Origin of the sequence: Nonomuraea sp. NPDC003804 (assembly GCF_040610675.1) — a bacterium.
Lineage (GTDB): Bacteria > Actinomycetota > Actinomycetes > Streptosporangiales > Streptosporangiaceae > Nonomuraea.
Window position 1 is genome coordinate 54,966 of record NZ_JBEXMT010000023.1, and the last position, 112,208, is coordinate 167,173.

The window sequence follows — 112,208 nt, forward strand, 5'->3', positions numbered from 1 at the left end:
GGGATGTCGATCTTGGCCAGGTCGGGCCGGAAGTCGGTGGCGGAGAAGGCGGCGATGCACTCGTAGGCGGCGCGGTGCCCGCAGGCCATGCTCTGCAGCCAGAAGGCGTCGCGGAATCCCTGCGGGACGTCCTGCTTGCGGTTGTGGCCGAAGAACGGGCCGTCGGCCAGGTCGCGGTAGAGCTGGGCGCGGTTGGCGGCCTCGCCTGCGCGGATGGCGTCGAAGGTCTCGACAGGCAGCCCTTCGGGGTTGTCGTCGGTGCGGGCCATCAGCGGTGGCACGGCTCCGACCAGGATCGCTTTGGCGACGCGGGCGCTGCCGTGCCGTCCGAGGTAGCGTACGACCTCGCCGCCGCCGGTGGAGTGCCCGACCAGGGTGAGGTCACGCAGGTCGAGGTGGTTGATGAGGCAGGCCAGGTCGTCGGCGTAGGTGTCCATCTCGTTGCCGTGCCAGGTCTGAGAGGAGCGGCCGTGGCCGCGCCGGTCGTGGGCGATGGCGCGGTGGCCGTGTTCGGCCAGGAAGAGGGCGGCGGCTTCCCAGGCGTCTGAGTTGAGCGGCCAGCCGTGGCTGAGCAGGACCGGGGAACCGTCAGTGCCCCAGTCCTTGTAGAAGATCTGGGCTCCGTCGTCGGTGGTGACGTAAGGCATGGTGGCCTCCCTTGGCTCGATGGGATGGATCGAGCCTGTCGCCGGCGCGGGGCGGGCGGACCACGTGATTCACGTAGTCCTTCAGCCGTCGGAGGCCTTGAGCCGGTCCGCGAGCTGGCGGCGTGAGGACAGGCCGAGCTTCTGGAACACCTTGCGCAGGTGGTAGTCGACGGTGTTGACGCTGATGAAGAGGTTGGCTGCGATCTCCGGATTGGTGTGGCCGGCTGCGGCCAGCCGGGCGATGGTCAGTTCCTGGGAGGTCAGGTCGGGCGTCTCGGAGTCGCTGGGGGCGGCCGGTTTGACCCCGGCGGCCGCAAGTTCGGCGTGGGCACGGGGCAGGAACATGTGGGCGCCGCTGTGCTCGAAATGCCGGATCGCGGCCTGTAGCTGCTCGCTCGCCTCCCGGCGGCGGCGCATCCGGCGCAGCCACTCGCCGTACAGCAGATGGGTGCGGGCCAGTTCGATCTCCGCGCACGTGGGGCCCAGAGCCTCGATCGCGGCCAGGAAATGCGCTTCGGCTGTCGCGTCCTGGCTGGTCAGCGCCTGTGCGCGGCGGGCCATGCCACGGCAGTACGCCGAGCCGTTGGCGGCGGCGAGCTCATTGAGCAGATTGGTGTACGGCACCGCCTCGCTCAGGTGTCCACTACGCACGGCGGCCTCGACGAAGTCGGCGTACTTGATGGGCGTCACCTGCAGAAACGGTTCGCGCACCATGGGCTTGAGCCGGTCGTAGGCGTCACGGTAGGCGCCTTCGGCCAGGTCGCGAAGGGCGACAGCCGCCAGGGCGGAGATGGTGACCCCGCCGAATCCGATCGCACGTGCTCCGTCCGCGATGGCCAGGACGAGATCGCGCGGCGCACCGGTCCATGCCATCAACGCGGCGTTGATCACGTTTTCGGTGTCGTAGCCCATCGCCAGCCGCGCCTCTCGGACCTGCTCCATGGCCTCCTCGGCCCGCACGACCGTGCCGCCGGTCAGCTCGGCCAGCGAGATGACCCACATCAGCGAGTCGAGGGCCTGCAGCGCACCGGCCTCGCGGGCCGCAGCGGCGGCCCGTTCGAGCGCGGCCCTTCGACCCTTGTCGTCCCAGAGAAAGGTGCCCAGCGCCGCGATGGCCGTCGCCATGGACATCATCTCGTGGTCGGGCAGCTCCAAGATCGCGTCGAAAGCCGCCCTGGCCAGCGGGACGGCCTGTGCATAAGGGCGCAGGATGAGCGCCCCGAGTCCGGCCAGGATCGTCGCGCCCGATCCGTCGGCCGAGCGTGCCGCGGTTTCCAGTCGCTGACCCACCTCCTGCGGGGAGATGTCCAGCATGAACCGGTCCGCCACGGCGCAGGCGTCGAAGGCCAGGATGGCGGCACGTTGCTCAAGCTGGGGGTCGATGCCGTGGAAGTCGTCGGCGGCGCGAATGAGTTCGGCCGCCGCGCCCAGGAGCACGGTCGGGTCGGCCATGAACAGGCCCACCCCGCAGCGGACGACGATCATGCGTCCGCGCTGGACACGATCGACGACGGAGGGGTCGATCCTGCCCAGCAATTCGTGGGCGATCTGGGCCGCGCCCACCGCGAGCGCCGCCTCCGCGGCTCCGGCCAGCCGGGAAGCCTTGTCACCGCCGGGCGGGGTCAGTTCGGCGGCGCGGGTCAGGATGCTGGCGCGGGAGGCGAAGCCGCCGCGGCGGGCGGCGAGGTCGGCGGTGTGTTCCAGCCGGTCGGCGACTTGCGCGTCGGTGCCGAGTGTGGCCTTGGCCGAGTGCCAGGCCTCCAGTTCGACCATCCCGAGCTGGTCGGCGGTGGCGGCCAGGGCTCGGTGCACGCGCCTGCGGTCGGCGCCTGAAGCGGCGTTGTAGATGGCCGAGCGGACGAGTGGATGCCGGAAGCGGATCGATTCCCGCAGTTCCACCAGGCCGGCGCTCTCGGCTCGATCGGCGGCCTCCTTGCCAAGATCCATCGCGTGCGCGGCGGCGGTGACGAGGTCGAAGTTGCCGGTGGTGTCGGCGGCGGCCAGCAGTACCCACTGCTGGACCTGGACGTCGGCCCGTCGCGCCTGCCGTACGTAGTGCGCTTCGAGGTGGCGGCCCACGGGGATCGGATCGCTGCCGAGACCCAGGCCGCCGAGTTGCTGTGCCGAGAGGTCCTCGGCCAGGTCGATGAGTGCCAGCGGATTGCCGCCGGTGGCGCGAGCGATCGCGGCCGCGGAGGCCGGGTCGATCGGCGCGCGGAGTGAGCGGCGCAGCAGGGCGGTCGCGGGCTCCTGGCTGAGTCCGGTGAGTGTCAGCTCAGGGATGCCGCTCATACGCGAGGCGAAGCCGTTCTCGTTGCGGGCGGCGAACAGCAGCACGACCGGCTCGACGGCCAGGCGTCGGGCCGCGAACGCCATGACGTCCAGACTTTCCTGGTCGAGCAGGTGTGCGTCGTCCACGAGGCAGACGACCGGAGTCGTGGCGGCGGCTGCGGCAAGCAGGGCCAGCACGCTCATGGCCACCAGGAACCGGTCGGGCGGCGGGCCTTCGGCCAGACCGGAGGCGACCTGGATAGCCTGCCGCTGGCGCTCGGACAGGGCGGGCAACTGGGCACCGAGTGGAATGGTGAGCCGCTGGATCGCGGCGAACGGCAGGGTCATCTCCGACTCGGCCCCGTCCAGGTGCAGCAGCGACAGGCCGGCGGCTCCGGAGGCTTCCCCGAGCAACGCCGTCTTACCGATGCCCGGTTCTCCAGTGATCAGCAGCGAGCCACCGCGGCCGTTGCGCGCGTGACTGAGCAACATCTGCAACCGTTTACGTTCCTCGTCGCGGCCCAGCAACGCCCCCATGTTGATCACGAGGTGACGGTAAGCCACGCAGGAGAGAGATTCCAGAGGCGGGGACTACGAACTTCACGTGGTCCGGCACCAAAGATCCCCAGCCGACGATGTGCCCGTTCACCAAATCCTCAGCAGGAGGTCCCCATGACATCCTTCACTTCTCACCCTGGCCGTCGGCTGCTCAGGATGATCGCCGCCTCGATGGTTGCGGTCGTCCTCGGTGCACTGGCCCTGCTCGGGCCGGCCGTCTCGGCGCAGGCGGTGACGGGCACGTATGACTACTCTCTCGGGCCGTAGGTGTTCAGGAACAGCACCGGGCCGTCCAGGTCAGCCGCCAGCGCTGCCGCGAACGCCTTGGCGGTGTACACGGTTTCCAGCCGCAACCCGGCGGACGCGGCAACCCGTGCCGCGGCGGCGGCTTCGGGCGTGGGGTGACCGTAACCGCGGCCCAGGTATTCACGGGTGGTGGTGAGCCGTAGAAGCGGCACGTCGAATTCCGCTCCGCGTTTCCGCAGGACGGTCCCGGTCCGGTCGGCGAGCCGGACGAGATCGCACGCACCGAGCGGCAGCGTATCATTGACCACCACTCCCAGCACCTGCGATTGCAGTCCGGCCAGCGCACAACCCAGCGCGAGTCCCGCAACGGTCCCGCCCGAGCCGACGGCCGTGACGATGTGCCGGGGCTGCGGCAGTTCACCCGCCGCCACCTGCGCGGCGAGCTCCAGCCCCGTCTCGACATAGCCGAGCACACCGATCGGCGCTGAGCCGCCTGCGGGTAGGTAGTACGGCAGCTTCAATCCACGCGTGTGACGCAGCAGCAACCACGGCGCGGCCGCGATCGTCAGCGGTTTGCTGTGGGTGAAGTGCATTGTCGCGCCGGATTGCCGCAATCTGCGCTGCTGTTCGCGGACATGGTCGTCCTCGGGCTGATCGATCAGTGCCAGGACGGTGTCGATGCCGAGGTCGCGCGCGTACAGCGCCGCCACCAGGCCCCAGTTTGTCCCAGTCGCGCCGACCGTGAAGATCGTGCTCGCCCCGCGCCGGCGCGCCTCGGGCAGCAGCCATTCCAGCTTGCGTACCTTGTTGCCACCCCAGCCGCCGTTGCCGTATCCGCTTTCGTCCTTGCACCACAGGTTGTTCCGCGTGAGCCCAGTGAGCTCCCGCACCGGTGTCGGGCCGTCGCCGAGCCGGGCGAACGGCAGCGTTCGCTCGAGCGCGGGAAATCGCTTGTGCAACATTGCAGAGTTCATGCCGTGCCCAGGACTCGATCGACATAGGAGTTCGCGAACCGCCGGTCGGGGTCGAGCCGTTTGCGCACGATCGCGAAGCTGTCCCATGCGGGGTAGCGCGGGCGCAGCGTTTCTTGGGTCTGGAAGTGCTGCTTGCCCCAATGGGGCCGACCGCCGAAGGAGTCGAAGATCACTTCGGCCGCACGGAAATATTGCTCAGATGCCAGCTTGTGGTACTGGTGCAGCGCGATGTAGCAGGTGTCGCGCCCGGCGGCTGGTGACAGATAGGCGTCGTCGGCGGCGACCCAGCGGACCTCGATCGGGAAGGTCACATTGAATTCGGGACGCCGCGCCAGTGCGCGAACCGCACGAACCGCTTCGGCGGTGTGCTCCCGCGGGATGGCGTATTCCATCTCGACGAACCGCACCCGTAACGGTGTCGCGAAGATCCTGTCGGAGCGGTCGATTCGGTGCGAGTAGCCCGCGAGGTGGGAGCCCAGGCGCTGCAGCGGCGAATTCACCCGCGGAGCGACCCGGGCGAGTTCACACACCGCGTGCAACAGGTGGTTCTGCACGAGCTCGTCCTCCACCCACTCGCGGGCGCGCGAGATCGGCCGTGGCGCGAGGTCGACCCGATTGCGCGCGGATGTCATCGCCACCGGGCTGTGCGCAAAGGTGAACAGCTGGAAGTGCTCATTGGCTGCGAGCAGTTCGTCGAGATCGACGAGTACGTCCTCGACTGCCATCGGACGATCGACTGCTTCGAGCGTAAACGCGGGTACCGCCTGGATTGTGACCGCGGTGACGATACCGAGGGCGCCGATGCTCACCCGCGCGGCACGCCAGATATCCGGATCCTGTTCGGCGTTCACCTCGATCGTCGAGCCGTTCGCCGTGACGAGTTCCATCGACACCAGGCAGGCCGAGAGGTTCTGCAGGCGTGCGCCGGTCCCGTGTGTACCTGTGGCGGTGGCGCCCGCGATCGACTGCGCGTCGATGTCGCCGAGATTCGGGAAGGCCAAACCGTTCTCGGCCATTACTCGATTCAGTTCACGCAGAGTTATCCCGGCTTCGACCCGGATCCGGTGTGTCGCGTGGTCGATGTCCAGCACGCGGTTGCAATGCCGCAGCGAGAGCAGCATGCCGTCGGTGGCGACCGCATCGGTGAACGAATGCGATGCCCCCGCGACACGGACCACATGATTCGCGACCGCCGCCCGCTCGACAGCCTGCGCCACTTCGGTTCTCGTCGAAGGGCTGGCCATGACCGCTGGTCGGCACGTCTGGTTGCCTGCCCAGTTACGCCACACCATGCGAGGCTCCGATCCGGTCAATCGTGATCGGGTAGGTGGACGATCAATGTGTGCATGAGCCAACTGTAAGAACCTGGGCACCGCCGGTGGAAACACGCAATCTGCGCGGGATTCACCGACTTGGGTTGTGAATCACGCCGGGCACCGGCGGTATCGTCCGGTCGCTCATGTCCGGATGCTCCAGCGCGTACACGGCCTCGGGGTTTGCGTCGCGGACAGAGCGGGCGACAGCGGCGAACGAGCTGATCAGATCGCTTTCTTGATCGGCGCGCCAGCCGACCGCGAGCTCGCTGCCGCGAGCGCCGGCCAGCGGCACCAGCGTCACACCCACCGACGGCACAAGCCGTGCTGACGCGACGGTGACGACACACCCCATGCCTGCTCCGACGCACTGCAATTCCTCGAGCAGCGACGATGCCCTGCCCACGAAGTTCGCGGGCTTCCCGTCTCGATGCTCGGCCAGCGACCAGAAGTCAATCCATGCCTGGTCGTCGCAGAAGTGTCCGACGATCGGCTCGTCAACCAGCTCGGCCGCCGGTATCACGCTGCACGCAGCGAGCCGGTGCGAGGCCGGCAACATCACCACGCGCGGCTCAACGAACAGAGTCTCGCTACGCAGCCAGTCCCCACCGTCGATCGGCAACCGCAGGTAGGCGACATCGACCGAACCATCAGCGAGCCCTGCGGACGGGTCGGCGTAGCTGTACACCTTGACATCGACCCGCACACCCGGATGACGCGCCCTGAACACGGAAAGAATCGGCTCAGTGAGAGCCAGCGCCCCGCCCTCGCCGGTACCGATCGTCAGCACACCCGATTCGTTGGCCTCGATCCGCCGCGCAGCGCGGACGGAACGGTCGAGGGCGACCGGCACCGAACGAACCTCACTGAGGAACGCCGCACCAGCGGAGGTGAGCTCGACCGTCCGAGTCGTCCGCCGAAACAGCGTCACACCGACAGCTTTCTCCAACTGCCTGATCTGAGCGCTCAGCGCCTGCTGCGCGATGTGCAGCCGCGCAGCGACGCGAGTGAAGTTCAGCTCCTCGGCGGCAGCGACGAAATACCGCAATTGCCTGGTATTCACATCCACCCACGCGATCGTAGCTTTCTACAGCCGGCATCGGTCAATCGACGGATACCTGGTACACCCCGCCGGTCAGGGAACGGCGCACGACGGGAAGTCCGCGCCCTGGTGACGGCCAGCGGGCTGCCTCCGGTACGGCTGCACGACCTGCGGTGTGGCGTCGCCTCCACGGCGTTGGCGGCGGCGCATGTGGACCTGCGCACGGTGCAGCGTCAACTCGGCCACGCCAGTATCGTGCTGACCTCCGACACCTACACCTCAGTCCTGCCCGAACTCCATCACCAGGCGGCCGAGGCTACGGCACGCCTCGTGCTTAGCACTGCGCGAAGAACAGCACGAAGACTCCGGAAGCGGACTATCCAGCTCCGGCGCCGACCCCCCGCCTCGCTGAGGCGTTGCCAGGAAAGTATCGCGGTGTTGGTTTTTACATCGGCGGCCAGTGGTCGACCGGCCGCGGCTGGAAGCTCGACAAGCTCACCGACATCGACCACCTGGCCGCGCGGCGCCGACCTGCCGAGCTGGAGCCGGGCCTGATGGCCTACATCGTCGAGCAGATGGGCGCCGACGTGGTGACCGAGCTGCTGTCCATCGAGCCGCCCACCTCACGCCTGGCCAAGACCCCCAAGCCCGCCAAGCGCAGCGCGCCCGTCACCCCCCTGGAGAGCAGCATGCCCGAGCACGACGCCACCGGCCGGGCCGCCGAGGCCCGCGACCGCGCCCGCGCCACCCTCGCCCAGACCGGCAGCCTCGACACCAACCTGACAGCGGGAGAGCGGCGCGCGGTCGCCATCGAGCGGCGCCGCCAGGCCGCCGAGCAGACCGTCATTGATCCCGAGCTGCGCACGGTCATCCTGCGCATGGTCGCCCGGCCCGAGGGCGCCTCGACCCGCGACATTGAGCGGGCGATGGAGCAGGAACTCGGGCACGAGCGCGGCCTGTCCAAGTCGGGCGCGTGGCGGTGCCTGGACCGGCTCAGGTTCGAGGGGATCGTCGAGCTGCGCGGCAAAGGCCGGGGCGCGAGCTGGCACCTGCTCGCCCCTACGCCGCCCGCCGCGCCCGAGCCGGACCCGGCCCTGTCCACGGAGCAGCTGATCGAGCAGGCGGAAGAGCAGGCCGAGGACGACGCGATCGACACCGCCGACGAACACGAAGAGTGATCGTAATTGTCCCAGCAGCCCCTCTCGGGAAATGTCCCACGCCCCTCCCCCGGGGGGTCATATACGGGGATCGGCTGGGACATTGACACGTTTCTACCCGTCGCCGACCGCCGTCACAATCCGTCACCGAATGGAGGTGTGCACACGTGAGCTGGACCGCCCAAGCCGAGGTGCTGGCGGACACGACCGACCTCGGCGCCGACGCCGCGATGATGTGCGGCCGAGCCCGAGCGACAGGGTTGGACCCCACCAGCATCCGGTCCCTGCTCGGCGCGACCCTCGCGCTCGGCGTCCGCCCGCTGCGAGGTGAGGGGTGGACGCCGTACCGCCTCGACCGCGACCTCGCCGAGGACCTCGTCGAGCTGTCGGTCGCCGTGCACGACCGAGGCCGCCGCGTCGAGCAGTTCGTGACGCGCGTCGCCGCCCGCCGCGCCACACTGCGCCGGTGGCTGTCCCACGCCGAACCGGAGGACGCCCGACGACCTGTCTGGCAGGCCGAGATCACCGACTGCACCACCGCGTTGGAGGTCCTCGGCCCGCTGCCGCGACGTCTCGCGGTCATCATCGCCAAGCTCGCCGCCTGCCCTGTCCAGCTGGGCGAAACCTACGCCGCGGTGTATGCGCTCGTCGCCGGCGGCCGGGTCATGCCCCACGACGGCCGCTGGCTGACGGGGGAGGAGGTCCCGTGTTCGCCGACATGATGGACGACCTCACCAAGGCCGCCGCGGCGGAGGAGTGGATGTCCTGGGGCCTGTGCGCCGAGACCGACCCCGACAGGTTCTTCCAGCCCGAGCAGGCCGGCCCCCGTTGGTGGACGGCTGCCGTAGCGGTGTGCGAGGGCTGCCCCGTCCGCGTCGAGTGCCTCGAATACGGGCTGGCGCTCGGAGACGCCTGGGGCGTTTGGGGCGGCGTCACCCTCGCCGAAGGTCGGACCATCGAGCGGTAGACGCGACGATGCCCCGGGTGATGAGGTCCGCCGGGGCATCTCATGTCCAGAATAAGCCGTTATGCCCGGTTGGGCGTATGCTCGCCCTCATGGTGCGCTGGCTCGGCCCGGATGGCTACGAGGTCGAGCACATCCTCCTGAACGGGCGGCCGTGCCTGCGTGTCTCCCACTGGGTGCGGGGCACTCGCTACTTGATCGACTACTGCTGGAGCGTCAAGGCCGTCGGCCGCCTCGTGCCCCTGGCTGAGCTGGAGGAGGTTGCTCCGGTGGTCGACTTGGCGCATGCCAGGGCAAAGCGCCGTTCCCGGGACCGCGCACGCCAGTAGCGCCGATGCTGGCGTCATGGACGCTCACGACATCCCCCACGGACTGAGTCCTGAAGAGTGGGCCGACCTCACCGCCGAGGAGCGGCTGGCCGCGCTGCTCGTGGACGAGCCTCGCCCGGACGCCGTACTGGAGCGGGCGCTTGAGTGCCCTCAACCCATGGGGGTGAGGGCGCTCATCGTCTCCCGGGGCGGGTCGACGCGTAACCGACAGCTGGCGAGCGTTAGCTCGAGCGGTTCACCCTTCTAACTAAGCCAGGTGTAGGTGACGTGGTCGCTCCAGAATGGGCCGCAGTCGGAGTCGATGGTGCCCTTGTCGCAGCCTTTGACGTGGAAGGTGATTTCGTTGTGCTACGTGGAGTGGCCATGGGTGGTCGAGCCGAAGTCCCTGACATCTCGCGTGTTGACTGTGAACTGACCGCTCCATGGGGTTGTCCGAGCGACGTCGAACTGTTTGAACTGGTTGCCATCTTGCGGGTTGACCACGACCCTAACGATGTAGAAGTCCCAGTGTGTGCCCATGTGGTCCCACTTGAACGTGATGTTTCGGCCGCGAGCGTTGCGGCCGTTGTCGATCACGGTCAGCAAGGCTCCGGGCCCAACTTGCGGCGACCAGGCGATCACGCCCCGCGAGAACTGCCGTAGTGCTCCGGACCCGTTCGGGCGTTCTTTCCCTGGGCAGCCGAGGGGACCATCCACGCCGCCCAAGGAGCGCCAATGGTCGCTGATCCGGCTGGACGTTGGGCCGGTGGATTTGCGGCCAATGCACCTAATGGGCTTTTCGGCGGTGTGCGCCGCAGCGGGGACAGCGAAAGCTGTCACGGCTGTCGCGATGGCAGCGGCGAGGCCGAGAAGTGAACGGGAAGTGCGGCCCATGAGAGGTTCCTTTCAGGCGAGGTTCGCTTGTGCATCTCATGTTTACGGCCACCCCCTTTCACCTGGGCTTATGCGACTTGACGACGGCTTTCGCGATACCTGACAGACACCGAGCATCGGACTGTCTCCTCGGGCCGGAAGGCGCTGGATGCGGTGTTATTTCGCAGCGAGCTGCGTGCGACTGCCTCCGTCGCCGATCAAGACGACCGCGAGCAGACACCAGAGGAGCGCGCCGAAGCCACGAGGCGAGCCCTGCAGGCCTACAGCGATTGGATGACCAACCCAGCAGGGGAGTGAGGAGATCACCCCTCCCCGCGAACGAGGAGGCGCTACGGTGACCACCATGTTCCGGATGCGGCCCGCACGTGTCGAGGACCGGCCCGAGATCGAGACGCTGATCCGGGCCCGCGCCGCATGGATGCGCGAGCGGGAGCTACCCGGCTGGGAGGGCTGGCACGGGAAAGCGGCCGAGCTCGCGGCCCAGGCCGGCGACCCCGCGTTCCCGGTGTGGGCCATGACCGGCGACGACGGCCAGGTGGTCGGGGTGACCAGCCTCTACGAGCAGAGCTCGCCGCTGCTGTGGCCGGACGAGGCCGAGCGCGCCGAGCCTGCCATCTTCCTTGCCACCACGATCACCGACCCCGCCCTGAGCAGCCAGCGACCCGGGAGCCTGATCGCCTGGTGGGCACTGCACCAGGCCGCCGCCCAGGGCCGTACGTGGGTGAGGCGCGGCACCGGCCCATACCCGGGTCTCGTGGCCTACTACCGCGACGTGCAGGGCTGGAGCGTCGTGCGCACCGTCGAGCACGGTCTCGGAAGACGGGCTCCTGACGCGATGGTCTGGCAATGGTCTACCAGGCCAGTTGTGGATCACTCGGATACCTAGCGCGCCCTGCAGGATTCGAACCTGCGACCGTCGGATTAGAAGAAAGATCGTTTGCTGATTCGTCGTGTCAGTTAATGTCTGTCCGTCCAGCGCTGGGTCGATTTCAGTGTCCGGCCGTGCCGTGAACTGTCGGCGTATTCCGGGACGGACGAGCACGGACCGAGCACGGCTGACCCGCCGGTGTCGCATCACGCGTCCGTGTCACTGATGTGTACGAGCCACATGGCGACGCCGTGAAGTACCGAGTCGGCTCTGTGCGATGATTTTTGATGCGGTACAGCCATCTACGCCGAACGCTCATCCGCTACCTGGAGCATAACAACACGGCCCGGCCTCGCCGCGGCATCGGACAGTTATCCCCAGCGTAAACTGAAACCGGACCGCCAGCCTCCATCGACCTGGCCAACCACCGAGTCCACCGCAGAGCCATCCTCGGCGGCCTCATCAACCAGTACCAGATCGCCAGCTAAAACCACAGAGAACCGGCAGGTCAGACACCGAATCCAATTAATTGAGCCCCACAGCCACTTACGGCGCGTGCTGGCCATCTACGAGGCCCACTTCAATGAGCATCGCCCACATCGCTCCCTGGGCCAGGCCGCTCCGCTGCGAGCCCTTCCCGACCCGGTCGAGGACGATATCAAGGTCATTCGACGTGACCGCCTCGGCGGGCTGATCCACGAATACGCGCAGATCGCATAGGGCGGCCGAGTTCTTGGCACCCACACCCATTTAAGTTCGATGTTGCCGCACCTGTTGCAGATAACAAAGTCCCGCCCCAATATGTGGGCGGGACTTTGCGACTTCCTCTTGCTATCTCGAGATCGGCCTCGAGTGAAGAGTTGGACTATTCATTGTATGCGAGTACTAATTTCTTCAGTATTCGCGGAGTTCGGCCTTTGCGATTTCTATCCACTTTAGCGCGAACTCGATTTCGATCCTGTTACCTAGTAGATCGAGTTGAAGCTCGCCGCTTGCCAGCTTGTAGACGTGCATGAGCTCGCCGCCATCCGGAGATAGATCCCAGATTTCTGCAACCCAGTCGTCTGTGCCTGGAACGCTGAGCACTGACACCTCGATGAGGCGCCCATTGGCCTCCCGCTCGTACATGGATCTATCCTCTAATTTCTGAACGAGTGCAAGGTCCAGTTTCCCTGTCCGCCGGGCCGCCTGAACTGTACCCCGCCCCAGGGCAGGCTGTAGTCCATAACCTCCTCGCCCACCTTATTGGTCCAGAGCTGTACGGCCACGCGAGGGTCTTGCGTAATTTTATCCACCATTTCTTGTCCGAGCGCATTCCATGCGGCTGGGTTCTGTTTGCCGGTTGGCGTCGGCCATCTCCCTATGTTCTGAGGCCGTGTCGCATGCTTCTTTAGCTCGTGTCCGGCGCGATTGTATCCGTTCTTTTCGGCTGCCCGGGCGGCGTTTCGCGTGACCCATCCAGCTAATTGGTTGGCGCCCTTGGCAATTTGTCCAATAGCTTTAGATGGCGGGACCACTATGCCAATGTTCGTATTCTCTTGGGGTTCTCCCACGATGAGACGCTGTCCTGCGAGATACATCTCCGAGCTGGTGTCGAGACCCAGAATGTCCTTATTGAACTCGGCGAAGTTGGCTCGGCAGGAAGGATCTGAGCAGTCACCCGCGACAGGGGCCGTCCATGTTGAGATCGCTTGGTAGAAGCCCCCAATACAGTCCCAGGCATTTCCCTCTGCCCGTGGCGGTGCAGGCAGCGAAGATTGCTCAGCTGGTGGTCGACATCCTCCTCGGCATGCGTTCCCGGAGGGGAGAACAATATTATGGGTCTTGCGACGTTTTGGCGTCCCGTCAGGGTTGAGATCGCCGGACGCGGATCTACGCCCGGTGGCGCATGGTTCGCCAGGCGTGCAGCCTTGGTGCCCGTCGAGGTGAAGGCGTACCGGTTGGCGGTCCAGGGGTCGAGGCCGAGGCTGAGGTCGTCGAGGGCGCCGTTGTAGCTGTCGAGGTTGAGGAAGCGGTTGAGGCCCGGGTTGTAGTCGCGGAACCCCATGTCGTACATGCCGGTGGAGTTGTCCCAGCGCTTGGCGTTGAAGCGGTAAGGGTTGTACTCCTCCTTGGCGGTCGGGTCGACGGGGTCGGGCTTGTCGACGCCGGTGAAGAGTTTGTCGTCGTTCTTGCCGTAGGCGGTGTAGCCGTAGGTGGCGCGGGTGTCGCCGGCGTCGGTGGTGATCTATTCGACGTCGGTGTGGGCGTTGTAGCCGTAGTAGGACGACTCCTCCGCACCGGTTGCGTTGACCTTGACCTGCGAGAGGCGTTCGCCCCACGGGCTGTACCGGAAGGACTTGGTGAGTTTGCCGGCGACCTCTTCGTCCAGGACCTCGCCGGACAGGCCGAGGTAGGAGTAAGTGGTGGTCTTGGCGGAGGCCGAGCCTTCCTTCTCGGTCTTGGTGGTGGTGCGGTCGAGGGGGTCGTAGGTGTAGCTGGTGACGGTGGTGGCGCCGTCGCCGCCGAGCTTCTCGTGCCGGGTGACGTGGTCGAAGCCGTCGTAGGTGTAATTCTCCTGGACCTTGCCGCCGCCGGTGATGGTGCGCAGCCGGCCGTAGGGGTCGTAGTTGTCGGTGCTGGTGGCTCCGTCGGTGACGGAGGTCATCAGGCGGTTGCGGTCGTAGGTGAAGTCTGCCCGTGCGATGGCGGGGCGGAGATCTCCTTCAGCCGGGAGACCTGGTCGTAGACGTATTTGACCGAGTCGGGGGTGTTGTACTTGGGGTCGTCCCGGTCGAACGGGTAGATCTCCTCTTCGGGACGGTTGAGCTTGTCGTACTTGGTTTCGGCGATGAAGTCGTCCGGGTCGTCGGTGGTCTCCACGCCGCGCGGAGTGATGACCTTGGTGCGGTTGCCGACCTCGTCGTAGGTGAATTGGGTGATCGTGTACTTGATCAAGCCGTCGGTCTCCGACTGGCACTCCATCGCCCCGGCCACCCTCAAGCGCATGCCCGCCGGCGAGATCGGCGTCATGGTCATCACCGTCGCCGTCGTGGTCGCCACCCACAACCTGGCCATCGGCGTCGTCGTCGGCTCACTGACCGGCCTGGTCATCTTCGCCCGCCGGGTCGCCCACCTCGCCCAGGTAAGCGCCGTCGTCGACCCCGACGGCCACCAGGTCGTCTACGCCGTCACCGGCGAGCTGTTCTTCGCCTCCAGCAACGACCTGGTCTCCCAGTTCAACTACGCCGCAGACCCCGACGACGTCGTCATCGACCTGACCGACGCCCACATCTGGGACGCCTCCTCCGTCGCCGCCCTGGACGCCGTCGAAGCCAAGTACACCGCCCGCGGCAAAACCGTCCGCATCATCGGGCTCAACCCGCCCAGCGCCCGCATGCACGACGCCCTGTCCGGGGAACTGTCCGGCAGCCACTGACGCCGCCCTGCCGACCCCACCAGCCGGGCCTCCTGCTCAGCCAATCTGATGCAGGCTCAGTGAAAGTGATCAGGGGAGGGCGCCCGCTGTGCCCTGATGAACATTCCGATTCGGTGATCATGGGCTGGACGCCTTACTGGCCGTCATGCGGCGAGCATGTCGAGCGGTCCGCCGATCAGCACCAGGGCGAACGCCGCCCAGCGGAACACATGCAGCGGCCGAGCGCGATGCAGGAGCGCGCCAAGGAGTATCTCGGCTGCGCCCATCAGCGCCCACCACGCTGCTTTGGCGAGCAGCCAGCTCCGGATCGCCTCCACGTACCGGCGCCGATCACTGGGCACGTGCTCCGTCAGGAACGAGTCGATCCGCGCTTGAATGTGACCACGCTGTGCTGAGCACAGACCGTCGTGTTCGCCGTCGCATGAGTGGACGCGGGCCAGCTCGGCGATGACGCTTCGATGGAATGCCTGGTACTCCTCAAGCGAGCAACCCAGCGCGCGGGGGACGTAATCCGGACGACTGTACACAGCGCTGTGGCGGTCGCCGCGCTGGCCGGTTATCCCCCACTGGTCATGGGAGACGCCTGGGAAGGTAGACATGAAGTGCCCCCGGATACTCGTGGAGAGGCCGGCCACGCCAGCTTGAGACAACCTAAGCCGGGCACGGGAGAGGGCGTCTGTAGCGCGGACCTTCAATCCGCCGCCCCGCTCCCGCAGCTTTTCGGGGTCGAGGAGGTCCAGAACGATGGACAGCGCGGCGAAGTACAGCATGACCTTCCCCACGCGGCCCCACACCAGCATGGGCCACCCCCACACCACCATGCTGGTGGTTGAATGGCCGTCGAACCAGGTGGCGATGACGTCAAGTAATTCGTTCACGGGCGGCCCCTTCGCGTGCGCAGCGGGTTTCACGCAGGGTTCCAGTCTTCTCTCGTTCGCCGGTATGTGCCGGTCGTTGGCTGACGCGGAAGGAGCAACGACTTGATGTCTCGACGCAGCCAACCCAATGCCGCCCAGTTCAGCGAATCGCACTCAGAGGCGTCGGTGTTCTGCCCTCATCACCTTTGCTGAGCCGCACCCTGAGCCATCCAGCTCAGCACATCTGATGCGCCGCAGGTAGGCGCCCCACGCCGGGCATCACTTCGAAGTTCGATCCCTCTCGGTAACGATCATGTAGCGTCCGCTCGGACGCGGGCCGCGGGCGGCTGAAATGGGGAGATGCCGTTACTTCCACGTCGCCGTGACCGCCGTCCCGCCGTTGTGATCGCTGCTCCGCCGGTGATGCGTGTGCCGCGCCCGGCGACCTGGTGGATCATCCCCGTGGTCGTGCTGGTCGGTGCTGCCGTGGGCGGCACCTTGTGGTGGCTGCTGGCCGACCCGGCCCTGACCACCCCGACCCCCGGCTCGGCTGGGGCCGGCACCGCGCGGGGGGAGATCTTGCGTACCGCGCTGGCCGCCGGCGCTGGTGTCGGGGCTGCCGTCACGCTGATGCTGGCGTTCCGGCGGCAGCGGCATCAGGAGGTCGCCGCCGCACATGCCACCCATGACGCTACCGAGCGGCGGGTGACCGAGTTGTACACCAAGGCCGTGAGCAGCTCGGCAGCGATAAGGCCGCGGTCCGTCTGGGCGGGCTGTACGCGCTGGAGCGCCTGGCCCAAGACAACCCCGGCCACCGGCAGACGATCGTGAAGGTGATCTGCGCCTACCTGCGCATGCCGTACGACCCGCCCAAGCCCGCGCCCGCCCCCGATCCCGAGCGGGAGCGCAAAGCCGCGCTGCGGGCGGCCCGCCGCCGCTACCAGGCCGCCCGCGCCGGCATCACCCTGCCTGCCGAGCCCGCGCCGCAGAAGGAGACCGGCGACCGGGAGGGCGAATTGCAGGTGCGGCTGACCGCCCAGCGCATCCTCAGCGCCCACCTGGGCGACGAGCGCCCCGCGGGCCAGCGCTCCACCCACCCGGCTGCACCGGCCTTCTGGGAGGGAATGAGCCTGGACCTGACCGGCGCCACCCTCATCGACTTCCGCCTGATCGTCGGCAGCGTCACCACAGCCATCTTCAGCAAGGCGACCTTCATCGGGGACACCTGGCTTACCAAGGCGGTCTTCGCCAATGGCGCATGGTTCGACGGGGCGACCTTCGCCGGGGACGCCCGGTTCGACAAGGCGACCTTCACGGAATACTCGTTCAACGGGGCTGTGGTGATCGACCCCGAGGCCGCTCATGTGTGGCCGGACGGGTTGCGGCTGGAGAAGACGCCGGAGGGATCGTCCGCCTGATCCGCGAGGAAGCAGACAGCGGCCATGCCCAGAACGCCTGACCGCGACGCCCCTTGCCGTCGGACAGCTCTGACGCAGGTGGTGGGATTCCGTCACTTCTGGGCACGCGATCGGGCTCTCGATCACTCCACCACCTCTTCATTTGTAGCTGGTCACATACGGGGCCGGAAGTCGCGTCCCGGAAACGGTCGTATGCGGGACGGTTCCGCACCGGACGATCGGGAGGTGCGTTTCCGCAGGAACGATCGTCCCGAAACTCGGCCGCGCGGCGCGAAGCGAAGACAACCCGCGCCGAGCTCGCGGCCATCAGACAGGAGCCTGCGCATCGGCTCGCCGAGGGCGCCGGGGAGGAGCCGGGCTCGGCCACCGCCGATACGGAGCGTCCGTCATGAGCCCGGCAGCGGGGCCGGGCAGCAGGCGGTGATGACGGTGGTGATCTGGGTGTTCAGGTCATCGATCTCTGCGGTGAGGTGCAGGATCTGCCGGACCAATGACCTCAGCGTGTAGGCAGGCGGTGACCGGTGCTGGTGGTCGTGGGAGCGGTCGGGTCAGGTCGGTGCGGTGAGAAGCGAACGCAGGGCGAAGCCGTAGAGGCCCGCATCGCCCGCCGCGTACAGCGCGCCGCGTGGTGACCAGGCGCAGCCGTGGAGCTCGCCGTCCATCCTGATCATGGAGACGCATCGTCGGGCTGCCACGTCCCACACGCGCAGCGTGCCGTCGTCGGCCGTGGCGGCCAGGTGCTCGCCCGACGCGCTCACCGCGAGGCCCGTGTAGAGCACCTCGTCGCCGGGCAGTGTCGCGACCGCGTCGCCTGTCCTGTCCCAGAGCGCGATGCCGCCGTCCCAGTGCACGGCAGCCACCCACCCACCGTCGGGCGCCATGGCCAGGCCACCGACGAACGAGGGCGTCTCCAGCGTGGGAGCCAGCCGCCTGCCCTGCGCGTCCCACAGGTCCATCCGGTCGGAGCCTGCCGTGGCCATCCAGGTGCCGTCGGGGGCGATGGCCAGGTGCTTCACGGCCTCCACCGACGTCTTGATGGTGGTCAGTGGGGTGCCGTCGGCGTACCACAGCCTGGCGCGGCCGTCGCGGCCGCCGGCCGCCAGCCACGAGCCGTCGGGGGCGATTGCCACCGTGTCGGCCCAGTCGTCGCACACCTTGAGCGTCCTGATGGGCGTGCCGTCCCGCTCGAAGAGCCGGACCAGGCCGTCGGAGTCGGCGGTCGCGAGCCAGCGGCCGGCGGGCGAGATCGCCACCGAGGTGAAGAAGGTGTCCTCCGCCACGGTCGCGGGACGGCCGCCCGCCGGATCCCAGAAGGACAACCCGATGCCCGCGGTGGCCAGCCAGGTGCCGTCCCTGGCCACCGCCACGGCGTTGGCGATCGTGCGACGGTGGTCCTCGCCCCTGGCAGGGAATCCGGCGGGGTCCCAGACCTGGATCGTGCTGGGCTCGATCGCGGTTACCAGCAGCGTGCCGTCCCGGCTGACGGCCAGGTCGTTCACAAGGGCGTGGCGGGCGACGAACCCCATCTCCTCTCGCGGCCGGTCGAGCCTGGCCGTGACGAATCCCTCGGGGCGGTCGGCGGACGCGGCGAGCCACCGGCCGTCGGACGACATCGCCATGTCGGAACAGTCGTCGAGAGCGGGTTCCACCACGCCCTCCATCGCCCCCTCCGGACTCCAGCAGCGCGCGCGGGAGTCCATGTGGAGTGCCACGATCGCGTCCCGAAGCGGATGGGCCACGACCTCTGCGACCTGCAGATCCTCTGACAGCGGGATGGCGCACCGCTGCGTGCCGTCCCTGTTCCAGACGCGGATGCCATACTCGCAGGGATGCGCCACCCACGCGCTGCCGGCACCGATGGCGATCTTCGAGTGCTCGTCGGCCTGCGCCTGCACGCGCCACAGCGGGTTGCCCGTGTCGCTCCACGCCATCAGGCTGCCGTCGTCGGTCACCGCGGCGATCCAGGTGCCGTCGGGGGCGATCGCGACCTGCTGCACCTCGCCGTAGGCCGCCTCCATGACCGCGATCGGCGTGCCGTCGGCCAGCCAGGTGCGTACCGTCCGGTCCCAGCTCGCGGTGGCCAGCCACGTCCCGTCGGCGGAGATCGCGACCGAGGAGACGGCGTCCTCGTGACCGCTGAGGGTCGCGCGCAGGCTGCCGTCGAGGTTCCAGATCCTGGCCTTGCCCTCCCAGCTCGCGCCGGCTATCCAGGTGGAGTCCGGGCTGATGGCCACCTGGGTCACCCGCTCGTCGTTGAGCCGCATCGTCCGGACGAGCGCCGGATGGGGCAGGTCAGGCGGCGCCCACAGGCAGTCCAGCCACGGCTCGCCGGCCGCGTGGAGCATCTCGCGCAGCTCGCCGGCGTCGCCGTACAGGCGGGCCGCGAGGGTGGGCAGGAGCGCGCCGCGGTCGCCGTGGGTGAACAGATGCGCGTTCCTGGCCAGCGTACGGCGCAGCCGTTCCGCCTCGGGAGCGCCTGCCCTGGCCAGGTCATGGTCGACGGCGGCGATGCCTAGGGAGGCGAGCTTGGACGCGATCCAGCCCGTCTGGGTCACCAGGTCGGCCAGGTCCTCCCCGGCCGCCACGTAGTGGTCGGGCAGGTGGGCGAGGCAGTACATGACGGCCTCGTCCGTGACCGTCTCCTCGACGTCCGTGAAGGTGCCGATCAGCGCCTTGGCGGTTCGGGAGACGGCCTCCCCGCTCGATGCCTGGCGCAGGTAGTCACGGACCACGTCGGGTACGAGCAGCAGGTCGCGGTCGGGGCGGAGATCCGCTAGCCCGGCCTCGCACAGCTCGGCCAGCAGCCGCTCGGACGCCCCCTTCGACAGGCTCGCCGTCCGCTGCCACACGGCGGGGACGACGCTCGCGGGGATGTCGCTGTCCGCGGCGAAGGCGCCGAGCTCCAGCAGACGCGGCAGCGCCCCCGGCGAGAGCGACGGCAGCCCGGCGTCCAGGACCTTCCGTACGGCGTAGGCCCTGGCGGCCGGATCGGCGAGGTCGAACGCGTCGTCCACCGATGTCCCCAGCGACCCGGACAGCCTGGCGAGCAGGGGCCAGCCCCCCTCAGGGACCTTGAGCTGGATGATCGACGGCAGTCCGGGCAGGATGTCCGCGGTCCTGGCGGTCACCAGCACGGTGACATCCGAGGTCAGGCTCAGGCAGGCGCGCAACTGCTCGTCGGTCCGCACCCCGTCGAGCACGAGCAGGCCGGTGCCGGGCTCCTCGAACTCGGGCTCGGCGTCCGCCGTTATCCACGGGACGCCGAAGGACTCCAGCCGGTCGCGTACGAGGGACTCGACGACGTGGGGCGGGGCCGCGCCGACGGTGAGCCAGTCGATGCCGTCGCCGAAATGCTCGGCCACCTCCGGGATATGGCAGGCGGCGGCTGCCAGCGCGGTGGTGCCGAACCCCTCGACGCCGTCTAGTTCGGGGAGGACGGCGACGAAGCCGTGCTCATCGGAGGTGAGCCGCGCGACCAACTCCGTCAAACCAGGAATCTCGTCCATCACCGAGCCCAACGCGCCGGACGGAGATCGGGTTCCGTCACGGGCGCGTCTTCACCAGCCCGCGCCTATCGTCAACAGCATCACCATGGCCACGATGAGGGCGCCGAAACGGGGATTCTGCCGCCACTTTGCGCTGGAAGAGGCAGATCGCACAGCCCACGACTCCCGCGAGGGCCACGACCTTGCACGAGGGCGCAAGGACATGAGCGCCCTGGCCCACGCCGAGGCTCGGGAGGCGCGCCAGGAGCTGACCGCCGAGCGCCCGCCGCTCCGAGGGCGACCTCGAGCGGCTACGCGACCAACTCGCCCAGACCCACCGGCAGGCCGCAGAACAGACCACCGGCGCGGCGGTCGCGCTCGCTCGCACCGAGGCCGAACGCGACGCCGCCCGCCGCGAAGCGGACACGGCCTGCACCGAACTCGCAGCCGTCCGCCAGCTCGTCGGCGTTCTCCTCCCGAAGGCGTCGCCGATCTGGCCTGCCTATGACCGGATGTGGCGACGTATCGTGACCATGGTGCGCCGGGCCGGCCATCCTGTGCTGCTGATGTGTCCAATCCCCGACGCCGACGAGGTCCCAGCGTTCAGCCGCTGGGACGGGCCGGTCCGATGGGCTCTACTGGACTGCCCGCCCGCCGAGCAGGAACGCCGGCTGCTGAAGCGCGGCGCACCGCAGGCGTGGATCGAGGAGGCCCTGACGGACACGGCGCAGGGCCGGAAGCTGATGACGACCGTGTTCCACGCCGTCGGCGCAGACTATGCCGGGTTAGCAACCCAGGTGCTCGGGTGGGCCCGCAGGCTCCCCACCGGCTCCGATCAACCGTATGGGGCAGCGGCCGTAAGCGTGCCGAGAGACCCACGAGGAATCTGAGGGCAGAAGCTATCGGCGAGGGCGCCCACGCTATCGCAGATAAGACTCACTATCTGCGATACAACCTATGATCATGGCCCTCCACTCGGGTTCGTGCGATGAGCCCCAAGGTAGCCGAGAGTAACGATGGCTACTGTTTGTGTTCCCAGCCATGGTTAGATACTGAAGCCGTTGCCGTCCTACTAGGGTTGTCCTAGTCGCCCGGACCCGCCTTGCCTGGGCACCCGACGTTTTCCTCCGCCTGGTGTCGCGGGCGGCGGTGAGGGCGCGTGTCCCGTCCCCACCGCAGTCCTGGACGTCCCCCGGCGGGCCAGGGGCCGCACCTTTCTGCATCATTCAGGCGCCGGCGGCCTCAGGTGGCTCGCCCCGCCGGGCGGCGATGAAGGACACCCTCATGCCCCGCGCCGCTACCGGCTACCGTCCCCTGCTGCGCGCCCCCGGCGCTGCCGCCTTCTTCCTTACCGCCGCTGTCGGCCGCGTCGGCATCGCCATGACCGGCGTCGGCCTGGTCTGGTTGCTGCACGCCCGCACCAGCTCCTACGGCACCGCTGGCCTGGCCACCGCCGGATTCGCCCTCGCCGAGGCCCTGATCGGCCCGCATCTGGCCCGTTTGGTCGACCGGTTCGGTCAGACCCGCGTCCTGCCTTTCTCCCTTCTTGCCCACGGCGTCGCCATCGCCGGCGTCCTTGCATCCACCACCACCGCCGCGATCATCGCCGCTACCTGCGCCGGCGCGGTCGTCCCCCAGCTCGGTGCCCTGTCCGCAGCCCGGTGGGCCCACCTGCTGCGCGGCGAACGGGCCGGCGAGCTGCCTACCGCCTTCTCCCTGGAGTCGCTGGCCAATGCCACCGCCTTCCTCATCGGGCCGGTCCTGGTGACCTCGCTCGGCGCGGTCGGCGACGCGGCCCTGGCCAGCACCATTGCCGTGGCTCTGACCCTGGGCGGGGGCGGGGCGCTGGCCGCGCAGGGCCGCACCGCGCCCCCGCCCGCCCGTGAGCAGGCCGAACGTGCCCGCATCGGACGGACCCTGCTGCAGCCGACCTTCCTCCTCCTCGCCCTGCTCAACCTGGCCATCGGGCTGTACTTCGGAACCATGGGGGTCTCTGTGAGTTCCTTCGCCATCGGCCATGGGGTTCCCGGCGCGGCCGCGCCGATCATCGCCGCCTCCAGCCTCAGCGGGCTGCTCTCCGGCTGGCTCTACGGGCTGCGACGGCACCCCGCCCCACCGCGCCGCCAACTCGTCATCGCCACCGCCTGTCTGACGGGCGCGGCGCTGCTGCTTCCCCTCGCGCCGTCCGCCATCTGGCTCGGCGCGGCTGTGGTGGTCACGGAGGCGGCGGTACCGCCCAGGCTCGTCTTGCTGAACGTGCTCACGGAAAAGGCTGTCCACCCAGGCGTCCTCACCCAGGCGTTCACCTGGAACAACTCCGCCAGTGCGGCCGGTTCGGCACTGGCAGCGTCCCTCGCCGGGCGCGCCGCCGACGCGTGGGGCGCCTCCGCCGCCCTCGCTCAGGCCCCCGCGGCCGGGCTCATCCTCCTCATCCTCTCGCTCGTCCTGTCACTTGCTGCTCGGTGATCGGGACAGGCCCGAGGACGTTGACCTGGTCGTCAACACACTCGCACGGTGACCACGGCGGGCGGAGAGCTCATCGCACGGACCTGCGTGGAGGGGCCATCATCGCCGCCGCCAAAACCGGTCCGATCCTCCCCGGAGGCCTATAGTGCGATCAAGAAGGTGCCCAGGTCTGTCGCCACAAAACAGATCTTGGGCGCCTTCGCTGTGTCTGCGGGATCGGATGCCTCAAGGCAGCCCGATGAGGGGAGATCAATCGGCGATGAGGTTGGGAACTGAGCGGCTGGTGCTGCGTCGCTGGCGTGAGGAGGATCTGGAACCGCTGTCCGTGATCGACGGAGATCCAGAGGTCATGCGCTTCATCGGTGACGGCTCGGTCCACACCAGGGAGGAGGCCGCGGCCGCGCTCGCGTTCATGGAGCGGGGATGGGACGAGCGTGGCTTCGGAATATTCGCCGTGGAGCTGCGCGAGACCGGGGAGCTGGCCGGTTGGGTTGGGCTGACGGTCCCCGGCTTCCTGCCCGAAGTGCTGCCGGCTGTGGAGATCGGTTGGCGGCTGGGACGGCATTTCTGGGGCCGAGGTATCGCCACCGAGGCAGCCGAAGAGGCACTGCGCTTCGGATTCGCCGAGGCGGGCCTGGATCGGATCATTAGCATCTGCCACGTCGAACACGCGTCCGCCCGCGTCATGACGAAGCTGGGCATGCGCCAGGAGCGGGAGACGGTAGTCCCGGCCCACGGGCAGCCGGTGCGAGTCATGGCGATCACCCGCAGTGAATTCGATGTCATCCACGGCGGCTGATCTACGGGTCGATGCTCGTCCATGGAAATGATCTTTGTGGCGGTAGTCAGGCTCCTCCGCGATTGGCGAGTTCCCGACGCAGGCGATATCTGCACTTTCAACCCGGGTGCCGCGCCCGTCGGCGGTGATGGTGTGGACGCGCGCGTGCTCAGGAACAGCAGGACGGCCCACACCGAACAGTAGCCGCCGAACAGCGCGCCGCCCCGGTCGGTGAACAGCCCGGTGCCCAGCATGCCGACGCCGCCCACGGCTGCCATCGCCGTGACCAGCCAATGCAGCGCGAGCAGGATCCTGCGCGGCCACCACCCCGGCAGGCTGCGCCGGCCAAGGAACAGGATCGCGATGATGAGCAGCGCGCTCCCGGCGTTGGCCCACTGCGCCAGCGCCACCTCCCCAGGTCGCCGATGCGCCGGCGGATCTGCTGATCGCCACGGTGCACCGGCGACCTCTCATTGTGCGAGTCCTTCCTGTGTGGGTGTGCCCTTCACAGTCCTCGCGGCGACATCTGTCACGCGGGTTCGGTGCGGCCCCGCCGCCCGGTGGGCGGAGGGGCCGTGACCTGCTGGGAACCGATCTATCCGAGCACCGGGTAGTTCGCGCGGAACACGTTGTGCGGGTCACGGGCCCGCTTGATCTCCCGCAGCCGCGCGAGCGTGCTGCCGGAGAAGGACTTCGCCGCCGTGTCGCCGGGGGACAGCACGGTGTACGGCTTGCGGCCGCTGATGTAGGCCTCCAGGTCGGCCACGACCTCGGCCTGCTTGGCGCGCGTCGCATCGGCCGCGTGCGGCAGGCCGAGACCCAGCAGGCCGAGCAGGTACGGCTCAGCCACCGCGCCGCTGGCACCGGCCCCGCCGCCCGGCTCGGCGAGCGCTCCGCCCAGGTGCCTGATCTGCAGGTTGATGAGCGGTTCGACCGGTTTGGCCAGCAGGCGCTCCACCGCGTCCGCGTCCAGGCCGGTGAGCAGCTCCGCACGAGCGATGGATGGGGCCGGATCGGTGGGCTCGGCGGCGATGTGACCCAGGTCGGCGACCGGGACGACGCCGCGGCTGTCGGAGATCGCGCCCTCGATCTTGTCGATGCGCGCCAGCAGGTCCTGCCCCTGAGCCGCCTCACCCAGGTAGGCCAGATCCAGCGTCACCATCGGCGGCGCGCCGGGTGGCTGGAACCGGTTGATCCAGACACTGAGTTCACGCGGCGCCTCGGCGGTGATCTCCAGGAACGCGTCGTACACCTCCCTGGTCCGGTGCTCCGGCCAGATCACGCGCCCGCCGTACAGGACTGGCGCGGGATACAGCTCGAGTTCGAGGGCGGTCACCACCGCGAAGTCCCCGCCACCGCCGCGCAGCGCCCAGAACAGCTCGGGATCGGACTCGGCGGTCACCCGGCCCGGCTCGCCCTCGGCGTCCACGATGTCGATGGCCCGCACGCTGTCGGAGGCGAAGCCGTACCTGCGGCTGAACCAGCCGACCCCACCGCCCAGGGTGTAGCCGGTCACGCTGACCCCCGGCGCGCTGCCGGCCAGGCCGGTCAGACCCAGCGGACCGGCCGCCGCCAGCACCTGCCCCCACTTCACGCCCGCGCCCACCCGGACCACGCGCTCCTCCGCGCGTACCTCCACCTCGTTCAGCAGGCCGGTACGCAACAGGATCAGCCCTTCCACATCACCCGAGGCGCCATGCCCGCTCGGCTGCGCGGTCACCGTCAAACCCGCCCGCCGCGCGTAACGCACGAGCGCCGCCACGTCATCGGCGTCCGCGGCCTCCGCCACGGCCGCCACCGGCTGCCTGACGGTCAGATTCCACGCGGTCGCCGCCTGTTCGAAGCCGTCGTCATCGGCCAGGAGCACGCGCCCCTTGAGGACACCGCGCAGATCGTTGATCGTCATCGTCGTCTCCTTTTTCGAGTTCACAGAAAATCGGGGCGTGAAGACGTCAGGCGGGCTGCGCGGTGGCCTCCTGGGCCTTGTGCGCCTTGCCGGTCTCGCGGAGGATCAGCAGGCCCGTGACCGCGATCAGCGCCGCGGTCAGGCCGTGGATGCCGAACGCAGCGGCCTCGGAGCCGTGGTGGGCCAGGACGTTGACCATGTCGCCGAACGGGGCGACGGCCACCATCAGCAGGACCCAGCCCAGGGCGCGGCGGTGGCCCGTCACCAGCAGGATGCCCATGGCCAGGCCCATCGCGAGTTCGCGGCTGCCCTTGATGATGGGGAAGCCGCTGTCGTCAGAGGGCCAGTTCGACAGGCCCGGGAAGGTTGTCTCGAGGGGCAGGACGAAGGACAACCCAAGGTAGAGGGTGAACAGGACGACGGCGGTGGCCAGAATGGTGTTGAGCTTCTTCTGCGACATGGTTGTTCTCCTTTGATGTTCAGACTGGGCAGGGTTCAGCCGCGGACACGGCGGATGTGGCGGGCGTAGCGGGGGCGGCCGATGACGTGCCAGATGACGCGGACCGGGGTGGGGAGGCCGCTGAGGACGATGGCGCGCTCGGCCGGGTTCGCCGCTTCCAGGACGGCGCCGAAGAGCGTGAGCAGGGTGAGCTTGGGAGTGTTGTGCACCAGGTGGTCGCCCAGGGAGGCCCACTCCTGCTCGGTGATGTGCTTGGCCGCGAGCGGGAGGAGGGTGGCCTCCTCGTCGTCGAGGTGTTCCAGCAGGACCGCGCGGTGCTCGGTGAGGGCGGCCACGAGGGTGTCGCGTTCGTCGGCGCCCGCGGCGGCCTCCCAGGCGGGGACCGCGGCGTCCAGCCTGGTCAGGGTGGCTGCGATGCGTTCGTGCTGGGCCTGCATGCGCAGGACGATGTCGGCCTCCAGGTCCACCCGGGAAAGCAGCGGCGGCCACAGCAGCTCGTCCTCGCCCTCGTGATGGTTGTGCAGGCCCAGCCGGTAGACGCGGAAGTGGTCGGCGATCACCTTGGCGCGAGTGGTGTCACCCGGGGCGACGGCCGCGACGAGCTCCACCAGCAGCCGTGACTCACGGCGGAGCACGCGGTGGACGATCTCCATATCCTGGGTGTCGACGCTCATCTGTTCTCGCCCTTCATTGGTTGCGACGTGTTCAGCCTGTTCCCGGGTATTTGGAGGGGGCTTGGAGCCGATTTGGAACGTCCACATACGATGTGCAGATCATGGTCTTCATCCGGGTGCTGGGTGCGTTCGCAGCGGAGGTGGACGGTGCGGCCGTTCACCTCGGCGGGCCGCGGCAGCGGGGCGTGCTGGCGTTGCTGGTCGCGGCGCGCGGGCAGGTCGTGCCCGTCGACCGGATGATCGAGGACCTGTGGCGCGGAGAACCACCCGCACGAGCGCTGATGTCCTTGCAGGCGTACGTGTCCAACCTGCGCCGGCTGCTGGAGCCCGGACGTCCGCCGCGCACGCCGGCCCGGCTGCTAGTCAGCGCGGCGCCCGGCTACGCGCTGCGGCTGCCCCCGGAGTCGGTGGACGCCTGGCGGTTCGAGGGCCTGCTGGGCCAAACCCGTACGGACACCGACCCACGCGTCGCCCAGGCCCGGCTCGCCGAGGCGCTGGGGCTGTGGCAGGGACCGGCGTTCGCCGAGGTCGCCGACGAGCCGTGGGCCGCCGCCGAGACGGCCCGGCTGAACGAGCTGCGCCTGGTCGCCACCGAAGCGCACGTCGCGGCGGGTCTGCGCATCGGCGACCCCGCCGCGGTGGTTCCCGAGGCCGAGCGGCTCACCCGCGACGAGCCCCTCCGCGAGGAAGGCTGGCGGCTGCACGCCCTGGCACTGTGGAGCAGCGGCCGCCAAGCTGACGCGCTGGCGACGCTCCGCCGCGCCCGCGACATCCTCGCCGAGGAGCTCGGGCTCGACCCCGGCCCGGACCTGACGGCGTTGGAGGAGGCGATCCTCACCCAGCGCACGGACGTCCTCCGCGCGGCCGTACCGCCGCCCCCGCCGGCCGCCCCACTGCCGCAGACGGCCCCTCTCCCGGCGACTGTCCCACTACCGGGGACGGCTCCGGTCATCGAGGCGCCGTTCTTCGGACGCGAGGCACCGCTGTCGGCACTGGTCACGGCCGCCGCCGAGGCCGCCTCCGACGGAGCCCGCATCGCCCTTGTCACGGGCGAGGCCGGGCTCGGCAAGTCGACACTCCTGGAACACCTCGGCAGGCGGCTCGAACGTGACGGATGGCTGGTCGCCGCCGGTCACTGCCCCGAGGTCGACAGCGCGCCGCCCGCGTGGGCCTGGACCGAGGTGCTCAGAGCCGTCGCCGCGACCACGTCACCGGGCGAGTTCGCGGACGACCTCGCGCCACTGCTCACCGACACGGAGCCGCTGAACGCCGACGCGACCGCCGGCCGGTTCCGCCTGCGCCAAGCCGTGTGGAAGTGGCTCGCAGCGGTCGCCGAGGAACGCCCGGTCGCCGTCGTGCTTGACGACCTGCACTGGGCGGACGCCGCCACGCTTGAGCTGCTTGGCGGCGTCCTCGGCCTGCGGGGCCCGATCCTGGTCGTCGCCGCGTACCGCGCGGATGAGAGCGGGCATCTCACGGAAACGCTGGCCTCCCTCGCGCGTGCTACGCCCCTCCGCCTGGCGCTGCCGGGGCTGACCGACGAGGCCGTCGCGCAGCTCGTACGGACAGAATGCCAGGCCGACGAGGAGACCATCGCCGGGATCGCGGAGCGCACCGGCGGCAACCCGTTCTACGTGCGCGAAAGCGCCCGGCTGCTGAACGGCGAAGGCGCGCTGGTCGCCCTCTCCGAGGTCCCGGAAGGCGTACGGGACGTCCTGCGCCGACGGCTCGCGCGCCTGCCCGAGGGAGGCGTGTCCGTCCTGCGGCTGGCCGCGGTCGCGGGCCGGGAAAGCTCGGTGGACGTCCTGGTCAAGGCCGCCGACACCGACGAGGACGGCGTGCTGGACGCGCTGGACGCGGGCGTCATCGCCGGGCTCCTCGACGAGCCCGGCCCAGGCCTCGTCCGCTTCGTCCACGCCCTCGTCAGGGACACGCTCGTCGCCGACCTCAGCAGGTTGCGCGCCACCCGGATGCACGCCCGGATCGCCGACGCCCTGGAAGGCACCGGCGACATCGCGGCGCTGGCCCACCACTACGCGCGCGCCGGCTCACCGAAGGCCGTCGGCTACTGCGTCCAGGCCGCCGAGCTTGCCGAGGCCCGCTACGCCCACGACGTGGCGGCCGGCCTCCTCACCGACGCCGTCGCCAACTCGACCGGACCGGACGAACGCATCGAATTGCTCGGCAGGCTGCTGCGCGCGCAGATCCGGGCGGGAGCCGTCGCAGCGGCCCGCGAGACACGCCGTGAAGCCGTGGAATACGCGGAGTCCCTGGGCCGCGACGACCTGATGATCGCTGCGTTCACCGCGTGGACGGAGCCGACCGCCTGGCAGGCCCGTACGTACGGCACAGTGGACCGGCCCATCGTCGACCGCCTGAGCCGCCTGCTGAAGCGTGACCTGACCCCTCCTATGCGGTCCCGGCTCCTGACGGCTTACGCGAACGAACTGATCGGCGAAGATGACCCGACCGTTGTGGAGGCAGCGAGGGAGGCACTCGACCTCGCCACCGGACCCCGGTTGCGGGCCGCGGCACTCGCGATCCTGGCCGAAGTCCACGGCGACGCCGAAGTCTGCCGGGAGCTCGTGGAGATTGGCATCAAGCACGACCTGCCGGTCTACCGCGTCACCGGGCTGCTCAACCATGCCGGGGTCGCCGCCGCCGCCAACGATCCGGTGACCATGCACCAGGTGATCACCGATGCCCTGGAGCTCGCGCGTACCTACCGAATGCGCGAGGCGATCGCCGTCGCCGAGATCACGCTGGCGAGCCTGGCGCTCATCGAAGGCCGGTTCGCCGACGCCGAACTCCTCTACATCAAGGCCGACGAGGGCATGCGGCGCATCGGATCGGTGCACGCCACGGGTTTTCTCCAACTCGCCTTGGCTACGATCTGGCTGAACGAGGGCACGCTCGGTGCGCGCCTGGACGACGTTCGCGCCCTCCACGCCGTGCTTGGCCCCATGGTCTCCGACCTGCTCGCGCTCGCCCTCCACGCCAACGGCCTGGACGCCGAAGCTCGCGAGGTTCGCGCGTCACCCAGCCCGATCCGCCCCGACTTCTTCTTCACCTTCCTCACAACGTTGCGCGCGATGGCCATCGTCGCCTTGAACGACCGCGATGCCGCCGAGGAGATCTACGCGACGCTGCTTCCGCATCGCAACGGCCCCCCGGCGGGCGCCGCGAGCCTGTCGGTGGCGCTGCGCCCGGTCGCCCACACCCTCGGTGAACTGGCCGTCTTCCTCGGCCGCGACCACGAGGCCGCCGCCCACTTCACCCAGGCCGTCACCATCGCCGACCACTGGAACGCACCCCACTGGGCCTCCGAGGCCCGGTTGCGAACGACCACCTAGCCTCCGCCCACGGCGCCGCACATCTGTGACACAGAACTTGCGGATCGCCGCCTGCGGGCGGCGCGGCGAGCACTACACCCTCCGCGACACCGACGGCCGTACGGTCGACGCAGCCCAAGCCCGCGTCATCGTCGCCGAGCGATACGCCATTCCCACCGAACTTCGCGCGGCACGGCGCACCACCCACACCCGTCACCGGCCGCCAACACCAGAAACGGGCCGGCGAAGAAAGGAGTCGCAACACGCTCCGTCGACCGGCCCGTCTGCCCCTCAGGCTACGACCCCACCGCCTTGACATCCATTAGGAACTCAACGGCAGCTGCTACCGCTCACGCCTGTGGGCCGACACCTGCGCCCACCTGAACATCACCCCAAGCGCACCCGCCCTACCGGCCACAGACCAACGGCAAGGTCGAACGCTTCCACCGCACCCTGGCCGAGGAGTGGGCCTACGCCCGCCCCTACGCCTCCGAAGTCGACCGCCGCGCCGCTTGCGCCATGGCTGCACCTGTACAACCATCACCGCGGACACACCGCGCTGAAAGGTCAACCACCCGCCAGTCGCGTCATCAACCTATCGGGACAGAACATCCAGGTGCGTACGGTCTCCGCCGCTCCGATGCCCAGCTTCGCGGCGACCGACTTCATCGCAGCCCACTCGGTTGGTTAGTTCGGCCGGACCTCCGCGACCATGCGCACCGCACGCTCACGAAGCTCGGGAGGGTAGGGGGACGGACGTGCCATGACTCGATCCTCTCAAGGAATCGCGCCTCCATCAGACCCGGCGCGACTCAGGTCATCAACCTGGTCGACCCGTCTGCGGCCACCAAACGTTCCCAGCCGCGCGACGTCAAAGCCTGGGCCACCCAGGCGTTCAACTCATGGGCCCTGTGCCTGGACAACGTCTCCACCATCGCCCCCTGGCTGTCGGACACCCTGTGCAAGGCCGTCACCGGCGAGGGCATCATCGACCGCGCCCTCTACACCGACGACGACGTCGTCGTCCTGTCCTTCCGTCGCGTCCTAGCCATGACCACCATCGACGCCGGCGCCCTGGCCGGAGACCTCGCCGAACGCATCTACATGCTCGACCTCCAACTGATCAGCGAAGACCAGCGACGCACCGAACAACTCGACCAGCGCTTCGAGACCGACCGGCCCGCCATCCTCGCCGCCCTGCGCGACGGTCGTGGATCGCGGACAGGTCATCCGGCCGGGCGACAGCTTCATGACCGGCCTCCCGTCGTACTCCACGAGCTTCTACGCGGACCGTCCCAGGTCATCGACCGAAGGCCTCCGACGTGAGGGCCGAAGGTCCCGGGGCGCCGGTACCCCACCTACGCGGAGGTGACCGTCCGGCGCTCGAATGCCGCCGGACGGTCCGTCGCGCCCTCCGCGGCCGCGCGGAACCCAGCTCCGGCGCACCGCGAGCATCAGCCGACAGGCGCCACCACTTCGGTGGTCATCGGAGTCCAGCGGTTGGCCAGCCGCTGCTGAAGCGAGGACGCCTGGCCGAGATGCCCCTGCGGAGAAGACGTCCTGATCGGAGGTCACCCGTGTCTATTCTGCAGCGGCTTTGGTGCCGTGTCGGGCGAGACTTCCTCGCCCGACATCACATGCCGCCCAGCCGGATCGCCCGATCTGATCTCCGGGTTGCTCCATCGGACGATCAGCACCCTCGACACTCAAGGTCCTGTGTATGGAGGGCGCGCACTCAGGACGCACGAGCGCCGCGCACGCGACGAGCCCGGTTCATGAACCGCTCGGAGCTGTACCGCACCCGCCGCCACCGCCGTAGCGGCGTGCCCAGCCCGAGAAGCTGTTGAAGTGTTGTCCCCTCGCCGCCCCATCGGCTGAGCTCATCGCGGCTCAGCAGGTGGATACGGAAATCGGCGGCGACCGCACGCGCGTCACGGGTGAACAGACCATTGGTGACGATCATCGCGATGTCCGCGCCATGAGCGGGGCCGGCGGTTCCATTCACCTCGTAGACCACCCGTGAGCCCGCCTTCCCGCCAACGGTGGTGTGCTTGCACTGGGCGACGATGACATACCCGCCGGTGTCGCGACCGATGACGTCGGCCGCCTTGTCGCCCCGCTGTCCGACGTGCTCGGCCATGACTCCGTCACGCATCATCAGGTCACGCACGGCGTGCTCGAACTCCGTGGGGGACATGGCATCAATCTCGTGCAGGGTGAGGCGCAGATGCCGTAGGCGGGAAGCCCGACGAAGAGCCGACGCGGTTTTCCATCGCCAGCCGGCCACCCCGATCACCCCGGCGATGGCCACCAGACCGACAGGGAAATACCAGTGGCTCATAATGATTTCGACGGCGGACCGAATCATCTCCCACGCAATGGAAGCGGCGGCCACGGCGACGAATGCGGCGGCGATCCATTCGGTCCCGGTTCGCGGCATTCTGGGACGTAACCGGTTGCGTAGTCGGTTTCGCGGCCGTCTCATGGGGCCTCGGGTGGCTCTGGCGGGAGAGGCCTGATCGGCGGGGCCGGAGGTGATTGGTCAGACACCGGTGCCGGCGGGGGAGTGGGTGTTGGTGACTCGTCGGGGCCGGAGACGAGAAACCATGCGAGCCCTGCGGCGACGGCGAGAATAAGCCATCCCGATCCTCCAAATTTCGGTCTTCTCTTTCTCACCCAGTGTCCCCTGCGGTAGTACATCCCTTCTGGCATGGCGACTCCTCGATGCTTGAGTGGAAGGGTGTTCGCGGCTAAAGGCCGTACCGCAGATAAGAACATGCGCTACCGACAGAAATGACCTCGGTGGAGCGGATCGCCATGAAGTATCGCCGTAAGGAGGTAGTCCTCTTCCCTGGTGTGACTGAAATTGTTCCATTGTGAAATATGCGGTCGCCCGCTCGGGTCCTGATCATCATGGTTGACGGATGACTGCGAGTGGCCCTGGTGCGTGGTGCAGCATGGCATGGCTGACCGAGCCGAGCACCATCCCCGTCAGCCCGCCACGTCCGTGCGACCCGACCACTAGCAGGTCGGCAGCTCGCGCGGCTTCGTCAGCGCGTCGACCGCGTGGCCTTGGATGACTTCCTCGATCACGTTCACGTCTGGGTAGCGCTCGCACCAGCCTGCCAGCGTTTCCTTCAGCTGCCTGGACTCGTACTTCTCGTCCTCGTCGAAGCCGTCCGGCACCGGCTGGATGCCGCCTCCGGTGGCGTACCTGCTCCACACGCGGACGGCGCGCAGGTCGGCCTGGCGAAGCGCCGCCTCCGCGAAGGCGAACTCCAACACGTTCGCGGCTCCTGTGGAGTCGTCCATGCCGACGACGATCTCACCGCTGCTTACAGTGGGCGTCTCCATCACTACCACGACATGGCGGGGGCATGACCCGCGATTCCGCAGGCGACCGAGCCCAGGAGCACGCCGCGCACGGCGCTCAGCCCGTGGTTGCCTTGTACTGCAGGTCAGTGCGCCGGTCCAATCTTGGACCGCAAGCAACTCCGCTGGAGCGCACGAAGGACTACCGGTACTCGCCATATCGCTCAGGAAGCAAGATCAGAACCATCAGACGCTGTCCGGTCCGAGGCCCCTCAGTGGTCGGCGCGGCAGATCGAGACCGAGGATCTGTTGCGATCCATGGTGAAGACCATGGCTGAGGCGTTGATATCGGCCGAGGCCGACAGTGTGGACGTGACCTTGGGTTATGCAGGCGATGAAGAATCTAGTGATGGATCTGGAGGGTGGTCAGGAAGAGCCTTACGCCCCTCGGTCCCCCGGTGCCCGTTGCGAGCAGTAGGGCTCCCTTCGACCGATGGCGTTGGCGAAGGAATGTTGTCCAGGATGTCCCGCAGATGTTCGATGTACTGGCGCACCTGATGGAAATCTCGACGGGCTCCAGGCCGGAAGCGTAGCCCATTCCGCCCAGAGAGCCACCGCCGATACGTGTCTGGCGTCAGGCGCTCCACAGCCAGGGCTCGCGCCTTTGCGAGAATAAGATCCACGTCGCGTCTTGACCTGTAGTTGTCGCGCTGCGAGTTGCCGAAGATCCTTGTTGTGATGGATGTCCCAGAAACCTCCTCGATAACGCTGATTACTTCGCGGGCTCTGGGCCTGGGCCGTGACGCGGCGGTCGTACGGCGATATGCCTCGATGTAGCAAGTCGCCACATCAGTGGGGGTCCTCTCCTCCTGCTTCTTCTCGGATCTCCTGGCTGTCCGCGCGTTGATGATCATCTGTGCGGCGGCGACCAAACAGGTGATGCCCGCTGCTCCCGAAGTGATGAGAGCCGACAGGTCGGCAGTTCCCAAATTAGTCCGATGTGTGAGGGCGGAGCCGAACAGAGCACCTAAGCCAACTGCAACCGCGACGGCGACCAACGCCATGGCTAGAGGCGGTGCCCGCCACCAGCGCCTACGAGGCTGCGGCGTTTCCCGGGGCTCCGGCTCTGTTCCCTCTACCCGCAGAGCAGGCGGCAGGAGATCAGCGACCTGCTCCGCCATGGCGGGGAGAGGATCACGCAAGGCGATCTCCAGTCGCCAGCGATGCCTACCCCACCTGTAGAGCTCCTCCGCGCGGAAACGTTGGCGATCACGAAATACGTAACAGCCAGTCACCAGGGCGTATAGGTGTTCAAGTGAGACGAGATCCTTGCGGCGACCACTGAGAAGTTCATGCAGCGCCATCGGAGCAATGCCGTACCCTATGGTGTCTCGAGCGAGTTGGTCCAGTTCCTGGAGGCTGGGGGCGCCAACTGATCGATAGAGGGAAACGAGCGCCTCGTGGAACTCCTCGAAGCTCTGGGCTGATTCGGGGCTCGGGACCATGGGGCAATCTTGCCAGGCAAGCTCAGGCTCCCTAGATCCAGAAACTCCGACACATGGGCCCCGCGTTCCCGCAGTTCGTAGGCACGCGGGCATGTGAAACCGGCGTGTGACCTGGCCAGACACTGCGTTTGCCGTCCACGCAGGTCAAGCGGCATGTGAGTACTCGTGGAAAACCCGCCGAGCCGATCTCGCCGGCGTATGTTCAGGTCGTTGATTCGTTTCGGATCGGTGTTCGGAGCCGGGACGGTACGCAGCGGAGTTGCTTGGTTCAGAGCCTGGTGGGCTCGGTGCTGGTTGTAGAACCGTTCGTACTCAGGCAGGGTGTGCCGCAGGTGACGTTCGTTCCAGACCAGGCAGCGGTCCAGAAGCTCGCGGCGGCACGACTGCACTCACCGCTCCATGACCGCGTTCATGCGCGGCATTCGGATACCGGTGAGCACGGTCTCGATGCCGGCCTCGGCCAGGATCTCGTCCATGAGGACCGGGAACTTCGCGTCCCGGTCTCGGATCAGGTAGCGCGCCAGGCAGCCCGCATCCTCCAGATCCATCACCAGATCCTTGGCCGCCTGGATGACCCAGCTCGCGTTAGGGTGCGCGGTGGTGCCCAGCACGCGTACGCGCCTGGTGGCGTGCTCGATGACCGCCAGGATGTACTTGCGCAGTCTCGGTGAAATCGCAGGCCAGCAGGCCGTCGGCTTGCGAACGCAGGAAGTCCGCCCACGCGATGGACGCCCGCTCGGATGCCGGATCAAACCCTTCCTGCTTGAGGATCTCCCAGACCGTCGACGCAGCGACCTTGATGCCGAGCGTGGTGAGCTCACCAGGCACCCGCCGATATCCCCACGACGGGTTCTCGCCAACCAGGCGCAGGGTGAGGACGCGGATGGAGCGGATCGTGGGCCGGCGCCCTCGCCGGTTCGGCCGGCAGGTACGGGCGTGACGCCGTTTCATCAGATCGCGGTGCCAGCGTGAGACGGTATCCGGCCGGACGAGCAGCCGTACCGGCGCAGGACCTCACGCGGCAGCGAGGTCAGCAGCGCGGCCAGGAAAGCCCGGTCCTTGGGCGTGAACCTCCCCCTGGCATCGGCGCCGAGTTGCCGTTCAAGCACGGTGATCTGATGGTGCATGGCGAATATCTCGCCGTCCTTGTCCCGATCGCTCATGGGCAGCAACCGCAGCGCGGCGAAGGCGTTCGTGACGGCGAGATAGGCCAGGCGAAGGAGCGCGGTCGATCATCATGCCGCATGCGTCTTCCCCGCTGAGGGCCGGAGCTCGCGCACGCTATGCAAGGCGCACATGGCCGTGAGCTGGGCGGACGCAATTATCGGCAGGCGCAGTGTTCTTCGCTCACCCAGGCAGCCCCTGGCAGCGCGGCACCAACGAGAACACGAACGGCCTGCTCCGTCAGTACTTCCCGAAACGCACCGACCTGTCGGTCCACTCCGCCGCAGACCTACGCGCCGTGGAACATCGCCTCAACCACCGGCCTCGCAAGACCTTGGGCTGGCGAACACCTGTCGAAGTCTTCCAGGAGGCGCTGGCATGATGTGAAGATCGGCAGCGTTGCGACGACCGCTGGAATTCCCCCTAGAACCCGCCCGTCGTCAGGGGGTCAGAATTCGGGGTCTGGCACACATTCCGTGATCTTCCGGTGGACTCGGCTCGCGGCTTGTTGATCATGTTTGGTGATCGTCTCGGAGCTGCTGGAAGTCTTCCTGCCTCACCTGGCCGGCATCTGTATCGAGCGTGTGTTCCGCTCCGGTAAGTCGGTACGCATCCAGGCCAGAACGGGCACGTCGCAGGCGTCATGTCCCGCGTGCGGAGAGGTGTCGCAGAGGGTGCACAGCCGATACGAACGGCGGTTGTGCGATGCCGCCATCGGAAACCTTGATCCATCTGCTGGTGACGCGCTTCTTCTGCCACAACCCGGCGTGCGGCCAGCAGACCTTCGTCGAGCAGGTGCCCGGACTGACCGTGCGCTACGGCTGCCACAGCACTGCCCTGCTGCAAAACGTTACGGACGATCGCGCTGGCGCTCGGCGGCCGGGCCGGCGCCCGACTCACCGACCGACTGGCCACGGCAGTGAGCCGGATGACCTTGATCCGGATCATCCGCGCCCTGCCCGAGCCCGCTCTCCAAGCAGGGCCACAGGTGCTCGGAGTAGATGACTTCGCCCTGCGCCGGGGCCACCGCTACGGCACCATCCTGATCGACATCACCACCCGGCGGCCCATCGACATGCTCGACGAACGCTCCGCTGACGCACTGGCCAACTGGCTGACCGACCATCCCGGCGTCCAGATCATCTGCCGCGACCGCGCCGGCAGCTACGCCGAAGGCGCCGCCCGCGGCGCACCGGAGGCGACCCAGGTCGCTGATCGCTGGCACATGTGGAGAAATCTCGGGGAGACCGTCGAACGCACCCTGGCCAAGCACCGCACCGTCCTGCGTGAGCTCCCGTCACTCACCCCACCGACCGAAACCGGCGAAGCCCACACCACGCCAGCCAGGCCAGACACCCAACCACCAGCTCGAACAGGACCACTGGCGGAGCGGACGCGACAGCGGCATGCTGCCATCCACCACCTGCTCGCCCAGGGACAGGACCTGCGCGCGATCGCCGCTGAGCTCGGCCTGGCCCGCAACACCGTGCGCCGTTTCGCCCGCGCCGCCACTCCCGAGGAACTGCTGGTCAAGGACGGCACCGGACGCCGCCCGCGAGCCTTGGACGCCTTCGAGCCCTACCTACGCCAGCGCTGGAACGACGGCTGCACCAACGCCGAACAGCTCCACCAGGAACTCCGCGAACGCGGCTACCGCGGCGCTCCGACCACCGTCCGCCAATATTTACAGCCCTGGCGCTCGGACACCACCAGACAACCGCCGCTCCCAGCCCCGCCCACGGTGCGGCAAGCCACCGGATGGCTGCTGCGCAACCCCGCCACCCTCACCACCGACGAGCAACGACACCTGGACGCACTCACCACCGCCTGCCCACCCCTGGCCAGGCTCTACGACCACGTCCGCACCTTCGCCGACATGATGGTCAACCGGCACGGCCACCACCTCGAACGCTGGATGGCCACAGCCGACGCCGACGACCTACCCGAACTGCGCTCCTTCATCACGGGCCTGCGCCGTGATCTCGACGCAGCCCGCGCGGGTCTGACCCTGCCCTACAGCTCCGGCCCGGTCGAGGGACACGTCAACCGCATCAAGATGCTCAAGCGACAGATGTATGGACGAGCCAACCCCGACCTCCTGCGCAAACGCGTCCTACTCGCCGACTGAGCCCGCCCCTTCACGGAATTCGTGCCAGACCCTGAATTCGGCCGTCGTTGACATGACGCGCTACACGCATAGTCGGCTGGAGGAACACCAGCTCAGTCCCTACGCGCGAGCTTTGACGCGGTACACGGATCGAACGCCACGAGATACTCGCAGGAGCGATCAACGAATACCGCCGAGCCGCATAGCCCGGCGGAGAAATCCCAGCTCAAACCACACGTGCGACTTTTGACGCCCTGCAGGCTCGCTCGGGCCTTTCCTGACCTGCCCCACGAAGACCGACCCGTTCACCGCGCGGTCCGCGATCCTCCGTCAGGCGCTCGGCCCCGCTGCCGAAGGAGCCCTGCGACAGGCGACTCCACCGTCTCGAAATCAAATCTCATAACTATGAGATTTTGAGATGGCGATAGACGGTGGCTCTGGAGACTTCGAAGCGGGCGGCGATCTCCTCGGCGCTGCGGCCCTCGGCGTACAGGGAACGTGCCTGTTCGACCTGCTCCTCGGTGAGGAGGGCGCGCCGTCCGCCGCTCCGTCCCCGGGCGCGCCCGCGCGGGCGGGGCGCGGCCGGTTCGCCCAGCAGCGCCCTGGCGCCGTCCAGGATCAGGTGTCGCAGCCGTTCGACCGGTTCGTCACGGAAAAGCAGCACGGGATCGGCCAGTCCGGCAACCACCTGGCAGGCTCGCACTCGTTGCTCGATGCCGCTGCCCGGGCCGGCCACCAGCTCATTGGCTAGTGCGATGGCGGTGCGGAAGCGGTCGGCGATCGGCGCCTGCACCAGCAGTGTCATGTCCCTGACCAGCATGGTGAGCGTGTGGCGGTGGCGCAGATGCACATCGACGTAACCCTCGATCGCCCGCCAGCGCACCTGCTCGGCACCGCCGTGTGACTCGGCCTCGGCAAGCACCGCTTCCAGCTCGTCCAGCAGCGGAAAGGTGATCTGGCGGAGGATCTCCTCCTTGGAGTCGAAGTGGTAGTAGAGGGCGGCCTTGGTGATGCCCACCTCGTCGGCGATCGCCTGCATGGAGGTGGCGCGGTAGCCGCGGGCGGCGAACAGGGTGCGCGCCGCCTCGAGAATCCGCTGCGATGTCATTAACCCAACTTACCAACGGTCAGTTTCTTCGCTACGCTACTTACCGGCAGTCAGTCTATTGCTGCGGAGATGAGCTGTATGCGAATCCAAGTGTCCTTCACCTCTGCCGGGGCCCGCTGTGCCGGCTACCTCTACCTGCCCGCCGACTCCGGGCAGGTGCCGTGTGTGGTGCTCTGCCACGGCTACAGCGGGACGATGGACCGGCTCTTCGACTACGCCGAGCACTTCGCCGCCGAGGGCATCGCGGCGCTGGTCTTCGACTACCGGAGTTTCGGCGAGAGCGGCGGCGAGCCGCGCCAGCTTCCCGACATCGACGGCCAGCTCGTCGATATCGGCGCGGCCGTGGCCTTCGTCCGAGGTCACGAGCGGATCGACCCCGGCAGGGTGTCACTGTGGGGCAACTCGCTGGGCGGCGCGCACGTCATCACCGTGGCCGCTAGAGATCCTCAGATCGCCGCCGTGGTGGCACAGATCCCGTTCAACGGATTCCCGAAGAAGGTCGAGGGACGCTCGACCGGCGAAACATTACGGCTGCTCGGCGCGATCGTCTGGGACGCGGTCCGGGGCAAGCTGGGCCTGCGGCCGTACTACATCCAGATGGTGGGCCAGCCCGGAGAGCTCGCCGTGACCGCGAGCCCCGAGGCCGAGCAGCACATCCAGGCTCTGACCGGTGGCCAGAACACGTCGTGGCGCAACAGCGTCGCCCCCAGAGGGCTGCTGAGGATGATGCGCTACCGGCCCGCCGAGGCCGCGGCACGCCTGGCCTGCCCGCTGCTCGTCTGCGTCGCCGCCGCGGATCGGGAGACACCGCTGGAGACCACCCGGGAGCTGGCCGACCGTGCCCCGCGAGGCGAACTGCGTGTCTACCCCGGCACCCACTTCACCTTCTACACCGACCCCAGCCTCCGCGAACGGGTGGTCGCCGACCAGATCGACTTCTTCCGCCGGACATCCGCAACGGTGTGAAAGGGGCCCGTACGCAGTGTTCCCGTCACGATTGGGTGCGGGAATCGTGGTCCCGGGCCCGTGCGGTCGCTATGCGGGATCTTCGTGGGCAGGGGACGGCCAGATGCTGCGTAGTGGACGCATGCCCTCCTCGACGTAGTCGGCGATAGGGCGGTTGCCACCGTCCAGGTGCCACTGCTCAAGTGCAGCGAAGTAGCCGAAGACGAGGGCGTTTGTGATCACGCGAGCTTGTGTTTCGGTCAGCTCGCCAGTCGTGGCGATCAGTGGTGCGATCCGCTGGCTCGCGCGGTCGAGACTGGCGCAGACGGCCATGCGGACCGATGGCTCGGCGAAGAAGTAGCGGACCCTGCGCCACGGGCTCTTCCCGGCCTGACGGCCTTCGCCTCCGTCGTCGGAAACGGATGTGCCCTCCGGCGCGGATTCGTAGGTGCGGACGGCTCGAAGCAGGCTGCCGATGGGATCGCCGGGGTCGAGGGAGTCCTTGAGTGTTTCCGGGCTCCACCTGTCGAACTCGTCGGCGACCACGATCCCTTCCTTGGTGCCGAAGTAGCGGTAAACCGACGACGGCGAAACTTCGGCGGCGGCCGCGATCTCCTCGATCGTGACCGAGGCGAACCCTCTCTCGTCGAACAGATCGAGGGCGCGTTCCTGGATGGCGCGCATGGCCTTGACTCGCCAGCGCTCGCGAAGCCCGCTCATTCGATCAGGGTAGCAGGAAGTCAAATGCTGAAGCGTGTGACTGTCACTGGACGTTGACTGTCTGGAGAGCAGAATATTAGAGTCACTTTCTAGAGATAGTGACTATCCAAATTGGATGGGTAGGGCGACGATCCCGCTTCGCCCGGGCGCGCACCGTCACGAACCGGTCCGCCGGCCCGCTTCCCTGGAAGGACTCATGGCATGACGACGCCGAAGAAGAGTTCGCGCAACCGGACCTCGCTGGCGACGATGTACATCGGGGCGGGGCTCACCGCGATCGCCGCCGTCTTCCCGTTCATCGACCAGTCCACGACGACCGTCTTGGCGGACCACATCAAGGCGAGTTATCCGGCCTACGAGCCCGGTGCGATCGACGCCGCTGTTGCTGCGTATCTGGCGATTCTGTCCACGATCGGGATACTGGGACTCCTCGGCTGGTTCGGGACGATCTGGGCGGTCCGATTCCGTAAGCGCTGGGCTCCCTGGCTGGCGACCGGGCTGCTCGGGATAGCGATCTGCATCGCGATCGCCGCGCTGACCGTCCAGGACACATCGGGTGATGTCGGCCTTGCGCCCCTCCTGAGCTGGCTGCTGGTCCTTCCGTGCATTCCAGGCCTGGCAGTGATCGCGCAGTGGAGAAGGGCGGTATGACCGAAGGCCGGGGGATGCGGAGGACCGGCCATGCTGTTGTGTGCGGGGTTGTGGCACTCAAGCGTGCGATGTATCGACGAGGGCGGGCCGGCGCGCTCATGCGGCTCATGAACCGGCTTGATGTCCTGGTGTATGGGGCTCGGCGGCTTTCACCTGGCCATGGTGCGGTGCTGAAGGTGATGGGCCGCCACAGCGGGAAGGCCACTTCGGTTCCGGTCGCGGTCGCAGCCTACCGCGGCGCCGAGTTTCTCGTGTCTATGCTGGGTCCGGACGCGAATTGGGTGCGGAACGTCCGGGCCGGGGGCGGTAGGGCCGTGCTCCGCCGTCGGGGTCGCGAAACCCCGATCCTGCTTGAGGAGATCCCGTCCCAGCAGCGCGCCGAGATCCTGCGCCACTACCTCGCCGCCGCGCCTGGCGCAAGGCCGCACTTAGGGCTGGGGCCGACTGCCCCCTTGCCGGAGTTTCATCGGATCGCGCCTCGTCACCCCGTCTTCCGAATCCGTGAGTGATTGCTTCGCCCAGTTCGTCTCAGCAGTTCCCTTTGCTGTCCTCGTCCATCGGGGGGCCGTGGTGCTTCCCCTACGTCACATGAGGTTGTGGAGTGCCATGCTGCACGGGCGTCAAGTGGAGCAGTCCGTCATCGGTGAGCTGCTGGAGCGCCGCTCCGGCGCTCTGGTTGTCTGCGGTGAGGCGGGCATCGGCAAGTCGGCCCTCCTGGAGTCCGCCGCGAGGGCGCATGCGCGGGTGCTGCGGGTGACCGGGGTCGAGTCCGAGGCCGACCTGCCGTTCGCCGCCTTGCATCTGCTGCTCCGCCCGGTCCTTGAGCATGTCGAGGCGTTGCCGTCGCAGCAGGCGGAGGCGTTGCGCGGGGCGCTGGGCCTGGGCGGCTCCACCCGGGGGGATCGCTTTCTGGTCGGGCTGGCGACGCTCAGTCTGCTGGTGGAGCTGTCGCTGACGGGCCCGGTGTTGTGCCTGGTCGATGATGCGCAGTGGTTGGACGGCGAGTCGGCCGACGCACTGGTGTTCGCCGCCCGTCGGCTGCATGCCGAGCCCGTAGCCGTCCTGTTCGCCGCGCGCGAGGGCGGCTTCCCGGCGAGGGGATTGCCCGAGTTACGGCTGGGCGAGCTGAATGCCGAAGACGCTCGGAGCCTTCTCGCCGAGCAGACGCCTGACCTGCCGCCTGCTGTGCGCAACCAGTTGCTGGACGAGGCCAGGGGCAACCCGCTCGCGCTGATCGAGCTGCCCCGCATGCTCACCCCGGAGCAGCGTAAGGGCGCCCTCGTCCCGCTGTCTTTCTCTCTCGGTATGGCACAGCCCGCGACGGACCGGGTGCTGATCGGATTCCGCGACCGGATCGCGGCGCTGCCCGAGGCCACCCGCTTCGGCCTGCTGGTGGCGGCCCTCGAACACCACGACGAGCTGGACGTCCTGGCGCGCGCGGTGGGCCTGCTCGGCGCCTCACTGGGCGATTTGGCCGTGGCCGAGTGGGCGGGCCTGGTGCGGGTGGGCCCGGCGGGTGTCGCCTTTCATCACCCGCTGGTGCGCACCGCGGTGCTGCTGGCCTGTGACATCGCCGCCCGGATGGCCGTGCACCGGGCGCTGGCGGCCACGGTCGATGACGATCGGCGGGCCTGGCACTTGGCCGCGGTCACCGTACAGCCCGATGAGGAGGTTGCCGGGCAGTTGGAGAGTCTGGCGTTGCGGGCGCGGCGACGCGGTGGTCAGGCGGCGGTGTCGGCGGCTTATGCTCGGGCGGCGGAGCTGTCGGCCGATCCCGGTCAGGCCGTGCGCCGGTGGACCGCGGCGGCTGGGGCCGCGGCCGAGGCGGGCCTGTGGCAGCGCGCGGGTGAACTCGTGGACCGCGCAAAGGACCGGGCGACAGACCAGACGACGGACACGGGGACGGCCCTGGCAGGGCCGGTCCCCGTAGGGCTGGCCGAGCAGGCCGAGCTGGCCTACGTGCGGGCGAAACTGGAGATCGAGGCCGGTCGGCCGTTGCAGGCCGTGCGGCTGCTGCACCAGGGAGCCGAGGTGGCCGACGACATGCCCACGAGGCTGTCGCTGCTCAGCATGGCCGGCTACTACACCTGGGCCAGCGCCACCCACCCTGACCAGCTCACGCTGGCGCGCCGCAGTGAGGAGCTGTGCCCGGACGGTGAGGGACTGCCCGCCGTGGTGCGCATGATCAACCACGCCTTACGCCTGATCCTGGAGGGGCAGGCGGTGACCACGCTCGCCTACCCGACACCGGGCAAGACCGAGCGCATCCCGCCTGAGCTGCGCTTCCTCATCGCCTTCCAGGCCATCGTCCGCGCCGACCACGACGGCATGCTCGCCGAGGCGAGCGGGCTGGTCGAGGAATGCCGGGCGGAGGGCCGTCTGGGACGCCTGCCGCAGGCCATGACGCTGCTGGCGATCGCCCAGCTTCTGGACGGTCAGCACCGATCCGCGCGCGCCACGGTGATCACCGGTCTGGCCCTGGCGGCCGACGTCGGCCAGCCGATGTGGAGCGGCTACCTGGCTGGCGTGCACGCCTGGTTGTCGGCGGTCGCCGGCGCCGAGCAGGAGTGCGCGGCGATGGCCGAGCAGGCCATCCTAGACGCCGATCACCGCCGGTGGATGCCGGGCGTCGCCTGGGCCGAGCATGCGCGGGCCGTCCTCGACCTCGGGCTGGGCCGCTACGAGGCCATGCTCGACCGGGTGGACCAGGCGATGGCCGGCCCCTCACGCCATGCCTTCCTGTGGCGCTACTGCTGGCCGGACTACATCGAGGCCGCCGTCCGGGTGGGCGACCCGACGCGGGCCCAGCCGTGGCTGAGCCGCTACACCGAATGGGCCCACTCCACGGGCCGGGCCGCGCCGCTGGCCATCCTCCATCGGGTCCACGCGCTGCTGGCCTCCGCCAGCACCGCCGCAGACCTCTACGAGCGGGCGCTGGCCCTGCACGCCGAGGGCCGCCAGCCCTTCGACGAGGCACGCACCCGGCTGGTCTACGGCGAATGGTTACGCCGCCACCGGCGCCGCGCCGAAGCACGCACCCAGCTCCAGGCCGCCGTGGAGACCTTCGACCGGCTCGGCGCGGACCCCTGGTCCGCCCGTGCCGCCGCCGAGCTGCGCGCCACCGGCCTCGCCCTGCCGGACGAGGCCCGCGCCGGCGACCGGCAGGCCGTCCTGACCCCGCAGGAACTCCAGGTCGTACGGCTGGCCGTAACCGGCGCATCCAACCGCGAAATCGGCGCGCAACTGTTCCTCAGCCCGCGCACCGTCGCCTCCCACCTCTACAAGGCCTTTCCCAAACTCGGCGTCGCCTCCCGCGCCGAGCTGGCACGACTCACGCTCGGCGACCGATGACCGGATAGAGGCCCAGAGCGTGAGCGGCGGCCCAGACGCGCGGGAGGCCGAATTCGGCCATGCCTCGCAGCAGGTCACGCAGGGTCTCGTCGGTGGCTCCCGCGGATCTGGCCAGCTCGGCGTGCAGCCGCAGCGATTCGCCCAGGGTCTGGTAGAGGACGTCTACGGCCAGGCAGGCGATCGCCCGCTCGCGGACTGTGAGGCCGGGCCTGGCCCAGCGCTGGGCCAGCTGGTCCTCGGTGAAGGCGGCCAGCCCCGGATCCACCCTCTCCAGATCACGTACGGCATGCGCCAGCGCGCCATGCAGCGGGACCGGCTCGACCGGGTCGGCATCCAGCGCTTCGGGCAGGCCGAGCTCGGCCAGGCGCTGGAAGGCGGTGACCAGGATGGGGTAGCCGACGTAGGGCGCCAGGTGGCGGTAGAGCTCCCTGATCGACTCGGGTTCGACCCCGTTGGCCAGGGACATCTGCACATGCATGGCCAGGGGGAGGTCGAGGTGCGGGTGGCACAGGTCGGCGGTCAGGCAGACGAAGGCCTTCTCCCGCGTCGTCAGGTGGGCAAGTCCCCACAGGTTGTGCCCGGCGCCGACGGCGAGCTGGGCGAAGACGGGATCGAGCGGGACAAGGGCATCAGCTCCGGCGAGCTGGGTCATGGGTGCTCCGTTCAGGACAGGCCCAGCGCGCGCAGGCGCAGCCGGTCGAGGGTGTATTGGGGGACGATGCGGCCGAGCGTGCTCATGAGCCGGGATTTCTTGCCGACGGGGTAGCGGGAGCGGGGCTTGCGCGCGGTCAGGGCGTGCAGGACGGCGCGGGCCACCACGTCAGGGCTGGAGCCGGTGCGCTCTTCCTTGAGCGCGCTGATGGTCATAGTGCGGTAGGCCTGGCCGTACAGCCGCCGCCCTTCCTCGCCGAGCGAGGCCAGGCGAGGCTCGACCTCGTCCTCCAGCTTGTCGACGGCGTCGGTGTGAATGGAGCCGGGTTCGATGAGAACCGCTGCCACGCCGTACGGCTTGAGCTCCATGCGCAGCGCGTCGTTGAGCGAGCGGATGGCGTGCTTGGAAGAGCACAGCGGGCCGCCGAAGGGCAGGGTGATCCAGCTGCCCACCGAGCCGACGGTGACGACGCGGCCCTTGGAGGCGCGCAGCTTCGGCAGCATGGCCTGGGTGACGGCCACCTGGCCGAAGACGTTGACCTCGTACTGCCGGCGCAACGAGTCCAGGGGGACGAACTCGAGCGGTCCGGTGACGCCGATGCCGGCGTTGTTGACCAGGGCGTCGAGATGGCCCAGGTGTTCGGCGGCTTCGGCGATCTGGCCGGGGTCGGTGATGTCGAGCTTGATCGGCGTGATGGTGGGGCCGAGCGCCTGCCCGTCGGCTTCCTTGCGTACCCCGGCGTGAACGGTGAAACCATGGCGGGCCAGCATCAGCGCGGTGGCCCGCCCGATTCCGGTGGAGGCACCGGTCACCAGGACGGTCTTCGACATGTCAGCTCCTGCCGATTCGGCGATAGATGATCGGCTGCGCTGCGACGCCGTTGGCCTTGAAGTTGGCCAGCACGAAGCTGCGGAAGGTCGGCCGGAACATCAGGCTGGGCAGGAAGGTCCGCCAGTTCGGCCAGCTCGCGTGGTTGACCAGCCCGTAGTCGGCGGGCTCGCCCTCCAGCGGCTGCATCAGCGCGGAGTTGGGCAGGGCCGTCTTGGTCTGGAACCAGCCGGCGGTGTACTCCCACACCTTCAGCAGGGTCTCGCGGTCGTCGGCGTAGAAGTAGTTGAACAGGAAGCAGTGGTCCTTGCTGTGGTCCACATCGCCGAGCATCCCGGCGTTGGCGGCGACGATCTCGTGGTAACGGCGGGCCGCGCTGCCCAAGGCCTTGGCGATCTCCTTGTAGGCGACGCTCTCGCGCAGTGCCAGCGCGGCGTCCACGGACGCGGTGCGGAACAGCACCACGATGTCGTAGCGCGCCGGCCGGAGTCCGCGGGCGGTCAGCAGTTCGTCGCCCTCACCGGGCGTGCGCATGACGGCGCGGAACACGTTCGCCTCCAGTGCCCCGATGCCCGCGGTCATGGCCTTGAGGCGGGCTGCCAGCTGCCTGGGCGGAGAGGCGAAGTAGCTGCCGCGCCAGGTGCCGGCCTCGCCGGCCACATGAGGAAACCGTCGCCGGTCTTGGGGATCACGCGGGCCTTGATGGCCAGGTGGTCATTGATCAGCTTCATGCCGCGACGCTAGTCCGGGACTCTCGTCAGCCGCCTCCGTCACCCGACTGATGCTCCTTCCCGTCATACCAGCATGGTGACTGTGATCAGCTCCTCGCCTCGATCCCCGGACACCGTGATCGCCAGCTCCCACACGCCGCTCATGGTGAACAAGTCCTGCGTCGCGACGAAGCGGCCAGGGTCAGCTCGCACGGTGCCGACCGGCGGCAGCGCGTGGCCCGTGCTCGGCATGGCGGCCGCCAGCGTGACCTCCCCGGCCTCGCCCGAGGTCACCCGCACCTCGACTCGATCGGCCTGCAGCACGGTGACGGTGTAGCGCGTGCCCGCCGCCTCCACGCTCTCGGGGCCGATCCAGCGGGCGGTGACGGCGAACAGCACGCCCGCCACCAGCAGGCAGAGTGCCGCGTATCTCATCGATCCACCTTCAGGGTGAAGTGCCGCGTCATGAGCCGCCCTCCTTCGGTGTACTGAGCCCAGGCCAGGTAGCGGCCCGGATCTGGGAGCGTGAGCGTGAAGCGCAGCGCGGAAGCGCCGGTCTGGGTCCCGTGGGCGTGCGCCAGGTGGGCGCCGTCCTGGCTCCTGACGATCAGATGGCCGGGCATGCCCAGCCAGGGCTGGATCGCTCCCTCCGTGCCAATCTCGATGGTCACCGGGCTGCCGGCGACCGGCGCAGCGGGTGTGAGGCGGGGCACGACGGTCTCCTGGGAGAAGGGCAGGGCCGTACCGGAAACCTCGAAGGCTCCGGTGAGGAGCTGGCCGCCGGACTGTTGCCGCTCGATCTCGGTGTGGGCGAAGTAGCGGCCTGGCTGCGGGAGGCTCAGCCGTACGGCAAGCACACCCGGCGCGGTCCGCAACGGGTGCGCGTGCCGGAAGACGGCACCATCCTGGCTGGTCACCACCAGATGCACCAGGGCCTCATGGTGGACGGCGAGGTCGTCCACCGGCCGCCCGGTCGCGCCGTCGGCCAGCTGCAGGGTCAGGGTGAACTCGGCGCCCGTGGCGGGCCGGGCGGGCTGCGTCGAGAAGCGTCCCTGCGCGTACGGCCGGCCGGGCTCGGCGCGCGTCTGCTGGTCTGGAGGCAGGTACGGCTTCAGCAGCATCACGACCGCCGCGACCGAGGCGACCGCGCTCGCGGTGCCCACCAGGAGGCGGGACATCCTGTTGGCCAGCACGCCGCCCACCAGTAGCAGGCCGAGCGCCAGCACCGCGCCGTCGCCCATCATCGTCCACCACGCGCCGGCGGGCACCAGCACCCGGAACGGGATCACGGAGACCTCGTCACCGGTGCGGACGCGCAGCTCGTGCGGGCCCGCCCGGCCGGGCCGCAGCAAGGCGGGTTCACGACCGGCGCGCACCGAACCGGTCGACCTGCTCCCGTCGGTCAGCGAGCGCAGCTCCAGGTCCAGGCTCACGGGGCGGAAGGCCTGGGCACTCACCCGCAGCGGCGCGACCCCGGCGATGACGAGCGTGACCTCGCCCGCTGCGAAGGTCTGCGTCACCCGCAGGTCCGCGCCGGCCTCGACGACGTGCGCCACCGCAGGAGCGGCTGGCGACAGCGCCAGCAGCAGCGCGGCCGCCAGCGCCGCCAGGCTGATCGACTTCATGACGGAGACGCTAGGCCGGGGCGTGGGCCGAGCGCCTCCGTCACGTGACTGATGAGCCGTCGGGGCACATCAGTCACGTGACGGAGGCGGCCGGAGTAGCGATCTTCCTACAGTTCCGGCCATGACCAAGCGAACTGAACCGTATTCGGCGACCGTGATGGCGGTCCTCGCCGCAGGCTTCTGCACCTGGGCGTTGCTCACCCTGCCCATCCAGGGCGCCGTCATCCTCGTGGTGGCCAGCGTGCTGGGCTGGAGCGGCTGGATGGCCTTCAGCTACACCCGCCCAGTGAAGTCCAGGAGGGTGATCGCCGTCTACCTATGCGCGGTGGGCTTCCAGCTCATCCACATGGCCGAGGAGTACACCGGCGGCTTCCCGCACGAGATCGTCGAGTTGTTCGACTCGCCGCGGGACTGGCCGGAGAACGAGTTCCTCCTCGTCTTCGTCTTCGGTTTCGGCGCCCTGTACTTCTTCGCTGGTGCGGGCGCGCTCTACCGGATCCGCGTGGCCAACTTCTTCCTGTGGTGGTACGCCCTGGGCGCGGGCCTGCTCAACGGCGTCGCCCACTTCGTCTTCCCGATCCTCAAGGGCGGCTACTTCCCCGGCCTGTACACCGCGGGCGGGCACTTCCTCATGAGCGGGCTGCTGATCTACTTCCTCGTCAAGGAGAACCGGCAGCTCAAGGCGGAGGAGCAGGTGCTCGCTGTGTGAGCCGGATCACGCGCGGTGCCTGTCACGGTGCCCCTCACCGGCCCGTCTAGACGCGTGAACGCTTTCATCAGACCGAAGGATCACCATGGTTCGCTCTGACACCACACCTCAGACCACCGTCAAGCGACGGCGCTGGCCCCGCTGCCTGGTGGGTGCGCTCGCGCTGCTGGTGGTCGTGATGCTGGTCGGCGCGTACGGCTGGCAGCCGGCCGAGGACGGCCGCGCTTTCCGCTCGCCGTACCTGGCCCAGGTCGGCTCACGCTACGCCGACACCCCGATCGCCCGCTTCCACTACGTCCAGGCCGGATCCGGCTCGCCGGTGATCCTGCTCTCGCCCGGCGGCACCTCGGTCGTCGGTTGGAAGGACCAGCTCGACGTGCTGGCCCGCGACCACACCGTTTACGTGGTCGACCTGCCTGGCCAGGGCTACACCCAGTTGAAGGACTCGGCTTTCGGCTTCGACGTGGATGCGATGGTCTCCGCCGTCGGCGCGTTCTTGGACAGTCTGGGTGTACGGCAGGCCGCCCTGGCGGGCAATTCGTGGAGCGGCGGCTGGGCCCTGGCCTTCGCGCAGCGCCACCCCGATCGTGTCACCAAGCTCGCCCTGCTGGACGCCACCGGGTTGGACCTGCCCGGCACCTTGATGTGGGAGTCGCTGAAGATCCCGGTCGTCGGCGAGTTGGCCGTCAAGCTGTCCACCGCCAAGTCCACCGTCCGAGGCCTGGCCGAGGGCATGATGGTCAACAAGCAGCGCGTCAACGAGCAGCTGCTGGACGAGTGGTGGGCGCCGATGACCTTCCATGACAACATTCGCGCCACCTACCTGCTGGAACGCCGTCTCGACTGGGCGCAGACCGAGCGCGCCCTGCCCGCCACCAAGACCCCGACCCTGGTCCTGTGGGGCAAGCAGGACACCATCCAGCCGGTCGAGCGCGCCCACCGTTTCGCCGAGCTGCTCCCGAACGAGCAGCTTGTCATCCTGGACGGTTGCGGTCACGCTCCCCAACTGGACTGCCCGGACCCGGTCAACCGCCACCTCCAGACCTTCTTCACCCCCTGAGGAGAACGTTGTGCAGCCCATCGTTTTGCAGCCTGTGGGAACCGTCGTCGGCGGGCGCATCGAGGCCGTCGACGACGACTGGAACACCGAGCAGGCGCTGATCCGCCTCGACGTGACCCGTTTCGGGCCGGAGTCCCTCGCCGGGCTGGACGCCTTCTCGCACCTGGAGGTGGTGTTCCAGTTCCATCTTGTGGAGCCCGCCTCGATCAACACCGCGGCCCGTCACCCTCGGGGAAACCCGGGCTGGCCCAAGGTCGGTATCTTCGCCCAGCGCGGCAAGAACCGCCCGAACCTGCTGGGCGTCTCCCGCTGCCGCCTGCTCGCCGTCGATGGTCTGGACATCCACGTACGCGGCCTGGACGCCATCGACGGCACCCCGGTCCTGGACGTCAAGCCGTACATGGCCGAGTTCGGCCCGCGGGGCGAGACGGTGCAGCCGGAGTGGGCGACCGAGCTGATGCGCGCCTACTACTGACCGCCCCGCAGGAGCCGCAGAGCGGCCTCGGTGGGGCTGTCCTTGCCGGGGGTGAAGGCGACGAGGCGCTGGCGAGCGTCACCGGGGGCCTCGAAGTTCTCGTCGGTGAAGGTGAGCACGCCCGCCTCGGGGTGGCGCAGGCTCTTCGTCCCCGAGGTGCGGAGAGCGACCTCGCCGGTGACCCAGTGGGTGCGGAAGTCGGTGCTGCCGGCCGTCAGCTCCTTGATCAGGGCGGCCAGCTCCCGGTCATCGGGATGGCGGGCGGCCACATGCCGGAGCTGGGCGGCGGTGGCGGCGACGACCTGCGGCCACTCGACGTACAGGGTGCGGGCCGCCAGATCATGACGATCGAGGGGGAGCTGGGTCGCCTGCCCGCGGTCCGACGGAGCTTCGAGCAGCTGAGAGAGCGGCTGGCGGACATCGATGCAGCGCCGAGCGCGCAAGCTCGAGAGCTCTACGAGCGGCTCATCCGGTAGGCACACCCGCACGTGGCCGCGGCCGTCATGCGCGGTCCCTGGGCGCGGCCCGGCGCGCTCGAGCAACCCGTTGATGCCAGGAGCGGCGGCCACGGCGCCGGCTCGTTCATGTTGACCGCGAATCACACCGAAGGTGGTCAGGCCCTACCCTTGCTGACACGGAGGTCAGGGAGTGGAACGGCACGCAGCTCGCCGTGATCCGCCCTGCCTCCGGCGGTTTTCCCCGGCACAGCCACGACGAGTACGTAGTCAGCGCCAACCTCTGCGGCCGTGAGCGGGTACGCCTGGATCGGGCCTCGTTCGAGGCGGGCACCGAGGAGGTGACCGTCTACAACCCCGGCCAGGTCCAGTCGTGCACCACCCAAGCGCCGGACGGGACGCCATGGGGGTGCGTGAGCTGGTACGTCCAGCCCGCCCTGATGCGGTCGCTGACTGGGGGCGTTCTGGTGGACTTCGAGCGGCCGGTGGTCCGCGCGGCGCACCTGCGCGCGGAGCTGCTGGCCGCGGCGCGCGCTCCCGTGCACGATGCGGACCTGGTCGGGGAACGGCTGCCTGTGGGTGCCCGAAACTCGGCCGTTGGGGCTGATCTGGGGTTAGGCGTTCCCGTTCTTGCGGCATGATCGCTGTTCATGGCGCTGCGGCTGCTTTATCTGGTCTTCGTCCGGCTCGCGGGTTGGGTGGTGCTGCTGGCTCGCTCACAGAGGTCGAAGGACGCGGAGATCCTCGTCTTGCGTCATCAGCTCGCGGTGTTGCGTCGGCAGGTGGCACGGCCCCGGCCGTCGTGGGCGGATCGGGCGGTGATCAGCGCGTTGGCGCGGCTGCTGTCTCCAGCCGGTCGTCGGCGGTTGTTCGTGACGCCGGGCACGGTGCTGCGCTGGCACGCTGATCTGGTGCGGCGGCGCTGGGCCTTCAAGCGCCGCAGCCATGGCCGGCCTTCCACCCGCGCCTCCATCCGGGCCTTGGTACTTCGTCTGGCCGGGGAGAATCCGTTGTGGGGTTACCGGCGGATCGCCGGGGAACTTGGCTCTGGGTTATCGGGTGGGGGCCTCCACGGTGTGGCTGATCTTGAAGAAGGCCGGTATCGACCCGGCGCCGCGACGCGTGGGACCGACCTGGAGTGAGTTCCTGCGTGCTCAAGCTACCGGGATCTTGGCGTGCGATTTCTTTCATTGCGACACCGTGCTGTTCAAACGTCTGTATTGCCTGGTCGTCATGGAGCTCTGTACCCGCCGGGTGCATGTGCTCGGTGTCACCGAGCATCCGGCCGGGTTGTGGGTTGCGCAGCAGGCCAGGAACTTGATGATCGAGCGGGGGGACAGGGTGGAGGGGTTCAGGTTCCTCATCCGCGATCGGGATGCGAAGTTCACCACGATGTTCGACGAGGTCTTCACGGCCGCAGGCGTCCGCATCCTCAAGACACCGCCTCGGGCTCCGCGGGCCAACGCTTTCGCCGAGCGTTGGATCGGCGGCCTGCGCCGAGAACTCCTCGATCGGATCCTCATCGTCAACGCCCGCCACTTACGGCGCGTGCTGGCTGCCTATGAGACCCATTTCAATGAGCATCGCCCGCATCGCTCCCTGGGCCAGGCCGCTCCGCTACGAGACCTTCCCGACCCGGTCGAGGCCGATATCAAGGTCATCCGGCATGACCGCCTCGGCGGGCTGATCCACGAATACGCGCAGGTCGCATAGGGCGGCCGAGTTTTTGGCACCCACAAGCTGGCCCGGTTGAGGCCGATCACCTGACACAACCGCTTCACCCCGAAGGTGTCCCGATGATCGTCAACGAACTGGAAGCGGTTCACCAGTGCGTCTCCCCGGCGAAATATTTGGCCGCCTTGCGAAGAATGTCGCGTTCGGTGGTGAGCTTCTTCTCGCTGGCCTCCAGCTCACGCACCCGGGCTTCCAACTGGGCGATCCGCTCCGCGGCTTCGTCACCCGCCCCGGCAGGTTGCCGGGTGCGCCCGGCATCCGGGCCGGCCGACGGCCCGACCGGCCCGTCACCGTGCAGGACGCGCGCCCGCAACACCCACGCGCGCAGGCTGCCCCGGCTCACGCCCAGATCGGCGGCGATGCCTTTGTAGGTCGCGCCCGGGGTGGACTCGTACAAGGCCACGGCATCGGCCTTGAACTCATCCGAGTAGTCCTTCAACGCCATCGGCGGTCTTCTCGCTTCCTCCGGATCAAGCAAGATCCAGTATCAGCGTGTCCACCAACCAGGGGAAGTGCCGGCCGCCCTCAGGACCTGAGCGACCACTCTCTACTTTCGGGCGTGAGCAGCCCAGCGCCCAATGGGGTGAGGGTATGTCGAACGGTGTTGGCGTGCCGGACGCTGGTGACCAGGCCGGCGGCCCGCAACACGTTGGCGTGCTCGGAGGCGGAGGCGGGGGAGATGCCCAGGCGTTCGGCTAGCTGTTTGGTGGTGTGGCCGGTGGGCTCGGCCAGGGCGTCAAGGACGGCTGCCCGGGTTCTGCCGAGGAGCGCTGCCAGGGCCGCTGGGGCATGGGGCTGGGCAGTGGATGACTTGATGACGAGCCCTAAGTTCTGCCGGGAGTAAACCGGCGGGTACACCAGGACGGGGATGTCCACCTCGTTAAGGAGGGCCCGTGGTCGGCGGCCGCAGAAGACGTGGGGGCACAGCAGGAGGCCCCGGCCCTCCAGGTGGAAGTCGCCGCTTTGGCCCGGTAGCCCGGGAAGCTCCAGGACCGGATCGCGCCAGCGCGCCTCGGGGTGTAGCCCGGCCAGCACTGCGCCCGCTCCGGCGCGAGCCATGGTGTCAACACGCCAGGCACGGTCGGCGGCCAGCATGGTCCGCATCCGGTGGTTGAAGGGCTCGATGGCGACGTCGTAGTAAGCCGCCAGTGCGTTGGCCACCGCATCCAATGCGTCGCGGTCCCCTTCGGCCAGCGGTTTGGCCCAGGTAGGCACTCGGCGGTAGGTCGACAGGCGTGCCAGGTCGGCGGCAAGGCGCTTGCGCGGTGTGCCGCGTATCGCCTCAAATGCTCCGTCACCAGGAAAGGCATGATGGCTGGGGGTGAGGAAGTCCGGCATCCAACCGAAAGCCGGCACCAGGGCGCCGAGCAGCGACGTCTGGGCAGGCAGCCGCGGCATAACCTGGCGCCGCCAAGCCGAGAAGAGCAGGCCTGAGCCATGACGGAGCACTTGCAAACTCATCACCGCCTCGCTCACCGGCAGTGTCGTGCTGTTCGCGAATGCGACGCCGGCTAAGTCCTTTCCTGTGAAGTGAATTCGCAACATTCCGTTCCCCCTGTCCGGTTCCCTGACGCTCCCCGCTGCTGGGCAGGGACATTAGGCGACAGCCGAATTGCCGTTGTCAACGATGTCCCCAACCAAGATCGTATGTGACGAGGGAGGCCAAACGAGGCTCCCGAACGACCTCACCATCGACACCCTCTGTGCCGCTGCACAGCGGGTGACACTCACGAGAAGACTTGGCATGCGTCATTCATTCGGGCTTGCCGACGCACTCATAGGCGCGTCGTTGACTTCTGCGCGTACGTCCGCACCAGGGCCGGGCTCGCCGCCAGTGACCTGCCAGCACCTCGGCCACGTCGGCGGCCGCGGCCAGGCGGCTCATAGCGAGCTGCAAGAGCACGGCAGTGGCCCGTGTAGGGGTGACAAACGACCATGTTCTGGGATGAGAAAGGATCTTCCCGGGTGGGGGTGGGCCCGACTTACCGAACGCGACGGCGTGGGCATCCATCCAGACGGCGCGGCGGACTGTGCATCCACCGGCAGCCGGAGCAGGTCGCCCGGGAGCGAGTACCTGGGAAGCGATCATCGTGTTCGAGGATGAGATGGGGCAGGTCGTCGCCGAACAGATGCAACAGGCCGACGCCTTACTGCTGGGGCGCGAGACGTACAAGGAGTTCGCCGCCCACTGGCCGTATCAGGACCCCACCCTGGCGTGCGCGCGGACTGCGGCGGCGGGGCGAGCAGGCTTCCCGCTCGTGTACAGGCAGGTGGTAAGGGGGAACGAGAGTTCTTCGCGCCAGCCCTTCTGCATTTTCTGATGTCCAACGAAAACGACTGTGCGACCTTGACGACCCAACAGAGCATGGATGACTGTGCGACACACGCAGACGGCCGCAGGACTGTTACCCGATCTTCTCGGCCTCCCGGTCGAGGACAGACACGCTGTCCACCCGGATCCTGACGGCCGCCACGTCGATAGTCGCCCAGGTCCGGCACTCCCGCCGGCGGACCGTGTCGAACCCTTCTCCTGATTCGCTCTCAGCACCTCCACCACGCCGGCGGGGATCGTGAGCGTGGCGGTGACCCGGTTCGATTCGTCAGGGGTTTCAGTTGTGGCTTTCAACCTGGAGGAACGGGGCTGCCAGGTCCTGCCCGCCTGGGCGAGCAGGAGAAATCCGGTCATACGACCTGAGCCGAGCGTGGGGGAACGACGCTTCGGCGAAGGCGGAACTTAAGGGAAGGAGGAAGGATGACCGATGAGAGCCAAGCGCTCACCAGTCGGAGAAGACACGAGGCAGTTCGTGTCGCCCAACCAGGGTCGGGGGAGCAGCCAAGGCTCGGCCTCGACCGTACCGTCATCCCGCGCAGGACCGGATTGCAGTTTCCTGTGCCCATCGCGCTGGCCTGCTGGGAACGGATCGGGCGTCAGCTGTCGCTCATCTCCGACTCTTCCTCCTGGTGGCTGGGCGACTGGCTGGTCTACGGAGAGAGCCAGTACAGCGACCGATACCGCACCGCGATCCAGCGCACTTCCCTCGACTATCAGACGCTGCGCAACTACGCCTGGGTGAGCCGCCGTTTCAGCCTGCCCCGGCGCAGGGACAAGCTGAGCTTCGCCCATCACGCCGAGGTCGCCGCGATGAGCGAGGCCGAGCAGGACTTGTGGCTGGACCGGGCGGAGAAGCTCCGCTGGTCCAGGAACCGGTTACGGAGAGAACTGAGGGGCGCGAGCACGCCCGAACACCAGGAGGAACACGGCCAGGAGGCCACCGAGGCGCGCCCCGTGGGCCCGATGCGCGGTGACGCGTCCGGGCTGGCGCTGAGCCCCAGCCAGGAGCAGCTCGAACGCTGGCAGCTCGCGGCGCGACTGGAGGACTGCGAACTGTCGAACTGGGTCATGCAGGTGGCGGAGTCGTTCGCCTTGGAGATCATCGGGCGGCACCATGACGACGGCCGCGAGAAGCTCTCCACCCGCAGCTCCTAGACAGAGTGTCCGTGGCCATGTAGAAGCCCCTGCGAAGTGGTCGGTTCGGGGTCACCACTGATGGCCGGTCCAGGTCTCCGCTCGTCCTTCGGCTGGTGGGTGTGACGCGCGGCGGTGTGCTCCCTGAGCGGTGATCGTGACAGTGTCAGCCAGTCACTGGATCACCGCTCAGAGCCCGGCTCGGCGACCTCGCCGTCCGCGACGCCCGTGCGACCGGGCGCGTCGTAGGCGGTGCGGAGGTGGTCGCCGATCATCCTGAGCCGTGCGGGCGGCTTGACGTGGGTGAACCCGTGGTCGGAGCCAGCAAACTCGTGGTGGTTGACCTCGGCGCCGTTCGCGCGCGCCTCCTCGGCGAACGCGCGCATGTCATGGCGGAGGGTGTCGAGGCCGCCGGCGAGGACGAGCAACGGCGGGAAGTCTCCCAGTTTCGGGTACTTGGCCGGTGACACGACCGGGTCGGTCAGGTCGGCGCCCAGGAGGTAGGTTTCGTGGATCATGCGTAGCATCCAGGGGCCGATGACCGGGATCTTGCGCGGGGAGGTGCGGCTCTCGTCGGGCAGGGAGAAGTCCGACGCGCCGTACTCCAGGCTGGCCGCCACCGGCGTGGGCGTTCCGTCCTGCAGTGCCTGGACGATCACGCTCAACGCGAGCTTCGCGCCCGTGCTGGCCCCGCCGGCCGATACCCGGTTCTCGTCCCAGCCCTGCATACCGGCCTGTTCGAGAATCCATAGGTAAGCGTCGTAACACTCCTACTCGGCAACGGGGAAGCGGGCCTGCGGGCTCACGTCGTAATCGGGGAGCACGACGTAGCAGCGCCAGGTACCTGGCGACGTTGTCCTCCTGCTCTGGACGGCGTACCACGAAGGCCCCGTCGTGGAGGAGCAGGTGGACGGGCGGACGTCGCCCCGCCGAGAGCCGCGCCTCGATGTCCGCGGGGACCGGCGAGTACAGCAGGGCGGGGATGTCGCCGTGCCGGGTCGGGATCGTGATCCGGTCCGGCACGGCGACGGGTTTCGTCGCGAACCGCAGCTTCGGCGATTCGAGCAAGAGCCGGCCCAGGACCGGGAAGACCGCCTGGAACAAGCGGGCCAGCAGCGCGGGCCGCCAGGCGATGAAACACGAGCCATCAAGTATTCATGAACGGGCCCAAGTGATCTCCCACGCCGGGCTGGCCCCAGCAATGCGGCTGGCCGAGCGATGCGGCCTGGACCGCCTGGTCGGCGAGCACCTGGCGCTGAGTGCCGCTGACGGTGTCAACGCGCCCGCGAAGGTGACCTCGATCGTGGCCGGGATGGCCTGCGGCGTCGACAGCATCGACGATCTGGACCTGCTGCGGCACGGCGGAATGGACAAAATGTTCACCGGCATCCGCGCGCCGTCCACGCTGGGCTCGTTCCTGCGCACGTTCACCTGGGGCAACGTCCGCCAGCTCGACAAGGTCGCGCGGCAGGCACTGGTTGGGCTGGCCACCTGCACGCCGCTGCTGCCCGGCGCTGACGTGCTGGCTTTCCTGGACATCGACTCCATGCAGCGCCGCACCTACGGGTATGCCAAGCAGGGCTCCGGCTTCGGCCACACCAAGATCCAAGGCAAGAATATGCTGGTGAAAGGGTTGAACGTGCTGGCCGTGACCCTGTCCACGCCGCTGGCCGCGCCGGTGATGGCGGCCAGCAGGCTGCGCGGCGGCACCTGCGGGTCGGGCCGTGGCGCGGCGTCCCTGGTCAGCGAATCGATCACCACCGCGGGCGGCGGGCTGCTCGGGCACGCTGGTGCTGCGCGGCGACAGCGCGTTCTACAGCGCCGACGTCATCGCCGCCTGCCGCGCCCACAACGTCCGCTTCTCGGTCACTGCCAAGCAGGATCCCAAGGTCAAAGCCGCGATCGCCACCATCGACGAGGACGCCTGGACGCCGATCGCCTACCCACGGGCGATCTTCGATGAGCAAGCCGGCGGCTGGTCTCCGACGCCGCCTGCCTGGCCTCGGCCTCCCACGCCCGGGGTGCCACCCTGCGCCGCCACCTGATCAACGTGCCCGCCCGGCTGGCCCGGCACGGCCGAGCAGGTGGTCAAGGCCATCTGGTCCTCCACCTGCCCGCCGGATGGCGCTGGCAGCCCGCCTGGCTCAACGTCTTCACCGCCACCCACGACCCGCCCACCGCACAAACGGCCTGACCAGCCGAAACCCTCTGGTCACGCACTGCCGACGATCCTCACGATCATCCGCGCCGCCACGCGAACCCCTATCGCCCAGACACACCGGACAAGCCGCGACCCGAGCACGGCGGTCCTCCCATGCCCGCAAACAGCCCTCCACCTGCGGACTCGTTCCTCGTGGAGGAATTGGGCCAGAAAACGATCACCAGGAATTACGCCGTGGATTCAGGCTCAGGCATGGCGTTCCATCTCTGAAAGATGGCTCTCGAACTCTCCGGCATCCTTCCGCGCCGGAGACTGGACGCTGCACGCCGGCGTCACCGGCGACTTCCGCCTGCACGACCTGAGCTCCGACCCGCTGGAGCTGGTGAACCGCTGGGCGGACCCGTCGGCCGCGGAGGCGCAGACGGCGCTCCTCGCCCAGCTCGCCGTCTGGCAGACGCGGGCCGAGGACCCGCTGCCAGTGGTGCCTGGCGGCTACCGGCCGAAGCGCGATCTGCGTAACTACCTGGCCCCGTACGCATAGGATCGCGCGTGTGATTCTCTTAGCCGGCGGTGCGGTCGGGTGATCGAGCGGATCCTGCCCGCCGCGGTGGTCGCCGTCGAGGCGTTCGACGACGACCCCGACGCGAGGTTGTTCCCTGAGGAAGAGGCGGTGGTGGCCCGCGCGGTCGCCAAGCGGCGCGAGGAGTTCGCCACCGTACGTGGGTGCGCCAGGAAGGCGCTGGCCGAGCTGGGCCTGCCGCCCCTACCGATCCTGCCGGGGGAGCGCGGCGCGCCGATCTGGCCGCCGGGCGTGGTCGGGAGCATGAGCCACTGCCTGGGCTACCGGGTGTGCGCGCTCGCGCGGGAGCGGGACATCGAGACAGTCGGGGTCGACGCCGAGCCGAACGCCGCGCTGCCGAAAAGGGTGCTGGACGCCGTCTCCGACGCCGCCGAGCGGGCGCGGATCGCCGTGCTGGAGGCGGCCCGCCCCGAGGTGGCGTGGGACCGGCTGCTGTTCTGCGTCAAGGAGGCCGTCTACAAGGCGTGGTTCCCGCTCACCCGGCGGTGGCTGGCCTTCTCGCAGGCGTCGGTGAGCATCGACGCAGCGGGCACGTTCAGCGCCCGGGTGCTGATCGAGGGCACGACGCCTGACGGGCGGCGGCTGACCGGGTTCGAGGGCAGGTGGCTGGCCGGCGACGACCTGGTGATCGCCGCCATCGCCGTGCCCGCTCGATAGCGCGCGGTCAAACGTGGCGATCTGCCAGGACCGGCTACTGGACTTCAACCCCGCCGCGGTCGTCGAGCTGGCTGCCGCTGTCCGGCCCAAGCCCGTCATCTGGACCGAGGAAAGGCGGCGCGGTGGGTAAAGACCACGCCGAACACCTGGACCGGCTCAAGCGAGCCCGCGAGGGCAAGCGGGTCGACCCCATCGCCACCTACATCGCCGCGCCCCGGCCCTCCCCAGTGATGGTCTGGACGCCCGAGCAGACCAAGGCGTTCCTCGCCTACGCTCGCCGGGATCGGCTTTTCGCCCTGTATCGGCTGATCGCGGTGCGCGGGCTACGGCGCGGTGAGGGAGTCGGGATACGCTGGCCGGACGTCATCTTCGAGACATCCAGGATCGGGATTCACTGGCAGATCACCCAGCTCGGCTGGGCCCCGATCCAGGGCAGCCCGAAGACCGACGCCAGCGACCGCGAGATCGCCGTGGACACCGAGACAATGGCCGTCCTCAAGACCCACAGGAAGCGGCAGTCAGGGAGCGGCTGGCCGCAGGAGAGACTGGATCGAGTCCGGATTCGTCTTCACCGACTAGATGGGCCGGCCGCTGCATCCCCAGCACGTCACCGATCGCTTCACCTGGATCTGCTATCAGGCCGGTTTGCCGCCGATCCGGCTGTCGAGTCGGCCCGGGGCGTGGTTTTGGTGTTGCCACCAGCCCGTTTCCCCGGACCGCTCGCCGAACCCGCCGTACCGATCTCTCGGTAACGGGCTCTCCACGGTGTCTGCCGTCAGGCGGGGTTCGTGGTGGGCCAAGGGGATGGGATCTTGTTGCCCCGGTAGGTGTAACGGGAGACCGTCACCTTCTCGATCCGGAAGAACTCGATCCCGCCCGCTGCGATGCGCCACCGCCCGGTGGCGGCGGTCAGATGGCGGCGAAGTTGACCCCAGTTCCAGCGGTGGCGGGCCCTCAGCAGGTGGGCGAGTCTCCAGAAGGTGAAATCGTCCAGCTTGCTGAGGGTGTGCTTGGCCACCGCGTGTTTGAAATAGTTGGCCCAGCCCCGCATGATCTGGCCCAACCGGGTCAGAATCGAGGCGAGGTCCCACTGCGATGTCTTGTGCGTCAGGGCACGGATCTCCGCCTTCAGCGTCCGGACGGGCCGGTCGGCGATGAAGGTGTAGACGTACCACTTGTTCGTACCCCTCTTACGTTTCCACCGGATGCGGAAGCTGAGGAAGTCGAACCCGTCGCTCATGTGGACCACCTGGGTTTTGGCTGGTGAGAGCCGCAGTCCCATCGGGGCCAGTACCTGGGCGACGTCTTCGCGTAACGCTTGGGTGTCCTCTCGCGAACCATGCACCAAGATCACGAAGTCGTCGGCTTATGCCGAGGCTCGGGTTATGCCGGCCCGGCCCGGAGAATGCCTGGTCAGTGGGCAGTTCGCCGTTCCCGGGTCGGCATAACCCGGTTGTTCCTGGCAGTGGTTAGAGGGTGTCGAGGAACGCGAGCAGGGCGTCGGGCGGGCGGTAGCGTCCGGGGCTGGTGCCCGGTTGCTGGACGCGGGCGAGGGCCTGTTCCATGATGCTCATGTCGGCGTGGAGATAGACCTGGGTGGTCTCGGCGTCCTCGTGGCCGAGCCAGAGGGCGATGACCGAGGTATCGACTCCGGCCCGCAGGAGTGACATGGCGGCGGTGTGCCTGAGCGTGTGCGGGGTGACGTTCTTCTCCTTGATCGACGGGCGACTGTCCATAGCTGCGGTTGCGTGCTTGGCGTCGAGCCGCTCGACGGCGTCACGGGAGAGCCGTCCGCCTGCGCGAGTCGGAAAGAGCGTGTGCCGCGTCAAAATGCAGTCGCAACGGCTCTGAGCTGTGGCTTGACTGAGTCTGCCAGCGCAGACAAGATCACGCTTTGTGCCTGTTCGCCTGCTCTACCTCATCACGGTCCGGGTGTTCGGCTGGCTGATGTTGCTGGGCCGCAGCGAGGCGTCGAAGAACGTGGAAATCATGGTGCTGCGGCACGAAGTGGCAGTGTTACGGCGTCAAGTCAGACGCTCCAAGCCGGACTGGGCTGATCGAGCCATTCTCGCTGCCCTGGCCCGATCGTTGCCGGTGGTCCTGCGCGCTCATCGACTGGTCACCCCGGCGACCTTTCTGGCATGGCATCGTCGTCTGCTACGCCGCGCCTGGACCTACCCGCGTCGGCCCGGGCGTACAGCAACGAGTCAGCAGCTTCGGGACTTGATCATTCGGCTGGCACGGGAGAATCCCACGTGGGGCCATCGACGGTGCACGGGGAGTTGGTGCGCCTCGGCTACCAGATCAGCGAGGCGACCGTGCGGCGCATTCTGCGCTCCATGTTGACACGATCTTTCTGAAGCGCCTGTACGTGTTGTTCATGATGGAGGTCAGCACGAGGCGCGTGCACATCTTGGGCGTGACGTCTCATCCGACCGGTGCGTGGACCGCTCAGCAGGCCCGTAATCTCTTAATCGACCTCGGCGCCCGACTCGAACCAGCCCTGACCGCCTGAAACGAGTTAACCAGCAGAGTCGTACACGCTGTTGGTTGCTCGGGCTGCTCGGTGCAGGTAGCGAATTGGTTTTGACCAAAGGCTGACCTATCGCGCTGTCCTAACTCGGCCCTTCTGGCCGGTATTTAGATAAGTGGCAGGGATGAGTTCGCCCGCCGGATTGGGGGATCCGATGGTGACTGTACAGCTCAGCCACTTCGCCGAATCTCGATGCGGTGCCCTCCCATGCCAGCGGAGACCGCCGTCATGTGATCAGGGCGTGGCCTCTGCGTGAGGCGTCCGCCGAACCAGACAAGCCCAGCACGCCCCAGGCTCGGCCGGAGTGTGCGCCGGGACATGTGACCAGCGGATATCGCTTGACATGGGCGGTGACGGTGAGCGTCGATACCGACCACCCGTACCAGCCGGTGGCCCCGAACGTCCCCACTGCGGCCCCATAACGGGCCTGTACGGGCCTGTACGGGCCGACGGGGCCGCCCTCCGGCCGGGGCGCGGCAATCCCCACTCCGGGCCGCCGGACGGCGACCGCACGGTGATGGGCCGGGTACGCCGATGCCGCCGTGGCGTCCTGCCCCGACCATACCGGCACCGACGGCGCTCGGCGGGGGCACGGGGACGGGGAAGCGCCGCAGGAAGCGCGACGTCGAGCAAGCGGCGACGCGAGGTCAGCGAACAAGGGAAAGGTATGACAGCGACGATGAACGGAACCACCTTCAAGACGTGTTCCTGCCGGGACGAGGCGACCGGCAGGAGACTGGGCAAGGCCAGCCCGAAGCTGCGCCGCCCGGGCAGCGGCGGAGAGTGGTGGAGCAGCACCCACGGCCGCTGGGCCTACCAACTAGAGCTGCCCGCGCACGCTGACGGGCGGCGACGTAACCCGCTACGCCGCCGCGGCTTTGCCGCCTTGGAGGAAGTCGAAGCCGAGCTGGAGCACGCCCGCGCGCTACTGGCGCTGGATGAGGACCCGCACATCCAGCGGAAGATCACCGAGCTGATGCTGACCACGCTCACGGACACCAAGGCGCTGCCGCCGGCGGAGGAGGTGCGGCGCAAGGTCCGCACCCGTCAAGACCTCAACCCCACCGTCACGGTCGCTGAATGGATGCAAGAATTCCTGCGCCGCAAGCGGAAGATCGATGCCACCACCCGCCGCTCGTACGAGGCGCACATCCGCCTGTACTTCACCCCCTACCTCGGCGACATCCGGCTGGACCGGCTCCGAGTGTCCGATGTCGCGGGCATGTTCGATGCGATCGAGGAGTTCAACGACGTCATTACCACAGCCCGCGCCAGCGGCGACCCAGAGCAGCGAGCTAGGGTGCGGTACCGGCGGCCGGTCGGCCCGGCCACCATGCACCGCATCCGCGCTACCCTCCGGCACGCGCTGAACATCGCGATCAAGCAGGACCAGCTGATCGACTTCAACCCCGCCGCGGTCGTCGAACTCCCCGACGCCGACCGCCCCAAGGCACTGGTATGGACCGACGAACGCGTCGCCGACTGGAACCGCCACCTGCAAGACCGGCTGGCCGCCGAACAGCAGCGGCGCGAGACCTGCCCCAGGTCATGACCATGTGAGGACTTCGCTTGGCGGCGCGAGCTCCGGCCACCCAGAAGAGGGAACGCGTACGGCAGGATGATCAGCCGTGCTCCTTCGCCTGGCCTACCTCACCGTCACGAACACGTTCGCCGCGCTCCTGACCTCGCTGCCCCGTGAGCTCCTGCGCTGACTGCAACTCCTCGTCCGCCCGAACACCGTCCTGCGCTGGCACCGCGACCTGATGAAACGGCGTCACGCCCGTACCTGCCGACCGAAGCGGCCTGGGCGCCCGCCCACGGTCCGCTCCATTCGCGCTCTCATCCTGCGCCTGGTTCGGGAGAACCCCGACTGGGGATATCGGCGAGTGCATGGTGAGCTCGCCACACTCGGCATCAAGGTCGCGCCGTCCACGGTCTGGGAGATCCTCAAGCAAGAAGGCCTTGATCCAGCCCCCCAGCGGGCATCCACCACATGGGCCGACTTCCTGCGCTCGCAAGCCGCCCTACTGGCTTGCGATTTCATCGAAATCTTCACCTTAAGCGGGCAGCGCCAGTACATCCTGGCCGTCATCGAGCACGCCGGCAGGCGCATTCGCGTGTTGGGCACCACCGCTCACCCGACCGCCGGCTGGGTGATCCAGGCGATCAGGAATCTCGTGATGGACCTGGAGGATGCGAACTGCCGGGCACGCCTTCTGATCCGAGACCGGGATGGGAAGTTCCCCGCCCTCATGGACGAAATCCTCGCCGACGCAGGCCTCCAGACCGTACTCACCGGTGTCCGGATGCCGCGAATGAATTCCATCATGGAGCGGTGGGTGCAGTCCTGCCGCCAGGAACTCCTGGACCGCTGCCTGCTCTGGAACGAACGCCACCTGCGGCACGCCCTACGCGAGTACGAACTGTTCTACAACCGGCACCGAGCCCATCAAACCCTGGCCCAAGCCGCCCCGCTGCGTACTGTCCCGGACCCGATCACGGATCCAGAGCGAATCACCGACCTGAACATACGCCGACGAGACCGGCTTGGCGGCGTCCTTCACGAGTACTCACATGCCGCTTGAACTGCATGGATGGAATTTTCGGCAGGCGCAAGATGGGTGAATGTCGTATCGGCGCGGGTATCCGGCTCGCCGATCTCCGCCATCGCGTCGCAGGAGATGCTGTAGCCGTAGGAGGCCAGGCGCGCGTGTACGACGGAGCCGAGTTCGAGCTTGGGCAGAATGGCGGCCAAGTGGGCGCGGATGGTCCGGTCGCGCACGTTCAGCCGGGCGGCCATCTCGCGGTACGACCAGCCCGCCGCCAGCAGCAGAAAAACTTCGAATTCCCGCGGAGTGAGCAGACGTAATTGCGCGATGCGTAATCGCCAGCAGCCATGTCCGATGACGCCGGGCTCCACTGATGGTTTCGCATCGTGCAGCACACGCTTCTCCTTACGTCATAGCCAATGGATCGGCTGGTGCGGCCTGTCTCGCCGGCGGGACAACAACGAGCGCCGGTGAACGACGGGTACGCGTTCGGGGGGCCGGGTACTGCCTGGCCTCTTCCTCCCGAGTATCAATGGAAAGAAGTGCAGATACCTCTGGATTCTGAGTTTCGGATATCGGCATTACTGACAATAGCTTGTGGCTCGTGAATCGGTAGACCATCGTTTTGTGCGAGGCGCGCATCGCACGAATCTTTCAGAGTCCGTCCAAAAAACTCAGTGATAGGGGTAACAGTGGCTGACGACGCCTTTAACCTCGATGTCCGGGTCACCACGCCGGCTGCCGGCGCGGACCCGGCGGACCCGGCCAGCATCACCATCGTCACCCGGCTGGCCTGCACGAGGAGCTGGGCCACCTGCAACGTCTCGTGTACCTGCGTGTGCACCGGCACCTGCACCATTTTCTGCGTGGCGGACAACGAGTAACAGCCGATATCCGGGGTTCCGCCGTCTGCGGAGGACGGCGGAACCCCGCGCCAAATGTCGTTCGAGAGATGGGGAAGCATGCCGCCAACCGAGACCATCACCGGTATCTGGCCGGGCGTGGGTTCAGGGCCTTCCGCGGTTCGGGCCCGAGAGCTGGCTGAACTCGTCGTCCAGCGGATCGGGACCACTGACGACGTCCTTCGCCATGTCGCCCGGGCTGCCGGTCAGGCGACCTATCCCGCGGGGTGGTACCCGCCTTCGCTGAGCCACGGCAGCGCCGGGCTGGCGCTGCTCCATCTCGAATCGGCCCGCGCCGGGATCGGCGAGCCGGAGCGGGCCTTCGACGCCGTACGAGAGGCGGTGGCCGCCACCGCCACCGACCCGTTGCAGAGCGCCGGGCTGTTCGGGGGGACCTCCGGGCTGGCGCTGGCAGTGGCCGAGTGCGCCCGTCTCGAACCCCGGTTCCGGCCCAGCCTGGACAGGTTGCACGACCAGCTCGCGCGGCAGGTGCTCGACACGCAGTGGCCCAAGATGGAGCGGCACCTCGCCGACGAGCACTACGACCTGATCAGCGGCGCCGCGGGAATCCTGGCGTACCTGGCCTCGATCGAGGAGCCCGGTCAGGAGGTGCGCCGGGCGGCCGGTGAGCTGGCCGGCTTTCTCATCTGGCTCAGCCAGGCGGCCGATGACCCCGGCGTCCCGCATCGCTGGCTGCTGACCCCCGACTATTACCCGCCCATGAGCAACCACCGGCAGCAATACCCCCACGGTTATCTGAATCTGGGCTTCTCCCACGGAGTTCCCGGCATCGCCGCCGCGCTCGCCGCCGCCTGGGGGGCGGGGATCAGGGAGCCGGGCACGAGGGCGGCGATCGACGCGCTGACCTCGTGGATCCGCGGCACGCAGGGCCAGGACAGGTTCGGCCCGGTCTGGCCGGAGGGCGTCGCCGTCGACGAGCGCGGCGTCGAACTGTCGTCCCACACTCATTGCGATCAGCTCGCCTGGTGCTACGGCACGGCGAGCGTCAGCGCGGCGCTGCTGACCACGGCCAGGTGCACCGGTGACGCGGAGCTGCTGAAGGTGGCGGTCGAAGGCTTCGAGACGGCGCTCGCGCGTACGAGAGCGGCGGCCTGCGCCTCGCCGACCCTGTGCCACGGTCACGCCGGCATCCTGCTGCTCTGTCTCGACTTCGGCGAGGTCAGCGAGCGCGCCCGGGAGATGGTGCCGGTGCTGCTCGACGAGCTGATCGCCTATGGCGACCCGGCGCTGCCACTGGTCTTCGTCGATCAGGAGCGGACGGGCGTACATGTGGACGACCCCAGCCTGCTCACCGGCGCCATCGGGGTGGCCCTGGTCCTGCTGGCCGCGACCGGTGATCGCCGCCCCGGCTGGTTCCTGCCCTTCACCGCGCGGTGACGGTGATGGCCCGCTACGAAGCCGCCGAGTTCTTCCTGCTCAGAGCCCCGGCCCTGCCAGTCGGGACCTTCCGGGAGCTGATGGCCGATCCCGAGCGCCTGCTCGCCCTCGCCCGTAATCCCTACGTCCGCCGGGCGTTACTGGTGGCCAGTCCCGATCTGGTCGCCGCCGTCGATCGCGGCGACCTGACCGCGCCCGGCAAGGCGGAGCGGGTTCGCTCGCGGCTGATGCGCTATCTGATCAGAATGGCCACCAGACCGACCCCCTTCGGGGCGTTCTCCGGCGTCGCGATGGGACTGTTCGGCGCGCGGAGCACCGCCGCGCTCGGCTCGTCCGCCATCGCCAAGGTACGGGTCCGCGCGGACATGGGCTGGCTCATGGCCCTGATCAAGAAGATCGAGCAGGACGAGGTACTGCTGCCTCACCTCGACGTGGTCGCCAACGCCACGCTCCACCGCGTCGGCGACCGCATGGTCCTGCCCTACGCCGACGTCTACGGTGAGCAGGACAACCGTGCGGTGCGCATCCGCGCCACCCCCGCTGTCGACCTGGTCGTCTCGACCGCCGCGACTCCCGTGCCGTACGCGACCGTCGTGAGCGAGCTGGCCGCGGCCTACCCCCAGGTGCCGGCCGAGACCGTGACCCGGCTGGTGCGCGAGTTGTGGGACCTCAACGTGCTGACCAGCGACCTGCGGCCCCCGCTCACCGAGCCGCATCCCGAGCAGCACCTGCTCAAGCGGCTCATCGGCGTTCCCGAGGCGGCCTCCGTCACCGAGCCCCTGGAGGAGATCGTCGATCTCGCGCGGGCGGCGGACGACACGGCCGGACTCATCGCGCTCGAGGCGGCCCAGCGGCGCCTGCTGCCGGAGTACAAGCGGCACACCTACCAGCTCGACGCCGCGGTCAGCGCGCGTGAACCGTACCTGTCCGCCGAGGTGGGGAGCGCTGTGGCCGGTGCCATGGACTGCCTGATGCGGCTGGCCGGCACCGCTCCCGACCAGCTCCAGCACATCGCCGAGTACCGCGACGCCTTCCTGGAGCGCTACGGGCACGAGGCACGGGTGCCGCTGCTGGAGCTGCTCGGCTCCGACGGGGGCATGGAGGCGCCCACCGGCTACACCGAGCCTGCCCGTAGCTACGACCTGCGCTCCGCGTCCAGGCCCGAGAGCTCCCGCTATGACCGTGTCATCTCCGAGCTGGCCGCGCACGCCTGGTGGACGGGCGCCGATGAGGTGGAGCTCACCGACGAGTGGGTGGACCGGCTGGCGGGCAGCGCGTCCGCGCGTCCGCCGCTGCCCGCGGTGGACGTCTTCGCGCAGGTTAGCGCCGCGAGCCTGGACGACATCGACCGGGGCGACTGGCAGGTCGTGCTGTCGTCCGTCGGCCTGGCGCCCGGCGGCCGGACGTACGGACGCTTCTTCGATTTGCTGGACGACGGCGCTGAGCAGCGGCTGCGCGAGTACGCCCGGCGTGAGGAGGCGTTGTTCCCCGACGCGGTGTTCGCCGAGCTGGCCTACCTGCCCAGTCGCGGCAGGTTCGGCAACGTCGCGTTCCGGCCCCTGCTCCGGCCGTACGAGGTGCCGATCAACACCACTCCCGCCGTCTCTCCCGATCGGGTGATCGACCTGGCGGACATCATGGTCGGGGCGACGGACCAGCGCATGTACCTGTGGTCACGGCGGCTGGGCAAGGAGCTCGTGGTGACGCAGAACCACATGCTCTCACCCGCCGTGGCGCCGAACATCAGCCGCTTCCTGATCGAGGTCTCCCAGGACGGCTTTCTCCTGCCGATGGGCTTCCGCTGGGGATACCTGGAGGCGGCGCCGTTCCTGCCCAGGGTGCGGCGAGGCAAAGTGATCCTGCGGTCGGCGCAGTGGACCGTGCGCACGCTGGGCGAAGACTGGCGTGAGAAGTGGCGCGTGCCTCGCCACGTCCTCCTGTGCGACAACGACAACAAGCTGCTCCTCGACCTCGACAACCCGGCCGCCGAGGCCGAGCTGCGGCGGGAGATCGACCGCACCGGTCAGGTCGTGCTGCAGGAGCTGCGGCCGGATTTCGACGGGCTGTGGCTCAGGGACGAGCAGGACCGCCCGTACACGGCGGAGATCGTCGTTCCCGTCGTCCTCGAGGAGGCGCCGCGCAAGCGGCGCATCAGCCCGCAGCCGGACCTGCCCGCCCAGCGCTTCCTGCCCGGCGGCGACTGGTCGTTCCTCAAGGTGTACGCCGCCTTCGAGCGGCACGACGAGATCATCGCCGGCCCGCTGCGGGAGCTGGTCGCGGCGCTGCGCGCGGCCGGCCTGATCGACCGCTGGTTCTACATGCGGTACGCCGATCCCCGCCCGCACCTGCGGGTGCGATGCCGGGGGGCGGCCTCCGAGCTGTTACCCGCGCTCACGGCCTGGGGCAGCGATCTGGTGCGGCGCGGGCTGGCGAACGATCTCCAGGTCGCCACGTACGAGCCCGAGCTTGCGAGATACGGCGGCACCCGAACGTTCGACCTGGCGGAGCGCTTCTTCGAGGCCAACAGCGACGTGACCGCCGACCTGATCGCCAGGCAGCCGGACATCCAGGCCGAGCACCTGGCCGTGGCCACGGTGGACACCCTGTGCGCGCTGTGGGGGCTGGCTCCGATCGAGCGGATAGCCGCGGTTCCCGCCTACAGCGGTGAGGACGATTCGCACCGCCGGTTCCGCGAGCACCACGCGTACCTGTGCGAGCTGCTGGTGCCGAACGAGCGCCGCCCGCACGCCCAGGGCCGCGCCGACCGCGAGCTGCTCGCCGCCGTCCTCGGCCCGCAGGGCCCTGCGGCGCGGGATGTGGCGGACGCCGTGCGCGCGGCGGCGGCCGATGGCGAGCTGGCAGGTACGGAGCAGCAGGTGCTCAACACTCTCATGCACATGCAGATCAACCGGCTGCTGCCGATCGACCTCAACCGGGAGGGCCGCTGCTACGCGTTGTGGCACCACGCGTTGCGCGCGATCCGCGGACGCCTCGTAGCGGAGGCCTGACATGAACTGGTGGTGGCTGACCAAGCTGTTCTGGCGGCTGAGCCCGGCCAAGGTCACCGGATACGTCTTCGTGACGCTGCTCTCGGCCACCGTGCCCGGTGTGCAGGTCGGCATCACGGCGAGCGCGGTGCAGGCGGTGGTGGACGCGATCGGCGGCACCGACGCCTCACCGGTGCTCACGATGGGGCTGCTCCTGCTGGGGCTGACGATGTTCCAGCACGTCGTGTCCGCCGCGGGCCAATACCTCGACACGGTGCTGCGGCTGGAATTGTCGGCCAAGGTCAGCGAGCTGATCATGACCAAGGGCATCCGGCTGGACCTGCAGCAGTACGAGGACTCGGAGGCCTACGACCAGCTTCAGCGCGCCTTTCAAGAGAGCGGCGGAGGCCGGGTCTACCGGCTCATGACCGAGCTGATCAGCAGTGCCCGCGACACGGTCACGTTGCTGTCCGTCAGCGTGGTGATCTTCTCGTGGAGTCCGTGGATCGCGTTGCTCGTGCTGGTCTCGCCGGTGCCCTCGATGCTGGCGTACCTGAAGTACGGCAAGAAGACGTACGAGATCGAGTTCGCCAGGGCGGCCGACCGGCGCCGCATGTTCTACTACCAGTACCTCGCCACGACCGACCACTCCTACAAGGAAGTCCGGCTGTTCCAGCTCGGGTCGTTCCTGCTGGAGCGTTACCGCGGGCTGATCCACCGGTTCCTGCGCGTGGACCGCGATCTGGCCCGCAACCAGTCGCTGGTCACCGGCTCGCTGGGCCTGATCAGCGCTCTGACGGCGTCCGGCGCGCTGTACTGGGCCATGTTCGAGACGATCGGCAGCGGGCAGATCGGCCAGCTCGCCGGCTTCATGCAGGCGGTGGGAGTCGTCCAGGTGTCGGCGCTCAGCGTGCTGCTCAGCGTCAGCGGCATGTACGAGAACACCCTGTTCATCGGCAACCTGTTCAGGTTCCTGAAGCTTCCCGAGCACCAGATCCGCGGGGGCGACCTGCCCTTCCCCGCCAAGCTCCGGCACGGTATCGAGTTCCGCGACGTGACCTTCGTCTACCCCGGCACCTCGGTCACCGTGCTGGAGCAGGTGAGCTTCGTCATCCCGGCCGGGCAGTGCGCGGCCTTCGTCGGGCCCAACGGCGCGGGCAAGACCACGATCGTCAAACTGCTCGCCCGGCTGTACGAGCCGACGAGCGGCCAGATCCTCGTCGACGGCGTGCCCATCGAGCACTACGACCTCGACGACCTGCACCGGAACCTGGGGGTCATCTTCCAGGACTTCATCAAGTACGACATGACGGTGCGGCACAACATCGGCTTCGGCCAGGTCGGTGCGCTCGACGACGACGAGCGGATCAGGCAGGCCGCCGTACGCGGGGGCGCGGAAGGCATCGTGGACGCGCTCCCCGGCCGGTACGACGCCATGCTGGGCCGGCACTTCGAAGAGGGCAAGCAGTTGTCCGGCGGGCAGTGGCAGAAGATCGCCCTGAGCCGGGCCTTCATGCGCCAGGCTCCGATCGTGGTGCTGGATGAGCCGACCGCGGCCATTGACGCCGAGGCGGAGGCCGAAGTGTTCGGCCGGCTGCGGGAGATCTCCCAGGGCGCCACCGCGCTGCTCATCGCCCACCGGTTCTCGACCGTGCGCATCGCGGACAAGATCCTGGTGATCGACGGGGGCAAGGTGACGGAGGAGGGCACTCACGAGGAGCTCCTGACGATCGACGGCACCTACGCCCGCCTGTTCCACCTGCAGGCCGCCGGTTATCTTCCGGAACCGGCGGCCTGAACAGGCGGACCACGGCGGGTCCGGCCGGCTGTCACAGGGGGGTGGACCGGCTGACCTGCCGCAGGAAGGCGAGACCGTCGTACTGCTCAGCCAGGACCGTCGGCATGAAGGCGAGCTTGGCGGTCAGCCGCCCGGCCACCCCGCCGAAGCCCCGCGTGTGGTTGGTCGCCGCCAGCCAGTCGGCCACGGGCTCCGGGCGGTCCCCGCCGCGCAGATCGACCACGTAGTCGCCGGGGGAGGCCGCGGCCAGGCGGCCTTCCACGACCCGCGGCGTGTCGACCAGCGGGATGCGGAAACGGGCCGGCGGCTTGCCCCGGACCAGCCTGCCGAATCGCTGCCTATGGGCGCGGAACTCGCCCTCGCCGAACAGTACCCCGAGCGCGTAGTACTCCTCGCCGAACTCCCGGGCCAGGTGCGACCCCGTCGCGGGCACGCCGCCGCCGCTGTACGCCCCCTTCATGATGTGGCCGTTGTGCGCCCACACCACGACCTTGGCGTCAGGCTCGGCCATGAGCCGGCTGACGTTCTCGGCCATGTAGCGGTCGCGGACGACGCCGAGCGCTTGCAAGTCGGCGGCGGTGCGTGCCTTGCTCGCCACGTCGGCGGCTTGCCGCACGATCCGGGCGTGTTCGCGGGCCTCGGCGAAGCCGTGCGCGGCCACGTACTCCTCGAGGCGCCGGGCATCCGCCTCGATCCGCGGGTCCAGCGGCTTCCACGGCCCCTCCAGGCCCGTTCGCTTCAGGCCGTCGAGCGGGTCGAGCAAGGGGGCGGCGGACTCGTCCAGGACAGCGCGCAGCGCCTGGAGCGACGCCACGGCGTACTGCGGGTCGATCCCCACAACGCGGACCGGATGCGCGGCGGTGCGGTTGTGCTCGCGCAGCCGTTCGATCACCGTCAGCATCTCCGTGGTGTTCCACGTCCAGAAGCCCAGGCCGGCCAGCACCTCACGGGGATCGCCCGTCCCGTGGCGGACGTACTGGTCCAGGGCCAGCGACGCCGCGGCGCTGGCCTCGATCGCGAGTGTGGTGAAACTCAGCTCTTTGCTGAGAAATTCCATTAACCGCCATCTGACCTGGAAGAACTCCGCACTGCCGTGCGTGGCCTCGCCGATCCCCACCAGGCGGACCTTCTTCAGAATGGCCCGCAGCGGCTCAAGCTCCGCCGGCTCGGAGTCTGGTTGGAGGCTTCCGAGTGGAATCGCCCGGTCGGCCAGCCACACTGCGACATCGTCAGGCATGTACGAACTCCATTCGGTGATGACGCACCAATTGTGTCAAGGTTGGAGTGGACGCCCGCCAGGGGCGGCAAGCCGCCATCCATCGGGAGGATGAACTTCATGAGTTCCGACAAAAGGCATGAGGATGACAAGCCACATCTGGATGGCATGTTTGGAGAACTACTCTCGTTTTGGGCATTTGGCCCCAATGCTGATGCATCTGAGCATAGTTACCGATACCATCCCTTAAAGCTAGTAATCTGGACAATGGCAGCGATCGGCATTTCGGCCGTGGTTTCGGCCGTGCGGCTCGCCCTGTTCGGCGAGCCCACGGTGGGATGGGCGGTGGCGCTGTTCCCGCTGGTGCTGCCGCTCACCGGCGCGTTGGCGCACCGCCCGCCCCGATACGTCCCCGGCCTGGTGGCGGGCCTGGTGGCGGGCCTGGTCACGGCACTGCTCCTGGGGATCGACCTCGGCTCGTCGCTCAGCTCGTTCTGGACGGGGTTCGCCGCCATGTGCGCCGGCTTCCTGATGTGCTCGGTAGTGTTCGCCGCTGTCACCTGGCCGAGGCCCGCACCTCCGGACGAGGACCTCGGCAGTCGATAGTCACCCCGCACGCTTCCGTCACGGATCTCGCATTGAACGTTTTTCATCCTCGGGCGGCGTGAGCGACACAGTGGTTCTGAAGGACGGCGATGGCCTTGCAGAGGTGGCCGGCCTTGGAAGGGCTGCAGCGTAGCTTTCGGAGGATCTTCCAGCCTTTGAGCTAGGCGTTCGCGCGTTCTCCGGGCCCGCGGAGCCTGGCGTGGGCGCGGTTGGCCCGCTTCCGGGATTCGGGCTTGTTCTTGCCCTTGTACGGGGTGATCAGCGGTCCCTCGGCGCCCTGGTAGCCCTTGTCGGCCAGGGTGACGATCCCTGCCCCCTCCAGCGCCCGCAAGATCCCCCAGATGCGCACGGCGCTCAGGTCATGTGTCTTGCCCGGCAGCGCCCCGGACGTCCACAGGATCGTCCCGTCCGGAGTGGCGATGACCTGGATGTTCATCCCGTGCACGCGGTGCTTGCCGGAGAAGTAGGGCCGGTCGGCCTTGATCCGGTCGGCGCGGATCAGCATGCCGTCCAGGACCAGGTAGTGCAGCCCGTCCCGCTTGGCCTGCCGTAACGCCTGGCCGAGCTTCGGTGAGCGCACCGACAGCAGCGCCACCGTCTCCTCCAGATGCCGCCACGCGGTCGCTGTCGACACGCCGAAACCGGCGCCGAGCTCGCCGATCGTCTCCCCCTTGCGCAGGTAGACCAGTACCAGCAGGGCTTGTTGTCCCGGGTTGAGCCGTCGCCATGGCGACTTGATTGTCTTACGGCGCCGCCGGACGATCCCGGCGACGTAGTTCAGAGTCTGGGACGACAAATCGACGGCAGCACGATAGAACAGCATCCGAAGCCCCTGGTTGCGACGGTGTATTGTGGTGATCAACCCGTCTACCAGGGGTTTCTCTATGTGGTCAGGCGAACGCCGACCTTGCGATCACGCTGTGACCAACGCTCCGCTGCCAGGGGATGAAAACGTTCAATGACGTCGAGAACGTGGTGGAGACTGAATGACCCTGCCTGACTCCGTACCTGATTCCTTGCCGACCTCCGCGGACTTCGTGGCCGATCCCCATGCCTTCTACGCGATCCTGCGCAGCCGCCGCCCCGCCCATTTCGTGAGGTTCGACAACGGTCTGTACGGGTGGCTCATCACGCGTTACGACGACGCCCGGCTCGTTCTGGCCGATCCCCGTCTGAGCAAGGATCCGAGGAACGCTCCGCAGGAATGGCAGGAGGCGGCCGCGGCAAGCCGCTGGAAGACCGCTCAGGGTTGGGCACACACCTGCTGACGCTCGATCCTCCCGACCACACCCGCATGCGATCCGCTGTTTCCGGCTTTTCCTGCGCCATCGGCTGACGGCCATGCAAAGGGTCATCGAGCGTACGGTCGACGCCCTGATCGATCAGTTGGCTCCCGCCGCGGAAGGCGACCTGATCGCGCAGTTCCCGTGCCGCTGCAGATGACCGTCATCTGCGAGATCCTCGGTATCCCGCCCGCGCACAGGCAGGACTTCGGCCGCTGGTGCGACGATGTCGTGTCCTCCCGGCCCGACGACTCTTCCGCGTCCCACGACGGCCAGGCACGCGCGGAAGCCCTGCGGAACCTGATGGGCTACATCGGCGGCATCATCGAGGAGAAGCGCTGGCACCCCGGAGACGATCTGATCAGCACCCTCGTGAATCCCGGGGAACCGGATGGCGAACAGGCCGAGCTGACCGATCACGAGATCACCTCCTTGATCTTTCTCCTGCTCGTCGCGGGATGCGAGACGACGATCAATCTCATCGGGAACGGGATGCTCGCCCTCCTACGCCACCCTGACCAGCTCCCTCTCCTCCGGCGCCCGTCCGAGAGCCTGCTTGAGCAGGCCATCGAGGAGCTGCTTCGCTACGACAGCCCGGTCGAGATCTCCACCTGGCGTTTCACCCGGCAACCTCTCCGATAGGGGAGACGGTCATTCCCGCGGGGCAGCCGGTGCTGGTCGTCCTGTCCGCCGCGAACCGCGATCCGCGCGCCTTCCCGGACCCGGATCGGCTGGATATCCAGCGGCCCGGTATCACGCACCTGAGCTTCGGTCACGGGGCGCATTACTGTCTCGGCGCCATGCTGGCCCGCCTCGAAGGGCGCATCGCCATCAGCGCCCTCATTCGGAGATTTCCGGACATGAGGCTTGCTGTTCACCCTGACCGGCTGGAGTGGCGATCGAGCCTGACCATCCGGGGCCCGGTGCGGTTGCCCGTGCGGTTTGGCGCCTGAACGGCTGCCCGCCCCATACAGAGAAATCGTGTTGAGCGACGTATGAGATTCTCCTTACGCGGACGAGCATTGCCTGACGCGCCGCTGGTGATGGCGATCGTCAACAGGACACCCGACTCCTTCTACGACCGGGGCGCCACCTTCGCATGGGAGGCGGCGTTACGACGGGTGGACCAAGCGGTCAGCGCGGGGGCGGACATCGTGGACATCGGCGGGGTGAAAGCCGGTCCCGGTGACGAGGTGAGCGTCGCCGAAGAGGCCGACCGGGTCGTCGCGTTCGTCGCGGAGGTCCGGAGCAGGCATCCGAACCTGATCATCAGTGTCGACACGTGGCGGCACGAGGTGGCGCGGGAGGTTTGCGAGGTGGGGGCCGACCTGCTGAACGACACCTGGGGCGGTGCGGACCCGCTGCTCGCCGAGGTCGCCGCCGAATACGGAGCCGGCCTGGTCTGCGCGCATGCGGGCGGGCAGAGCCCCCGGACGCGGCCCCACCGGGTGGAGTACGACGACGTGGTCGCCGACGTGATCCGACGCAGCACCGCGCTCGCCGAGCGGGCCGTCGCGCTCGGCGTGCCGAAGCACAGCGTTCTGATCGATCCGGCTCACGACTTCGGCAAGAACACCTGGCATTCGCTGGAGGTCACGCGGCGCATCGGTGAGATGGTGGGGACGGGATGGCCGGTCCTGGTGTCCCTGTCCAACAAGGACTTCATCGGGGAGTCCCTGGACCTGCCGGTCGATGAGCGCCTGTACGGCACCCTCGCCGCGACCGCGCTGTGCGCGTGGGAGGGAACGCGGGTGTTCCGCGTGCACGAGGTGGCGCAGACGCGGCAGGTGCTCGACATGATGGCCGTGCTGCGGGGCGACCGGTCGCCCGCGCGGGCCGTGCGAGGGCTGGCGTGATCGCCGCCGTCGCCTGCACCCCGCAGACGCCGCTGCTGCTGCCGGGGTTGGGGGGACGACCCGTTCCCGAGATCGACCGGCTGCGTGACGCGGCGGCCGGTGCGGTGACCTTCCTGCTGGAGCAGGAGGTGGATGAGGTGATCGTGGTGGGCGCGGCGCGGAGCACGGGCCCCCATCCCGCCGACGCCCCTGATCCCACGGCGCGTCTCGCGCCGGCACCCGGGCGCCGATCAGTGCCCGGGGAACTGCCCGTCCCGCTCGCGGTGGCGCGGTCCCTGCTGGCGGGGTGTGACATGCCATGGAGCCTGTACGGGGCGGCTCAGGACGCCGGTCCCGAGGTCCACCGCGACCTCGGAGCGCCACTCGGACGGCGGCCCGGTCGCGGCGGCCTCCTGGTGGCCGCGGATGGAAGCGCGTGCCGTACCGAGAAGGCTCCGGGGTATTTCGATCCGCGTGCCCTCGGCCTCGACCAGCGGATCGTCACAGCGCTGCGCGACGGCGACGTGTCCGGCCTGGCGGCCCTGGACCCGGAAGCGTGCCGGGACCTGCTGGTGAGCGGCCGGGCCGCCTGGCACGTCATGGCCGGCGCCTGCGAAGGAGGCCGGTGGCTGGCGCGGATGCCGTACGAGGATGATCCGTTCGGCGTGGCCTACTGGGTCGCGACCTGGCTGAGGTGCGACGGCGAGCCGCGTGCACCGCTCTGATGGCCAGGTCAGCGGGTCTTTCGCCAGTACACGCCGGCGCCGTCGATCTGGACGATGGGCTCGTCGATGGCGTGCCGCTTGCGGTAGTCGGACACCGCGAGCCGGCAGGTCGGCACCTGTCGGTAGTCGTCGACGATCAGGAACCCGCCGACCGCCAGCCGCGGGTACAGGTGCACGAGCGCGTCCATCGTGGACTCGTACATGTCGCCGTCCAGCCGGAGCATGGCCAGCTCCTTGATCGGGGCGTCCAGCAGGGTGTCGCGGAAATAGCCCGGCAGAAACTCCACCTGCTCATCCAGCAGGTCGTGGCGGCGGAAGTTCTCCCGTACCGTCTCGAGCGGCACCCTGAGCACGTCGTTGAGCAGGTGGAACGGCATGACCTGGTCAACGGGATACTTCTCGGCGTCGGCCTCGGGCAGCCCCTCGAAGGAATCAGCCACCCAGACCTTTCTGTCCCGCACGTCGTACGCCTGAGTACGCCGCGCATGAGAATGGTCGCCCCGCCCCGCCACACACCGGTTTCTATCAGGTCGCCGGGCACTTGTTCGGCTATCACCTGCTCGATGCACGCTTGGAGGTTGTCCAGGCGGGCGAGCCCGATCATCGTGTGCGCGACCAGGGGGAAGTCTCGCCCGGTCTCGCGTACGCGGCCGTCGAAGGGCACCTCCTCGCGCCGGAGGGACGCCTGCTCCGCATCGGAGCCCGCCGTCACGGTAAATATTGTTGATCAGCACTTTCTTCAGCAGGTCCAGATGTAGGTCCTTGGGCATGTGCGACCTCATTACGTCGAGGAGGGATTGCGGAAATGCGCGGTTCTCGTCCGTCCCGCCGGCGGGACGGACGAGAATCACGGGATGCCGACTGTCACGATAACGCGCCGGCGTCGCGCCCATCATTCTGCTCGGCGGGACATCGGCTTGTTCCGGGAAGCACGGCGACCATATTCTCCGACGCTGCGAATATTCGCCGGCATCGAGAAACGGGGTGGCAATGAGCAGGGTGGGGACCACGCCCATGGCAGCGGCGGCAGCGCCGCGAGTGGCATGGAAAGGCCTCTCGGCGGTCTTTCTCATTTTCATGGCGCTTTCGCTGGCCACGCTCGGCGGGTACGGCTATTTCAGTGACGAGCTCTACCTCATCGCCGCCGGACGCCATCTCGACTGGAGCTACGTGGATCAGCAGCCGCTGGTGCCGCTGCTGGCCTGGCTGGCGGACACCCTGTTCCCCGGCTCGCTCATCGCGTTGCGCCTGGTGACGACCCTGGCCATAGCCGTCGGCGCGGTGGTCACCGGGGTCATCACCAGGGAGCTGGGTGGCGGCTCCGTGGCGCAGGTCGTCGCCGCGGTCGCGTACGGCGTCGCGTTCATCACGCAGGGACAGACGCTGGATACCGGAGCGCTCGACCTGGTCCTGTGGACGCTGGTCCTCTGGCTCGTGGTGCGCTGGGTGCGGCTGCGCGAGCAGGGAGTCGATCGGGATCGCCTCCTGCTGGCGGCCGGGGTGGTGACGGCTGTTTCCTTGCAGGTCAAGTTGCTGATCCCGCTGTTGTGGGTGCTGCTGGTCGTCAGCGCGCTCGCGGTCGGGCCCCGGGTTCTGCCCCGCCGGCCGCTGCTGTGGGCGGGCGGGCTGATCGCGGTGGCCTCGGCTCTTCCCGGGTTGCTGTGGCAGGCCGTCAACGGCTGGCCGGTGCTGGAGTTCGCCAAGGTCGTGGCCGAGGAGGAGGCCCTGTTCGGGCGGCGCGGCGTGGGCTTCGTCGTGTGGGTCGCGCTGCTGGCGGGGATCGTCGCGGGAACGGTGCTGATGGTCTACGGCCTGTGGCGGTTGCTCGCCTCCAGGGCGCTGCGGCCGTACCGCTTTCTCGGGCTGGCGGCGCTGGGGGTGTTTATGTACGTGGGGCTCACCGGTGGGCGCTTTTACCACGTCATCGGGGTCTTCCCGGTGCTGTGGGCGGCCGGCGCGCTCAGGTTCGAGTCGCTGGTGGCCCGCCGGCGATGGTGGTGGGCCGCCGGGCCGATCCTCGCCCTGTCCGCCTGCTTCGCGCTCATGGGGCTGCGCTGGACTCCGGAGTCGGCGATCGGGCAGCCCACGGAGGAAGAGCTGTCCGACGTGGAGGTCTCGACGACGATCTCCCAGTTCGGCTGGCAGGAACTGGCCGACTCGGTCGCGCGGGTCCACGGCGCGCTGCCGCAAGGCCTGCGCGAGAAGAGCGTGATCCTCACCGAGACCTACTGGCAGGCGGGCGCCGTCGAGGTGTACCGCGAGGATCGAGGGCTGCCGCCGGTCTTCAGCGGGTCCCGGGGCTATTGGTACTTCGGCGCGCCGCCGCGGGATGCCACGACTGTGCTCTATGTCGGCAAGAACCCCGGCGAGCTGCGGCGAAGCTGTGGCGCGCTCCGCCAGGCAGGCGCCGTGGAGGGCAGGGTAGGTCTGGAGATCGGCACTGCGATCTGGGTGTGCGAGCAGGTCACCGAGCCGTGGAGCAGCCTCTGGCCGCGCCTGCGCCGGTTGGAGATCGTCGGGTGAACAGCGTTCGGGCCGGCGTCGTCGGCTGACCGGCGCGCGGGCCGGCATCGGCGGGTGATCGGCGCGCGGGACGGCGAGATGTTCGGCGTCGTCGGCCCGCGCGTCCGCTCAGGGCCTGTGCGCCGCCTCGGGAGGGGCCCAGGCGACTCCTCTGTTCTCGATGAACCAGTCCACCGTGCGCGCCATCCCCTCCTCCAGCGACACCAGCGACTCGGGCGGAATACCCACACTGAGCAGCGTGGACGGGTCCGCCGTCACCGGAGTGTCGGGGGTCTCACCCGGCCGCATGGGCAGATCCACGATGGGCACCCGCGGATATCCGCGCTCCTCGCAGAGATCGAGGATCAGCTCGGCGACCTCCCTGATCGTGCCCGAGGTCGCCGGGCCCACCTCGACGGCGTGCTCCAGGACCTCACCCGACGCGGAGGTCTCCAGCGCGGACACCAGGGCGCGGGCGGCGTCGCCCACCCACACCATGTCGGAGATCTGCCGCCCCCCGCCGTACAACTCGACCGGGAGCCCGGAGATCGCCCGGCACACCACCGCAGGGGTGATCTTCCTGACCTTGCCGGAGGCGAAGGGAGGCGCCGCCTTCTGCCGTGGGCCGTAGGCGTTGACCACGCGCACGCTGTTGACCCGGGTCTTCCGATGAGCGTTGTACATCTGGACGAACCGCTCCACCGCGGTCTTCGTGATCGAGTAGCTGTTGTTCATCCAGTGGTTCCCGACGCAGATGTAGACACCGGGCAAGTCGTACTGCGCCACCGCCTCAAGGAAGTTCAACCCGCCCTGCAGGTTGGTCTCGACGGCCGGTCTGGGGTTGTCGATGGTCTCCTGCGTGCCGAGCACGGCGGCGAGGTGGATGATCCCGTCGCATTGAGCCGCCAGCTCGCACATCGCGGTGGCGTCGCGAATGTCTCCGAGCATCACCTCCGACAGGCCGGCGGGGCACCGTCCTCTATGATCGAAAACAATGGGAATGTGTCCTTGATTGATAAGTTCTTCGCAGACGTACTGGCCGATGAAGCCGTTTCCTCCGGTGACGCCGACTTTCATGATGTGCTCGCGTTCCTTTCTTTCGAATGTGGCTCATTGGCAGCCGGTGCTAGGATACAAAAATCATTCCGGAGAAGAAGCCGTCGGGAGGCGCGATGGAAGGCGGAGTTACCGTTCTAGTGCCTTGTCTGAACGAAGGGCGCCAGGTCGACGTCGCGTACGAGAAGCTGGTCGAGGCTCTGCGGGATATCGATGACCTGGAAATTCTGTTCGTCGACGACGGCAGTACGGACGATTCTCTGGCCCGTATACGTGACCTGTCCCGGGCGGATTGCCGGGTGAACTACCTGTCCTTTTCCCGGAACTTCGGCCTGGGCGCCGTGGAGGTGGCGGGGTTCCGTTACGCGGCGAAGAAATGGACCGTGCAATGCGACGCCGACCTGCAGGTGCCGCCGGAGGAGATCGGCCGGCTGCTGGACAAGGCGGCCGAGGGCTACGACGTCGTCTTCGGGGAGCGGCGGGACCGCCAGGATCCGTGGATCAGGAAGGCAGGCTCCGGAGCGCTGCAGTGGCTGGCCGTACGAGTCTTCGGGATCGGCTTCCCGCCCGGCGCCTCCAACTTCCGAGTCGTGCGCAGCTCCGTGGCCAGGACCATAGCGGGACTGGGGCTGACGTGGTTCATCCCGGCGGTGTCGCTGGTGGGTGCCACGTACGCGCTCGTGCCGGTCTCCCACCAGGCGCGGGCCGAGGGCGAGTCGCGGCTGCGGCTGAGCCGGCTGGTGGCCTACAGCCTGGAGCTGTTCTTCGGGTTCTCCTGGCGCCCGCTCACCGCCTTGTACGCGACGGCCGCCCTGGGAGCCCTGCTCGCGGTCGTGTCCGTGGTGGCCGGCCTGGCTGGGGGAGCGGGGCCGGTCCTGCTCGGATCCGTCGCCGTGCTGCTGGGCGGCCTTGCCCTGGCCGCTCTCGGGCTGATCGCGCGCTACCTGCAGCGGCTCATGAAGCAGGCCGGGCGACTGCGGCCCTACTACGTTCGCGAGGCCAGCATCCTCCTGCACGCCGCGGACGCCCTGGAGAGCGACGCGGCGACCCCGACCGTCCGCCGCGAACCGGTCGCAGCGAAGTCCAGCGGTACGACCGGGCCCAGCGTCGCGGTCGGCTGAGCGCGGCGTCCCGCCGGCGAGACAGGGCTGGCACGGCGCGGAGTTCAGCAACGCGGGGTTCACCAACGCGGACGGAATAACGCAACTCACCGGACGAAGGAGTGTCCATGTCCTTTCCGAAGCAAAGATCCGGCAGCCGGTGCCGGGTTTGCGGCGGTCCTGTGTCGGAATTCTTTGATTTCGGCCGGCAGCCGCTGTCCGATGCCTTTCATGAGCAGCCGCCCGCCGACGAGCTCTTCTTCCGCCTGGCCGTGGGGAACTGCTCGTGGTGCACCATGGTCCAGCTCATGGAAGAGGTGCCGAGAGACCGCATGTTCCACGCCGGATACCCGTACCTCTCGTCCGGATCGGCCGTGATGCGTGACCACTTCGGCAAGGTGGCCGGGCGTTTCCTGGAGACGGAGCTGACCGGCCCGAACCCGTTCGTCGTCGAGCTGGGCTGCAACGACGGCGTGATGCTGCGCACGATCGCCGAGGCGGGTGTTCGGCACCTGGGGGTGGAGCCCTCGGGCGGGGTCGCGGATCTGGCCGCCGCGAAGGGCGTACGCGTGCGCAAGAGCTTCTTCGAAGAGCAGGTGGCCACGGAGATCCTCGCCCAGGACGGCCCGGCCGACGTGATCTACGCGGCCAACACGTTGTGCCACATCCCCTATCTCGGCTCGATCCTGCGGGGCGTGGACGCGCTCCTGGCCCCCGACGGGGTGTTCGTGTTCGAGGACCCGTACTTCTCTGACATCGTGGAGCGCGCCTCCTTCGATCAGATCTACGACGAGCACTTCTACCTGTTCACCGTGCGCTCCGTGCAGGCCGCGGCCCGTCCGTACGGACTCGAGCTCGTCGATGTGGAACGCCTGCCGGTACACGGCGGGGAAGTGCGCTACACGCTGGCGCGGGCGGGCGGCAGGCGACTGGCCCCGGCGGTCGCCGAGTTGCTGGCCGAGGAGCACGAGCGGCGGCTGACGGAGGCGGAGACCCTGGCCGGTTTCGGCTCCCGCGTCGAGGGGATCCGGGAGCGGCTCGTCACCCTGTTGCGGGAGCTGAAAGCCAAGGGCAAGCGGGTCGCCGGTTACGGCGCCACCGCCAAGAGCGCCACCGTGCTGAACTACTGCGGCATCGGTCCTGACCTGATCCCGTACATCACCGACACCACGAAAGCCAAGCAGGGCACGAAGACCCCCGGCTCGCATATCCCGGTGCTGGGGCCGGAGGCGTTCCGCGACCCCTATCCGGACTACGCCGTGCTGTTCGCCTGGAACCACGCGGCCGAGATCATGGAGAAGGAGGTGGGTTTCGCCGGCGTGGGCGGGGAGTGGATCACCTACGTGCCGGACGTCCGCGTGGTCTGAGCGGTGGCCGCCACCACGTCCTCCAGTCCTGACGGCCAGGTCGCCGCCGGGCGCCAGCCGGTGGCGCGGGTGAAGGCGGAGGCGTCCACGACGCAACTGTGGAAGTCGGCCGGCGTCGCGTCCGCCGGCGGCTCGGTCGGCAGCACCGGGACCGGCGGCCGGCCGGAGCGGGCGGCGACCGCCGCGGCGATGGCGGTGAACAGGTTCGAGAGACGGATGGGCGTCCCGGTGCCGATCAGCCACGGCGCGGACGCCTCGCGGGCAGACCCGAGGGCGCGGCCGTGATCATGGGCCGCGAGCAGCGCGGACGCCACATCCTTCACGTGCAGGAGATCACGCATGGTGCTCCCGTCGCGCCACATGAGGAGCGGCCGGTCCTCCCAGGCGCGCCGGGCCATCGCCGCCACCACGCCCTTGCCGGGACCGGACGGGCTGACGCCGTACACGGTAGGGAGCCGCAGCGTGATCCCCCGTACCGCGCCTTCCGCGCTCGCCGCCGCGAGCAGCCGCTCGGCGGCGACCTTGTGCCGGTCGTAGGCCGTGGACGGACGATCGGGCTCGCCGCCGCTCACCAGACCGTCCACCCCCGCCTGACTGGCCGAGCCGGTGAAGACGACGACGGGCCGGTCCGTACGGCTCCGCAGCGCGTCCACCACCCGGCCGAGCAGCCCGACGTTGACCGCCCTGCCCTCCTCGTCCCCGCCCGCCACCCGCCAGGCGCCCGTGCCCGAGATCTGCGCGACCAGGTGAAAGACGGCGTCGGCGTCGGCGACGGCGGCCTTGATGACGCCGGGCGCGCGGAGGTCGGCCGCGACGACCTCGACCTGAGCCGGGCCATGAGGCACGGCGGCGGGGCGGCGGGAGACCAGCCTGAGCCGGATAGGGCGCGCGGCGAGCCGCCGGGCGAGTTCGCCGCCGATGAAGCCGGACGCGCCGAGCAGCGTGACGAGTGGCCGGTCAGGCACGGTGACCCGCCGCCAGGCGCCGGCACGTCTTGTAGTCGGGCAGTACCCGGGCCGCCAGCGCTTCCGCGAGTGTCGGCGCGATGCGATCGCGCTCGGACAGGATCGGATCGAGACCGTCGGGGATGGGCAGGCCGAGCGCGGGGTCCAGAGGGGAGAGCGCCCGCTCGACGGCCGGGTCGTAGAAGGCGGAGAGCAGGTACGAGATGATCGTGTCCTCCTCCAGGATCACGAAGCCGTGCGCCACGCCGATGGGCAGGTACAACGACCGGCAGGTCTCCTCGTCCAGTTCCACGGCCTCCCAGGCGCCGAAGGTCGGCGATCCGGTCCGGATGTCGACGATCAGGTCCAGGGCACGGCCCCGCGGGCAGTAGACGTACTTGGCGTTGCCCGGTGGAGCCAGGGTGTAGTGCAGCCCCCTGATCACCCCGCGCTGGGACCGGCTGTGGCTGGTCTGCGCCACGGGGAACAGCAGCCCGCCGACGGCCGCTTCGAAGGCCGGCGCCTGATAGGGCGAGGTGAACATCCCGCGTTCGTCCGGGAAGACCTCGGGGGTGAACTCGACTGCTCCCTCGACGGCGAGTTCGCGTACGCGCACGATCACCACATCCTTTCGATCACCACAGGCTGTGCAGGCACGACAGGAGGCTGCGCGCCTCGACATTGAGATAGTGGCCGTGCCGCAGAAGGTCCGTGAGCTGGCCGACGGTCACCCAGCGGAAACCCTCGGGCACATCCGGCGGCGGCCCTGGGTGGGTCTCCACGACCATGTAGCGGGTCAGCGCGTGATAGAAACGACCGCCCTCCTCGGACATGACGCAGTCGAAGCGCACCCGGCTGCGGTCCACGGTGAGCAGGTCCCTGCCGAACGCGTGGCCGCCGGGATCCTGTCCTGCCGTGAGGTGCAGCGTGGGGGCGAGCTCGACCACGTCCCGCAGTCCCGGCTCACGCCGCGCCTGCACGAGCAGGTGCAGAACGCCGTCGAAGGCAGCGGTGAGGAAACCCGCCAGCGCCCTTCCCCGGGGGGCCAGCAACGGCTGCGTCCACCGGGTCACCTCCCGGTTTCCCGCCTCCACCGCGACGGCCAGGATGCGAAAGTCCTGGTCGTCGAGGTTCGCGATCTTGTTCTCGGCGCGCGACCAGCTTTCCACCTCGGCCAGGGGGATCAGCCGGGTCCGCCAGTCGCATCCGGTCCTGGCCTCGGTGAGCCAGCTCGTGATCTCGTCCGTGGTGTGCAGCCCCCGCGACGCCCGGTAGGAGCGCAGCAGGGCGTCGGTGAACGGGTCCGCGGCCTCCTCGGGAGGGGTCATGGGCATGCAGGCCAGCACCGTGCGGGCGTCCATGTTCACGAGGTTCGGCCTTCTCAGCAGAGAGCGCAGCGCCGGCAGCGGCAGCCAGTGGAAGTCCTCCCGCACCGGGACGTCGTCCGCCGTCTCGACGACCATGTTGCGGTTGCGCTTGTGCCAGAACCAGCTCCCCTGCTCCGACTGCAGGCTGTCGACCAGCACCTTCCCCTGGGCGGGGCCGGCGAAGTGCTCGAGGTAGCGGGTGGTGGAGCCGCGGTGCACGCGGGTGAAATTGCTGCGGGTGGCCTGGACCGTGGGGGAGAGCTGGAGCGTGTTGACGTTTCCCGGCTCCATCTTGGCCTGCATCAGGGCGTGCGGCACACCGCCGATCTCCTTGACCAGGATGCCCAGGATGCCGATCTCGGGCTGATTGATGATCGGCTGTGACCAGGAGAGCGCCGTTCCCTCCTCGACCTTCACGCCCTCGACGGTGAAGAAGCGCCCGCTCCGGTGGACGAGGTTGCCGCTGCCCGGCTCGAAGTGCCAGGCGTCCAGTTCGCGGAAGGGAATGCGCCGCACCGCGAACTTCGTGGCCCGGTGCCGGGCGGCCCACCACCGGACGAAGTCGTCGTTCACAGCGTGTCCAAAGTGCGGCGGAGGGCGTCGATGACCTTGTCCTGGTCGTCGGCCGACAGCGACGGGTACATCGGCAGGGAGAAGATTTCGTCGGCGAGCCGTTCCGTGACGGGCAGAGCGCCGGGGCCGTAGCCCAGGTGGCTGAAACCGCTCATCGTGTGCACCGGCCATCGGTAGCTCACGTTGAGCGAGATGTCGCAGCTCTCCAGCGCCTTCAGGATGTGCTCCCGCTCGGGGTGTCGGACGACGTACAGGTAGTAGACGTGCTCGTTGCCCGGCGCCACGGACGGCAGGACGAGATCGGTGTCGGCCAGCCGTTCCGCGTACCGGGCGGCGATCGCCCTGCGCGCGTCGATGTACCGGTCCATCCGGGTGAGCTTCCTGCGCAGGACCTCGGCCTGGACCTCGTCGAGCCGGCTGTTGTGGCCCGGGGTCGCCACCACGTAGTAGCGGTCCTCCATGCCGTAGTAGCGCAGGCGCCGCAGGTTGGCCGCCACCGCGTCGTCATCGGTGATGGTGGCCCCGCCGTCGCCGTAGGCGCCGAGCACCTTGGTCGGGTAGAAGGAGAAGGCGGCCGCCGCACCCCAGGAGCCGGCGACCCTGCCGTGCTGGCGGGCGCCGTGCGCCTGGGCGCAGTCCTCCAGCACCGGAATCCCGTGCTCGGCGGCCAGTTCCAGCAGCGGCGCCATGTCCACGCACTGCCCGTACAGGTGGACGGGGAGAAAGCAGCGGGTACGGTCGGTTATGGCGACCGCCACCTCCTCGACGTCCATCAGGTACGTGTCCTCCCGCACGTCCACGAAGACCGGAGTGGCGCCCACCGCGTCGATGGCCACCACGGTGGGCGCGGCGGTGTTCGACACGGTGATGACCTGGTCGCCCGGCTTGACGCCGAGGGCCTGCAATCCCAGCACGATGGCATTGGTGCCGTTGTCCACGCCGATGCAATGAGATACGCCGTGGTATGCGGCGAACAGCCGCTCGAATTGCTCCACCTTGGGGCCGAGAATGAGCTGGCCGGACCGGAACACCTCATCGACGGCCGCCAAAATGTCCGCACGCTCGTTCTCGTACTCCTGTATGTAGTCCCAGACGAGAAGAGGCATGATCGCGAGTTACCTCCGCAAAGAGAAGGACGGCCGGGCCGGCGCTCGTTTCATCGAGCCGTCGACAGCCTCGACCTCGGGTCGTTCATCGCCGCACGGCCGCTCGGGCCGGCGCCGCTGTTTCGGGAAAGTGGCCGGCCCGTGGACGAGTCGGCCGTGCTCATCGCAGTCCCCGGTGTTCCGTGCGCCGCCGGAATCCGTGGTAGCTACTGAGGCCATCGAATGCGATGCGAATCTGTCCACCATGACTAGCCGATCCGGACGGCTTCGCGCAAGAGAAACAATGGCCGGCAGCCGATCCCGGAGCGCGTCGCCGGATATGTAAAAGTGTTCTCACTTCCAGGGGCTGTATATGTGTTCCAGGGTTTTGCGTCGCCAGCTATTCGCGTCCTGCCGGCGGGACACCGGCCCGGTACGCCGCGAAAGCCGGGACAGCTACACCATGTAAGCGATGCCAAGGGGTGGTGAAGTGAAATGCGATATGCGCGGCTCGGCCGAACGGCGCTCAAGGTGAGCAGGCTTTGCCTCGGGACTCTGAACCTCGGCGTGCGGACCACTGAGGCCGAGGCGATGGCCCTCATGGACGAGGCGCTGGAGCAGGGCATCAACTTCTTCGACACCGCGAACCACTACGGCTGGCAGATCCACCGTGGCCTCACCGAGGAGATCGTCGGTGCCTGGTTCGCCCGAGGGGCCGGGAGGCGGGAGAAGGTCGTTCTCGGCACGAAGGTGTTCAGCCCGATGAGCGACTGGCCCAATGACGGCGGGTTGTCCTCGCGGCACATCATCGCCTCGTGCGAGGCCTCGTTGCGCCGACTGGGCACCGACTGGATCGACCTTTTCCAGATGCACCACGTGGACAGGGACGCGCCGTGGGAGGAGGTTTGGCAGGCCATGGAGATCCTGGTCGGTCAGGGGAAGGTCCGCTACGTGGGCTCCTCGAACTTCGCCGGCTGGCATCTGGCCTCGGCTCAGGAGGCGGCCAACCGGCGGAACTTCCTGGGGCTGGCCTCCGAGCAGTGTGTCTACAACCTGGTGACCCGGCATGTCGAGGTGGAGCTCATCCCGGCGGCGCAGGCCTACGGGATCGGGGTGCTGGCCTGGTCGCCCCTGCACGGCGGGCTGCTCGGCGGAGCCCTGCGCAAGCTGGAGGAGGGAACGGCGATGAAGACGGCCCAGGGCAGGGCGATGGTCGCGCTGGACCGGCACAGGGACGCCGTCGAGGCCTTCGAGCAGCTCTGCGCGGAGCTGGGCGCCGATCCGGCGGAGATCGCGCTGGCGTGGGTGCTGTCACACCCGGGTGTGACGGGGGCCGTCATCGGGCCGCGCACCTCGGGCCACCTGAAGGGGGCGCTGCGAGCGCTGGAACTGAGCCTCGACGCGGAGGTGCTGGACCGGTTGGAGGAGCTTTTCCCGCCGATCGGCAACGGCGGCCCTGGGCCGGAGGCCTGGGCCTGGTGAGCCCGTGTTCCTCACGCCACATGCTTTATGACGCAAGGGATGCACAGCATGGAGAACGAGACGACGACCGGGTCAGAGACCGCGGACCTGAGCCGTCTCCGACGGGAGCTGACCCGCGGCACCGCCGAGATGGCGGTGCTGTCGGTCCTCAGCTCCAGCAGGCGTTACGGCTATGAGTTGCTGAAGCTTCTGCGAGGCACGGGCCTGAAGATGCTCGAGATCAAGGAGGGCACCCTCTACCCCTTGCTGCACCGGCTGGAGACCGCGGGCCTGGTCGTCCCGACATGGGAGGCCGAAGGGCGGATCCGGCCACGTAAGTACTACGAGATCACCGATCAGGGGCGGCGCCGTCTGCTGCTGCTGCTGCGAGCCGAGTGGGACGGGTTGGTGGAGGCGATGAAGGAGCTTCGCGCGATGCTGGACGAGGTGCGTAAATGAGGGACGACGAGCAGATCATCGAGGACTACGCCCGCGTGTTCGAGCGCCACCTCGTGGGGCCCGCCAAGGACAAGGAGCGCCGCACGCAGGAGCTCGTCGGTCACCTGTCCGACGCGGCGCAGGACGGCGAGCTGGCCGGCACCCTGAAGCGGCTCGGTCCGCCCGAGTCCGCGGCGGCCACGTTCGCCAAGAAGCCCACGCCCGACTACGCGCCGCTCGGCAGGCGGATCACGGCCATTCTGATCGATCACCTTCCGCTGATCGGGGTGTCGGTCGCCATGCTCGTGCAGTCCATCCAGCGTGGTCACGACTACTACTTCGCCCTACCGCCCCGGCTGAGCTTCGACCAGGGCGACGGGCTTCTCCACTTCGTGGGGGTGCCGCTCGCGATCGTCTGGTCGATCGTCGTCCTGGGCATCATGGAGGGCGTCCGGGGGACCACCCCCGGGAAGATGCTCATGAAACTGCGGGTGGTCACGGAATCCGGCACCAAGATTCACGTGGGCGACGGCATCTTCCGGCGCGTCTGCCTGCTGCTCGGGCCCTTCGCGTGGATCGACTGGCTGCCCATCGCCTTCAACGAGCGCCGGCGGATCCTGGAGCACCTGACGCACACCGTCGTGATCGACGCCGACGGCAGCCGGCAGCAGGCGGCTCCAAGCCTGAAGCGGCGAGACTGAGACGTGGTGGCGCGAGTAGCGAGCAGGGGGAGCGCCGCTGCCACATGACCGCGACAGCGCCGTCGCCACGCCATCGCAGCGCCGTGACCGTGCCGATCTCCGTGCCGATTTCCGTCTCCGTCTGAAGGGCGGGCATGTCCCCGACATTTGGTCTCTATCTCCCGCAGGTGCGCCGCAGCGCCACCGAGCTGCTGGACCTGGCGCAGGCCGCCGAGTCGTGCGGGTTCGGGTCGGTGTGGTTCATGGACCACCTGCGGCTGCCCGGCCTGCCGGGCGGCACCTTCGAGGGCTGGACGCTCGCCACGGCCGTCGCGGCCAGGACCACGACGATCCGCGTCGGCCACCTGGTGCTCTGCGCGGCGTTCCGGCCCCCCGCGCTGCTGGCCAGGATGGCCGTGACGCTCGACCACATCAGCGGCGGGCGGCTCGACCTGGGGCTGGGGTGGGGCTCCTCGCCGAGCGAGCTGGCCGAACTGGGGCTCAGCCATGATCCGCCGGCCGTACGCTTGGCCAAGCTGGCCGAGACGATCGACCTCGTGCGGATCATGGCGAGCGGGGAGCCGGTGGACTTCCACGGCGCGTACTTCGCCGTACGGGACGAGCAGGCCGGCCCGCCCGCGATCCAGCGCCCTCTCCCGCTGTACGTCGGCGGGACGGGGCCGCGCACCCTCGAACTCGTCAGGACGAAGGCCGAATGGTGGAACTGCTGGGCGCCGGACCGCCACCGGCTCGCGGAGCTGATCCCGCGGGCGCGGCCCGCGCGGATCTCGGCGAACTACTCCATCCGGTTCGGCAGGTCCAGGGCCTCATCCGAATGGGCCCTGTACGGCACGCCCGACGCGATCGCGAAGGAACTGCGTCACGATCGTGAGCTGGGCGTGGAGCACTTCGCGGTTCAGATGGTCGATCCCAAGGGCGGCGTGGCGGATCTCGAGCGCTTCATGGCAGAGGTCGCGCCCGCCGTCTCATGACCCCGCCTGCCCTTTGCGGTTGTCCGCCCAGCGGGACTGGGCGGACCCCGGGACCACGCCCGCGAAGGCCGGGCACTTCACGACGCCGTCCGGCAGGTCGGCCGGGTCGATCCCTTGGGCCACCTGCCGGCGCAGGGGCCCGACCCGTTCCGCGATCGGCCGCAGCAGCCCCATGTCGAAACCGAACAGCTCCGCCGCCGTTCCGCCGAGCATGCGCTCCACCTCTGCCTCAGGGACGCCTGCGTAGCTGAAGGAGATGGCCTCCCGTGAGTAGGGATAGCTGGCCTCCACGTGCGGATAGTCGCTGCCCCACATGATCTGGCCGATCCCGATGCGCTCCCGGATGGCGGTCTCCGACGGGTGCATGAAGCTCGCCCCCACGTAGCACTGGCGGGTCCAGTACTCGCTGGGCAGCAGCGACAGGTTCCCGGCCACCTGGGCCCCGTGCGAGAGCTCCCCACTGGAGTCGGCCCTCATGGACCGGCAGAAGTCGTCCATGGCTTTGAGCTGGGCGGGGATCCAGCCCAGGCCCTCCTCGGTGAAGACCACCCGCAGGCCGGGGTGGCGCTCCAGCACGCCGCCGAGTATCAGGTGCCGGAGCGTGCGCTGGTCCCACCATCGCAGGTCCAGCATGAAGAACACGTGGTCCTCCGGGCGGTCCCCGGTCCTGGGGGCCGCGCTGCCGCTGTGGCAGTTGATCGGTACTCCCAGCTCGGCGCAGGTCCGCCAGAGGTCGTCGTAGCGCTCGTGGTAGTACAGCGGGGGCAGGCCGGAACCGGGCGGGGTGCCCGGCAGGAGCAGGCCGCCGCGCAGCCCGGCCTCCACGGCCCAGCGGATCTCGCGTACCGCCTGGTCGACGTCGTACAGCATGATCTGGAAAACGCCGGAGCGGCGCCCCTCGGCCTGAGCGCAGAAGTCGGCCAGCCACCGGTTGTGCGCCTGGAGGCCGGCCCAGCGGCGGTCCAGATCCTGCCTGGACTCCGAGGCGCGCTGGCTGCCGAGGGAGGAGACGGCGAAGAAGGGCGGGATCGTGTTGGGGAACAGGACCTCCGCGACGACGCCGTCCTCCTCCAGCTCCTTCAGCCGCCGTTCGGAATCCCAGTTCCGGTTGCCGTCCTCGCCCTTGAGATCTTCGTACGGGATCTCGTAGGCAGCCGCCCAGCGGTCGAACTCCTCGTGGTAGGAGGAGTCCAGGTAGTCCCTGTAGTCCAGCAGGTTCGCGCCGCCGTGACAGTCCGACGAGATGACGGCGTAGCGCTGATGATCAGTCATTCTGCCTCGTTCGCTCGAATCGATGGTCGCCGTCGGGCACGACGAAGTCCATGTGGGCGCCGGTCATCCCCTCGCCGAAGCCCAGGTGCACCGGGCCCGCACCCTCGTTGAGCTGCGAGTTGTGCTGCCACTCGATGTGGGGCAGCAGCGCCATGTTGGTGCCGATGCCGAGCTCGAGAACGTGGCCGTCGTACTCGGGGTTGGTGGCGTCCTTGATGGCCTCGGTGAAGTCCTTGCCGCTGTCGCCGACGGCCGAGACCAGTCGGCTGTTCTCCAGCTCCAACCTGATGCCGCCCTGCGCGGCGATCTCGTCGCGCACCCGCTTGGCACGCTCGATGCGCTCGGCGCCCTCAGCGGTGACGCGCGCGTCGGTGGCGACCAGGACGCCCGAGGCCACCGCCGTGCCCTCGATCGTGAAGGCGCCGTGCCAGTCCTTCGACGAAGGGGCGGTGATCGACATCTCGGCGTAGGCGGCGATGCTGACCCACTGACCGGGCTTGATCGCCGGGTTCAGCCAGGCGCTGGCGTTCAGCTCCATCGCGAGCGAGCATTTCAGGTCGGTGCCCGCGCTGTTGCTGAAAATCAGCGCGCCGGACTCCTCGGCGATGCGGCGGGCCCAATAGCGGTTCCACTTGCACGCCTTTTCGTAGTCGGTCTCGAGCACCAGCCGCATGGTGTATTTCGCGATTTCCAGCGTAGGATCGAAGCTGGAGATCGGAATGAGCAGGGCGCGCATTCCCTTAAATGTTCTGCGGATGTCTCTGGTGACCAGGCCGTTGCGCAGGAAAACGGCCACATTGGCTTCCGGCGGAAGTTCTCCGGCGTTTTCGACGAGCAGGGTTCTGAGGCCGAGTTCCCGGCCGTATTCGGCGAGCTCGGCGTCGTCGAAGGCGATGTGCACATCCCCTTCCGGGAAGACCTGTCTGAGGCCTCCTTCGGGGATTCTTCTGAGCGTGCTCAGGTCAGTTGTCATGGCGTCACCATAATGGCGGGCCAGCATGCTGGCAACCAACTGCAAACGCGAATAAAAAGGCTCTGGAGTCGCTTGTGTCAAAGCAATTGAAGATGCTCATAGGCTATGCTTCGCCACATCTCGGTGCGATTTCCGTGGCGGCTCTTGTCACGCTGGCGGGCAGCGCCGCGGCGCTGGCGCAGCCGCTCGCCGCCGGCCGGATGGTCGACGCCCTCGGGTCGGGGCAGGACATGACCGCCGTCCTGATGGGCCTGGCGGCGCTGGTGCTGGTCGGCGCGGGCGCCAACGCGCTGTCCGCGTACGTCCTGGGCAAGACGGCGGAGAGCGTGGTCTTCTCCGCGCGCATGGATCTCGCGGCCCGCTTCGCCCGCCTGCGCCTGTCCGCCATGGACCGGACGCGGCCCGGTGACCTTCTGGCGCGGATGATGTCCGACACCGTCCTGCTGCGGGAGGTGGCGACCAGGTCGCTGGTGGACGGCTTCGTCGGGGTCCTCTCGGTGGTGGCCATGCTGGTCGCCATGTTCCTGCTCGACCCGCTGCTCTTCACGGGAACCGCTGCCGTCTTCGCCGCCAACCTCGTCGTGCTCGGACTGCTGGCGCCCAAGATCGGCAGGGCCACCCGGCAGGCGCAGGAGGCTGTCGGCGTGGTCGGTTCCGCGACCGAGAAGCTGCTGGGCGCCTTCCGTACGATCAAGGCCTTCGGCGCCGAGGCCGGGCAGATCGCGGTGATTCGCGAAGCCGCGGAACGCGCTCGGCGCCACGGCGTCTCCGCCGTCCGCTGGAACGCGTTGATCGGCTCCGCGATGGGCTTCGCGGTGCCGGCGGCCGTACTCGCGGTGCTCGGACTGGGGGGCGCCCGGGTGGCGACCGGCAGCATCGAGCTGTCGACGCTGATCGCGTTCCTGCTGTACCTGTTCTACCTGGTGGGCCCGGTCGAGCAGGTGATGCACGCGGTTTCGCAGCTACAGGCGGGGGCAGCCGCGGCCGATCGGCTCCGGGAGGTCTCCGTGCTGGAGGTCGAGCCCGGGCGGGCCGGCGAGGACGGGCCGGGGACGTGGGACCGCCCGGCCTCGCTCCGCTTCGACGACGTGCGCTTCCGCTACGACGACGAGCGCGAGCCGGTGCACCGCGGGGTCAGCTTCACCGTTCCGCCCGGCGGCATGACCGCCTTCGTCGGCCCTTCCGGCGCGGGCAAGTCCACGGTGTTCGCCCTGGCCGAGAGGTTCTACGACCCTGACTCCGGCAGGGTGCTCCTCGACGGGACGGACCTGCGCGACTGGCCATTGGACGCGTTGCGGGGCGCCATGGGCTACGTCGAGCAGGACGCGCCCGTCCTGGACGGCACGCTGCGGGACAACCTCCTGCTGGGCACGCCCCACGCCGCCGCTTCCGAGATCCGCGACGTCCTGGTGGCCACGAGGCTCGACGGGCTGGTGGACGGGCTGCCCAGCGGGCTCGACACGGTGGTCGGCCATCGGGGGAACCGTCTGTCCGGCGGGGAGCGGCAACGGGTGGCCATCGCGCGGGCGCTGCTCCGCAAGCCGAGGTTGCTGCTGCTGGACGAGGTCACGTCCCAGCTGGACGCGGTGAACGAGCTGGCGCTGCGCGAGGCGGTCGCGACGGCGGCCCGGATGACGACGGTGCTGGTGGTGGCGCACCGGTTGTCCACAGTGATGCGGGCGGACCAGATCGTGGTGATGGACGCGGGCCGGGTGCGGGCGGTGGGGACGCACGCGGAGCTGGTCGCGGGCGATGAGCTGTACGCGGAACTGGCCGCGACCCAGTTCCTGACCGCCGAGTCCCAAGGGGATCACGCGCGAGGGTGAAGGGCCGCGGGGCCGTGTTCCCGCCTGTCCTGCCGGCGGGACGGCCCTGGCACTACGCGTACGCGGACGCCAGATAGCGCTCCCTGCATCGGCCCCGCTGGATCTTGCCGCTGCTGGTGCGCGGCAGGCTGCCCGGCCGGACTAGGAGCAACCGGTGGACCGTCACCCCGTGCCGGCTCGTCACCGAACGGCGCAGTTCCTGGACGAAGTCCTGCCTGTCGGCGTGGCCGGCGCCCGGCCGCACGTGGTCGCACTCGACGAGGATCACCAGACGCTCGGCTCCGTCGAGGTCCACCGAGAACGCCGCCGCGACCGTGCGCTCGTGCGCCTGCTCGATGGTCGCCTCGATGTCGGACGGATGATGGTTGCGCCCTCTGATGATGATCACTTCGCTGGCGCGGCCCACGATGTAGAGGTGATTGTCGTGCTGGAAGCCCAGGTCACCCGTGCGCAGCCAGCCGTCGCCCGCGCCGAAGGCCGCGGCGGTGCGCTCAGCCGCCCTCCAGTAGCCGTCGGCCACGTTGGGCCCCCGCAGCAGGATCTCGCCCACCCGGCCGGGCGGCAGCTCGTCGCCGCCTGGATCGGCGATGCGGATCGACATCCCGGTCTTGGGCCGTCCGCAGCCGACGAGCCGCTGCGCCGGCCGGGTCTCGTCGGCCACGACGACCTCGCCCGCGGCCAGCGCGGCACGCTCGAAACGCGTCGCGGTCATGCCCTCGCCGAGCGGGGGCGCGGTTACGGCCAGGGTGGCCTCGGCCAGCCCATAGCTCGGCGCCAGGACCTCGGGCGCGAGCCCGGCTGCCGCGAAGGCCGCCGTGAACGCCTCCAGGTCCTCGGCGTGGACCGCCTCTCCCGCGATGTTGAGCGAGCGGAGCGACCGCAGATCGAGTGACCGCGGTTCGAGCGTCCGCGAGCGATCGGCCCGGCGCGCGGCGCGTACGCACTGTGTCAGGCCGAAGGGCGGGGTGACGCTCCAGTCGGCCCGGTAGCGGGTGATCGCCTCCAGCCAGCGCAGCGGGTCCTGGATGAACGCCATCGGGCTGAGATGGATCGTGTGCGCGCCCACGCTCAGCGGATGCGCGATGCCGAAGACCAGACCCATGTCGTGGGAGAACGGCACCCAGGAGGCGAGCGTGGCCGCCTCGGGGAAGTGGGCCCGCAACTGGGCCGAGCCCGCGGCGAGGCCGCGCCGGGTGATGCGCACCCCTGCGGGCGACCGCGTGGAGCCCGACGTGTACTGCAGGTAGGCGAGCCCGTCCGGGTCGATGTCCGGAGGACGCCAGGCCGTCGAGGGCCGGCAGGAGTCGGTCTCTATGAGCGTCGGTGTCGTCCCCGTGCAGCGCTCCAGCGCGCGGCGCACGGCCGGGGCCGCGTCCGAAGAGGTGAGCACGGCTTCCGGGCGGCAGTCGGCCAGCACGGACTCGAGCCGCTCCCGGCCGCGCGACGCGTCCGGGGCGGGCAGGGGTACAGCGACGACCCCGGCGTACTGGCAGCCGAGGAAGGCGATGACGTAGCTGGGATCGTGCGGGCACAGCAGGGCCACGCGCGCCCTCGGCGAGCAGACGTGCGCCAGCTCGGCCGCCACGGCCGCGGCTCGTTCGTCCAGCTCGCCGTAGGTGAGCGTGGTCGACTCGGCGTGCCGGCCGCCCTGGCGGACGACATAGCGGAGCGAGGTCACGGCCGGGGCCGAGCCGTGGATCCCGGCCCGGCGGCGTACGGCCTCGGACAGCAGCTCCATCGTCATGAAGCCGATGACATGAGGCCGCGGAGCGTACGCTCGGCGCCGAACCCCACCCACTGCTCGCGGTACATCGCGAAGATGTGCAGGTCCCAGTGCCTGCCCTGGAAGTACAGGTGATCGTGCAGGATGCCCTCCTCGGCCAGCATGTTGATCGACAGTCCCATGCTGGGCAGGCTGGCCTCGGTGGTCCTGATGTAGACCTTGTGGATGTTCCAGGTGGTGAAGGCGTAGTTCATGGTCAGCAGCGCGGCCTCGGCCCCGAGTCCCGGCAGGTTGGTCACCGGGTTCGTGTAGATGCCGAACTCGACGTGGCCGGCGGGGTCGAAGGCGTGCAGGGAGCTGAAGCCGGTCGCGTCGCCGGTGTCGCGCCGCTCGATGCGAAACTGGGCGGCGGCGCCGCGCGCGAACTCGGTCAGGAACGCCTTCTGCGTCGGCAGGGTGCTCAGCCCCTGCCCCAGAAGGAGCCGGTAGAGCACCACGCCGTCGTCGTCGCCGGCCGCCACCAGACGGACCCGGCGCGATTCGAGAGTCGAGAGGGGCATGAAAGGCAGCTCCTACCGCGGCTCTGGCTGGTCGTCGGCGGCCATCTCGACGAGGAAGCCGGCCAACTCGAGAAACGTCTCGCCCTTGAATTCGGGAACCTTCTCGAGCACGACGATCCCCAGGCTGTCCTCAATGTTGAGAATGAGCTGGACGAGGGTGAACGAATCGAGGTCGGTGAGCTCGATTCGTTCGGGCAGGTCGGGCAGCTCCTCCCGATACGCCTCGGCGGTCGCCAGGATGAGCAGATGCACTTCGTGTTTGTCCAGAATGACGTCAGGCATCTTGTTCGTGTTCCCTTTCTTGAGCTGGCGCGAGCGCCTCAAGGACGTTCGCGGCGTGCTTCTCCCAGGTATTACGGTGAATCGCGTAAATGCTCAGGTCCTGGTGCCTGCCGCGGGCGAAGACATGCCGGGGGAGCAACGCCTCCCGATCGAGCAGCGGCTGCAACAGCGGCCCGGTCAGCCCCAGGACGTCGTGCTCGTCCTCGGCCGCGTGCAGGTAGACCTTCCGCAGGTTCCACATGGCGAAGGCGTAGTTGACCACCAGGGCCACCGTCTCTTGACCTGGCCCGGAAGCGGAACCCAGCTTGAGCTCGGCGGTGACGTGACCGGCCGGGTTGAAGTCGCGCAACGTGGCCACGCCGACGGGGCCGGCCTCGCCGGCGCCGTGGACGAGGAACTGCGCCATGGCGCCGTGCCCGAAGCCATCGAGGAACGTCTCCAGCGTCGGCAGCACCCCGGACCCGAATCGGACCAGCAGTTCGTACACCATTTTTCCGTCATCCGCTGAGATCGGCCGCAGTTCGACGCCGGATGATTTGACGAGCGGGAAGAACATTGATGGCCACCTCGATTCACGTCCCGCCGGCGGGACAGTTGTCGTGCGAAATCGACTTCGGCCGACGTTTCTGACCAGTATTCGCATCAACTGGTCGCCCGTCAAAAATGGGCCGCGAAATCCCATTGCTGCTACCGTGCTCGGCATGCGGGTGTTATTCGCGTCTTATGGAGAAAAAACTCAGTTCTTTAGCATGGTGCAACTCGCGTGTGCCTTCTTCGCGGCGGGCCACGAGGTCCGGGTGGCGAGTGAACCGGCGATGGCCGACGTCATTACGAGTGCCGGCCTCACGGCCGTTCCCGTCGGCCCGAACAGCGAGTTGTACCGCATCCTCTACACGTTCGAGGGCCGGGAGAACGTACGGAACTCGCGGACCGCGCCCCCGTTCCACCTGGTGGGGGAGCCGGTCGAGAAGATCTCTGCGGCGGAGTTGCAGGAAGGCTACTACGAGACCGTTCGCTGGTGGTGGCGGCTGGTCAACGATCCGATGATCGAGGACCTGGTGGAGTTCTGCCGGCTCTGGCGGCCGGACCTGGTGATCTGGGAGCCGGTGACCTACGCCGCTCCGGTCGCGGCCACGCTGGTCGGCGCCGCGCATGCGCGCATGCTCTGGGGCCTGGACGTGTTCGCCCACATGCGCGGCCACTACCTGCGGCTGCGTGCCGGGCAGCAGCCGGACGGCACGGAGGACGTGCTGGCGGGCTGGCTCGACATGGTGGCCGACAAGTACGGCGGCGGGTTCCGCGAGGAGATGACCTCGGGCCAGTTCACGATCGACCAGTTGCCCCCGTCCGTACGGCTGGATACGGACGTGACATACGTCCCCATGCGCTACGTGCCCTACAACGGGCGATCGGTGGTGCCCCGCTGGTTGTGGGAGCCACCTGAGCGACCCAGGCTCGCCTTCACCCTCGGCACCAGCGCCGTCGAGCGTACGGGCGGGTACGTCGTGCGCGTGGGCGACCTGCTCGGCGCGCTGGCGGACCTCGACGCGGAGATCGTGGCGACCCTGCCGGCCCAGGAGCGGGACAAGCTCGGGCCGCTGCCGCCCAATGTGCGCGTGGAGGAGTACGTGCCGCTGCGCGCGCTCGCCTCCACCTGCGCGGGCGTGATCAGCCACGGCGGGTGGGGAACCGTGCTGACCAGCGCCATGGCCGGTCTGCCGCAGCTCACCCTCACCCACCAGTTCGACGAGCCGCTGCTGGGACGCAAGCTCGCGGAGCAGGGCGGCGCGCTGACCATGGGGGCCACGGACGTCACTCCGGACGGGCTGAGGGAAATGGCCCAGCGCCTGCTCACCGACGCCTCGCTCAAGGCCGGCGCCGCCTCCTTCCGCGACCAGTTGACGGCCATGCCCACCCCCGCCGCGCTCGTCCCCGAGCTGGAACGGCTCACCGCCGTGCACAGGAGCTGACGATGCGCGTACTGATGACGTACTACTCGGAGCGCACCCACCTGTTCTGCATGGTCCCCCTGGCCCAGGCGCTCATCGCCGCGGGGCACGAGGTCCGCGTGGCCAGCCAGCCCAGCCAGGCCGAGTTCATCATGGACACCGGACTGCCGGCCGTGGCCGTCGGCAAGGACCACGTGGTCTGGCGGCTCGTACAGGCCCGCGAGGACGTCTTCGCCAATTTACGCACCATGGGATGCCCGCCGTTCGACCGCACGGACGAGCCCGTGGAGAACATCACCTGGGACGACCTGGCCGAGGGCTACTCCAGCATCGTGCCCTGGTGGTGGCGGCTGGTGAACGATCCGATGATCCCGGACCTGGTGGAGTTCTGCCGGTTCTGGCAGCCGGACCTGGTGATCTGGGAGCCGGGCACGTACGCGGGGGCGGTGGCCGCCCGGGTCACCGGGGTCGCCGGCGTGCGGGCTCTGTGGGGGGCGGACATGTTCGGCTACATGCGGCAGCTCTTCGTCCGGCTGCGCGACGCCCAGCCGGAAGGCAGCCGGACGGATCCGCTCGCCGACTGGCTGGGACGCTGGGCCAGGAAGTACGGCGCCACCTTCGACGAGGAGATGACCTGCGGTCGGGTGACGCTCGACCAGCTGCCCGAGTCCGTGCGGCTGCCCACGGGGCTCCCGATCCGGTCGATGCGGTACGCGCCCTACAACGGGCGATCGGTGGTGCCGCGCTGGTTGTGGGAGCCGGCCGAGCGCCGCCGCGTCTGCCTCACCCTGGGTACGAGCTCCTCCGAGCGCATGGGGGGCTACTCGGCCCCCGTCGCGGACATCCTGGGCTCGCTGGCCGAGCTGGACGTCGAGGTCGTGGCCACCGTGCCAGAACGGGAGCGGGCGGGACTCGGGACACTGCCGCCCAACGTGCGGCTGGTGGAGTTCGCGCCGCTGCACGCGCTGGCGGCCACGTGCGAGGTGGTGATCCACCACGGCGGGTGGGGATCGGCGTCCACGTCAGGGATCAACGGGGTTCCGCAGCTTGTACTGGCGCAGCAGTTCGACGCGCCCCCGCTGGCGCGGAGGCTGGCGGCCAGGGGCGGGGCGCTGCAGATGCATGAGTCGCAGGCGACGGGCGCGAACGTGCGCGAGCACGTGGTACGGCTGCTGGAGGAGCCCGCCTTCGCCCGGGAAGCCGCTGGGCTGCGTGACGAGATGCTGGCCATGCCGTCCCCGTCCGAGATCGTCCCGGAGCTGGAGCGGCTCGCGGCGGAGCGGCGGAGCTGAGACATGCGGGTGTTGTTGGCCGCGTACGCGGCGAGATCGCACCTGCTGCCCATGGTGCCGCTCGCGCAGGCGCTGGCGGCGGCGGGGCACGAGGTCCGCGTGGCCAGCCAGCCCGCGCTCGCCGGCGACATCGCCGCCGGCGGGCTGACCGCCGTGCCCGTCGGCCGCGACCATATCGTCAGGCGCGTGCTGGGCGCCCGCCCCGACATCGCCAGCCGGCTCAGGAACGCCGGGATGCCGCCGTTCGATCTCGCGCAGGGCCCACCGGAGGGCGTCACCTGGGAGGCGCTGTCGGCGGGCTACCGCGATTTCGCCGTGCCGTGGCTCTTCAGGCTGGTCAACGAGCCGATGCTGGCCGATCTCGTGGAGTTCTGCCGCTTCTGGCGGCCCGACCTGGTGATCTGGGAGCCGATCACGCTGGCCGCGCCGCTGGCTGCGGCGGCGGTGGGCGCCGCGCAGGTGCGGCTGCTGTGGAGCGCCGACCTGTTCGGCCACCTGCGGGCGAGCTTCACCGAACTGCGCGGGACCCGGCCCGTGGAGGATCGGGCCGACCCGCTCGCGGAGCTGATGGAGCGGTGGGGCGCCCGGTACGGGGTCACCTTCACCGAGGAGCTGCTCTCCGGTCGGCTCACCGTGGACCAGACGCCCCCGTCCATCCGGATGGAACCCGGGCTGCCCTGCCTGTCCATGCGTTACGTCCCCTACCACGGTCCCAGCGTCCTGCCCCGGTGGTTGTGGCGGCGGCCGGAGCGTCCCCGCGTCTGCGTCACGCTGGGCATCACGGACGGCCAGTTGCACGGCCGGTCGAGCCTGCCGCTGGATGAGCTGCTGTCGGCGCTGGCCGGCCTCGACGCGGATGTCGTCACGACGCTGCCGCCACACGACCACCGGAAGGTGCCGGCGAACGTCACGGCCGTCGGGTGGGTGCCGCTGCGCGCCCTGGTGTCCGGCAGTTCCGCGGTGATCCACCACGCTGGATGGGGGACGGTGTGCACCACCGCGTACTGCGGCGTGCCTCAGCTCGCCCTGGCGCAGCGGGAGTTCGACGGGCCGTTGCTGGCCCGGTCGGTCGCCGCCCAGGGGGCCGGGCTGGTGCTGGAACCGGAGAACCTGGACGGTGACCGGGTACGCGACTGCGTGCGCAGGCTGCTGGAGGATCCGCCCTTCCGGCGGGGCGCGGCACGCCTGCGCGAGGAGATGCGCTCCATGCCGTCCCCGGCCGAGGTGGTGGCGGAGCTGGAAGGTCTCTGATCACGTCATCGGGGTGCGCTCTTCAACGGAGCCCACCAGGCGCGGTTCTCGGAATACCACCGGACGGTCTGGGCGAGGCCGTCGGCGAAGGACGTCGCCGGCCTGAACCCCAGCTCCGCGGCGATCTTCCCGGAGTCGAGCGAGTATCGCCTGTCGTGGCCCTTGCGGTCCTCGACGTACTCGACCATGGAGCGGTCGTGATCCAGGAGCCACAGCAGCAGGTCGGTGACCTCGCGGTTCGTCATCGTGTGACCGCTGCCGACGTTGTAGACGTGGCCGGCTCGCCCACGGTGCGCCGCCAGCGCGATCGCCCGGCAGTGGTCATCGACGAACGTCCACTCCCTGACGTTGCCGCCGTCGCCGTACAGGGGCACTTTCCGCCCGTCCAGCAGGTTGGTGACGAACAGCGGGATCAGCTTTTCCGGGTGCTGGTAGGGCCCGTAGTTGTTGGACGACCGCACGATCGTCACGGGGAAGCCGTGGGTGTGGAACAGGGCTCGGGCGAGCAGGTCGCCGGCGGCCTTCGAGGCCGAGTACGGCGAGGTGGGATCGAGCGGATGGTCCTCCGGCCAGGAGCCGGCGTCGATCGATCCGTACACCTCGTCGGTCGAGACGCTCACACAGGTGTCCACCCCGTGCCGGCGCGCGGCGTCGAAGAGCGTGTAGCCGCCCAGGACGTTGGTCCTGACGAACTCCAGCCCGCCGTCGATCGAGCGGTCGACGTGGGATTCGGCGGCGAAGTGCACGACCGTGCGCACGCCGTGCATGACCTTGTCCACCAGCGCGGGGTCACAGAGGTCGCCTTCCACGAACTCGAGCCGGGGGTCGTCGATGACGGGAGCGAGGTTGGCCGGGTTGCCGGCGTAGGTGAGCCGGTCGACGACCACGACCTCGCCCCCGGGCAGCCAGGGGTAGCCGTCCGACAGCAGCCGGCGGACGAAATGGGAGCCGATGAAGCCCGCGCCCCCGGTGATGAGATAACGCATGCCAGATCCTCCGATCACGCGATCGAGCCAGCGATGCTCATCACATATCTGCCGTACTCGGAATTAGCCATTTCCGCTCCCAGGCGATAACAGGAATCCGCGTCGATAAGACCCATGCGCAGCGCGATCTCCTCGATGCAGGCCACCCGCACGCCCTGGCGGCTCTCCATGATGCGGACGTATTCGCTCGCCTCCAGCAGGGAAAGCTGGGTGCCCGCGTCTATCCACGTGAATCCGCGGCCGAGCTCCATCACCTTGGCCCGGCCGTCTTTCAGATAGATCCGGTTGATGTCGGTGATCTCCAATTCACCGCGTGCCGACGGATGCAGCTCGCGAGCTATGTCCACGACGTCGGACCCGTAGAAGTAGAGCCCGGTGATGGCATTGCTGGACAGCGGCCGGACCGGTTTCTCCTCGATGGAGACGAGATTGCCGTGCGCGTCCAGCTCGCCGACGGCGTAGCGCTCTGGGTCGGTGACGGGGTAGCTGAACAGCGTGCAGCCGTCGAGGCTCTCCCATCCCCGCAGCAGCAGCTTGCGGAACCCCGAGCCGTGGAAGAAGTTGTCCCCGAGGATGAGGGCCGAGGGCTGTCCCGCCACGTGGGCGGCGCCAAGAAGATAGGCCTCCGCGATGCCCCGCGGCTCGGGCTGGGCTCGGTAGCCGATCGACAGCCCCAGATGGGAGCCGTCACCGAAGAGCCGCTGGATGTCGGGCAACGAGTCGGGGGTGGAGATGATCAGTATGTCGTGGACGCCGGCCAGCATCAGGGTGGCCAGCGGATAATAGATCATTGGTTTGTCGTAGACAGGTAAGAGCTGTTTCGACATGGCCAGAGTGAGCGGCTGCAAACGCGTTCCGCTGCCGCCGGCCAGAAGAATTCCCTTCATGGCGCCGTCCATTAACGGTAGATATTGGATTGGGGCCCTATCCTAAGGCTGTCGCGAAACTTTCGGGAGGTGTCATGAGAATTTTGTTCGCCACTTATGCGGAGCGTACTCATTTCCATGCAATAGTGCCGCTGGCCAGGGCGCTGGAAGCGGCCGGTCACGAGGTCGTGGTGGCCAGTCAGGCGTCAATGTCGGGCGTTATATCGGGCGCCGGTCTCACGGCTGTCGCGGTGGGCCGCGACAGTAATCTGTGGCGCGTTCTCCAGCTTCATGCGGAGGCGTGGAAATCGGCTCGGACGGAGCTGTTCCCGCCATTCGATCTCCTGTCCGCCCCACGGCGGGAACGGGTGTACCCGGCCTTCCGCCACGGTTACGAGCAGGTGGTGAAGTGGTGGTGGCGGCTGGTGAACGACGCCATGGCCGGTGAGCTGACCGCGTTCGCCCGGCACTGGCGTCCGCGACTGGTGATGTGGGACGCGGGTACGTTCAGCGCGGCGATCGCGGCCTCCGCCGTGGGCGCGGCGCACGCGCGGATCCTGTGCGGCCTCGACCTGTACGGAGCGGCCCGCCGGGAGTTCCTCACCCTGCTGGAGCGGCAGCCGCCGGAGGAGCGGGACGATCCGCTGGCCTCCTGGCTGGGCCTGTGCGCGCACCGGGCGGGGGTGCCTTTCGCCGAGGAGATGACGACCGGGCACTTCACCGTCGACCAGCTTCCCCCCTTCATGCGCATGGAGACCGGCCTGCGCCGCCTGCCCATGCGGTACGTGCCCTACAACGGCGTGGCCGTCGTGCCCCGCTGGTTGTGGCGGCGCCCCGAGCGGCCCCGCGTGTGCGTGACCCTCGGCACCATGAACGCCGAGCGGCTGGGCGGTTCCCCGATCTCCGTGCGCCAGGTGCTCGACGCGCTGGCCGACCTCGAGGTGGAGGTCGTGGCCACGGTGCCGCAGGCGGAGCGGGAAGGGCTGGGAGCGCCGCCGGCCAACGCCAGGATCGTGCCGCACGTCCCGTTGCACGCCCTGATGGGTACGGTGGCGGCGGTGGTCCATCACGGGGGGTGGGGCACCATGAGCACCGCGGCGCTGTGCGGCGTGCCCCAGCTCGTGCTGGCTCAGCAGTTCGACGCCCCGATGCGCGGGCGGCTGCTGGCCGGGCAGAGCGCGGGGTTGTGCCTGCCGCTGGACGAGGTCGGCGTCGAGCGGCTTCGGGAGTGCGTGCGGCGCCTCATCGAGGACCCGGTGTTCGTGGCGGGGGCTGCGGGGGTGCGGGAGCAGATGAGGGCGATGCCGGCGCCCGCCGCGGTGGCCGCCGAGGTGACCGCGCTGGCGGCCGGGTTCGGCTCGTGACCCCGAGATCTCGCCGGCCGGGGCCGGTCAGCTCCAGCGGCGATGGCCGGCCGGGCGGGGCACCGCCGCGAGCTCCCGCAGATCGTCGGGACCGAGTTCCAGCTCGGCCGCCGCCACGTTCTCCCGCAACCAGCGCATCTTCTTGGTGCCGGGGATCGGGATGACGTCCTTTCCCTGAGCGAGCACCCAGGCGATCGCGACCTGTGCCGGAGTGGCGTCCAGCCGGCGGGCGACCGCGCGGACGGTCGTCAGGATCCTCTCGTTCGCGGTCATCGCCTCCACGGTGAAGCGCGGGTCACGGGAGCGCGAGTCGTCGCCGGAGAAGGCCGCGGGCGGGAGCCTGCCGCTGAGGTACCCGCGTCCGATGCAGGCGAAGGCGAGAAAGACCGCTTCGTGCCCGCGGCACCAGGGGATCACGTCGCGCAGCGTGTAGTCGGCCCAGATCGACAGCTCGTACTGGACGGCCGAGACGGGGTGGATGGCGTGCGCCTCGTCGAGTTCCTCGACGGTGGCGTGCGAGATCCCGAGGTGGACGACCTTTCCCTCCGAGACCAGCTTGGCCATCGCACCCCATGTCTCGGACAGGGGTACGGCGGGATCGATGCGGTGCAACTGGAGCAGGTCGATGCGATCGGTGCGCAGCCTGGCCAGCGAGGCGTCACACGCGGCGCGAATGTGTTCCGGGGTGCCGTTCCTGCGCAGGACGCCCCGGGGACCGGAGACCAGGCCGCACTTGGTGGCCAGGACGACCTCGTCGCGGCGCGTGCGCAGGGCGCGCCCGATGAGTTCCTCGTTGGTGTACGGCCCGTAGATGTCGGCGGTGTCGAAGAGCGTGACCCCGAGGTCGACCGCGTGGTTGAGCACGCTGACGGACTCGGCGTCGTCCCGTTCGTGCGGGCTGTAGGCATGCGACATGGACATGCAGCCGAGCCCGATGCGGCCGACTTCCACTCCGTCGGGCAGGACTGTCGTGCGCATGGCACCTCCCAGAGGGGCTGAGCGGGTACGGAGGCGAACGGAGAAGGGGGGCGTGGGCCGGCGCTGAGCGGCCTGCCCACGCACCCCTCGGTAATTAGATGCGCGCGTAGCCGTAATCCACGGTCGCGGCTTCGACCGTGTCGGACGACTCACGCTTGTCAGCACCGGCCAGAACGTCGTTGTCGTCGGCTGTCCATGAGGCGCTGGTAATGGTCAGATTGCGCATCTTGTCACCTCCTCAGGCTGAACCAGATGGAATTGCGGGGCAGGCGGTATCAGATACGCGCGTATCCGTACGAGACCTCGGCGGCCTCGACGGCGTCCGCCGAGTCGTGCCGACCGGCCTGCTCGTTTTCGTTGAGGTTCCAAGAGGGCTCCTGGACGGTGATATTCCGCATTTCCTTTCACCTCCTTCGGGCTTTGGGGTGAGAGTAATGACCGCAATCGGCGATGACAATTCTCCGGGCTTCCTATATTCCATTGGGAGATGTCCCGCCGGCGGGACGGCCGTGGATTGGAAGAGGGGTGCGGAAATGCGGAAAGTCGTTGTCACCGGGCGCGGTGCGATATCGCCGATCGGTCTGACCTGGGCCGAGACCTGGGCGGGCATGTGCGCCGGCCGCAGCGGCATTCGGCGGCTTTCCGGAATCGACGTCGCCGGTCTGCCTGTGCGGATCGGGGGGCAGATCGACGGGTTCGACCCTATGGAGCACCTGCCTGCCGCGCTGGTCCGCCGTACCGGCAGGACGGTTCACCTGGCCCTGGCCGCCGCCAGGGCGGCCCTGGACGAGGCCGGTCTGCCGGAGGGCGGGCTGGGCCCGCGCGCGGCCGTGGTGATCGGCTCGGTCGGCGGTCACGGCCAGAGGGCCGCCGAGGCGCGGAGCGCCTTCGCGCGCAACGGCGTCAAGGGCCTCAGTCCCTACACGTTCGCGGCCACGGGCATCGTCGGACCGGCCTCGGAGGTGGCCCTGCTCGTCGGCGCCCAGGGGCCCGTGAGCACGGTCGCGACCGCCTGCGCGACCGGCGCCACCTGCGTCGGCGAGGGGATGAGGCTGATCAGGGAGGGCCGGGCCGACGTGGTGCTGGCGGGCGGCGCGGACGACACGCTGACCGCGTTCGACCTGGCGGTGGCCGCCCGCGCCGGCGCGCTGTCGCGCAGGAACGACCGCCCCGAGGCGGCGAGCAGACCGTTCGACCGGGGCCGCGACGGCTTCGTGATGAGCGCGGGAGCGGGCGTCCTCGTGCTGGAGAGCGCCGAGCACGCCGCGGCACGCGGGGCGAGGGTGTTCGGCGAGTTGGCCGGATACGGCGCCACCACGGACGCGCACCATCTGACGGCGCCGCACCCGCAGGGCACGATGGCGCGGGAGGCCATGCGGGCGGCCCTGGCGGAGGCCGGGGTCGCCGTGCGCAGTGTGGGCTACGTCAACGCGCACGGCACGAGCACCAGGCACAACGACGCCACCGAGATCGTGGTGCTCCGGGCGGTGCTGGAAGAGCGCGCGGCGTCCGTACCCATAAGTTCGACGAAGAGCGTGACCGGGCACATGCTCGCGGCGGCGGGCGCCGTCGAGGCCATGGCCATGCTCGAGGTCATTCGTACCGGCATCGTCCCGCCGACGGTGAACTGTGACGATCCGGAGGACCCGGAGCTGGATTTCGTCCCGCAGCACGCGCAGGCGCGCCGCGTGGACGTGGCCGTGAGCAATTCATTCGGCTTTGGCGGGCACAATGCGGTGCTCGTCGGCAGCGGCGCGGGCGTTGACAGGGGTTGAATCAGGAAGTAATTGTTCGTAGATGTTTCGCGCCCCTCGACCGAAAGGTGGGACCAGTGCCGGAGAGCGATCCCGAGAAATTTGAAGTCCTCGTGCGGACCTTTCATGAGGTGGCCGGAGTGTCAACAGACTCCATACGGCCGGACAGCCTTCTCATCGAGGAGGTCGGCCTGGACTCGCTGTCGCTCGTCGAGGTCGTTTACGTTTTGGAAGACCGCTTGAAAATCGCCGTACCCGAGCAGTCACTGACGGACGTGAAGACCGTCAAGGACCTTTTTGACCTTTTCTGACGCTGGAGGCTCCCGTGTCATTCACCGAATACACGCCCACGGAGTTGCTCAGGCTCGGGCTGGACCATCCGAAAATCACGGACAGCCCCTGGACGGTCCGCTGGAACGAGGTCGGTGCCCCCGTGCTCGCCAGGACCGACATCGCACGGCGCATGCTGAGCCTGTTGCCGGTCATCACCCGGTTCGGGACCTCGGGCAGCACCGGGGAAAGCCAGACCTGGCTGCGCACCCGTGAACAGTTGTGGACCGAGGCTGGCTTGCTGGCCGGGCTGCTGGCCGCTGACCGTCCGCAGGGACTGTTGTCGTTCGCGCCGCCGCGCCATTTGTACGGAGCCCTGGCGACGGTGCTGCTTCCTGCCCTCCTGGGAGTGCCAGTGTGGTACCGGCCGCAGTACTTCGGCGCGATGCCGCCCACGGGGCCGCGCCGGTGGGCGGTCGTGGCGGTGCCCTGGACGTTCTCGATCCTGCGACGCAACGCGAGCTGGCTGACCGGGATCGACCGGCTGTCGGTGCTCCACAGCACGGCGATCCTGCCCGAGGCCGCGGGGCAATTCGTCAGCGAGGTCGGTGCGGATCGCATGAGCCTGGTCGAGATCTTCGGCTCGACGGAGACCGGGGGCGTGGCCCACCGCAGATGGCGGCCGGACGACCCGGACTGGGAGCTCTTCCCCGACGTGCGTTTCTGCGGTGATCTCAGCCTGGACGTGCCGGGGGAGCAGCCGCTGGTCGTGAGCAGCCCGCGCCTGGCCTACCGCGCGAACGGCAAGCGGCTGGAGTGCTGGGAGATGGACGACTACGTCGTCAAGTCCGGGGAACGCGGCTTCGTCTTCTCAGGGCGGCGAAGCCGGCTGGTCAACCTCAACGGCCGTCGCGTCGATCTCGACGAACTCGAGGTACGGGCCAGGGCGCTGCTCGACTGCCGGGACATAGCCTTCCTACCCATCAGACATGAGATGTCCGGGGAACACGTGGAGATGCTCGTCGTCCCGAACGAAGACGTCGCGCTGACAGAGTCCACCGTCCGCGCCGCGTTGACGGCACTGAGCGTGCGACCGCACCGGGTGCATCTGGTGGATCACATCGACCGGTCGGAGACGGGCAAGTTGCTGAAGAAGAGTTCATTTCCCTCGATGAGCGCGGGAGCGACATCATGAGCGCGGTCAATGGGAGCCGCGCGTCCCTCGCGTCGCTGGCCGACGTGCTCGCCGCGGCGGGAAGACACGCCGAGCTGCCTCCGTGCGACGTGGAGACGGCCACCCGGATGCGAGAGAGTGTCGCCGTCCTGGCCAAGGCGCTCGTCGCCGACGAACCTGTCTATGGCGTGACGCGCGGCTTCGGCCCGTTCGTCGTGTACGACGCCGATGAGTCCGCCGTCGCGCAGGGCCGGAGTCTCATCTCGCACCTGGCCTCCGGCCAGGGCCGCCCGCTGGATCCCGGCATCAGCCGGCTGGTGGTGTGGCTGCGCCTGATGAGCATGCGGCAGGGGTACTCCGCGGTCTCGCCGGAATTCTGGCACGTGCTGGCCGATCTGTGGAATCAGGGCTTCACCCCCGCCATCCCACGCGACGGCACCGTGAGCGCGAGCGGCGACCTGCAACCCCTCGCCCATGCCGCGCTGAGCTTCGCCGGCGACGGGGAGGCCTGGATCCCGCAGCCGGGCGGCGGCTGGAAGCCGGCGCCGGCGGATGAGGCACTGCGGGCGGCGGGGGGCCACGCGGTCGAGTGGCCGGCGCGCGAGGCGCTCGCCTTCGTCAACGGCGGCAGCGTCGCTCTGGCCGTCACGATCAGCAACCACCAGCAGGTGGCCAGGCTCAACCGAGCGGTGGCCGTCCTCACGGCCCGGATCGTGGACCTCCTGGGCGCGAGCCTGGAGGCCTACCATCCGGGGATCAGCATCGTCCGAGGCCAGACGGGCCAGGCGCGGGCCGCCGAGTGGATCAGGCTTGACGTGCCCGCGAGCTTCGCGCGTGACACGACCCGCCCGCTCCAGGAGCCGTACAGCCTGCGGTGCGCCCCTCAAGTCCTGGGCGCGGTCCTCGACCAGCTCGCCGCCACAGAACAGATCCTCCTGCGCGAGGCCACGGGCTGCACCGACAATCCCATCTGCTTCCAGGGAGAGCTGCTGCACGGCGGCAACTTCCACGCCATGCCGGTCGGGCTGGCCTCCGACCAGATCGGCCTGTGCCTGCAGCAGGTCGCCTTCCTCGCCGAACGCCAGCTCGCCCTCATCTGCGCGCCCGCGACGAACGGCGGCCTGCCGCTGATGCTCACCCCCCGTCCGGGAGCCGGCAGCGGCCTGGCGGGCGTGCAGATCAGCACGACCTCGTTCGTGTCGCGCATCAGGCAACTCCTCTACCCGTCCTCCCTCACCGCGCTGCCCACGAACGGCGGCAACCAGGATCACGTTCCGATGGCGCTCAACGGCGCGAACGCCGTTACCGACGCGGTCGAGCTGGCCTGGCACGTGGTGGGTTCGCTGGCCGTGGGCGTGACCCAGCTCGCCGCGCTCAAGCGCCGGCCGATCGGCACGGGCGGCCTGTGGGCGGAGCTGGCCCGGATCTCCCCGCCTCTCGCTGCTGATCGGCCGCTCGCCAAGGAGGTAAGCCTGGCCGCTGACCTGGTCGCCGGACACGCGGCGGAGCTGCTGAGCATCGAGACGGCGACCGGTCGTTACGCTATGGCCGACGACCGCTGACGAGATCGAGAGCTGGGCGAGGTTTCATGCGTGTCCTGTTCACGTCGGTGCCGCTGGCCGGTCACTTTCTCCCCCTGGTGCCACTGGCCTGGGCCTTTCGCGCCGCGGGACACGACGTGCTGGTGGCCTCGACCGAGGAGCTCCTCCCCGCGGCGTTGAGATCCGGCCTGCCGGCGGTGGCGTGCGTGCCCGCGGGTCGCTTTCACGAGCACCTGGCCGAGGTCGTGACGTCCGAACCCGGCCGGCAGCGCAGCGCGCACGGCCGGGCCTTCGGGGCCCTCGCCGCGGGTGGCCGCGAAGGCATGGGCGATCTGCTGCGGCGTTGGCGCCCCGACCTGGTGGTGAGTGAACGGGCCGAGTTCGCCGGGGCGCTGGCCGCCGCCGAGAGAGGTGTCCCGTCAGTGCGCTACCACTGGTCGGTCTCCGACGAGTACGAGCTCAACCGGGCGGCGGCGGAGGTACTCGGCGGCGATCTGACGAACCTGCCCGATCCCCTGGGGGTGCTGGACCCCTGGCCGATCGGGCTGCGCCTGCCGCAGGCGAGGCAGCATCTCGGCATCAGGCACGTGCCGCACCACGGTGACACGGCCATTCCCTCCTGGTCCTTCGAGCGCGGCGAGCGCCCGCGGATCTGCCTGACGTTCGGCACCGTCCTGCCCAGGTTCGGCGGGGACTCGGCGTGCAGGCTGATCGTGGCGCTCCTGGAGAGCCTGAGCCG

At 68.8% G+C, this 112,208-nt stretch carries 107 protein-coding genes and 9 pseudogenes (2 of these 116 cut by a window edge); 61 read left to right on the top strand and 55 right to left on the bottom strand.

Annotated features, from left to right (window positions below):
* Positions 1-647 carry the 5' portion of an alpha/beta hydrolase gene (locus tag ABZX22_RS28905; RefSeq protein WP_354914618.1) on the bottom strand. It extends 178 nt beyond the left edge of the window, so the window shows 647 of its 825 coding nt (coding positions 1-647); the start codon lies at positions 645-647; the stop codon falls past the left edge of the window.
* Between the two features lie 81 nt (positions 648-728).
* The gene (locus ABZX22_RS28910) at positions 729-3,455 is read right to left on the bottom strand and encodes an AAA family ATPase (RefSeq protein ID WP_354914818.1); all 2,727 of its coding nucleotides are present in this window, start codon (positions 3,453-3,455) and stop codon (positions 729-731) included.
* A gap of 135 nt (positions 3,456-3,590) precedes the next feature.
* Between ABZX22_RS28910 and ABZX22_RS28915 the strand changes: the two genes are divergently transcribed.
* Positions 3,591-3,743 (top strand): hypothetical protein, encoded by a 153-nt coding sequence (locus ABZX22_RS28915; RefSeq protein ID WP_354914620.1) that lies wholly within the window; start codon positions 3,591-3,593, stop codon positions 3,741-3,743.
* Here the strand turns inward: ABZX22_RS28915 and ABZX22_RS28920 are convergent.
* From ABZX22_RS28920 to ABZX22_RS28930, 3 genes are all read right to left on the bottom strand, one after another.
* Positions 3,725-4,684, bottom strand: a complete 960-nt coding sequence (locus tag ABZX22_RS28920; protein ID WP_354914622.1) for a pyridoxal-phosphate dependent enzyme — start codon at positions 4,682-4,684, stop codon at positions 3,725-3,727. The two genes, ABZX22_RS28915 and ABZX22_RS28920, sit on opposite strands and share 19 nt — an antisense overlap.
* Positions 4,685-4,692: 8 nt before the next feature.
* A complete protein-coding gene (locus ABZX22_RS28925; RefSeq protein WP_354914624.1) occupies positions 4,693-5,988 on the bottom strand; it encodes a D-arabinono-1,4-lactone oxidase in 1,296 nt (431 codons plus the stop codon).
* A gap of 112 nt (positions 5,989-6,100) precedes the next feature.
* Complete coding sequence (locus ABZX22_RS28930) at positions 6,101-7,078, bottom strand: LysR substrate-binding domain-containing protein (protein WP_354914626.1); 978 nt, start codon at positions 7,076-7,078, stop codon at positions 6,101-6,103.
* On the opposite strand from ABZX22_RS28930, the pseudogene ABZX22_RS28935 reads away from it, so the two are divergent.
* From ABZX22_RS28935 to ABZX22_RS28955, 5 genes and pseudogenes are all read left to right on the top strand, one after another.
* Positions 6,995-7,327, top strand: a pseudogene (locus ABZX22_RS28935) (tyrosine-type recombinase/integrase); the annotation flags it as partial. The gene ABZX22_RS28930 and the pseudogene ABZX22_RS28935 overlap by 84 nt on opposite strands.
* Before the next feature lie 140 nt (positions 7,328-7,467).
* On the top strand, positions 7,468-8,229 hold the full coding sequence (locus tag ABZX22_RS28940; protein WP_354914827.1) for a hypothetical protein: 762 nt from the start codon (positions 7,468-7,470) through the stop codon (positions 8,227-8,229).
* Between the two features lie 146 nt (positions 8,230-8,375).
* Complete coding sequence (locus ABZX22_RS28945; RefSeq protein WP_354914628.1) at positions 8,376-8,930, top strand: hypothetical protein; 555 nt, start codon at positions 8,376-8,378, stop codon at positions 8,928-8,930.
* Positions 8,915-9,175 carry a WhiB family transcriptional regulator gene (locus tag ABZX22_RS28950; RefSeq protein ID WP_354914630.1) on the top strand — a complete coding sequence of 87 codons (261 nt, stop codon included), beginning with the start codon at positions 8,915-8,917 and terminating at the stop codon, positions 9,173-9,175. Before ABZX22_RS28945 ends, ABZX22_RS28950 begins: the two co-directional genes overlap by 16 nt.
* Positions 9,176-9,264: 89 nt before the next feature.
* On the top strand, positions 9,265-9,501 hold the full coding sequence (locus ABZX22_RS28955) for a hypothetical protein (RefSeq protein ID WP_354914632.1): 237 nt from the start codon (positions 9,265-9,267) through the stop codon (positions 9,499-9,501).
* Between the two features lie 348 nt (positions 9,502-9,849).
* On the opposite strand, the gene ABZX22_RS28960 is transcribed toward ABZX22_RS28955, so the two are convergent.
* The gene (locus ABZX22_RS28960; protein ID WP_354914634.1) at positions 9,850-10,374 is read right to left on the bottom strand and encodes a hypothetical protein; all 525 of its coding nucleotides are present in this window, start codon (positions 10,372-10,374) and stop codon (positions 9,850-9,852) included.
* 334 nt (positions 10,375-10,708) lie between these two features.
* Between ABZX22_RS28960 and ABZX22_RS28965 the strand changes: the two genes are divergently transcribed.
* Together ABZX22_RS28965 and ABZX22_RS28970 are read left to right on the top strand one after the other, a co-directional pair.
* Positions 10,709-11,260: a hypothetical protein gene (locus ABZX22_RS28965; RefSeq protein ID WP_354914636.1), complete on the top strand. Its 552-nt coding sequence runs from the start codon at positions 10,709-10,711 to the stop codon at positions 11,258-11,260.
* A gap of 537 nt (positions 11,261-11,797) precedes the next feature.
* Positions 11,798-11,962 (top strand): hypothetical protein, encoded by a 165-nt coding sequence (locus ABZX22_RS28970; protein ID WP_354914638.1) that lies wholly within the window; start codon positions 11,798-11,800, stop codon positions 11,960-11,962.
* A gap of 174 nt (positions 11,963-12,136) precedes the next feature.
* Here the strand turns inward: ABZX22_RS28970 and ABZX22_RS28975 are convergent, their stop codons facing one another.
* The 4 genes from ABZX22_RS28975 to ABZX22_RS28990 all read right to left on the bottom strand — a co-directional run bounded on the left by ABZX22_RS28975 (position 12,137) and on the right by ABZX22_RS28990 (position 14,179).
* Complete coding sequence (locus tag ABZX22_RS28975) at positions 12,137-12,370, bottom strand: hypothetical protein (RefSeq protein ID WP_354914640.1); 234 nt, start codon at positions 12,368-12,370, stop codon at positions 12,137-12,139.
* A gap of 388 nt (positions 12,371-12,758) precedes the next feature.
* Entirely contained in the window at positions 12,759-13,469 is a 711-nt protein-coding gene (locus ABZX22_RS28980) for an RHS repeat-associated core domain-containing protein (RefSeq protein ID WP_354914819.1), read from the bottom strand.
* Entirely contained in the window at positions 13,470-13,889 is a 420-nt protein-coding gene (locus ABZX22_RS28985; RefSeq protein ID WP_354914642.1) for a hypothetical protein, read from the bottom strand.
* A complete protein-coding gene (locus tag ABZX22_RS28990; protein WP_354914644.1) occupies positions 13,889-14,179 on the bottom strand; it encodes a hypothetical protein in 291 nt (96 codons plus the stop codon). The genes ABZX22_RS28985 and ABZX22_RS28990 overlap by 1 nt, the downstream gene beginning before the upstream one ends.
* On the opposite strand from ABZX22_RS28990, the gene ABZX22_RS28995 reads away from it, so the two are divergent.
* Entirely contained in the window at positions 14,160-14,660 is a 501-nt protein-coding gene (locus ABZX22_RS28995) for an STAS domain-containing protein (RefSeq protein WP_354914646.1), read from the top strand. The genes ABZX22_RS28990 and ABZX22_RS28995 overlap by 20 nt on opposite strands.
* A 143-nt stretch (positions 14,661-14,803) precedes the next feature.
* Here the strand turns inward: ABZX22_RS28995 and ABZX22_RS29000 are convergent, their stop codons facing one another.
* On the bottom strand, positions 14,804-15,538 hold the full coding sequence (locus ABZX22_RS29000; protein ID WP_354914648.1) for a hypothetical protein: 735 nt from the start codon (positions 15,536-15,538) through the stop codon (positions 14,804-14,806).
* Between the two features lie 441 nt (positions 15,539-15,979).
* Here ABZX22_RS29000 and ABZX22_RS29005 point away from each other — a divergent pair, with 441 nt between their 5' ends.
* On the top strand, positions 15,980-16,348 hold the full coding sequence (locus tag ABZX22_RS29005; RefSeq protein ID WP_354914650.1) for a hypothetical protein: 369 nt from the start codon (positions 15,980-15,982) through the stop codon (positions 16,346-16,348).
* Positions 16,345-16,935 (top strand): pentapeptide repeat-containing protein, encoded by a 591-nt coding sequence (locus ABZX22_RS29010; RefSeq protein ID WP_354914652.1) that lies wholly within the window; start codon positions 16,345-16,347, stop codon positions 16,933-16,935. The genes ABZX22_RS29005 and ABZX22_RS29010 overlap by 4 nt, the downstream gene beginning before the upstream one ends.
* A gap of 548 nt (positions 16,936-17,483) precedes the next feature.
* On the opposite strand, the gene ABZX22_RS29015 is transcribed toward ABZX22_RS29010, so the two are convergent.
* Positions 17,484-20,423, bottom strand: a complete 2,940-nt coding sequence (locus tag ABZX22_RS29015) for a WD40 repeat domain-containing protein (RefSeq protein ID WP_354914654.1) — start codon at positions 20,421-20,423, stop codon at positions 17,484-17,486.
* A gap of 1,281 nt (positions 20,424-21,704) precedes the next feature.
* Here ABZX22_RS29015 and ABZX22_RS29020 point away from each other — a divergent pair.
* Positions 21,705-22,886: an MFS transporter gene (locus ABZX22_RS29020; RefSeq protein WP_354914656.1), complete on the top strand. Its 1,182-nt coding sequence runs from the start codon at positions 21,705-21,707 to the stop codon at positions 22,884-22,886.
* A 283-nt stretch (positions 22,887-23,169) separates the two neighbouring features.
* Positions 23,170-23,685, top strand: a complete 516-nt coding sequence (locus ABZX22_RS29025) for a GNAT family N-acetyltransferase (RefSeq protein WP_354914658.1) — start codon at positions 23,170-23,172, stop codon at positions 23,683-23,685.
* Between the two features lie 574 nt (positions 23,686-24,259).
* Here ABZX22_RS29025 and ABZX22_RS29030 read toward each other — a convergent pair.
* From ABZX22_RS29030 to ABZX22_RS29040, 3 genes are read right to left on the bottom strand one after another with little or no spacing between them, the layout of a single operon-like run.
* Positions 24,260-25,570, bottom strand: coding sequence for an FAD-binding oxidoreductase (locus tag ABZX22_RS29030; protein ID WP_354914659.1), 1,311 nt, complete (start codon positions 25,568-25,570; stop codon positions 24,260-24,262).
* A 46-nt stretch (positions 25,571-25,616) separates the two neighbouring features.
* The gene (locus tag ABZX22_RS29035; protein ID WP_354914661.1) at positions 25,617-26,030 is read right to left on the bottom strand and encodes a DUF4267 domain-containing protein; all 414 of its coding nucleotides are present in this window, start codon (positions 26,028-26,030) and stop codon (positions 25,617-25,619) included.
* 35 nt (positions 26,031-26,065) lie between these two features.
* On the bottom strand, positions 26,066-26,704 hold the full coding sequence (locus tag ABZX22_RS29040; protein ID WP_354914663.1) for a hemerythrin domain-containing protein: 639 nt from the start codon (positions 26,702-26,704) through the stop codon (positions 26,066-26,068).
* A 101-nt stretch (positions 26,705-26,805) separates the two neighbouring features.
* Here ABZX22_RS29040 and ABZX22_RS29045 point away from each other — a divergent pair, with 101 nt between their 5' ends.
* Both ABZX22_RS29045 and ABZX22_RS29050 read left to right on the top strand, forming a co-directional pair.
* Positions 26,806-30,057, top strand: coding sequence for a BTAD domain-containing putative transcriptional regulator (locus ABZX22_RS29045; RefSeq protein ID WP_354914665.1), 3,252 nt, complete (start codon positions 26,806-26,808; stop codon positions 30,055-30,057).
* Between the two features lie 384 nt (positions 30,058-30,441).
* Positions 30,442-30,643 (top strand): annotated as a pseudogene (locus ABZX22_RS29050) (integrase core domain-containing protein); the annotation flags it as partial.
* Between the two features lie 2 nt (positions 30,644-30,645).
* Here ABZX22_RS29050 and ABZX22_RS29055 read toward each other — a convergent pair.
* From ABZX22_RS29055 to ABZX22_RS29085, 7 genes and pseudogenes are all read right to left on the bottom strand, one after another.
* A pseudogene (locus ABZX22_RS29055) lies at positions 30,646-30,801 on the bottom strand (IS3 family transposase); the annotation flags it as partial.
* A 279-nt stretch (positions 30,802-31,080) separates the two neighbouring features.
* Positions 31,081-31,287, bottom strand: a complete 207-nt coding sequence (locus ABZX22_RS29060) for a hypothetical protein (protein ID WP_354914667.1) — start codon at positions 31,285-31,287, stop codon at positions 31,081-31,083.
* Positions 31,288-31,771: 484 nt separating this feature from the next.
* Positions 31,772-32,476, bottom strand: coding sequence for a restriction endonuclease (locus tag ABZX22_RS29065; protein ID WP_354914669.1), 705 nt, complete (start codon positions 32,474-32,476; stop codon positions 31,772-31,774).
* Positions 32,477-32,947: 471 nt separating this feature from the next.
* Positions 32,948-33,567, bottom strand: a pseudogene (locus ABZX22_RS29070) (universal stress protein).
* A gap of 1,675 nt (positions 33,568-35,242) precedes the next feature.
* Entirely contained in the window at positions 35,243-35,464 is a 222-nt protein-coding gene (locus tag ABZX22_RS29075; RefSeq protein WP_354914671.1) for a hypothetical protein, read from the bottom strand.
* Positions 35,439-35,804, bottom strand: coding sequence for a hypothetical protein (locus tag ABZX22_RS29080; RefSeq protein WP_354914673.1), 366 nt, complete (start codon positions 35,802-35,804; stop codon positions 35,439-35,441). Before ABZX22_RS29080 ends, ABZX22_RS29075 begins: the two co-directional genes overlap by 26 nt.
* Positions 35,804-36,016 carry a hypothetical protein gene (locus ABZX22_RS29085; RefSeq protein WP_354914675.1) on the bottom strand — a complete coding sequence of 71 codons (213 nt, stop codon included), beginning with the start codon at positions 36,014-36,016 and terminating at the stop codon, positions 35,804-35,806. Before ABZX22_RS29085 ends, ABZX22_RS29080 begins: the two co-directional genes overlap by 1 nt.
* A gap of 173 nt (positions 36,017-36,189) precedes the next feature.
* Between ABZX22_RS29085 and ABZX22_RS29090 the strand changes: the two are divergent.
* Positions 36,190-36,399 (top strand): annotated as a pseudogene (locus tag ABZX22_RS29090) (IS30 family transposase); the annotation flags it as partial.
* A gap of 450 nt (positions 36,400-36,849) precedes the next feature.
* Positions 36,850-38,145 carry an ISL3 family transposase gene (locus tag ABZX22_RS29095; protein WP_354914821.1) on the top strand — a complete coding sequence of 432 codons (1,296 nt, stop codon included), beginning with the start codon at positions 36,850-36,852 and terminating at the stop codon, positions 38,143-38,145.
* Positions 38,146-38,527: 382 nt separating this feature from the next.
* Here ABZX22_RS29095 and ABZX22_RS29100 read toward each other — a convergent pair whose 3' ends face one another.
* Positions 38,528-39,232: a TetR family transcriptional regulator gene (locus ABZX22_RS29100; protein ID WP_354914677.1), complete on the bottom strand. Its 705-nt coding sequence runs from the start codon at positions 39,230-39,232 to the stop codon at positions 38,528-38,530.
* Positions 39,233-39,310: 78 nt separating this feature from the next.
* Here ABZX22_RS29100 and ABZX22_RS29105 point away from each other — a divergent pair, with 78 nt between their 5' ends.
* Positions 39,311-40,198: an alpha/beta fold hydrolase gene (locus ABZX22_RS29105; RefSeq protein WP_354914678.1), complete on the top strand. Its 888-nt coding sequence runs from the start codon at positions 39,311-39,313 to the stop codon at positions 40,196-40,198.
* Positions 40,199-40,267: 69 nt separating this feature from the next.
* Here ABZX22_RS29105 and ABZX22_RS29110 read toward each other — a convergent pair whose 3' ends face one another.
* The gene (locus ABZX22_RS29110; RefSeq protein WP_354914680.1) at positions 40,268-40,897 is read right to left on the bottom strand and encodes a helix-turn-helix domain-containing protein; all 630 of its coding nucleotides are present in this window, start codon (positions 40,895-40,897) and stop codon (positions 40,268-40,270) included.
* A gap of 201 nt (positions 40,898-41,098) precedes the next feature.
* Between ABZX22_RS29110 and ABZX22_RS29115 the strand changes: the two genes are divergently transcribed.
* Together ABZX22_RS29115 and ABZX22_RS29120 are read left to right on the top strand one after the other, a co-directional pair.
* The gene (locus ABZX22_RS29115) at positions 41,099-41,548 is read left to right on the top strand and encodes a hypothetical protein (protein ID WP_354914682.1); all 450 of its coding nucleotides are present in this window, start codon (positions 41,099-41,101) and stop codon (positions 41,546-41,548) included.
* A gap of 588 nt (positions 41,549-42,136) precedes the next feature.
* Positions 42,137-44,899, top strand: coding sequence for a LuxR C-terminal-related transcriptional regulator (locus ABZX22_RS29120; protein ID WP_354914684.1), 2,763 nt, complete (start codon positions 42,137-42,139; stop codon positions 44,897-44,899).
* On the opposite strand, the gene ABZX22_RS29125 is transcribed toward ABZX22_RS29120, so the two are convergent.
* The 5 genes from ABZX22_RS29125 to ABZX22_RS29145 form a co-directional block, all read right to left on the bottom strand.
* Positions 44,880-45,551, bottom strand: coding sequence for a carboxymuconolactone decarboxylase family protein (locus tag ABZX22_RS29125; RefSeq protein WP_354914686.1), 672 nt, complete (start codon positions 45,549-45,551; stop codon positions 44,880-44,882). The genes ABZX22_RS29120 and ABZX22_RS29125 overlap by 20 nt on opposite strands.
* Positions 45,552-45,562: 11 nt before the next feature.
* The gene (locus tag ABZX22_RS29130; protein WP_354914688.1) at positions 45,563-46,381 is read right to left on the bottom strand and encodes an SDR family oxidoreductase; all 819 of its coding nucleotides are present in this window, start codon (positions 46,379-46,381) and stop codon (positions 45,563-45,565) included.
* A 1-nt stretch (position 46,382) separates the two neighbouring features.
* Positions 46,383-47,039 (bottom strand): hypothetical protein, encoded by a 657-nt coding sequence (locus tag ABZX22_RS29135; protein WP_354914690.1) that lies wholly within the window; start codon positions 47,037-47,039, stop codon positions 46,383-46,385.
* A 134-nt stretch (positions 47,040-47,173) separates the two neighbouring features.
* Positions 47,174-47,524 carry a hypothetical protein gene (locus tag ABZX22_RS29140; RefSeq protein ID WP_354914691.1) on the bottom strand — a complete coding sequence of 117 codons (351 nt, stop codon included), beginning with the start codon at positions 47,522-47,524 and terminating at the stop codon, positions 47,174-47,176.
* A complete protein-coding gene (locus ABZX22_RS29145) occupies positions 47,521-48,714 on the bottom strand; it encodes a hypothetical protein (protein ID WP_354914693.1) in 1,194 nt (397 codons plus the stop codon). Before ABZX22_RS29145 ends, ABZX22_RS29140 begins: the two co-directional genes overlap by 4 nt.
* A gap of 121 nt (positions 48,715-48,835) precedes the next feature.
* Between ABZX22_RS29145 and ABZX22_RS29150 the strand changes: the two genes are divergently transcribed.
* The 3 genes from ABZX22_RS29150 to ABZX22_RS29160 all read left to right on the top strand — a co-directional run bounded on the left by ABZX22_RS29150 (position 48,836) and on the right by ABZX22_RS29160 (position 50,958).
* Positions 48,836-49,423, top strand: a complete 588-nt coding sequence (locus ABZX22_RS29150) for an HXXEE domain-containing protein (RefSeq protein ID WP_354914695.1) — start codon at positions 48,836-48,838, stop codon at positions 49,421-49,423.
* 85 nt (positions 49,424-49,508) lie between these two features.
* On the top strand, positions 49,509-50,483 hold the full coding sequence (locus ABZX22_RS29155; RefSeq protein WP_354914697.1) for an alpha/beta hydrolase: 975 nt from the start codon (positions 49,509-49,511) through the stop codon (positions 50,481-50,483).
* A gap of 10 nt (positions 50,484-50,493) precedes the next feature.
* Complete coding sequence (locus tag ABZX22_RS29160) at positions 50,494-50,958, top strand: SAM-dependent methyltransferase (RefSeq protein ID WP_354914699.1); 465 nt, start codon at positions 50,494-50,496, stop codon at positions 50,956-50,958.
* Here the strand turns inward: ABZX22_RS29160 and ABZX22_RS29165 are convergent.
* On the bottom strand, positions 50,952-51,401 hold the full coding sequence (locus ABZX22_RS29165) for a hypothetical protein (RefSeq protein ID WP_354914701.1): 450 nt from the start codon (positions 51,399-51,401) through the stop codon (positions 50,952-50,954). The two genes, ABZX22_RS29160 and ABZX22_RS29165, sit on opposite strands and share 7 nt — an antisense overlap.
* Before the next feature lie 227 nt (positions 51,402-51,628).
* Here ABZX22_RS29165 and ABZX22_RS29170 point away from each other — a divergent pair, with 227 nt between their 5' ends.
* The 3 genes from ABZX22_RS29170 to ABZX22_RS29180 are packed head-to-tail and all read left to right on the top strand — an operon-like array spanning position 51,629 to position 53,126.
* Positions 51,629-52,054 carry an AraC family ligand binding domain-containing protein gene (locus ABZX22_RS29170; RefSeq protein WP_354914703.1) on the top strand — a complete coding sequence of 142 codons (426 nt, stop codon included), beginning with the start codon at positions 51,629-51,631 and terminating at the stop codon, positions 52,052-52,054.
* A 9-nt stretch (positions 52,055-52,063) separates the two neighbouring features.
* Complete coding sequence (locus tag ABZX22_RS29175; RefSeq protein ID WP_354914705.1) at positions 52,064-52,555, top strand: hypothetical protein; 492 nt, start codon at positions 52,064-52,066, stop codon at positions 52,553-52,555.
* Positions 52,488-53,126: an integrase core domain-containing protein gene (locus tag ABZX22_RS29180; protein ID WP_354914707.1), complete on the top strand. Its 639-nt coding sequence runs from the start codon at positions 52,488-52,490 to the stop codon at positions 53,124-53,126. Before ABZX22_RS29175 ends, ABZX22_RS29180 begins: the two co-directional genes overlap by 68 nt.
* Before the next feature lie 109 nt (positions 53,127-53,235).
* Here the strand turns inward: ABZX22_RS29180 and ABZX22_RS29185 are convergent, their stop codons facing one another.
* Both ABZX22_RS29185 and ABZX22_RS29190 read right to left on the bottom strand, forming a co-directional pair.
* Positions 53,236-53,592: a transposase gene (locus ABZX22_RS29185; protein WP_354914709.1), complete on the bottom strand. Its 357-nt coding sequence runs from the start codon at positions 53,590-53,592 to the stop codon at positions 53,236-53,238.
* Positions 53,593-53,672: 80 nt separating this feature from the next.
* Positions 53,673-54,692, bottom strand: coding sequence for a winged helix-turn-helix domain-containing protein (locus ABZX22_RS29190; protein ID WP_354914711.1), 1,020 nt, complete (start codon positions 54,690-54,692; stop codon positions 53,673-53,675).
* Positions 54,693-55,237: 545 nt separating this feature from the next.
* On the opposite strand from ABZX22_RS29190, the gene ABZX22_RS29195 reads away from it, so the two are divergent.
* The gene (locus ABZX22_RS29195) at positions 55,238-55,468 is read left to right on the top strand and encodes a hypothetical protein (protein WP_354914713.1); all 231 of its coding nucleotides are present in this window, start codon (positions 55,238-55,240) and stop codon (positions 55,466-55,468) included.
* 431 nt (positions 55,469-55,899) lie between these two features.
* Entirely contained in the window at positions 55,900-56,634 is a 735-nt protein-coding gene (locus ABZX22_RS29200; RefSeq protein ID WP_354914714.1) for an LmbU family transcriptional regulator, read from the top strand.
* Positions 56,635-56,795: 161 nt separating this feature from the next.
* On the opposite strand, the pseudogene ABZX22_RS29205 reads toward ABZX22_RS29200, so the two are convergent.
* Positions 56,796-57,371 (bottom strand): annotated as a pseudogene (locus tag ABZX22_RS29205) (alpha/beta hydrolase fold domain-containing protein); the annotation flags it as partial.
* Between the two features lie 374 nt (positions 57,372-57,745).
* Between ABZX22_RS29205 and ABZX22_RS29210 the strand changes: the two are divergent.
* The 4 genes and pseudogenes from ABZX22_RS29210 (at position 57,746) to ABZX22_RS29225 (ending at position 60,763) form a co-directional block, all read left to right on the top strand.
* Positions 57,746-58,807, top strand: a pseudogene (locus tag ABZX22_RS29210) (transposase).
* A gap of 349 nt (positions 58,808-59,156) precedes the next feature.
* Entirely contained in the window at positions 59,157-59,315 is a 159-nt protein-coding gene (locus ABZX22_RS29215) for a hypothetical protein (protein ID WP_354914716.1), read from the top strand.
* Positions 59,316-59,354: 39 nt separating this feature from the next.
* Positions 59,355-60,011 carry a 4'-phosphopantetheinyl transferase superfamily protein gene (locus ABZX22_RS29220; protein ID WP_354914718.1) on the top strand — a complete coding sequence of 219 codons (657 nt, stop codon included), beginning with the start codon at positions 59,355-59,357 and terminating at the stop codon, positions 60,009-60,011.
* Between the two features lie 122 nt (positions 60,012-60,133).
* Positions 60,134-60,763, top strand: a complete 630-nt coding sequence (locus ABZX22_RS29225) for a hypothetical protein (RefSeq protein WP_354914719.1) — start codon at positions 60,134-60,136, stop codon at positions 60,761-60,763.
* Between the two features lie 23 nt (positions 60,764-60,786).
* Here the strand turns inward: ABZX22_RS29225 and ABZX22_RS29230 are convergent, their stop codons facing one another.
* Both ABZX22_RS29230 and ABZX22_RS29235 read right to left on the bottom strand, forming a co-directional pair.
* Positions 60,787-61,251 carry a group II intron maturase-specific domain-containing protein gene (locus ABZX22_RS29230; RefSeq protein ID WP_354914721.1) on the bottom strand — a complete coding sequence of 155 codons (465 nt, stop codon included), beginning with the start codon at positions 61,249-61,251 and terminating at the stop codon, positions 60,787-60,789.
* Positions 61,252-61,480: 229 nt separating this feature from the next.
* Positions 61,481-61,840, bottom strand: coding sequence for a tyrosine-type recombinase/integrase (locus ABZX22_RS29235; protein WP_354914723.1), 360 nt, complete (start codon positions 61,838-61,840; stop codon positions 61,481-61,483).
* Positions 61,841-63,223: 1,383 nt separating this feature from the next.
* On the opposite strand from ABZX22_RS29235, the gene ABZX22_RS29240 reads away from it, so the two are divergent.
* Together ABZX22_RS29240 and ABZX22_RS29245 are read left to right on the top strand one after the other, a co-directional pair.
* Entirely contained in the window at positions 63,224-64,096 is an 873-nt protein-coding gene (locus ABZX22_RS29240) for a hypothetical protein (protein WP_354914724.1), read from the top strand.
* A gap of 190 nt (positions 64,097-64,286) precedes the next feature.
* Positions 64,287-65,129, top strand: coding sequence for an integrase core domain-containing protein (locus ABZX22_RS29245; protein ID WP_354914823.1), 843 nt, complete (start codon positions 64,287-64,289; stop codon positions 65,127-65,129).
* On the opposite strand, the gene ABZX22_RS29250 is transcribed toward ABZX22_RS29245, so the two are convergent.
* A complete protein-coding gene (locus tag ABZX22_RS29250; RefSeq protein ID WP_354914726.1) occupies positions 65,105-65,488 on the bottom strand; it encodes a helix-turn-helix transcriptional regulator in 384 nt (127 codons plus the stop codon). The genes ABZX22_RS29245 and ABZX22_RS29250 overlap by 25 nt on opposite strands.
* A gap of 297 nt (positions 65,489-65,785) precedes the next feature.
* Here ABZX22_RS29250 and ABZX22_RS29255 point away from each other — a divergent pair, with 297 nt between their 5' ends.
* The 4 genes from ABZX22_RS29255 to ABZX22_RS29270 all read left to right on the top strand — a co-directional run bounded on the left by ABZX22_RS29255 (position 65,786) and on the right by ABZX22_RS29270 (position 72,178).
* The gene (locus ABZX22_RS29255) at positions 65,786-65,977 is read left to right on the top strand and encodes a hypothetical protein (RefSeq protein WP_354914728.1); all 192 of its coding nucleotides are present in this window, start codon (positions 65,786-65,788) and stop codon (positions 65,975-65,977) included.
* Between the two features lie 78 nt (positions 65,978-66,055).
* The gene (locus tag ABZX22_RS29260) at positions 66,056-67,393 is read left to right on the top strand and encodes a lanthionine synthetase C family protein (protein ID WP_354914729.1); all 1,338 of its coding nucleotides are present in this window, start codon (positions 66,056-66,058) and stop codon (positions 67,391-67,393) included.
* Between the two features lie 5 nt (positions 67,394-67,398).
* On the top strand, positions 67,399-70,401 hold the full coding sequence (locus ABZX22_RS29265; protein ID WP_354914731.1) for a lantibiotic dehydratase: 3,003 nt from the start codon (positions 67,399-67,401) through the stop codon (positions 70,399-70,401).
* A gap of 1 nt (position 70,402) precedes the next feature.
* Entirely contained in the window at positions 70,403-72,178 is a 1,776-nt protein-coding gene (locus tag ABZX22_RS29270; RefSeq protein ID WP_354914732.1) for an ABC transporter ATP-binding protein, read from the top strand.
* Between the two features lie 31 nt (positions 72,179-72,209).
* On the opposite strand, the gene ABZX22_RS29275 is transcribed toward ABZX22_RS29270, so the two are convergent.
* Positions 72,210-73,415 (bottom strand): erythromycin esterase family protein, encoded by a 1,206-nt coding sequence (locus ABZX22_RS29275; protein WP_354914734.1) that lies wholly within the window; start codon positions 73,413-73,415, stop codon positions 72,210-72,212.
* Between the two features lie 282 nt (positions 73,416-73,697).
* On the opposite strand from ABZX22_RS29275, the gene ABZX22_RS29280 reads away from it, so the two are divergent.
* Positions 73,698-74,000, top strand: coding sequence for a hypothetical protein (locus tag ABZX22_RS29280; RefSeq protein WP_354914736.1), 303 nt, complete (start codon positions 73,698-73,700; stop codon positions 73,998-74,000).
* Positions 74,001-74,043: 43 nt separating this feature from the next.
* Here the strand turns inward: ABZX22_RS29280 and ABZX22_RS29285 are convergent.
* Positions 74,044-74,823: pseudogene (locus tag ABZX22_RS29285) on the bottom strand (transposase family protein).
* 163 nt (positions 74,824-74,986) lie between these two features.
* Between ABZX22_RS29285 and ABZX22_RS29290 the strand changes: the two are divergent.
* The 5 genes from ABZX22_RS29290 (at position 74,987) to ABZX22_RS29310 (ending at position 77,843) form a co-directional block, all read left to right on the top strand.
* Complete coding sequence (locus ABZX22_RS29290) at positions 74,987-75,268, top strand: hypothetical protein (RefSeq protein WP_354914738.1); 282 nt, start codon at positions 74,987-74,989, stop codon at positions 75,266-75,268.
* A gap of 159 nt (positions 75,269-75,427) precedes the next feature.
* Entirely contained in the window at positions 75,428-75,925 is a 498-nt protein-coding gene (locus ABZX22_RS29295; protein ID WP_354914740.1) for a cytochrome P450, read from the top strand.
* A gap of 29 nt (positions 75,926-75,954) precedes the next feature.
* Positions 75,955-76,236, top strand: a complete 282-nt coding sequence (locus ABZX22_RS29300; RefSeq protein WP_354914742.1) for a cytochrome P450 — start codon at positions 75,955-75,957, stop codon at positions 76,234-76,236.
* Positions 76,237-76,278: 42 nt separating this feature from the next.
* Positions 76,279-77,139: a dihydropteroate synthase gene (folP, locus tag ABZX22_RS29305; RefSeq protein ID WP_354914744.1), complete on the top strand. Its 861-nt coding sequence runs from the start codon at positions 76,279-76,281 to the stop codon at positions 77,137-77,139.
* Positions 77,136-77,843, top strand: a complete 708-nt coding sequence (locus ABZX22_RS29310; RefSeq protein WP_354914746.1) for a hypothetical protein — start codon at positions 77,136-77,138, stop codon at positions 77,841-77,843. The genes folP and ABZX22_RS29310 overlap by 4 nt, the downstream gene beginning before the upstream one ends.
* Before the next feature lie 8 nt (positions 77,844-77,851).
* Here the strand turns inward: ABZX22_RS29310 and ABZX22_RS29315 are convergent.
* Positions 77,852-78,555 (bottom strand): annotated as a pseudogene (locus ABZX22_RS29315) (TylF/MycF/NovP-related O-methyltransferase).
* 365 nt (positions 78,556-78,920) lie between these two features.
* Between ABZX22_RS29315 and ABZX22_RS29320 the strand changes: the two are divergent.
* Complete coding sequence (locus ABZX22_RS29320; protein ID WP_354914748.1) at positions 78,921-80,366, top strand: glycosyltransferase family 39 protein; 1,446 nt, start codon at positions 78,921-78,923, stop codon at positions 80,364-80,366.
* Between the two features lie 108 nt (positions 80,367-80,474).
* Here the strand turns inward: ABZX22_RS29320 and ABZX22_RS29325 are convergent, their stop codons facing one another.
* Positions 80,475-81,422 (bottom strand): NAD-dependent epimerase/dehydratase family protein, encoded by a 948-nt coding sequence (locus tag ABZX22_RS29325; protein ID WP_354914749.1) that lies wholly within the window; start codon positions 81,420-81,422, stop codon positions 80,475-80,477.
* 119 nt (positions 81,423-81,541) lie between these two features.
* Between ABZX22_RS29325 and ABZX22_RS29330 the strand changes: the two genes are divergently transcribed.
* Positions 81,542-82,522 (top strand): glycosyltransferase family 2 protein, encoded by a 981-nt coding sequence (locus ABZX22_RS29330; protein ID WP_354914751.1) that lies wholly within the window; start codon positions 81,542-81,544, stop codon positions 82,520-82,522.
* Between the two features lie 107 nt (positions 82,523-82,629).
* Positions 82,630-83,868, top strand: a complete 1,239-nt coding sequence (locus tag ABZX22_RS29335; protein ID WP_354914753.1) for a class I SAM-dependent methyltransferase — start codon at positions 82,630-82,632, stop codon at positions 83,866-83,868.
* On the opposite strand, the gene ABZX22_RS29340 is transcribed toward ABZX22_RS29335, so the two are convergent.
* From ABZX22_RS29340 to ABZX22_RS29355, 4 genes are read right to left on the bottom strand one after another with little or no spacing between them, the layout of a single operon-like run.
* Positions 83,841-84,833: an NAD-dependent epimerase/dehydratase family protein gene (locus ABZX22_RS29340; protein ID WP_354914755.1), complete on the bottom strand. Its 993-nt coding sequence runs from the start codon at positions 84,831-84,833 to the stop codon at positions 83,841-83,843. The two genes, ABZX22_RS29335 and ABZX22_RS29340, sit on opposite strands and share 28 nt — an antisense overlap.
* Positions 84,826-85,428 (bottom strand): dTDP-4-dehydrorhamnose 3,5-epimerase, encoded by a 603-nt coding sequence (gene rfbC / locus ABZX22_RS29345; protein ID WP_354914757.1) that lies wholly within the window; start codon positions 85,426-85,428, stop codon positions 84,826-84,828. The genes ABZX22_RS29340 and rfbC overlap by 8 nt, the downstream gene beginning before the upstream one ends.
* A gap of 19 nt (positions 85,429-85,447) precedes the next feature.
* On the bottom strand, positions 85,448-86,752 hold the full coding sequence (locus ABZX22_RS29350; RefSeq protein ID WP_354914759.1) for an NDP-hexose 2,3-dehydratase family protein: 1,305 nt from the start codon (positions 86,750-86,752) through the stop codon (positions 85,448-85,450).
* The gene (locus tag ABZX22_RS29355; protein WP_354914761.1) at positions 86,749-87,858 is read right to left on the bottom strand and encodes a DegT/DnrJ/EryC1/StrS family aminotransferase; all 1,110 of its coding nucleotides are present in this window, start codon (positions 87,856-87,858) and stop codon (positions 86,749-86,751) included. The genes ABZX22_RS29350 and ABZX22_RS29355 overlap by 4 nt, the downstream gene beginning before the upstream one ends.
* Positions 87,859-88,332: 474 nt before the next feature.
* Here ABZX22_RS29355 and ABZX22_RS29360 point away from each other — a divergent pair, with 474 nt between their 5' ends.
* From ABZX22_RS29360 to ABZX22_RS29375, 4 genes are all read left to right on the top strand, one after another.
* Entirely contained in the window at positions 88,333-89,319 is a 987-nt protein-coding gene (locus ABZX22_RS29360; RefSeq protein WP_354914763.1) for an aldo/keto reductase, read from the top strand.
* Between the two features lie 48 nt (positions 89,320-89,367).
* Positions 89,368-89,757 (top strand): PadR family transcriptional regulator, encoded by a 390-nt coding sequence (locus ABZX22_RS29365; protein WP_354914765.1) that lies wholly within the window; start codon positions 89,368-89,370, stop codon positions 89,755-89,757.
* Entirely contained in the window at positions 89,754-90,437 is a 684-nt protein-coding gene (locus tag ABZX22_RS29370) for an RDD family protein (RefSeq protein ID WP_354914767.1), read from the top strand. The genes ABZX22_RS29365 and ABZX22_RS29370 overlap by 4 nt, the downstream gene beginning before the upstream one ends.
* A 134-nt stretch (positions 90,438-90,571) precedes the next feature.
* Positions 90,572-91,408 (top strand): LLM class flavin-dependent oxidoreductase, encoded by an 837-nt coding sequence (locus ABZX22_RS29375; RefSeq protein WP_354914769.1) that lies wholly within the window; start codon positions 90,572-90,574, stop codon positions 91,406-91,408.
* Here ABZX22_RS29375 and ABZX22_RS29380 read toward each other — a convergent pair.
* Positions 91,403-92,680, bottom strand: coding sequence for an amidohydrolase family protein (locus ABZX22_RS29380; protein ID WP_354914771.1), 1,278 nt, complete (start codon positions 92,678-92,680; stop codon positions 91,403-91,405). The genes ABZX22_RS29375 and ABZX22_RS29380 overlap by 6 nt on opposite strands.
* On the bottom strand, positions 92,673-93,653 hold the full coding sequence (locus ABZX22_RS29385) for a hypothetical protein (protein ID WP_354914773.1): 981 nt from the start codon (positions 93,651-93,653) through the stop codon (positions 92,673-92,675). The genes ABZX22_RS29380 and ABZX22_RS29385 overlap by 8 nt, the downstream gene beginning before the upstream one ends.
* 134 nt (positions 93,654-93,787) lie before the next feature.
* Between ABZX22_RS29385 and ABZX22_RS29390 the strand changes: the two genes are divergently transcribed.
* Positions 93,788-95,479: an ABC transporter ATP-binding protein gene (locus ABZX22_RS29390; protein WP_354914774.1), complete on the top strand. Its 1,692-nt coding sequence runs from the start codon at positions 93,788-93,790 to the stop codon at positions 95,477-95,479.
* A gap of 52 nt (positions 95,480-95,531) precedes the next feature.
* Here ABZX22_RS29390 and ABZX22_RS29395 read toward each other — a convergent pair whose 3' ends face one another.
* Genes ABZX22_RS29395 through ABZX22_RS29410 form a run of 4 tightly spaced genes read right to left on the bottom strand, consistent with a single transcriptional unit; the run spans position 95,532 to position 98,600 of the window.
* Entirely contained in the window at positions 95,532-97,223 is a 1,692-nt protein-coding gene (locus ABZX22_RS29395; RefSeq protein ID WP_354914776.1) for a fatty acyl-AMP ligase, read from the bottom strand.
* Positions 97,220-97,762 (bottom strand): GNAT family protein, encoded by a 543-nt coding sequence (locus ABZX22_RS29400; protein WP_354914778.1) that lies wholly within the window; start codon positions 97,760-97,762, stop codon positions 97,220-97,222. Before ABZX22_RS29400 ends, ABZX22_RS29395 begins: the two co-directional genes overlap by 4 nt.
* A gap of 12 nt (positions 97,763-97,774) precedes the next feature.
* On the bottom strand, positions 97,775-98,044 hold the full coding sequence (locus tag ABZX22_RS29405) for a hypothetical protein (RefSeq protein ID WP_354914779.1): 270 nt from the start codon (positions 98,042-98,044) through the stop codon (positions 97,775-97,777).
* Positions 98,037-98,600, bottom strand: a complete 564-nt coding sequence (locus ABZX22_RS29410; protein ID WP_354914781.1) for a hypothetical protein — start codon at positions 98,598-98,600, stop codon at positions 98,037-98,039. Before ABZX22_RS29410 ends, ABZX22_RS29405 begins: the two co-directional genes overlap by 8 nt.
* 145 nt (positions 98,601-98,745) lie before the next feature.
* Here ABZX22_RS29410 and ABZX22_RS29415 point away from each other — a divergent pair, with 145 nt between their 5' ends.
* From ABZX22_RS29415 to ABZX22_RS29425, 3 genes are read left to right on the top strand one after another with little or no spacing between them, the layout of a single operon-like run.
* A complete protein-coding gene (locus tag ABZX22_RS29415) occupies positions 98,746-100,014 on the top strand; it encodes an activator-dependent family glycosyltransferase (protein WP_354914783.1) in 1,269 nt (422 codons plus the stop codon).
* A gap of 2 nt (positions 100,015-100,016) precedes the next feature.
* Positions 100,017-101,285, top strand: a complete 1,269-nt coding sequence (locus ABZX22_RS29420) for an activator-dependent family glycosyltransferase (protein WP_354914785.1) — start codon at positions 100,017-100,019, stop codon at positions 101,283-101,285.
* A gap of 3 nt (positions 101,286-101,288) precedes the next feature.
* Positions 101,289-102,536, top strand: coding sequence for an activator-dependent family glycosyltransferase (locus ABZX22_RS29425; protein ID WP_354914786.1), 1,248 nt, complete (start codon positions 101,289-101,291; stop codon positions 102,534-102,536).
* Between the two features lie 5 nt (positions 102,537-102,541).
* Here the strand turns inward: ABZX22_RS29425 and rfbB are convergent, their stop codons facing one another.
* Positions 102,542-103,522 (bottom strand): dTDP-glucose 4,6-dehydratase, encoded by a 981-nt coding sequence (rfbB, locus tag ABZX22_RS29430; RefSeq protein WP_354914788.1) that lies wholly within the window; start codon positions 103,520-103,522, stop codon positions 102,542-102,544.
* Positions 103,523-103,536: 14 nt separating this feature from the next.
* On the bottom strand, positions 103,537-104,409 hold the full coding sequence (gene rfbA / locus ABZX22_RS29435; RefSeq protein ID WP_354914790.1) for a glucose-1-phosphate thymidylyltransferase RfbA: 873 nt from the start codon (positions 104,407-104,409) through the stop codon (positions 103,537-103,539).
* 74 nt (positions 104,410-104,483) lie between these two features.
* On the opposite strand from rfbA, the gene ABZX22_RS29440 reads away from it, so the two are divergent.
* Positions 104,484-105,752 carry an activator-dependent family glycosyltransferase gene (locus tag ABZX22_RS29440; protein ID WP_354914792.1) on the top strand — a complete coding sequence of 423 codons (1,269 nt, stop codon included), beginning with the start codon at positions 104,484-104,486 and terminating at the stop codon, positions 105,750-105,752.
* 27 nt (positions 105,753-105,779) lie between these two features.
* Here the strand turns inward: ABZX22_RS29440 and ABZX22_RS29445 are convergent, their stop codons facing one another.
* The 3 genes from ABZX22_RS29445 to ABZX22_RS29455 form a co-directional block, all read right to left on the bottom strand.
* Positions 105,780-106,730, bottom strand: coding sequence for an aldo/keto reductase (locus ABZX22_RS29445; RefSeq protein WP_354914794.1), 951 nt, complete (start codon positions 106,728-106,730; stop codon positions 105,780-105,782).
* Positions 106,731-106,824: 94 nt separating this feature from the next.
* Positions 106,825-106,956: a hypothetical protein gene (locus ABZX22_RS29450; protein WP_354914796.1), complete on the bottom strand. Its 132-nt coding sequence runs from the start codon at positions 106,954-106,956 to the stop codon at positions 106,825-106,827.
* A 49-nt stretch (positions 106,957-107,005) separates the two neighbouring features.
* Positions 107,006-107,128, bottom strand: a complete 123-nt coding sequence (locus ABZX22_RS29455) for a hypothetical protein (protein ID WP_354914798.1) — start codon at positions 107,126-107,128, stop codon at positions 107,006-107,008.
* Positions 107,129-107,263: 135 nt separating this feature from the next.
* On the opposite strand from ABZX22_RS29455, the gene ABZX22_RS29460 reads away from it, so the two are divergent.
* The 5 genes in view from ABZX22_RS29460 to ABZX22_RS29480 are tightly spaced (at most 56 nt apart) and all read left to right on the top strand, a layout consistent with a single transcriptional unit that may run on beyond the window.
* Positions 107,264-108,505, top strand: a complete 1,242-nt coding sequence (locus ABZX22_RS29460; RefSeq protein ID WP_354914800.1) for a beta-ketoacyl-[acyl-carrier-protein] synthase family protein — start codon at positions 107,264-107,266, stop codon at positions 108,503-108,505.
* A gap of 56 nt (positions 108,506-108,561) precedes the next feature.
* Complete coding sequence (locus ABZX22_RS29465) at positions 108,562-108,795, top strand: acyl carrier protein (RefSeq protein ID WP_354914802.1); 234 nt, start codon at positions 108,562-108,564, stop codon at positions 108,793-108,795.
* Between the two features lie 14 nt (positions 108,796-108,809).
* Positions 108,810-109,949 carry a long-chain fatty acid--CoA ligase gene (locus tag ABZX22_RS29470; protein ID WP_354914804.1) on the top strand — a complete coding sequence of 380 codons (1,140 nt, stop codon included), beginning with the start codon at positions 108,810-108,812 and terminating at the stop codon, positions 109,947-109,949.
* Positions 109,946-111,490, top strand: coding sequence for an aromatic amino acid ammonia-lyase (locus ABZX22_RS29475; RefSeq protein ID WP_354914805.1), 1,545 nt, complete (start codon positions 109,946-109,948; stop codon positions 111,488-111,490). The genes ABZX22_RS29470 and ABZX22_RS29475 overlap by 4 nt, the downstream gene beginning before the upstream one ends.
* A gap of 26 nt (positions 111,491-111,516) precedes the next feature.
* Positions 111,517-112,208: the 5' portion of a nucleotide disphospho-sugar-binding domain-containing protein gene (locus ABZX22_RS29480; protein ID WP_354914807.1), read on the top strand. Its footprint extends 421 nt past the window's final position; the window shows 692 of its 1,113 coding nt (coding positions 1-692); the start codon lies at positions 111,517-111,519; its stop codon lies off the right edge, out of view.

Coding starts and splice junctions, on each gene's coding strand:
- ABZX22_RS29410 (WP_354914781.1), bottom strand. CDS start 98,600: ATGTTCTTCCCGCTCGTCAAATCATCCGGCGTCGAACTGCGGCCGATC.
- ABZX22_RS29380 (WP_354914771.1), bottom strand. CDS start 92,680: ATGACTGATCATCAGCGCTACGCCGTCATCTCGTCGGACTGTCACGGC.
- ABZX22_RS29105 (WP_354914678.1), top strand. CDS start 39,311: ATGCGAATCCAAGTGTCCTTCACCTCTGCCGGGGCCCGCTGTGCCGGC.
- ABZX22_RS29085 (WP_354914675.1), bottom strand. CDS start 36,016: ATGAGCGATCGGGACAAGGACGGCGAGATATTCGCCATGCACCATCAG.
- folP (WP_354914744.1), top strand. CDS start 76,279: ATGAGATTCTCCTTACGCGGACGAGCATTGCCTGACGCGCCGCTGGTG.
- ABZX22_RS29240 (WP_354914724.1), top strand. CDS start 63,224: ATGAACGGAACCACCTTCAAGACGTGTTCCTGCCGGGACGAGGCGACC.
- ABZX22_RS29150 (WP_354914695.1), top strand. CDS start 48,836: ATGACCAAGCGAACTGAACCGTATTCGGCGACCGTGATGGCGGTCCTC.
- ABZX22_RS29270 (WP_354914732.1), top strand. CDS start 70,403: ATGAACTGGTGGTGGCTGACCAAGCTGTTCTGGCGGCTGAGCCCGGCC.
- ABZX22_RS29420 (WP_354914785.1), top strand. CDS start 100,017: ATGCGCGTACTGATGACGTACTACTCGGAGCGCACCCACCTGTTCTGC.
- ABZX22_RS28960 (WP_354914634.1), bottom strand. CDS start 10,374: ATGGGCCGCACTTCCCGTTCACTTCTCGGCCTCGCCGCTGCCATCGCG.
- ABZX22_RS29175 (WP_354914705.1), top strand. CDS start 52,064: ATGGCGCTGCGGCTGCTTTATCTGGTCTTCGTCCGGCTCGCGGGTTGG.
- ABZX22_RS29455 (WP_354914798.1), bottom strand. CDS start 107,128: ATGCGGAATATCACCGTCCAGGAGCCCTCTTGGAACCTCAACGAAAAC.
- ABZX22_RS29100 (WP_354914677.1), bottom strand. CDS start 39,232: ATGACATCGCAGCGGATTCTCGAGGCGGCGCGCACCCTGTTCGCCGCC.
- ABZX22_RS29400 (WP_354914778.1), bottom strand. CDS start 97,762: ATGCCCCTCTCGACTCTCGAATCGCGCCGGGTCCGTCTGGTGGCGGCC.
- ABZX22_RS29395 (WP_354914776.1), bottom strand. CDS start 97,223: ATGACGATGGAGCTGCTGTCCGAGGCCGTACGCCGCCGGGCCGGGATC.
- ABZX22_RS29440 (WP_354914792.1), top strand. CDS start 104,484: ATGAGAATTTTGTTCGCCACTTATGCGGAGCGTACTCATTTCCATGCA.
- rfbA (WP_354914790.1), bottom strand. CDS start 104,409: ATGAAGGGAATTCTTCTGGCCGGCGGCAGCGGAACGCGTTTGCAGCCG.
- ABZX22_RS29115 (WP_354914682.1), top strand. CDS start 41,099: ATGACGACGCCGAAGAAGAGTTCGCGCAACCGGACCTCGCTGGCGACG.
- ABZX22_RS28915 (WP_354914620.1), top strand. CDS start 3,591: ATGACATCCTTCACTTCTCACCCTGGCCGTCGGCTGCTCAGGATGATC.
- ABZX22_RS29375 (WP_354914769.1), top strand. CDS start 90,572: ATGTCCCCGACATTTGGTCTCTATCTCCCGCAGGTGCGCCGCAGCGCC.
- ABZX22_RS29030 (WP_354914659.1), bottom strand. CDS start 25,570: ATGACGATCAACGATCTGCGCGGTGTCCTCAAGGGGCGCGTGCTCCTG.
- ABZX22_RS29065 (WP_354914669.1), bottom strand. CDS start 32,476: ATGCCGCGAACCGGGACCGAATGGATCGCCGCCGCATTCGTCGCCGTG.
- ABZX22_RS29290 (WP_354914738.1), top strand. CDS start 74,987: ATGACCCTGCCTGACTCCGTACCTGATTCCTTGCCGACCTCCGCGGAC.
- ABZX22_RS29045 (WP_354914665.1), top strand. CDS start 26,806: ATGGTCTTCATCCGGGTGCTGGGTGCGTTCGCAGCGGAGGTGGACGGT.
- ABZX22_RS29185 (WP_354914709.1), bottom strand. CDS start 53,592: ATGGCGTTGAAGGACTACTCGGATGAGTTCAAGGCCGATGCCGTGGCC.
- ABZX22_RS29120 (WP_354914684.1), top strand. CDS start 42,137: ATGAGGTTGTGGAGTGCCATGCTGCACGGGCGTCAAGTGGAGCAGTCC.
- ABZX22_RS29425 (WP_354914786.1), top strand. CDS start 101,289: ATGCGGGTGTTGTTGGCCGCGTACGCGGCGAGATCGCACCTGCTGCCC.
- ABZX22_RS28975 (WP_354914640.1), bottom strand. CDS start 12,370: ATGTACGAGCGGGAGGCCAATGGGCGCCTCATCGAGGTGTCAGTGCTC.
- ABZX22_RS29445 (WP_354914794.1), bottom strand. CDS start 106,730: ATGCGCACGACAGTCCTGCCCGACGGAGTGGAAGTCGGCCGCATCGGG.
- ABZX22_RS29230 (WP_354914721.1), bottom strand. CDS start 61,251: ATGAGCGACGGGTTCGACTTCCTCAGCTTCCGCATCCGGTGGAAACGT.
- ABZX22_RS29275 (WP_354914734.1), bottom strand. CDS start 73,415: ATGCCTGACGATGTCGCAGTGTGGCTGGCCGACCGGGCGATTCCACTC.
- ABZX22_RS29475 (WP_354914805.1), top strand. CDS start 109,946: ATGAGCGCGGTCAATGGGAGCCGCGCGTCCCTCGCGTCGCTGGCCGAC.
- ABZX22_RS29370 (WP_354914767.1), top strand. CDS start 89,754: ATGAGGGACGACGAGCAGATCATCGAGGACTACGCCCGCGTGTTCGAG.
- rfbB (WP_354914788.1), bottom strand. CDS start 103,522: ATGCGTTATCTCATCACCGGGGGCGCGGGCTTCATCGGCTCCCATTTC.
- ABZX22_RS28955 (WP_354914632.1), top strand. CDS start 9,265: ATGGTGCGCTGGCTCGGCCCGGATGGCTACGAGGTCGAGCACATCCTC.
- ABZX22_RS29060 (WP_354914667.1), bottom strand. CDS start 31,287: ATGAAGCTGTCGCCCGGCCGGATGACCTGTCCGCGATCCACGACCGTC.
- ABZX22_RS28985 (WP_354914642.1), bottom strand. CDS start 13,889: ATGACCTCCGTCACCGACGGAGCCACCAGCACCGACAACTACGACCCC.
- ABZX22_RS29450 (WP_354914796.1), bottom strand. CDS start 106,956: ATGCGCAATCTGACCATTACCAGCGCCTCATGGACAGCCGACGACAAC.
- ABZX22_RS29360 (WP_354914763.1), top strand. CDS start 88,333: ATGCGATATGCGCGGCTCGGCCGAACGGCGCTCAAGGTGAGCAGGCTT.
- ABZX22_RS29460 (WP_354914800.1), top strand. CDS start 107,264: ATGCGGAAAGTCGTTGTCACCGGGCGCGGTGCGATATCGCCGATCGGT.
- ABZX22_RS28910 (WP_354914818.1), bottom strand. CDS start 3,455: ATGGGGGCGTTGCTGGGCCGCGACGAGGAACGTAAACGGTTGCAGATG.
- ABZX22_RS29040 (WP_354914663.1), bottom strand. CDS start 26,704: ATGAGCGTCGACACCCAGGATATGGAGATCGTCCACCGCGTGCTCCGC.
- ABZX22_RS29140 (WP_354914691.1), bottom strand. CDS start 47,524: ATGAGATACGCGGCACTCTGCCTGCTGGTGGCGGGCGTGCTGTTCGCC.
- ABZX22_RS29405 (WP_354914779.1), bottom strand. CDS start 98,044: ATGCCTGACGTCATTCTGGACAAACACGAAGTGCATCTGCTCATCCTG.
- ABZX22_RS29155 (WP_354914697.1), top strand. CDS start 49,509: ATGGTTCGCTCTGACACCACACCTCAGACCACCGTCAAGCGACGGCGC.
- ABZX22_RS28920 (WP_354914622.1), bottom strand. CDS start 4,684: ATGTTGCACAAGCGATTTCCCGCGCTCGAGCGAACGCTGCCGTTCGCC.
- ABZX22_RS29080 (WP_354914673.1), bottom strand. CDS start 35,804: ATGAAACGGCGTCACGCCCGTACCTGCCGGCCGAACCGGCGAGGGCGC.
- ABZX22_RS29355 (WP_354914761.1), bottom strand. CDS start 87,858: ATGCCTCTTCTCGTCTGGGACTACATACAGGAGTACGAGAACGAGCGT.
- ABZX22_RS29415 (WP_354914783.1), top strand. CDS start 98,746: ATGCGGGTGTTATTCGCGTCTTATGGAGAAAAAACTCAGTTCTTTAGC.
- ABZX22_RS29190 (WP_354914711.1), bottom strand. CDS start 54,692: ATGTTGCGAATTCACTTCACAGGAAAGGACTTAGCCGGCGTCGCATTC.
- ABZX22_RS29020 (WP_354914656.1), top strand. CDS start 21,705: ATGCCCCGCGCCGCTACCGGCTACCGTCCCCTGCTGCGCGCCCCCGGC.
- ABZX22_RS29200 (WP_354914714.1), top strand. CDS start 55,900: ATGACCGATGAGAGCCAAGCGCTCACCAGTCGGAGAAGACACGAGGCA.
- ABZX22_RS29325 (WP_354914749.1), bottom strand. CDS start 81,422: ATGAAAGTCGGCGTCACCGGAGGAAACGGCTTCATCGGCCAGTACGTC.
- ABZX22_RS28925 (WP_354914624.1), bottom strand. CDS start 5,988: ATGGTGTGGCGTAACTGGGCAGGCAACCAGACGTGCCGACCAGCGGTC.
- ABZX22_RS29130 (WP_354914688.1), bottom strand. CDS start 46,381: ATGTCGAAGACCGTCCTGGTGACCGGTGCCTCCACCGGAATCGGGCGG.
- ABZX22_RS29110 (WP_354914680.1), bottom strand. CDS start 40,897: ATGAGCGGGCTTCGCGAGCGCTGGCGAGTCAAGGCCATGCGCGCCATC.
- ABZX22_RS29035 (WP_354914661.1), bottom strand. CDS start 26,030: ATGTCGCAGAAGAAGCTCAACACCATTCTGGCCACCGCCGTCGTCCTG.
- ABZX22_RS29125 (WP_354914686.1), bottom strand. CDS start 45,551: ATGACCCAGCTCGCCGGAGCTGATGCCCTTGTCCCGCTCGATCCCGTC.
- ABZX22_RS29385 (WP_354914773.1), bottom strand. CDS start 93,653: ATGACAACTGACCTGAGCACGCTCAGAAGAATCCCCGAAGGAGGCCTC.
- ABZX22_RS29365 (WP_354914765.1), top strand. CDS start 89,368: ATGGAGAACGAGACGACGACCGGGTCAGAGACCGCGGACCTGAGCCGT.
- ABZX22_RS29320 (WP_354914748.1), top strand. CDS start 78,921: ATGGCGCTTTCGCTGGCCACGCTCGGCGGGTACGGCTATTTCAGTGAC.
- ABZX22_RS29265 (WP_354914731.1), top strand. CDS start 67,399: ATGGCCCGCTACGAAGCCGCCGAGTTCTTCCTGCTCAGAGCCCCGGCC.
- ABZX22_RS29145 (WP_354914693.1), bottom strand. CDS start 48,714: ATGAAGTCGATCAGCCTGGCGGCGCTGGCGGCCGCGCTGCTGCTGGCG.
- ABZX22_RS29335 (WP_354914753.1), top strand. CDS start 82,630: ATGTCCTTTCCGAAGCAAAGATCCGGCAGCCGGTGCCGGGTTTGCGGC.
- ABZX22_RS29260 (WP_354914729.1), top strand. CDS start 66,056: ATGCCGCCAACCGAGACCATCACCGGTATCTGGCCGGGCGTGGGTTCA.